The sequence below is a fragment of the Enterobacter cloacae complex sp. HYC042_NIDB genome (genome assembly GCF_056673315.1).
This window is the reverse complement of record NZ_CP109650.1, coordinates 3085821-3200076: the sequence shown is the minus strand read 5'-3', so window position 1 is coordinate 3200076 and position 114256 is coordinate 3085821. Positions and strand designations below refer to the sequence as shown.

109 protein-coding genes, 5 tRNA genes and 3 pseudogenes (1 of these 117 running past the window's edge) are annotated in these 114256 nt (G+C 54.3%); 57 read left to right on the top strand and 60 right to left on the bottom strand.

Features of this window, described 5'->3' with window-relative positions; translation table 11 throughout:
- Both OKF39_RS15400 and OKF39_RS15395 read right to left on the bottom strand, forming a co-directional pair.
- Positions 1–974 carry the start of an efflux RND transporter permease subunit gene (locus OKF39_RS15400; protein WP_479983115.1) on the bottom strand. It extends 2089 nt beyond the left edge of the window, so 974 of the gene's 3063 nt are visible here — the first part of the coding sequence; the start codon lies at positions 972–974; its stop codon lies beyond the left edge, outside the window.
- A complete protein-coding gene (locus OKF39_RS15395; RefSeq protein WP_045260384.1) occupies positions 974–2059 on the bottom strand; it encodes an efflux RND transporter periplasmic adaptor subunit in 1086 nt (361 codons plus the stop codon). The genes OKF39_RS15400 and OKF39_RS15395 overlap by 1 nt, the downstream gene beginning before the upstream one ends.
- Before the next feature lie 396 nt (positions 2060–2455).
- Here OKF39_RS15395 and OKF39_RS15390 point away from each other — a divergent pair, with 396 nt between their 5' ends.
- The 3 genes from OKF39_RS15390 to ldtA all read left to right on the top strand — a co-directional run bounded on the left by OKF39_RS15390 (position 2456) and on the right by ldtA (position 6586).
- A complete protein-coding gene (locus tag OKF39_RS15390) occupies positions 2456–2887 on the top strand; it encodes a universal stress protein (protein WP_028013745.1) in 432 nt (143 codons plus the stop codon).
- Between the two features lie 47 nt (positions 2888–2934).
- On the top strand, positions 2935–5628 hold the full coding sequence (locus tag OKF39_RS15385; RefSeq protein WP_479983114.1) for a cation-transporting P-type ATPase: 2694 nt from the start codon (positions 2935–2937) through the stop codon (positions 5626–5628).
- Positions 5629–5689: 61 nt separating this feature from the next.
- Positions 5690–6586, top strand: a complete 897-nt coding sequence (gene ldtA, locus OKF39_RS15380; protein WP_045260382.1) for a L,D-transpeptidase — start codon at positions 5690–5692, stop codon at positions 6584–6586.
- A gap of 145 nt (positions 6587–6731) precedes the next feature.
- On the opposite strand, the gene OKF39_RS15375 is transcribed toward ldtA, so the two are convergent.
- Positions 6732–6807: transfer RNA gene (locus tag OKF39_RS15375), tRNA-Asn, on the bottom strand.
- A 320-nt stretch (positions 6808–7127) separates the two neighbouring features.
- On the opposite strand from OKF39_RS15375, the gene nac reads away from it, so the two are divergent.
- The 3 genes from nac (at position 7128) to OKF39_RS15360 (ending at position 10542) form a co-directional block, all read left to right on the top strand.
- Positions 7128–8045: a nitrogen assimilation transcriptional regulator NAC gene (gene nac, locus OKF39_RS15370; RefSeq protein WP_028013742.1), complete on the top strand. Its 918-nt coding sequence runs from the start codon at positions 7128–7130 to the stop codon at positions 8043–8045.
- Positions 8046–8141: 96 nt separating this feature from the next.
- On the top strand, positions 8142–9092 hold the full coding sequence (cbl, locus tag OKF39_RS15365) for an HTH-type transcriptional regulator Cbl (protein ID WP_041909200.1): 951 nt from the start codon (positions 8142–8144) through the stop codon (positions 9090–9092).
- Between the two features lie 163 nt (positions 9093–9255).
- Complete coding sequence (locus OKF39_RS15360) at positions 9256–10542, top strand: hypothetical protein (RefSeq protein ID WP_479983113.1); 1287 nt, start codon at positions 9256–9258, stop codon at positions 10540–10542.
- Between the two features lie 4 nt (positions 10543–10546).
- On the opposite strand, the gene OKF39_RS15355 is transcribed toward OKF39_RS15360, so the two are convergent.
- A complete protein-coding gene (locus tag OKF39_RS15355) occupies positions 10547–10705 on the bottom strand; it encodes a hypothetical protein (protein WP_479983112.1) in 159 nt (52 codons plus the stop codon).
- Positions 10702–11622, bottom strand: a complete 921-nt coding sequence (locus tag OKF39_RS15350) for a LysR family transcriptional regulator (RefSeq protein ID WP_479983111.1) — start codon at positions 11620–11622, stop codon at positions 10702–10704. The genes OKF39_RS15355 and OKF39_RS15350 overlap by 4 nt, the downstream gene beginning before the upstream one ends.
- Positions 11623–11763: 141 nt before the next feature.
- Between OKF39_RS15350 and OKF39_RS15345 the strand changes: the two genes are divergently transcribed.
- The 5 genes and pseudogenes from OKF39_RS15345 to OKF39_RS15325 all read left to right on the top strand — a co-directional run bounded on the left by OKF39_RS15345 (position 11764) and on the right by OKF39_RS15325 (position 14029).
- Entirely contained in the window at positions 11764–12153 is a 390-nt protein-coding gene (locus tag OKF39_RS15345) for a RidA family protein (protein ID WP_193031640.1), read from the top strand.
- Between the two features lie 48 nt (positions 12154–12201).
- A pseudogene (locus OKF39_RS15340) lies at positions 12202–12510 on the top strand (alcohol dehydrogenase catalytic domain-containing protein); the annotation flags it as partial.
- 90 nt (positions 12511–12600) lie between these two features.
- Positions 12601–13161, top strand: coding sequence for a quinone oxidoreductase family protein (locus tag OKF39_RS15335; RefSeq protein WP_326433317.1), 561 nt, complete (start codon positions 12601–12603; stop codon positions 13159–13161).
- Positions 13162–13438: 277 nt separating this feature from the next.
- Positions 13439–13696: an AbrB/MazE/SpoVT family DNA-binding domain-containing protein gene (locus tag OKF39_RS15330; RefSeq protein WP_041909206.1), complete on the top strand. Its 258-nt coding sequence runs from the start codon at positions 13439–13441 to the stop codon at positions 13694–13696.
- Positions 13697–14029: a type II toxin-antitoxin system PemK/MazF family toxin gene (locus OKF39_RS15325; RefSeq protein WP_049138518.1), complete on the top strand. Its 333-nt coding sequence runs from the start codon at positions 13697–13699 to the stop codon at positions 14027–14029.
- 54 nt (positions 14030–14083) lie between these two features.
- On the opposite strand, the gene OKF39_RS15320 is transcribed toward OKF39_RS15325, so the two are convergent.
- From OKF39_RS15320 to OKF39_RS15295, 6 genes are all read right to left on the bottom strand, one after another.
- Positions 14084–14159 (bottom strand) — tRNA-Asn (locus OKF39_RS15320).
- 164 nt (positions 14160–14323) lie between these two features.
- Positions 14324–16513 carry a TonB-dependent siderophore receptor gene (locus tag OKF39_RS15315; protein WP_061097727.1) on the bottom strand — a complete coding sequence of 730 codons (2190 nt, stop codon included), beginning with the start codon at positions 16511–16513 and terminating at the stop codon, positions 14324–14326.
- Positions 16514–16539: 26 nt separating this feature from the next.
- Complete coding sequence (locus OKF39_RS15310; RefSeq protein ID WP_479983110.1) at positions 16540–17865, bottom strand: lysine N(6)-hydroxylase/L-ornithine N(5)-oxygenase family protein; 1326 nt, start codon at positions 17863–17865, stop codon at positions 16540–16542.
- A complete protein-coding gene (gene iucC / locus OKF39_RS15305; protein WP_479983109.1) occupies positions 17862–19604 on the bottom strand; it encodes an aerobactin synthase IucC in 1743 nt (580 codons plus the stop codon). Before iucC ends, OKF39_RS15310 begins: the two co-directional genes overlap by 4 nt.
- Positions 19601–20548, bottom strand: coding sequence for a GNAT family N-acetyltransferase (locus OKF39_RS15300; protein ID WP_479983108.1), 948 nt, complete (start codon positions 20546–20548; stop codon positions 19601–19603). Before OKF39_RS15300 ends, iucC begins: the two co-directional genes overlap by 4 nt.
- Complete coding sequence (locus tag OKF39_RS15295; RefSeq protein ID WP_479983107.1) at positions 20548–22290, bottom strand: IucA/IucC family protein; 1743 nt, start codon at positions 22288–22290, stop codon at positions 20548–20550. Before OKF39_RS15295 ends, OKF39_RS15300 begins: the two co-directional genes overlap by 1 nt.
- Positions 22291–22428: 138 nt before the next feature.
- Here OKF39_RS15295 and OKF39_RS15290 point away from each other — a divergent pair, with 138 nt between their 5' ends.
- Positions 22429–23640, top strand: a complete 1212-nt coding sequence (locus OKF39_RS15290; RefSeq protein WP_479983106.1) for an MFS transporter — start codon at positions 22429–22431, stop codon at positions 23638–23640.
- Here OKF39_RS15290 and mtfA read toward each other — a convergent pair.
- Positions 23637–24434 (bottom strand): DgsA anti-repressor MtfA, encoded by a 798-nt coding sequence (gene mtfA, locus OKF39_RS15285; RefSeq protein ID WP_479983105.1) that lies wholly within the window; start codon positions 24432–24434, stop codon positions 23637–23639. The genes OKF39_RS15290 and mtfA overlap by 4 nt on opposite strands.
- A 189-nt stretch (positions 24435–24623) precedes the next feature.
- Here mtfA and OKF39_RS15280 point away from each other — a divergent pair, with 189 nt between their 5' ends.
- The 3 genes from OKF39_RS15280 (at position 24624) to psrA (ending at position 27286) form a co-directional block, all read left to right on the top strand.
- A complete protein-coding gene (locus OKF39_RS15280; RefSeq protein ID WP_072001212.1) occupies positions 24624–24770 on the top strand; it encodes a DUF2256 domain-containing protein in 147 nt (48 codons plus the stop codon).
- Positions 24767–26296: a cryptochrome/photolyase family protein gene (locus OKF39_RS15275; RefSeq protein ID WP_479983104.1), complete on the top strand. Its 1530-nt coding sequence runs from the start codon at positions 24767–24769 to the stop codon at positions 26294–26296. The genes OKF39_RS15280 and OKF39_RS15275 overlap by 4 nt, the downstream gene beginning before the upstream one ends.
- Before the next feature lie 90 nt (positions 26297–26386).
- Positions 26387–27286 (top strand): L-proline-binding transcription factor PsrA, encoded by a 900-nt coding sequence (gene psrA, locus OKF39_RS15270; RefSeq protein ID WP_028013727.1) that lies wholly within the window; start codon positions 26387–26389, stop codon positions 27284–27286.
- On the opposite strand, the gene OKF39_RS15265 is transcribed toward psrA, so the two are convergent.
- From OKF39_RS15265 to OKF39_RS15255, 3 genes are all read right to left on the bottom strand, one after another.
- A complete protein-coding gene (locus OKF39_RS15265; protein WP_479983103.1) occupies positions 27261–28049 on the bottom strand; it encodes a substrate-binding domain-containing protein in 789 nt (262 codons plus the stop codon). The two genes, psrA and OKF39_RS15265, sit on opposite strands and share 26 nt — an antisense overlap.
- Entirely contained in the window at positions 28046–29359 is a 1314-nt protein-coding gene (tcuC, locus tag OKF39_RS15260) for an MFS transporter (RefSeq protein WP_047367859.1), read from the bottom strand. The genes OKF39_RS15265 and tcuC overlap by 4 nt, the downstream gene beginning before the upstream one ends.
- Positions 29360–29568: 209 nt before the next feature.
- On the bottom strand, positions 29569–30231 hold the full coding sequence (locus OKF39_RS15255) for an EAL domain-containing protein (protein ID WP_048960072.1): 663 nt from the start codon (positions 30229–30231) through the stop codon (positions 29569–29571).
- A gap of 994 nt (positions 30232–31225) precedes the next feature.
- Between OKF39_RS15255 and OKF39_RS15250 the strand changes: the two genes are divergently transcribed.
- The 6 genes from OKF39_RS15250 (at position 31226) to OKF39_RS15225 (ending at position 38440) form a co-directional block, all read left to right on the top strand.
- Positions 31226–32044, top strand: coding sequence for a winged helix-turn-helix domain-containing protein (locus OKF39_RS15250; RefSeq protein ID WP_157859378.1), 819 nt, complete (start codon positions 31226–31228; stop codon positions 32042–32044).
- Positions 32045–32458: 414 nt separating this feature from the next.
- Positions 32459–32995, top strand: coding sequence for a fimbrial protein (locus OKF39_RS15245; RefSeq protein ID WP_047367856.1), 537 nt, complete (start codon positions 32459–32461; stop codon positions 32993–32995).
- Positions 32996–33115: 120 nt separating this feature from the next.
- Entirely contained in the window at positions 33116–33877 is a 762-nt protein-coding gene (locus tag OKF39_RS15240) for a fimbria/pilus periplasmic chaperone (RefSeq protein ID WP_049136347.1), read from the top strand.
- Complete coding sequence (locus OKF39_RS15235) at positions 33861–36416, top strand: fimbrial outer membrane usher protein (protein WP_479983814.1); 2556 nt, start codon at positions 33861–33863, stop codon at positions 36414–36416. The genes OKF39_RS15240 and OKF39_RS15235 overlap by 17 nt, the downstream gene beginning before the upstream one ends.
- Position 36417: 1 nt before the next feature.
- The gene (stbD, locus tag OKF39_RS15230; RefSeq protein WP_063154969.1) at positions 36418–37749 is read left to right on the top strand and encodes a fimbrial usher protein StbD; all 1332 of its coding nucleotides are present in this window, start codon (positions 36418–36420) and stop codon (positions 37747–37749) included.
- A gap of 22 nt (positions 37750–37771) precedes the next feature.
- On the top strand, positions 37772–38440 hold the full coding sequence (locus tag OKF39_RS15225) for a fimbria/pilus periplasmic chaperone (protein WP_234424092.1): 669 nt from the start codon (positions 37772–37774) through the stop codon (positions 38438–38440).
- Between the two features lie 153 nt (positions 38441–38593).
- On the opposite strand, the gene fumA is transcribed toward OKF39_RS15225, so the two are convergent.
- Entirely contained in the window at positions 38594–40243 is a 1650-nt protein-coding gene (gene fumA, locus OKF39_RS15220; RefSeq protein WP_479983102.1) for a class I fumarate hydratase FumA, read from the bottom strand.
- 55 nt (positions 40244–40298) lie between these two features.
- Positions 40299–41807 carry an anion permease gene (locus OKF39_RS15215; RefSeq protein ID WP_023325580.1) on the bottom strand — a complete coding sequence of 503 codons (1509 nt, stop codon included), beginning with the start codon at positions 41805–41807 and terminating at the stop codon, positions 40299–40301.
- Between the two features lie 610 nt (positions 41808–42417).
- Between OKF39_RS15215 and OKF39_RS15210 the strand changes: the two genes are divergently transcribed.
- The gene (locus OKF39_RS15210; protein ID WP_479983101.1) at positions 42418–45198 is read left to right on the top strand and encodes a flavocytochrome c; all 2781 of its coding nucleotides are present in this window, start codon (positions 42418–42420) and stop codon (positions 45196–45198) included.
- Positions 45199–45256: 58 nt separating this feature from the next.
- On the top strand, positions 45257–46219 hold the full coding sequence (locus OKF39_RS15205) for an FAD:protein FMN transferase (protein ID WP_028013720.1): 963 nt from the start codon (positions 45257–45259) through the stop codon (positions 46217–46219).
- Here OKF39_RS15205 and dcuR read toward each other — a convergent pair.
- Both dcuR and OKF39_RS15195 read right to left on the bottom strand, forming a co-directional pair.
- Positions 46200–46919, bottom strand: coding sequence for a two-component system response regulator DcuR (dcuR, locus tag OKF39_RS15200; protein ID WP_028013719.1), 720 nt, complete (start codon positions 46917–46919; stop codon positions 46200–46202). The two genes, OKF39_RS15205 and dcuR, sit on opposite strands and share 20 nt — an antisense overlap.
- The gene (locus OKF39_RS15195) at positions 46916–48532 is read right to left on the bottom strand and encodes a sensor histidine kinase (RefSeq protein WP_309264183.1); all 1617 of its coding nucleotides are present in this window, start codon (positions 48530–48532) and stop codon (positions 46916–46918) included. Before OKF39_RS15195 ends, dcuR begins: the two co-directional genes overlap by 4 nt.
- 165 nt (positions 48533–48697) lie before the next feature.
- On the opposite strand from OKF39_RS15195, the gene OKF39_RS15190 reads away from it, so the two are divergent.
- Positions 48698–49561 carry an N-acetylmuramic acid 6-phosphate etherase gene (locus tag OKF39_RS15190; RefSeq protein ID WP_193031666.1) on the top strand — a complete coding sequence of 288 codons (864 nt, stop codon included), beginning with the start codon at positions 48698–48700 and terminating at the stop codon, positions 49559–49561.
- A gap of 57 nt (positions 49562–49618) precedes the next feature.
- Here the strand turns inward: OKF39_RS15190 and ompC are convergent, their stop codons facing one another.
- Entirely contained in the window at positions 49619–50785 is a 1167-nt protein-coding gene (ompC, locus tag OKF39_RS15185; protein WP_047367847.1) for a porin OmpC, read from the bottom strand.
- A 285-nt stretch (positions 50786–51070) separates the two neighbouring features.
- Here ompC and OKF39_RS15180 point away from each other — a divergent pair, with 285 nt between their 5' ends.
- The 3 genes from OKF39_RS15180 to OKF39_RS15170 all read left to right on the top strand — a co-directional run bounded on the left by OKF39_RS15180 (position 51071) and on the right by OKF39_RS15170 (position 53721).
- On the top strand, positions 51071–51772 hold the full coding sequence (locus OKF39_RS15180; protein WP_479983813.1) for a phosphohydrolase: 702 nt from the start codon (positions 51071–51073) through the stop codon (positions 51770–51772).
- 61 nt (positions 51773–51833) lie between these two features.
- Positions 51834–53249: a DNA cytosine methyltransferase gene (locus OKF39_RS15175; RefSeq protein WP_045260358.1), complete on the top strand. Its 1416-nt coding sequence runs from the start codon at positions 51834–51836 to the stop codon at positions 53247–53249.
- Positions 53230–53721: a very short patch repair endonuclease gene (locus tag OKF39_RS15170; protein WP_063942268.1), complete on the top strand. Its 492-nt coding sequence runs from the start codon at positions 53230–53232 to the stop codon at positions 53719–53721. The genes OKF39_RS15175 and OKF39_RS15170 overlap by 20 nt, the downstream gene beginning before the upstream one ends.
- Here the strand turns inward: OKF39_RS15170 and yedA are convergent.
- Positions 53693–54607, bottom strand: a complete 915-nt coding sequence (gene yedA, locus OKF39_RS15165) for a drug/metabolite exporter YedA (RefSeq protein ID WP_479983100.1) — start codon at positions 54605–54607, stop codon at positions 53693–53695. The two genes, OKF39_RS15170 and yedA, sit on opposite strands and share 29 nt — an antisense overlap.
- A 175-nt stretch (positions 54608–54782) precedes the next feature.
- Here yedA and OKF39_RS15160 point away from each other — a divergent pair, with 175 nt between their 5' ends.
- The 3 genes from OKF39_RS15160 to dgcQ all read left to right on the top strand — a co-directional run bounded on the left by OKF39_RS15160 (position 54783) and on the right by dgcQ (position 57732).
- Complete coding sequence (locus tag OKF39_RS15160) at positions 54783–55697, top strand: DUF808 domain-containing protein (protein WP_169804339.1); 915 nt, start codon at positions 54783–54785, stop codon at positions 55695–55697.
- Positions 55698–55775: 78 nt separating this feature from the next.
- Positions 55776–55958, top strand: coding sequence for a YodC family protein (locus OKF39_RS15155; protein WP_028013710.1), 183 nt, complete (start codon positions 55776–55778; stop codon positions 55956–55958).
- Between the two features lie 73 nt (positions 55959–56031).
- On the top strand, positions 56032–57732 hold the full coding sequence (dgcQ, locus tag OKF39_RS15150; protein ID WP_069733049.1) for a cellulose biosynthesis regulator diguanylate cyclase DgcQ: 1701 nt from the start codon (positions 56032–56034) through the stop codon (positions 57730–57732).
- Here the strand turns inward: dgcQ and OKF39_RS15145 are convergent.
- Positions 57717–58517 (bottom strand): mannosyl-3-phosphoglycerate phosphatase-related protein, encoded by an 801-nt coding sequence (locus OKF39_RS15145; RefSeq protein WP_045631638.1) that lies wholly within the window; start codon positions 58515–58517, stop codon positions 57717–57719. The genes dgcQ and OKF39_RS15145 overlap by 16 nt on opposite strands.
- A gap of 301 nt (positions 58518–58818) precedes the next feature.
- Positions 58819–59046 carry a YodD family peroxide/acid resistance protein gene (yodD, locus tag OKF39_RS15140; RefSeq protein WP_028013707.1) on the bottom strand — a complete coding sequence of 76 codons (228 nt, stop codon included), beginning with the start codon at positions 59044–59046 and terminating at the stop codon, positions 58819–58821.
- A gap of 128 nt (positions 59047–59174) precedes the next feature.
- Between yodD and dsrB the strand changes: the two genes are divergently transcribed.
- Positions 59175–59363, top strand: a complete 189-nt coding sequence (gene dsrB, locus OKF39_RS15135; protein WP_013097741.1) for a protein DsrB — start codon at positions 59175–59177, stop codon at positions 59361–59363.
- Positions 59364–59464: 101 nt separating this feature from the next.
- On the opposite strand, the gene rcsA is transcribed toward dsrB, so the two are convergent.
- The 14 genes and pseudogenes from rcsA to fliF form a co-directional block, all read right to left on the bottom strand.
- Positions 59465–60088: a transcriptional regulator RcsA gene (gene rcsA / locus OKF39_RS15130; protein ID WP_013097740.1), complete on the bottom strand. Its 624-nt coding sequence runs from the start codon at positions 60086–60088 to the stop codon at positions 59465–59467.
- A gap of 287 nt (positions 60089–60375) precedes the next feature.
- A pseudogene (gene fliR, locus OKF39_RS15125) lies at positions 60376–61168 on the bottom strand (flagellar biosynthetic protein FliR); the annotation flags it as partial.
- Positions 61169–61175: 7 nt separating this feature from the next.
- Positions 61176–61445 carry a flagellar biosynthesis protein FliQ gene (gene fliQ / locus OKF39_RS15120; RefSeq protein ID WP_008500315.1) on the bottom strand — a complete coding sequence of 90 codons (270 nt, stop codon included), beginning with the start codon at positions 61443–61445 and terminating at the stop codon, positions 61176–61178.
- Positions 61446–61454: 9 nt separating this feature from the next.
- Complete coding sequence (gene fliP / locus OKF39_RS15115) at positions 61455–62192, bottom strand: flagellar type III secretion system pore protein FliP (protein ID WP_028013705.1); 738 nt, start codon at positions 62190–62192, stop codon at positions 61455–61457.
- Positions 62192–62566, bottom strand: a complete 375-nt coding sequence (fliO, locus tag OKF39_RS15110) for a flagellar biosynthetic protein FliO (RefSeq protein WP_045260352.1) — start codon at positions 62564–62566, stop codon at positions 62192–62194. The genes fliP and fliO overlap by 1 nt, the downstream gene beginning before the upstream one ends.
- A gap of 2 nt (positions 62567–62568) precedes the next feature.
- On the bottom strand, positions 62569–62982 hold the full coding sequence (gene fliN / locus OKF39_RS15105) for a flagellar motor switch protein FliN (protein WP_003859592.1): 414 nt from the start codon (positions 62980–62982) through the stop codon (positions 62569–62571).
- A complete protein-coding gene (gene fliM, locus OKF39_RS15100) occupies positions 62979–63983 on the bottom strand; it encodes a flagellar motor switch protein FliM (protein WP_028013703.1) in 1005 nt (334 codons plus the stop codon). The genes fliN and fliM overlap by 4 nt, the downstream gene beginning before the upstream one ends.
- A 4-nt stretch (positions 63984–63987) precedes the next feature.
- A complete protein-coding gene (fliL, locus tag OKF39_RS15095; RefSeq protein ID WP_021241388.1) occupies positions 63988–64458 on the bottom strand; it encodes a flagellar basal body-associated protein FliL in 471 nt (156 codons plus the stop codon).
- 106 nt (positions 64459–64564) lie between these two features.
- Entirely contained in the window at positions 64565–65797 is a 1233-nt protein-coding gene (gene fliK, locus OKF39_RS15090; RefSeq protein WP_479983099.1) for a flagellar hook length control protein FliK, read from the bottom strand.
- Positions 65794–66237, bottom strand: a complete 444-nt coding sequence (fliJ, locus tag OKF39_RS15085) for a flagellar export protein FliJ (RefSeq protein ID WP_006811155.1) — start codon at positions 66235–66237, stop codon at positions 65794–65796. Before fliJ ends, fliK begins: the two co-directional genes overlap by 4 nt.
- 21 nt (positions 66238–66258) lie before the next feature.
- Positions 66259–67629, bottom strand: coding sequence for a flagellar protein export ATPase FliI (fliI, locus tag OKF39_RS15080; protein ID WP_023330814.1), 1371 nt, complete (start codon positions 67627–67629; stop codon positions 66259–66261).
- Positions 67629–68336: a flagellar assembly protein FliH gene (gene fliH, locus OKF39_RS15075; protein WP_045260350.1), complete on the bottom strand. Its 708-nt coding sequence runs from the start codon at positions 68334–68336 to the stop codon at positions 67629–67631. The genes fliI and fliH overlap by 1 nt, the downstream gene beginning before the upstream one ends.
- Positions 68329–69327: a flagellar motor switch protein FliG gene (gene fliG, locus OKF39_RS15070; RefSeq protein ID WP_014832476.1), complete on the bottom strand. Its 999-nt coding sequence runs from the start codon at positions 69325–69327 to the stop codon at positions 68329–68331. The genes fliH and fliG overlap by 8 nt, the downstream gene beginning before the upstream one ends.
- The gene (fliF, locus tag OKF39_RS15065) at positions 69320–70999 is read right to left on the bottom strand and encodes a flagellar basal-body MS-ring/collar protein FliF (protein ID WP_028013700.1); all 1680 of its coding nucleotides are present in this window, start codon (positions 70997–70999) and stop codon (positions 69320–69322) included. Before fliF ends, fliG begins: the two co-directional genes overlap by 8 nt.
- 228 nt (positions 71000–71227) lie before the next feature.
- Between fliF and fliE the strand changes: the two genes are divergently transcribed.
- Positions 71228–71542, top strand: a complete 315-nt coding sequence (gene fliE / locus OKF39_RS15060; RefSeq protein WP_013097729.1) for a flagellar hook-basal body complex protein FliE — start codon at positions 71228–71230, stop codon at positions 71540–71542.
- A gap of 587 nt (positions 71543–72129) precedes the next feature.
- On the opposite strand, the gene OKF39_RS15055 is transcribed toward fliE, so the two are convergent.
- The 4 genes from OKF39_RS15055 to OKF39_RS15040 form a co-directional block, all read right to left on the bottom strand.
- The gene (locus OKF39_RS15055; RefSeq protein WP_047367840.1) at positions 72130–73224 is read right to left on the bottom strand and encodes an acyltransferase family protein; all 1095 of its coding nucleotides are present in this window, start codon (positions 73222–73224) and stop codon (positions 72130–72132) included.
- A gap of 104 nt (positions 73225–73328) precedes the next feature.
- Positions 73329–74963, bottom strand: coding sequence for a DUF6056 family protein (locus OKF39_RS15050; RefSeq protein WP_028013697.1), 1635 nt, complete (start codon positions 74961–74963; stop codon positions 73329–73331).
- A complete protein-coding gene (locus OKF39_RS15045) occupies positions 74960–75883 on the bottom strand; it encodes a glycosyltransferase family 2 protein (protein WP_028013696.1) in 924 nt (307 codons plus the stop codon). Before OKF39_RS15045 ends, OKF39_RS15050 begins: the two co-directional genes overlap by 4 nt.
- Complete coding sequence (locus tag OKF39_RS15040; RefSeq protein WP_028013695.1) at positions 75880–76242, bottom strand: GtrA family protein; 363 nt, start codon at positions 76240–76242, stop codon at positions 75880–75882. Before OKF39_RS15040 ends, OKF39_RS15045 begins: the two co-directional genes overlap by 4 nt.
- Before the next feature lie 385 nt (positions 76243–76627).
- Between OKF39_RS15040 and yedD the strand changes: the two genes are divergently transcribed.
- Complete coding sequence (yedD, locus tag OKF39_RS15035) at positions 76628–77041, top strand: lipoprotein YedD (protein WP_028013694.1); 414 nt, start codon at positions 76628–76630, stop codon at positions 77039–77041.
- Positions 77042–77085: 44 nt separating this feature from the next.
- On the opposite strand, the gene amyA is transcribed toward yedD, so the two are convergent.
- Genes amyA through fliD form a run of 4 tightly spaced genes read right to left on the bottom strand, consistent with a single transcriptional unit; the run spans position 77086 to position 80856 of the window.
- Entirely contained in the window at positions 77086–78573 is a 1488-nt protein-coding gene (gene amyA / locus OKF39_RS15030; RefSeq protein WP_047367839.1) for an alpha-amylase, read from the bottom strand.
- 52 nt (positions 78574–78625) lie between these two features.
- Positions 78626–79000: a flagella biosynthesis regulatory protein FliT gene (gene fliT / locus OKF39_RS15025; protein ID WP_045260347.1), complete on the bottom strand. Its 375-nt coding sequence runs from the start codon at positions 78998–79000 to the stop codon at positions 78626–78628.
- A 5-nt stretch (positions 79001–79005) separates the two neighbouring features.
- Complete coding sequence (gene fliS / locus OKF39_RS15020) at positions 79006–79410, bottom strand: flagellar export chaperone FliS (protein WP_045260346.1); 405 nt, start codon at positions 79408–79410, stop codon at positions 79006–79008.
- A gap of 21 nt (positions 79411–79431) precedes the next feature.
- Positions 79432–80856 carry a flagellar filament capping protein FliD gene (gene fliD / locus OKF39_RS15015; protein WP_049136366.1) on the bottom strand — a complete coding sequence of 475 codons (1425 nt, stop codon included), beginning with the start codon at positions 80854–80856 and terminating at the stop codon, positions 79432–79434.
- A 399-nt stretch (positions 80857–81255) separates the two neighbouring features.
- Between fliD and OKF39_RS15010 the strand changes: the two genes are divergently transcribed.
- The 9 genes from OKF39_RS15010 to sdiA all read left to right on the top strand — a co-directional run bounded on the left by OKF39_RS15010 (position 81256) and on the right by sdiA (position 89172).
- Positions 81256–82086, top strand: a complete 831-nt coding sequence (locus tag OKF39_RS15010; RefSeq protein ID WP_126818452.1) for a flagellin N-terminal helical domain-containing protein — start codon at positions 81256–81258, stop codon at positions 82084–82086.
- A 62-nt stretch (positions 82087–82148) separates the two neighbouring features.
- Positions 82149–83354, top strand: coding sequence for a flagellin lysine-N-methylase (gene fliB, locus OKF39_RS15005; RefSeq protein WP_224065807.1), 1206 nt, complete (start codon positions 82149–82151; stop codon positions 83352–83354).
- A gap of 129 nt (positions 83355–83483) precedes the next feature.
- Positions 83484–84203 (top strand): RNA polymerase sigma factor FliA, encoded by a 720-nt coding sequence (locus OKF39_RS15000; RefSeq protein WP_014170714.1) that lies wholly within the window; start codon positions 83484–83486, stop codon positions 84201–84203.
- 54 nt (positions 84204–84257) lie between these two features.
- Positions 84258–84809, top strand: a complete 552-nt coding sequence (gene fliZ / locus OKF39_RS14995; RefSeq protein WP_045631537.1) for a flagella biosynthesis regulatory protein FliZ — start codon at positions 84258–84260, stop codon at positions 84807–84809.
- Between the two features lie 86 nt (positions 84810–84895).
- Positions 84896–85696 (top strand): cystine ABC transporter substrate-binding protein, encoded by an 801-nt coding sequence (gene tcyJ / locus OKF39_RS14990; protein ID WP_126345771.1) that lies wholly within the window; start codon positions 84896–84898, stop codon positions 85694–85696.
- Positions 85697–85802: 106 nt separating this feature from the next.
- Positions 85803–86789 carry a D-cysteine desulfhydrase gene (gene dcyD, locus OKF39_RS14985; protein ID WP_048956501.1) on the top strand — a complete coding sequence of 329 codons (987 nt, stop codon included), beginning with the start codon at positions 85803–85805 and terminating at the stop codon, positions 86787–86789.
- Between the two features lie 21 nt (positions 86790–86810).
- Complete coding sequence (tcyL, locus tag OKF39_RS14980; RefSeq protein WP_028013677.1) at positions 86811–87479, top strand: cystine ABC transporter permease; 669 nt, start codon at positions 86811–86813, stop codon at positions 87477–87479.
- Positions 87476–88228 (top strand): L-cystine ABC transporter ATP-binding protein TcyN, encoded by a 753-nt coding sequence (gene tcyN / locus OKF39_RS14975; protein WP_248039050.1) that lies wholly within the window; start codon positions 87476–87478, stop codon positions 88226–88228. The genes tcyL and tcyN overlap by 4 nt, the downstream gene beginning before the upstream one ends.
- Before the next feature lie 221 nt (positions 88229–88449).
- The gene (gene sdiA, locus OKF39_RS14970) at positions 88450–89172 is read left to right on the top strand and encodes a quorum-sensing transcriptional regulator SdiA (RefSeq protein WP_063942277.1); all 723 of its coding nucleotides are present in this window, start codon (positions 88450–88452) and stop codon (positions 89170–89172) included.
- A gap of 66 nt (positions 89173–89238) precedes the next feature.
- Here the strand turns inward: sdiA and OKF39_RS14965 are convergent, their stop codons facing one another.
- Complete coding sequence (locus OKF39_RS14965) at positions 89239–89463, bottom strand: DUF2594 family protein (RefSeq protein WP_014832453.1); 225 nt, start codon at positions 89461–89463, stop codon at positions 89239–89241.
- A gap of 25 nt (positions 89464–89488) precedes the next feature.
- Positions 89489–89542 (bottom strand): hypothetical protein, encoded by a 54-nt coding sequence (locus tag OKF39_RS14960; protein WP_418885776.1) that lies wholly within the window; start codon positions 89540–89542, stop codon positions 89489–89491.
- Positions 89543–89927: 385 nt separating this feature from the next.
- Here OKF39_RS14960 and uvrY point away from each other — a divergent pair, with 385 nt between their 5' ends.
- The 6 genes from uvrY to OKF39_RS14930 all read left to right on the top strand — a co-directional run bounded on the left by uvrY (position 89928) and on the right by OKF39_RS14930 (position 93465).
- Positions 89928–90584 (top strand): UvrY/SirA/GacA family response regulator transcription factor, encoded by a 657-nt coding sequence (uvrY, locus tag OKF39_RS14955; RefSeq protein ID WP_013096026.1) that lies wholly within the window; start codon positions 89928–89930, stop codon positions 90582–90584.
- The gene (gene uvrC / locus OKF39_RS14950; protein ID WP_047367835.1) at positions 90581–92413 is read left to right on the top strand and encodes an excinuclease ABC subunit UvrC; all 1833 of its coding nucleotides are present in this window, start codon (positions 90581–90583) and stop codon (positions 92411–92413) included. Before uvrY ends, uvrC begins: the two co-directional genes overlap by 4 nt.
- Before the next feature lie 56 nt (positions 92414–92469).
- The gene (gene pgsA / locus OKF39_RS14945; RefSeq protein WP_041909393.1) at positions 92470–93018 is read left to right on the top strand and encodes a CDP-diacylglycerol--glycerol-3-phosphate 3-phosphatidyltransferase; all 549 of its coding nucleotides are present in this window, start codon (positions 92470–92472) and stop codon (positions 93016–93018) included.
- A 152-nt stretch (positions 93019–93170) separates the two neighbouring features.
- Positions 93171–93246, top strand: a tRNA-Gly gene (locus OKF39_RS14940).
- 46 nt (positions 93247–93292) lie between these two features.
- Positions 93293–93366 (top strand) — tRNA-Cys (locus tag OKF39_RS14935).
- A gap of 12 nt (positions 93367–93378) precedes the next feature.
- Positions 93379–93465: transfer RNA gene (locus tag OKF39_RS14930), tRNA-Leu, on the top strand.
- Between the two features lie 208 nt (positions 93466–93673).
- On the opposite strand, the gene OKF39_RS14925 is transcribed toward OKF39_RS14930, so the two are convergent.
- From OKF39_RS14925 to OKF39_RS14895, 7 genes are all read right to left on the bottom strand, one after another.
- Entirely contained in the window at positions 93674–94126 is a 453-nt protein-coding gene (locus tag OKF39_RS14925) for a DUF3828 domain-containing protein (RefSeq protein ID WP_028013673.1), read from the bottom strand.
- 1 nt (position 94127) lies between these two features.
- Positions 94128–94487 (bottom strand): CHAP domain-containing protein, encoded by a 360-nt coding sequence (locus OKF39_RS14920; protein WP_479983098.1) that lies wholly within the window; start codon positions 94485–94487, stop codon positions 94128–94130.
- 161 nt (positions 94488–94648) lie between these two features.
- The gene (locus OKF39_RS14915) at positions 94649–95365 is read right to left on the bottom strand and encodes an ABC transporter ATP-binding protein (protein ID WP_048956505.1); all 717 of its coding nucleotides are present in this window, start codon (positions 95363–95365) and stop codon (positions 94649–94651) included.
- Positions 95362–96237: an ATP-binding cassette domain-containing protein gene (locus tag OKF39_RS14910; RefSeq protein WP_045260336.1), complete on the bottom strand. Its 876-nt coding sequence runs from the start codon at positions 96235–96237 to the stop codon at positions 95362–95364. Before OKF39_RS14910 ends, OKF39_RS14915 begins: the two co-directional genes overlap by 4 nt.
- Positions 96234–97508 (bottom strand): high-affinity branched-chain amino acid ABC transporter permease LivM, encoded by a 1275-nt coding sequence (livM, locus tag OKF39_RS14905; RefSeq protein WP_045260335.1) that lies wholly within the window; start codon positions 97506–97508, stop codon positions 96234–96236. Before livM ends, OKF39_RS14910 begins: the two co-directional genes overlap by 4 nt.
- A gap of 11 nt (positions 97509–97519) precedes the next feature.
- Positions 97520–98434: an ABC transporter permease subunit gene (locus OKF39_RS14900; protein WP_028013668.1), complete on the bottom strand. Its 915-nt coding sequence runs from the start codon at positions 98432–98434 to the stop codon at positions 97520–97522.
- Positions 98435–98533: 99 nt separating this feature from the next.
- Positions 98534–99655, bottom strand: coding sequence for a branched-chain amino acid ABC transporter substrate-binding protein (locus tag OKF39_RS14895; protein WP_479983097.1), 1122 nt, complete (start codon positions 99653–99655; stop codon positions 98534–98536).
- A 415-nt stretch (positions 99656–100070) separates the two neighbouring features.
- Between OKF39_RS14895 and OKF39_RS14890 the strand changes: the two genes are divergently transcribed.
- Positions 100071–100739, top strand: a complete 669-nt coding sequence (locus OKF39_RS14890) for a YecA/YgfB family protein (protein ID WP_479983096.1) — start codon at positions 100071–100073, stop codon at positions 100737–100739.
- Between the two features lie 34 nt (positions 100740–100773).
- On the opposite strand, the gene tyrP is transcribed toward OKF39_RS14890, so the two are convergent.
- The 3 genes from tyrP to yecR form a co-directional block, all read right to left on the bottom strand.
- Positions 100774–101985 carry a tyrosine transporter TyrP gene (gene tyrP / locus OKF39_RS14885; RefSeq protein ID WP_479983095.1) on the bottom strand — a complete coding sequence of 404 codons (1212 nt, stop codon included), beginning with the start codon at positions 101983–101985 and terminating at the stop codon, positions 100774–100776.
- Positions 101986–102229: 244 nt separating this feature from the next.
- The gene (gene ftnA, locus OKF39_RS14880) at positions 102230–102727 is read right to left on the bottom strand and encodes a non-heme ferritin (RefSeq protein WP_028013664.1); all 498 of its coding nucleotides are present in this window, start codon (positions 102725–102727) and stop codon (positions 102230–102232) included.
- A gap of 204 nt (positions 102728–102931) precedes the next feature.
- Entirely contained in the window at positions 102932–103270 is a 339-nt protein-coding gene (yecR, locus tag OKF39_RS14875; protein ID WP_041909409.1) for a YecR family lipoprotein, read from the bottom strand.
- Positions 103271–103524: 254 nt separating this feature from the next.
- Here yecR and OKF39_RS14870 point away from each other — a divergent pair, with 254 nt between their 5' ends.
- The 3 genes from OKF39_RS14870 (at position 103525) to OKF39_RS14860 (ending at position 104726) form a co-directional block, all read left to right on the top strand.
- The gene (locus OKF39_RS14870; RefSeq protein ID WP_028013662.1) at positions 103525–104163 is read left to right on the top strand and encodes an RpiB/LacA/LacB family sugar-phosphate isomerase; all 639 of its coding nucleotides are present in this window, start codon (positions 103525–103527) and stop codon (positions 104161–104163) included.
- Positions 104164–104281: 118 nt separating this feature from the next.
- Positions 104282–104365 (top strand): stress response protein AzuC, encoded by an 84-nt coding sequence (gene azuC / locus OKF39_RS14865; RefSeq protein WP_014884364.1) that lies wholly within the window; start codon positions 104282–104284, stop codon positions 104363–104365.
- Positions 104366–104474: 109 nt separating this feature from the next.
- Positions 104475–104726, top strand: coding sequence for a DUF2766 family protein (locus OKF39_RS14860; protein ID WP_008500405.1), 252 nt, complete (start codon positions 104475–104477; stop codon positions 104724–104726).
- A gap of 40 nt (positions 104727–104766) precedes the next feature.
- Here the strand turns inward: OKF39_RS14860 and OKF39_RS14855 are convergent, their stop codons facing one another.
- Both OKF39_RS14855 and OKF39_RS14850 read right to left on the bottom strand, forming a co-directional pair.
- Complete coding sequence (locus OKF39_RS14855; RefSeq protein ID WP_028013661.1) at positions 104767–106110, bottom strand: anaerobic C4-dicarboxylate transporter; 1344 nt, start codon at positions 106108–106110, stop codon at positions 104767–104769.
- Between the two features lie 163 nt (positions 106111–106273).
- A complete protein-coding gene (locus tag OKF39_RS14850; protein ID WP_028013660.1) occupies positions 106274–106777 on the bottom strand; it encodes a non-heme ferritin-like protein in 504 nt (167 codons plus the stop codon).
- A gap of 787 nt (positions 106778–107564) precedes the next feature.
- On the opposite strand from OKF39_RS14850, the gene araF reads away from it, so the two are divergent.
- The 5 genes and pseudogenes from araF to otsA all read left to right on the top strand — a co-directional run bounded on the left by araF (position 107565) and on the right by otsA (position 113513).
- Entirely contained in the window at positions 107565–108554 is a 990-nt protein-coding gene (gene araF / locus OKF39_RS14845; RefSeq protein WP_008500409.1) for an arabinose ABC transporter substrate-binding protein AraF, read from the top strand.
- 71 nt (positions 108555–108625) lie between these two features.
- Positions 108626–110140, top strand: a complete 1515-nt coding sequence (araG, locus tag OKF39_RS14840; RefSeq protein WP_479983094.1) for an L-arabinose ABC transporter ATP-binding protein AraG — start codon at positions 108626–108628, stop codon at positions 110138–110140.
- A 14-nt stretch (positions 110141–110154) separates the two neighbouring features.
- Positions 110155–111134 (top strand): annotated as a pseudogene (gene araH, locus OKF39_RS14835) (arabinose ABC transporter permease AraH).
- A gap of 176 nt (positions 111135–111310) precedes the next feature.
- The gene (otsB, locus tag OKF39_RS14830; protein ID WP_028013657.1) at positions 111311–112114 is read left to right on the top strand and encodes a trehalose-phosphatase; all 804 of its coding nucleotides are present in this window, start codon (positions 111311–111313) and stop codon (positions 112112–112114) included.
- Positions 112089–113513, top strand: a complete 1425-nt coding sequence (gene otsA / locus OKF39_RS14825; RefSeq protein WP_028013656.1) for an alpha,alpha-trehalose-phosphate synthase — start codon at positions 112089–112091, stop codon at positions 113511–113513. Before otsB ends, otsA begins: the two co-directional genes overlap by 26 nt.
- A 16-nt stretch (positions 113514–113529) precedes the next feature.
- Here otsA and uspC read toward each other — a convergent pair whose 3' ends face one another.
- On the bottom strand, positions 113530–113958 hold the full coding sequence (uspC, locus tag OKF39_RS14820) for a universal stress protein UspC (protein ID WP_063437716.1): 429 nt from the start codon (positions 113956–113958) through the stop codon (positions 113530–113532).
- Positions 113959–114256 lie beyond the last annotated feature (298 nt).

Sequence of the window (114256 nt, the reverse complement as noted above, 5' to 3'; positions counted from 1 at the left end):
TGATCGTAAAACAGATCTATCTGTATGCCTGCCGGTTTTTCCGCCGACATCTGGTTTAGCTTCGCCTCCAGCGCGTGGCCCACGTCGATCACGTTAACGCCGGGAATAAACGAGACGCCCATGGTGACGGCTTTTTTGCCGTTGGCATGGTAGATACTGGCGGGCGATTCGTTCAGCCCGCGCGACAGCGTGGCGATATCCCGCAGGCGCGTCGCCGCCCCGGTGCCGGAAGGGGTGATGATGAGATCCGCCAGTTCATCGAGATTCTCGAACTCACCGGTCGGGTGCAGACGAATGGATTCGCTGCCGGAAGTGATTTCTCCGGCGCTGGAAACGACGTTGAGCCTGCTGAGCAGGGCGGAAAGCTGGTTCAGCGTAATGCCGCGCGCGGCCATTTTGGTCAGGGAAATATCGATGTTGACCTGTTGGCTAATGGCCCCGCCGATGGCGACCTTCGCGACGCCGGGAACCAGAATCAACGCGCGGCGCAGCTGCTCCGCATATCTCACCAGTTCAGGATTACTGAATTCATCTCCGGAAATGGCGAAGAAGAAGCCGAATACGTCGCCGAAATCGTCATTTACAAAGGGCGTGACGACGCCGGGCGGGAACTGACGCGAGGCATCGCCCACGCGGCGGCGCAGCTCATCCCAAATCTGCGGCAGTTCGTTCGAGTGATAGCGTGAAGCGATGTTAACGGTGATTTGCGACAGCCCGTTTGAAGAGATGGAGCTTACGTTGTCCAGATAAGGCAACTGCTGAAGGGCATTCTCCAGCGGCAGCGTCACCTCTTCTTCAACCTGCTGAGCGGATGCGCCGGGGTAGTGGGTAACCACCACAGCGGTTTTGATGGTAAAGGCGGGATCTTCCAGCCTGCCGATATTCAACAGGGCGAAAATCCCCCCAATGCCCAGCAGCAGAATCGTTAGCCAGACGCGAACCGGGTTATTAATAAATTGACGAGTGATATCCATTACAGTCCCCGCTCACGCGTCCAGATACGCACCGGCTGGTTAGCATGGAGCTCTCCCACGCCTGCGGCCACCACGCGCTCGCCCGCCTTAAGCCCGCTGGTGATCGTCACGCCTTCGGTTATCACTTGCCCCACGCTGACCTTGCGGTCTTCAAGATGGAGCGTGTCGCCTTCTCCCGCCACAACCCAGACGTGCGGCTCATTGCGTGGGCTGTTGTCCGGGTTAAAGACGGCCTCAACCGGTACAACCAGCGCCTGAGCGCCCGCGCCAGCCGGGAGGTTGGTTAAATTGATGGTCACCGTACCGCTTACGCCACCGACGGCGGGAAAATCATCTGGTCGCGGCATGGTCAGTATCACCTGCCAGGTCAGGGTATTACTGTCGCTGCTGCCCGAGTGCTCTTTGTAGACGGCGGTAAATTCCCGATCCGGAATAGCGTTAATTCTTACTACCGGACGATACTGCGCGTTGCGGATATCAAAGGTCTTAAACAGGTTTTCAGGGATGCTGAACACCACGTCAAGCAGATCGGTGCGGGTTAACGTCGCGATGGGCTGACCGGCAGACACCACCTGATGGTTTCGGACATGTACGCTGGCCGCCGTCCCGCTGAAGGGGGCGACGAGCGTCATCTGATTCAACTCTTCTCGGGCAATCTGCAGCGCCGCATTCGCCGAATCGCGGTTCGCACGCTGCACGTCCATTTCGGCTTTCGAAATCGCCTGGCGGCCCGCCAGCGTCTGGAAGCGATCGAACTGCCTCTGGGCCAGCGTCGCCGCCGTCTGCCTGTCGTTAACCCGCTGCTGGGCTTCACGGGCGTTCAATCTTGCAAGCTGTTGGCCCTGCTTGATGGCTGCGCCCTGACGCACATCGAGCGCTTCAATTTGACCAGCGCGCTTGAAGGAAAGGTCTGTGGCATCGCCCGATTCAATGCGGGCGGGAAAAACGCGCTGCTGGGCATGACCGGGAACCGTCACCTCCGCCACTTTAACCATTCTGGGCAGGGGAGAGGCTTGTTCTGGTTTAGGATCGCACGCCGTGAGCGTTAACAAAACGAACGGTAAAAGAGAGAGGTAGCGGTTCACTGTATTCCCCTAATAAATAACTGTTTTATTTATTCCATAACCTGGACAGGGGTGACACTATTCTGCCAGAACAGTGACGACCATATAGGTAAATAAACCAATCGCCGTGCTGGCGATAATGGCAAGCGCAATAAACATACCCAGTCGGATCAGGCTTATGCCATACATACATTCCTCCATGAGCCGGAAGCGGTAACTCACTATGAGCATAGTCGGCGAAAAGATAAATGTTAAATAACCATTAGCAGTGGGGACGCGCTAAACCTGAAATTCCTGTGCTACGTTTAATATTATTCATCTCTTTTACCGTAACTGGCATTAAGGGCAACCCCCTGCATTTAATGCGTTTTTTTTGCTTCATTCACTCTCATGTTGGTTATAAAAAGGATGCTCGATATGTATAAAAACATTCTCGTTCCGGTGGATGTCTACGAGACAAGCCTGGCGGATAAAGCGTTGCAGCATGCACAGTTTCTGGCGCAAAGCGCATTGGGTGACATTCATTTGCTGCACGTCATGCCAAAATTTTCAGCCGAGCTGACGCGCGGTTTTATTTCAGATGCGCGAAAGATGGATGAATATATGATTAATAATTCAAAAGAAAAACTGTCTGACCTGGTCAAAAAATTGAATTTGCCAGAAGAGCGCGTTCACCTCCATGTTCGCAGCGGAAATGTTCGTGATGAGGTTATTAAGCTGGCGGATGAACTTGCTGCTGGCGCGATTATCGTCGGCTCCCGCAATCCAAATATTCAAACCCATTTGTTAGGATCGGAGGCGGCAAGTATTGTTCGTTACGCCCATGTTCCTGTTTTCGTTATTCGTTAATTTCATGAAAGCAAGGTGATTTCTGAATAGAACCTGAGGAAGTAACAATGAAAACAGGAAAACCTGAACGTCCGTATTATCAACAAACCGTTGATGAAACCCTGTCGAATATCCACTCCACTCTGGAAGGACTTAGTGGCACTGAGGCATCAGCCCGACTTCAGCAGCATGGTGAGAATGCGTTACCGCAAAAAAAGGGCAAACCCGCCTGGCTGCGCTTCCTGGCGCATTTTAACGATGTACTGATTTACGTTCTGCTGGTGGCCGCGTTGCTTAAGCTCTTTATGGGCCACTGGGTAGACATGTTTGTGATCCTTGGGGTTGCCATCATTAACGCGCTGATCGGCCATATCCAGGAGAGCAATGCTGAAAAATCGTTGCAGAGTATTCGCAATATGCTCTCCAGCGAAGCCGTGGTGGTACGACAGGGGAATCATGAAACGATCCCCACTACGGCGCTGGTCCCGGGCGATATCGTGGTGATCCGCGCCGGGGATCGTATCCCTGCGGACCTGCGCGTGATTGAGGCGCATAACCTTCGCGTGGAGGAGGCCATCCTGACTGGCGAATCCACCGTTGTTGAGAAATACAGCGATGCGTTAAGCGGGGAACTGCCCTTAGGCGATCGCTATAATCTGCTCTACTCAGGCACCACCGTCAGCTCCGGCGGCGGTAAAGGCGTGGTGGTGGCAACCGGGGGCGAGACCGAGCTTGGCCACATCAATCAGATGATGTCCGACATTGAAAAGCACCGCACGCCGCTGATGGTGCAGATGGACAAGCTCGGTAAGACCATTTTCATCACTATCCTGGTGATGATGGTAGCGCTGTTCGTCTTTAGCCTCCTGTTCCGGGATATGCCGGTTTCTGAACTGGTGCTGTCGCTTATCAGCCTCGCCGTTGCCGCCGTGCCGGAAGGCCTGCCGGCCATCATTTCCATCATCCTTTCGCTTGGCGTACAGGCCATGGCGCGTCGCAAGGCCATTATTCGCAAGTTGCCCACGGTGGAAACCCTGGGCGCAATGACGGTCATCTGCTCGGATAAAACCGGCACCCTGACGATGAATGAAATGACGGTCAAAGCGGTGATTACCGCTGACACGACCTATCGCGTGGAGGGCGACAGCTACGAACCGGTGGGGAATATTCACCCCGTAGATGACCCGACGCCCGTCAGCGTGACGCAGGGTTCCCTGCTGGAACGCTACCTGCGCACCATTGACCTCTGTAACGACAGCCAGCTGATCAAAGACGAGCAGGGGCTGTGGAAAATCACCGGAGGACCAACCGAGGGTGCCCTGAAGGTGCTGGCGGCGAAAATCCCGCTCCCACCGCTTGATACGGAAATGCGCAGTAAAATCCCGTTTGATTCGCAGTATAAATACATGTCCACGCTCTACCGACTGGGTGAAGAAGAGGCGATTTTAATCACCGGCGCGCCGGACGTCCTGTTCCGCCTCTGCCAGTACCAGCAGACGAATGACGGACTGCAGCCGTTCGATCAACCTTACTGGGAAGGCAAGATTGAAGAGTATGCCCGGGAAGGGCTGCGCATGGTGGCGGCGGCCTGGAAACCTGCCCGCGAGGGACAGCGCGAGCTGGATCACCCGGACCTCCATGATGGCGTGATCCTGCTCGGTATTGCAGGAATGATGGATCCGCCGCGTCCGGAGGCCATTACCGCGATTGCCGACTGTCTGCAGGCCGGGATTCGCGTGAAAATGATCACCGGCGACCACCCGCAAACGGCCATGAGCATCGGGCAAATGCTGGGGATTGGTAACGCCGCAAGCGCGATCACCGGACGTGAGCTGGAGGCGATGGATGACCGTCAGCTGAGCGACGCCGCGCAGCAGTACGATATTTTCGCCCGAACCAGCCCGGAGGATAAATTCCGCCTCGTGCAGGCTCTGCAAAGTAAACAGGAAGTGGTGGGCATGACCGGGGATGGCGTAAACGATGCCCCGGCGCTCAAGCGGGCGGATGTGGGTATCGCCATGGGAATTAAGGGGACTGAGGTCACCAAGGAAGCCGCCGACATGGTGTTAACGGATGACAACTTTGCCACCATTGCCAGTGCGGTCCACGAGGGACGGCGGGTTTACGATAACCTGAAAAAAACGATTCTGTTCGTTATCCCGAGCAACATCGCGCAGGCCCTGCTGATCATCATAGCGCTGCTGGCGGGGAACCTGATTCCGCTGACGCCGGTCCTGATCCTGTGGATGAACATGGCGACATCAGCAACCCTGTCGTTTGGCCTGGCGTTTGAAGCGGGTGAGAAGGACATCATGAATCGGCCACCGCGCAAGGCGAATCTGCATGTGATGGACGGCTACGCTATCTGGCGCGTGGTGTTTGTCGGTCTGATGATTGCCATTAGCGCCTTCGTGCTGGAAGCCTGGCTACAGCCGCGCGGCTACTCGGCGGAATTCATTCGCACCGTGCTGCTGCAAACCCTGGTGACCGCGCAGTGGTTCTACATGCTCAACTGTCGCGTTAATGACGGCTTCTCGCTGAGCAAAGGTCTGCTGGCGAATAAAGGGATTTGGATCGTGAGCGGCGTACTGCTTGCGCTACAGCTTCTTATCATTTACGCCCCGTTCATGCAGATGCTGTTTGGCACCGAAGCGCTGCCGTTCCGCTACTGGGTCATTACCTTCCTGATTGGTTTTGTGATGTTCCTTATTGTCGAGGCGGAAAAAGTGCTGACGCGCAGATGGCGTAAAATCGAAGCGTAATAGCGTAAACTGAGAAAGCCTGCCTGAGTCCAGGCTTTCTCTTTTGTGAGCACAGGAAATTATGATGCGACTTACCTGGTTCGTCCTTACGCTGTGTGCCGCTGTTCCCAGTGCGTTTGCCGTAACCTATACCCTACCGCCGGAAGGCAGTCGGCTGGTGGGAACCCCGATTACCATCACCGTTCCCGAGCGCAATACGTTACCGCTTGAGGCCTTTGCTGCACAGCACGGGCTGGGGCTCAGCAATATGCTGGAAGCGAACCCGGGCGTGGATCCTTTTTTGCCCAAATCCGGCACCCGGCTGGTCATTCCTCAGCAGCTGATTTTACCCGACACCGTGCGCGAGGGGATTGTCGTTAACGTGGCGGAAATGCGTCTTTACTATTACCCGCCGGGCAGCAATACCGTCGAAGTACTGCCCATCGGCATCGGTCAGGCCGGTCGCGAAACCCCGCGTAACTGGGTCACGGCGGTTGAGCGCAAGCAGGAGGGCCCCACCTGGTCACCTACGCCGAACACGCGTCGTGCCTATGCGGCAGAGGGGAAAACGCTGCCCGCCTTCGTGCCCGCCGGGCCGGATAACCCGATGGGGCTGTATGCGATATATATCGGCAGGCTATATGCCATACACGGCACAAACTCCAATTTCGGCATTGGGCTGCGGGTGAGCCAGGGCTGTATTCGTCTGCGTAACAACGACATTAAATATCTTTTCGATAATGTCCCCGTGGGCACCCGCGTGCAGCTTATCGATCGGCCCGTTAAGGTGACCACGGAGCCGGACGGCAGCCGGTGGGTGGAGGTTCACGAACCGCTGTCACGTAACCGGGCGGAATTTGAATCGAGCCGGAAAGTGCCTCTGCCCATCTCCGCCGCACAGCAGACACAGTTGATAAACGAGGGGGCGGGCGCTGAACTGGAACGGCGGTCGGGGATGCCGGTTAAAATCGGCATGTGAGGGCATAGTGCGGGCTGGTGCCCTCACCCCAACCCTCTCCCACGGGAGAGGGGGAACACACTAAAAACGGCAACCCAGTTGCCGTTTTGCATTTACCTTACGCAGAAAAGCAAAAAGCCTGCTTTATAAGCAGGCTTTTCAAATTTGGCTCCTCTGACTGGACTCGAACCAGTGACATACGGATTAACAGTCCGCCGTTCTACCGACTGAACTACAGAGGAATCGTGTGAACGGGGCGCATATTATCGACCTGCGTTCGCCTTGTCAAAGGGTGGATCAACGCCTTTTGATCGTTTGCTGACAAAATCGGCAAAATGATGTTTTTGACAGCACAATGCACCGTAATGGTGCGGATATACCTCTAATGGGGCAGATCGTAAACTGCTGTTTCAGTAATAAATCCCCCCTCCATGATTAGGTTTCCTTATTTTCAGGCGGTTAGCGAACAATTCAGACCGCACGGTAAAAGTGGCATTCATATTGCAAAACCTGTTCAACAACGACAGCCGGTTCCGGCAATGCATTTCGAACAGGGGGCAAAATGAACTTAAGACGACTGAAATACTTCGTAAAAATCGTCGATATCGGCAGCCTGACTCAAGCGGCAGAAGTGCTGCACATCGCGCAGCCTGCGCTGAGCCAGCAGGTGGCTACTCTGGAAGGCGAGATGGATCAGCAGTTACTGATCCGCACCAAACGCGGCGTCACGCCAACGGAAGCAGGCAAGATCCTGTATACCCATGCCCGCACTATCCTGCGTCAGTGTGAACAGGCGCAGCTGGCGGTGAACAACGTGGGCCAGACCCTGAGCGGGCACGTTTCTATCGGGCTGGCGCCGGGAACGGCGGCGTCCTCTATCACTATGCCGCTTCTGCAGGCCGTGCGCGCTGAGCTTCCGGAAGTGCTGGTCTATCTGCATGAAAACAGTGGCTCTGTACTGAATGACAAGCTGCTCAACGGCCAGCTGGACATGGCGGTCCTTTACGATCGCTCCCCGGTTGCCGGGATCACCAGCCAGCCGCTGCTCAAGGAAGATCTCTACCTCGTGGGCACCCGCGACTGTCCGGGCCAGAGCGTCGATCTTACCGCCGTGGCAGAGATGAACCTCTATCTGCCGCGCGACTACAGCGCCGTGCGCGTGCGTGTGGACGAAGCGTTCTCCCTGCGCCGCCTGACGGCCAAAATCATCGGCGAAATCGACTCAATCTCCACGCTGACCGCAGCCATTGCCAGCGGAATGGGCGTCACCGTACTGCCGGAATCCGCCGCGCGCTCGCTGTGCGGTGCGGCAAACGGCTGGATGGCGCGGATCACCACGCCTTCGATGAGCCTGCCGCTGTCGCTGAACATGTCCGCTCGCGGCTCGCTGTCGCCTCAGGCGCAGGCGGTAAAAGAGATTTTAATGTCGCTGGTCAGCAAGCCGTCGCTTGAGAACCGTGAGCTCCAGCTCGTGAGCTGATATTCCAGAAAAGCATAAGATGCTGGTTTTTATTATTTGTTCTGCAGCTCGGCTGACTCTAACAATAGAGCTATGTCAGATGCGCCGGAGTGAATCGTGAATTTCCAGCAACTTAAAATTATCCGTGAGGCGGCCAGGCGGGACTACAACCTGACCGAGGTCGCCAATATGCTTTATACCTCTCAGTCCGGCGTCAGCCGCCATATCCGCGAGCTGGAAGAGGAGCTGGGCATAGAGATCTTTATCCGCCGCGGCAAGCGGCTGCTCGGCATGACGGAGCCGGGTAAAGCATTGCTCACCATCGCGGAGCGGATCCTCAACGAGGCCAGCAACGTGCGTCGCCTGGCGGATCTCTTCACAAACGATGCCTCCGGCGTGCTCACCATCGCCACCACCCACACCCAGGCGCGCTACAGCCTGCCGCCGGTGATCAAAGCCTTCCGCGAACTTTTCCCTGACGTCCGTCTGGAGCTTATCCAGGGCACGCCGCAGGAAATTGAAGGGCTGCTGCAAAACGGTGGGGCAGATATCGGCATTGCCAGCGAGCGATTGAGCAACGACCCGCTGCTGGTGGCCTTTCCCTGGTTCCGCTGGTACCACAGCTTATTGCTTCCGGTCGATCATCCGCTGAATCAGGTCTCTCCCCTGACGCTGGAAGACATTGCGAAATGGCCGCTGATTACCTACCGCCAGGGGATCACCGGACGCTCGCGCATTGATGAAGCCTTCAATCGTAAAGGGTTAACGCCGGACATCGTGCTGAGCGCGCAGGATTCTGACGTGATCAAAACCTACGTCGAGCTGGGGCTGGGCATTGGCCTGGTGGCGGAACAGTCCAGCGGCGAACGCGAAGACGGGAACCTGGTGCGTCTTGACACGCGGCATCTGTTTGACGCCAACACCGTCTGGCTGGGCCTGAAGCGCGGGCAACTGCAGCGCAACTATGTGTGGCGCTTTATCGAGCTGTGCAATGCCGGGCTGTCGGTGGATGAGATTAAACGGCAGGTGATGGAGCCGGAAGAAGTGGCGATTGATTATCAGATTTAATAATCCAACTTAGACAAGCAGTCTGTTATCGTTTATGCCCGGTGCGTTAGTATCGCGGCATAAATTTTATGAAGTATGCATGCAGGAATAAATACTGAATATATTGATAGCGAAAGCTTAGGCGTGTTAAAAATGGAGGCTACGTCGATGCCGGGAGGGCACAATGGCAAATGTTATTCATGATTTTATTTATGATATCTGTCACACAGGAAATCTTGAGGCAGCTGTTCAACAATATGCACTCTATTACCACTATCTTGACGATTATACCTTCATTTTTGCAGCGGAGAAAGGTGCGACTCCGGGCTTATCGGTTAACAGGAACTTCAGCAGTGGTTCTGCCGTGCGTAGCTTATTCAAAACGCCGCATGTGTTTATTCTTACACCAGACATATTCAGAGAAATGTTTATCTCTGGTAACCGCGTTACATTTCCCATCGACTATTCTATCTCGCTCGATACGCAGGTATTAAGTTATCTTAAGCCTTTCTTTGAAGGGCAAAGATCGCGACTTCCTGATGATTTTGAAGAAATTTTTGACTTCATCGCCAGAGAGGAAGTCAATGTTGATCCTTTGCTATATGAACTCGAAAATCTTTGTAATTTTAGCGATCTCAATAAACAGGAAAAAATCTTCGAACGCATTCGAGCTTATGAGATGTTACGCAACCTGGATGTTGCGGCTTGGCAGCAGCATAGGCAGTTAAAATTTAATGTGTCTGAACAGGAAATTATAGTTAAAACGCAGCAATATATGGCACGTAAAAATTATGAGTTTATAAATAAGTCGCTAATGGAAGAGCTGGCTCGTGACTATAATCGCTTATATGTATATGTGTTAAAAATGTGCGCGATTCACCTGCGGAACCCAAAAACAAGTGCTAAGCAGGTGCACGAAAAATTACTCGAGCTGCTAGAATTTACTCACAATGAAGCCCATTTCTTTGGCATTAGAGAGATTTTGCTCGCTAAGCGTTTTTTTGAAAATGGTTCTAAGGAAGCCTTTTTTCACAAAGTGAACCGTAATACGGCGGGATTTTGGGAGTACGTTAGAGGTATGGCCTGGGATCTTCGCCATCAGCGCTTTCTCGAATTTGTTATTACCTTAAATATTGATAAAAACGCGGCATTCTTTTTTCCCGCAATCTTAACCTGTGATAAAAAATTCATTGAAGTTCTGGATGCTCATAGCGTCAAAGTCATCGTTTTTAATAACAAAACTAAAGAAATTCTTCCATTTTATGATATTGATTTTATTGAAGAGATAGCGTCATGCGGTGAGCGAGTCAAAGAACGATTAACTTTGCTCTCTACCGAAGAATACCAGTTACAACGTCGCCAGTATCAGGAAGGGCCAGACTACCTTCAATCGTTGGTTAAAACACTCGAAGCCGAACTTGAGGGCATTTGCGGTATTGCCTGTGAAAAGAATCCGCTTGGTAACTATTAGTGAGTCACAGATGCAAAAAGCCGGCTTCAAAAGCAGGCTTTTCAAAAATGGCTTCTCTGATGGGTTCGACTTTGCCAGTAACAAACAAATAAATATTTCCCTTTCTGTCAAAACCGCCTGAATGACCACCAATCGGCGGTGATGAGCGAATAGATGTAGTCACTTAATGGTAGAAGTAGGGACATGCTGCTGCATCAACTCAACAATCCAGTCAATAAAAACGCGCAGTTTAGCGTTGACATGGCGGTTAGGCGGGAATGCCAGGTACAGGGGCATTGGAGCGATACGCCAGCGTTCAAATAGCGGAATCAAGGCACCGCGAGCCTGATGTGCTGCCGCCATATAGACCGGCAGCGCAATCACGCCCAATCCCGCTAGCCCAGCTTCGAGGTAAGCATTGCCATCATCCACAGCAAGCACATAGTTGCCCGTAATTTCAATACGTTCACTCTCACCGTGCAGCACCAGAGGATCAATCTTACCGGTGCGTGAGGACAAGAATCCCACGATGCGATGGTCCTTGTTTTCCAGCTCTCGCGGATGCGCGGGGGCGCCGAGGCGTTCCACATAACTCGGTGCAACGTAAACACCGATTTGCAAATCGCCAACATGGCGCGCGATCAGTGACTGGTCATTGATTTCGCCACCCCGCAGGACGCAATCCACGTTGTCGCCAATCAGATCCACCACCCGGTCACTTACGCCCATGTCAAACTGGATATCAGGGTAGCGTGCGTGAAAAGCCGGTAGCGCGGGCACCAGCACAAGGCGGGCGAGAGGAGTGGGCACATCCACCCTTAGGCGTCCCCTGGGCGTCATCGCCGCACTGGACAGGCTGTTTTCTGCATCTTCCATGTCCGCCAGCAGGCGGATAACGCGCTCGTAGTAGACCGCGCCATCGGGAGTGACGCCGAGCCTGCGGGTGGTGCGATGGAGCAGCTTGACGCGCAGGCGCGCTTCCAGCTGCTGAATAAGCTGCGTCACCGTGGTTTTGCTCATATGGAGCGTTTGGGCAGCCTTTGTGAAGCTGCCTGCCTCCACCACGCGAGCAAAGGCGCGCATCGCATCAAAACGATCCATCCCATGTCCTCTCTTTTCACCGATTGTTTGGATATTACAAACAATGATGGACAAAGTCGCCTGTTTATCCGCCCGATCTGGCGCCTGTAAAGTGTCTGTATGTTCAACGGGCAGAGTTCGCCCCATTACAAAGGTACAAATATGACAATACGCGAAGCCGTTTTTCCCTTCGGGCGCCAGGCGCTCTATGAGCGCAATCGCTATTCACCCGCCATCAAATCTAATGGCTTCTTGTTTGTTTCGGGGCAGGTGGGAAGCCGGGAAGATGGTTCGCCTGAAGAGGATATAAAAGCGCAGATCCGTCTGGCGTTTGATAACCTTAATGCTGTTCTCACGGCTGCGGGCTGCACGTTCGATGACGTGGTTGACGTTACCCTTTTTGTTGTCGATCCCGAGTCAAATCTCGACGCTATCTGGAGTGTCCTGCCGGAATACTGGGGGGAAGCACCTTATCCGACGCTGACCGGGATCGGCGTGACGTGGCTGTACGGATTCCAGTTTGAGATAAAGGTGATTGCCAGGCTACCCTGAGCGTTACGGATCTTTTCGACGGTCAAAAGGCAAGTCAGAGGAAAATTTATGAAGGCAGCGGTTTATGACGTGGAAGGCGCTCCCGGCGTCCTGCAATATGTCGATGTTCCGGATCCGGTCGCAGGGCCTGACGATGTCCTGATTTCTGTCGAGGCTATCTCAATTGAAGGGGGAGATCTGATCAACCGACGTTCAACTCCGCCGCCTTTTCCTTCATGGATTGTTGGCTACGCGGCTGCGGGGACGGTGGTTGCCGTCGGGTCGAAAGTCCGTAGCCGCAAGGTTGGAGACAGAGTGACTGCTTTTAGCATGCAGGGATCGCATGCGGAACGTTGGGCTGTGCCTGAGGAACGAACCTGGCTTATACCAGACGGAGTGGATGCAGCAGAAGCGGCGGTGGTACCGATCTCCTTTGGAACCGCATATCACTGCCTCTTCACACGAGGCATGCTCCGGCACGGAGAAACCGTTCTGATTCAGGCAGCAGCGGGTGGCGTGGGGCTCGCGGCCGTTCAGCTTGCCTCACAAGCTGGCGCGACGGTCATCGCCGTGGCAAGCGGAACGCAGCGAAAAAACCGGTTGCTGGAACTGGGGGCCGATCATGTTGTGGATCGTGTAGAGAATTACGTCGTGGAGAGTGTCCGACAGGTCACTCGTGGCTCCGGTGTTAACCTCGTCATCGATCCGGTAGGGACGACGTTGCCTGCGTCGCTTTCTGCACTCGCGCCGGAAGGGCGTCTTGTTTTCGTCGGTAATGCGGGCGGTGGCAGCCTGACAGCCGACTTATGGCTGGCAATGCAGTCTAACCAGACGCTCATGGGGGTATTCATGGGCCCCCTTTTTGAAAGTCCTGAGGTTCGGGCAAGCGTGGACGAGATGTTGCAGGCTGTAGCGGCAGGGCGCATCAGGGTTGTCATTGACCGCATCTTCCCCCTGGCTGACGCCGCCGCGGCCCATGAATACGCGGAGACAGCGAAACCGCTTGGCCGTATTGTTATGAAGCCATGATGGGGGTTGACCTTAGCCTGGCCCCCACAATGCTCCCGATGCGGAAGCCGCCTCGCATTTCGTTTATCCTATCCGCCATAATTCTTTTAACCGTAAAAACAGTTTTTTATTATCAGCCTTCTTAGTGACGCAATTCGTTCCCACCAGCGCTGCCCTTCGATGGATAACGGCTCTCTGCCCACTTAATTACGAAAAGGAAATCACCATGAATCTGATGAATAACTGCGCATCTCCTGGCATAAATGTTATATTAAAATATAATATTAGGAGGTGCGCTATGTATAAAACTCGCCTGAAAAAGGTCGGCGGATCCATCATGTTGGCGGTTCCTCCCGCCGTGCTGAAAACGCTGGAGCTGTCGACGGACAGCGAAGTCGGCATGACCATTAACAATGGCTGCCTGATCATTGAACCCCAAAAACGGCCTCATTATTCGCTTGAGGAGCTGCTGGCGCAGTGCGATCCGCACGCTGAAATGAGTGAAGAGGATCGGGAATGGATTGATGCGCCTGCGGTAGGAAAGGAGATCCTGTAAATGGACAGAGGGGAAATCTGGCTTGTTTCACTGGATCCGATTGCAGGCCACGAGCAAAGCGGAAAACGTCCGGTTCTCATCGTGTCGAAGGCATCGTTTAACAAGCTGACCCGGCTACCGGTAGTGGTTCCCGTCACCAGCGGCGGTAACTTTGCTCGCACGGCAGGTTTCACCGTATCACTGGAAGGGGCGGGGACAAAAACGATGGGCGTTATTCGCTGCGACCAGCCCAGAACTATTGATATGGCTGCCCGAAACGGCATGCGGCTGGAACGCATACCTGATGCTGTTATAAATGAAGTGCTTGCCAGGCTGGATGCAATTCTGAGTTAGCATCAGAGACGCAGAAAAGCAAAAAGCCTGCTTTAAAAGCAGGCTTTTCAAATTTGGCTCCTCTGACTGGACTCGAACCAGTGACATACGGATTAACAGTCCGCCGTTCTACCGACTGAACTACAGAGGAATCGTGTGAACGAGGCGCATATTATCGACCTCGGTACGCCTTGTCAAAGGGTGAAAACGCGCTTTTTGTTCGTTTGCCGACTATTTCAGCAAATCGCTGATTTTATAGCAAATTCGCGTTGAAATTACACAGCAAAATGCGCCGCCCGCAGGCGGCGCGAAGGATCAGAACAGTACGGAGTAGTTCAGACCAAACGTACGTCCGCGGCCTTTATAGGTGTACAGGCCCGGTGCGCCGTAGGTTGGGCTATACAGCCCCGGCGCGCGCTGGCCCCAGGCGGTGGTGTAGTCTTTGTCCAGCAGGTTTTCCACGCTGAAGCTGACTTTCCCCACCGGCAGGGCGTAGCTGCCCAGGAAATCGACCGTGTTATAGCCATCGATCTTCTTGCCGTCAGCGTCAGACACGTCAAAGGTCTGCGTGCTCTGCACGCGCAGGGTCCAGTCGCCCGGCGCCCAGTTGACCCATGCGCTGGCTTTCGACGGGCTGGCGCTGTCGACCGTCAGCTTCTCCCACTTCCCGTTTTCGCGGGTTTCAGACTTGATGGCGTTAAAGTTCGCGCCGGTGCTCCAGTCGCTGTCGGTGAAGAAATAGTCCACCTGGCCTTCAATCCCGTAGATACGACGCTTGTCGTCTTCCAGGTTGATGGTCATATCCGTCTTGTTGATGGTGATGGTTTTATCCGAGAGCGAGTAATACGCCGCGACTTGCGTGCGCAGGTTGTCACCGGTGTAGCGCCAGCCCAGCTCGTAGGCGTTGACCTTGATGCCGTCCAGCGTTGAGTCGTTGACGTTCACGCTGTTCAGCAGGCGATAGTGGCCGTTGCTGAGTTGGTAGGTGCCGGAGCCGTAGTACTTCGCCAGGTCAGGAATTTCGAAGCCCTGGGAGAAGTTAAACCACAGCTGCTGCTGTTCGGTCAGACGACCTAGGATCCCGGCGTTAAACAGGAAGTTGTTGTAATCGGTTTTCCCGCCCGGCACCGCGTCGGCGGAGGTGGCTTTCCCGGTGGCGATGGCTTGCTGCTGGGTGTAGCCAACAAAATCATCCACCTTGTTTTCGGTGTACTGGTAGCGCACGCCGCCGCTCAGGGTGATGGCGTCAATGTCATAGCTCGCCTGCAGGAACGGAGCGAGATTGGTGATGCTGTAGCCAGGATAACGGCCCACGTTGTAGGCGTTGTCCAGCTCCATGCCGCCGCTCGCCGCCGCTTTGCTCAGGTCAAAGAACTGCTGGTTGGCATCGAACGTTTCGTGGTCGGCATCGACACCCCAGGTCAGCGTTAAATCGTCCACCGGCTTGCTGTTCAGCGTCAGCTTGCCGCCGTAAAAATCGGTTTTCTGCTGCGACGCGCCGATGCTGCTCACCACGCCTTTGGTCAGGGTCGGGAACGGGTAGTAGGTCAGGCTCTCGTCACGGTAGTAAATCTGCGCGACCAGATCCTGGCCCCAGAAATCAGTATTGGAGTACTGCAGGTTAATCAGATGGCGCTCGGTGCCCGGCACGCGGTCAGAGTCGAGATTATCCTTGTTGTACGCGGTGGCATCGCCCGTTACCGCCGAGAAGTTCTTCCCGAGATACAGCCCATGCTTGCCGTCGGATTCGCTCTTGTAGTACTGGGTAGTGAGCTGCAGCTGCTGGTGATCGTCGATGTTGAGGGTGCCTGTTCCCATCACATCAATACGGTCGGAATACTGGAGGCCGGTCTGGGTGTTGTCGATGATCACCTCGTCGCCGTTGCCGTCATACCAGCCGCCGTAGCGCTGATACGACACCGACAGACGACCGGAGGCGTTGTCATTGCCGCCGCTGACCGCAGCCGACACGTTCTCATCGTGGTCATTGTGGCTGTTAAACCCGCTTTTTGCTCCGGTCTGGAACTCAACTTCGGTCTCCGGCTGGCCCTTTTTGGTGACGATGTTCACCAGGCCGCCGGTGCTGCCGCCGCCGTACAGTGACGTGGCGCCGGAGATGACTTCGATGCGGTCAATGTTGAACGGGTCGATGGAGTCGAGCTGGCGGCTGTCGCTGCGGGACGAGTTCAGGCGCACGCCGTCCACCATCACCATCATGGAGCGGCCGCGCAGGTTCATGCCGTAGTTGGTACGCCCTTGGCTGCTGACATCCATACCCGGGATCAGCTGCGCCAGCACTTCTTTAATCTCTTTCCCGCCCTGAACCTGCTGCTCGATCTCAGAGCGTTCAATGACCCAGGTGGTCTGCGCCATCTCGGCCACGCTGCGGTGCGCGCGGCTGGCAGAGACCACGATATTTTCTTCCTTTTGTTCTTCCGCCCACGCAGAGGTAGAAAGCATTGCAAGCAAGCAAGGATTTAAAACCCAAAGATGAGAACGTTTCATTGTTATGTTGATCCTGATTGTGTGTGTCAGTACTCAGTGGTTTTTGCTAACGATTTAAAAACCTGGCTGCTCTCCGGGCTGGTGGTGCTCCGCCAGTGGATAACGCCAGGGGTGGTGGCCAGTTCAAACGGCTCGTCGGCATGTGCGCGATTCAGAATTCGCGCCGCGCGCCAGGCCATCAGGCTGAGCTGGGGTTCGGCAATGCCGAGACGGTGCATCCCGGCGTTCACGGCGAACAGGCGGTTGCTCTGCGGACCGTCCCATTCGAGGGTGAAATCGTTGTTAATGCAGAACGCTTCGTCCGCATCCAGATGCAGGCGGTGAGACAGCGGCGCGAGGAACGCGGGCTGCACGGCGCGGTAGCCGGTGGCGAAAATCACCACGTCGCTCTCCAGCTGCTCGTGGCCGCCGTCGAGGTGATGCTGAATGCTCAGGCGATGTCCGGTTTCCTGACGCGTCAGGGCCGTCACCGAGCGGGACGGCATCAGGTGCGCCCAGGGTTTTTCACGCAGCACTTCGAAGCGGTGATACATGGCGCGGTAAATCGCCAGCAGGGACTCGGTGGTGATGCCGTCGGAGGTCATCTTCTGCTCGTGCAGCATCTGACGACGCGACTCTTCACCGAGCGTGGAGAAGCTGTCCACATACTCCGGCGTGAAATACTCGTTAGCAAAGGCGGCTTCATCCAGCGCGTTGTAGTTGTTGCGGCGCGAGACCCAGTTCAGGCTCAGCGGCTGGCCCCATTCGCCGCGGAAAATATTCAGGAACAGGTCGGCGCCGCTCTGGCCGCCGCCGACGACGGTAACGCGTTTGCCCGTAAGGTCCGGCGTGCGCAGCATCATCTCGCTGGCGTGGAAGCAGGTATCGTCCTGCGCAGTGACGCAGTCAGGCAGGTTGATCTGTTTGCCAATCCCCACACAGACGTGGCGCGCCAGGAAGCGGTCGCGCTGGGTCACCACCTCAAACAGGCCGTTTTTCTCATCAAAGCTCACCTGCTGCACCTGCTGGCTGAAGGCGAGGTTGGTGAGGTTGTCCGCCGCCCAGCACAGGTAGTCCGCAAACTCTTCGCGGGAAACCGTGCGCTGCTCGGTGGTCAGGAAGCGGTAGAACTTTTTGCGCTGCACCAGGTAGTTCAGAAAGCTGTGGCGGTTGGTCGGCTCCACGGCGCTGACCAGATCCTTCAGGAAGCTGGTCTGCATGTGGCAGTCAGGCACCATCATGCCCGGGTGCCATGAGAAGTGCGGTTTACGCTCAAGGAACAGCGAGCTAAAGCCGTCGAGACTTTCTGCGAGGGCGGCGACGCTGAGGTTAAACGGGCCAATACCAATGCCGATGAAATCATAGGTTTTCATTGCGCGGACTCCCGGGAGGCCAGAAAAAGAGGGTTATCAAGATCGGTAACGTAGTTCGGCAGCATGCGGCTGCCGCCGTCGTGTTCGGAGAAGGTCAGTTTGACCGGGTTGAGGATCACGCGAATAATCTGCGGCTTAAACAGATCGAATTTCGCAAAGCGCTCCGCAAGCTCCGGGTGCTCGGCCATATAGCGGTGCAGCACCCCGGCGAGGATCTGATAGAAGCGTTTTTCGCTGACGCCGCTTTGCAGCGTGAGGCGTGAAATAAAGCGCAGCACCGTCACAAAGTTGCCGGTTTGCAGGTCGTGGATGATGTAATCCGCGCTCAGGCGCGCCGTCACCGCTTTTACCTGCTCCGGCAGGCTCTGCGCCTGTGGGAAATCCTCGTCCACCAGGCGCATATCGCCCTGGAAATCCTTCAGCAGGATCCGCTGCGGGACGTAGTCCTTCATCACCAGCGTCACGTTCTGGCCGTGGGCAATCAGCGCCACGCCGTAGCGGCAGAGCAGGTGGTAGAACGGGATCACCGTTGCCTCGAACAGCTTTTCCAGCCACGCGTCGGCGGTTAACCCCGAGCGCGTGATCCACGCGTCGATCAGCGGACGCCCGGCGTTGTCGGTTTCCATTAGCGCCGCCATCAGCACCGCCTGCTCGCCGTCCTGCAGATAGCAGGATGGGTTCTCGCGCCAGATCACGCCCAGCATCTCCTGATAGCGGTAGGGCGCTTTCGGCAGCGCCGCGTAGCCCGGATGCGACAGATACCCGGCGGCGGGTTCGCCCAGCACCTGCGCGCCGGAGCGGATCAGCGTGGCGTCAGCGGCGAACTGCTGCTGCAGCCAGCGCGAGGCCAGAGGACCGGCGGCAATGTACTTGCCCGGAATGCCGCGATAGCAGGAGGTGTTGTAGATGGTCAGCGGCAGCTTGATGTCATACGGCGCGCGACGGCTGGCGTTGGTGAGTGTGCGCAGGGACTGCTGGGCCAGATACTCATCGCCAAACTCGCCCAGCTCAACCATTTCACCGCGCGCCAGCTGCGCAAGGAAATGAATGGCAATTTTTTGCTGCCACTGCCACGGGTGCAGCGGCACGGGCAGCCAGCCGTCGTCGAGACCCAGCGCCTGCCAGCGAGCGTCAAACCGGGCGCGCTCGGCATCGTCCATGGTGCTGGCCAGCAGAGCGTGAATGTCGCAATCGGCGTCGCTGCTCCAGACCAGATGTTCACGCTGGACGGCGACCCAGTGCAGGCGGAAGCGCCCGCGGTATTCCGGCGCGTACTGGCGCAGCGCGTCCAGACCCCAGCCGCGGCGGCCTTTGTTGAAAATAAACTTCGGGTGGCCGCTCATCAGACACTGTAATTCGTCCGGGTCGAGGTGGATCAGCGCGTCCGCGTCCAGCGCTTCACGCCCCTGCAGCAGCTGCATGTCGCCGCGCAGCGTGGCGTAGAGATCTTCCATGTGCTCCGCCGTTTGCGCGTCGCTCATCTCCAGCACCGTCGCCAGCTGCAGCAGCGCGCTTTCCGCTTCCACGGCGGCGCCGCTGGCGGTGGTCAGGCTGTCCGGGTCGATATGCAGCCAGCCCCAGATCCCGCGCGCGGCGCGAAATTGCCAGCACTCGGTGCCCATAGCGATGCGCCAGCCGTCCGGCGAAACCGGCTCTGCGCGCAGGGTGCGTTCGTATTCCAGCTCCGCGAGGATCTTCGCCACCATCTCGCGGTTCACTTTCTGCCAGAGCGCGTTCACAGGCCCACCTCGCTGAAGAAGCGGTGACGCTGGCTCATGATGAGGCGCGAGCGCTTGTGCGGGAAGTCGAACTCTTTCACCGTGTCGAAACCGGCGGAGGCCAGATGGCGGAACAGGCGCTGGTTGTCGAAGCGAGGCTCGGCCACGATGCGCGCGGTGCGCGGTTCATCGAGATACAGATAGTGGCTCAGGCCGCGCAGCCAGGTGCGGATATACTGCGCGCCGCGCCAGTTTTCTTCGCCCACCAGCATGTGCAGCCCGCGGTCAAACGGCTGCCAACGGTAGTGGCGGCCAATGCGGTCTTCTGCCGCCCAGTAGAGTTCAAAATAGCCAAACGGCTGGTCGTCGAAGCAGCCGATAACCGGGTAGCAGTAGGTCGAGTCAAGCTGGCGGCGCAGGTAGTTTTCCTGCTCGGCCTGCGGGCCCGCCATCTCCCAGAAGGCGTTCACGCGCGGGTTATTCATCCATTGAGTGAAACGCTCGCCGTCCAGCGCTACGTCCGCCACGCGGAAGCTCAAAGTGCGCTTGATTTGCGGATCGTAACGGCGATACACCTCGCCCTGCGGGCGACGAGGACGCAGCGGGAAGTAAAGCTGGCGGCTCTCATCAAACTGCATCCCACCGCTTGCCTGCGGACGTTCGCCTTGCAGCCACAGCGGCAGCTGCCAGAAGGTTGCACGCGCCAGATAATCCCCGTGGGCCTGGCTAAACAGCGCCTGCGCCTGGGGTTCATCCTGCCAGTCCGCCCACGGCAGGGTAATGCCGGTCAGGGCGGGCGCGGCAACAAACAGCTGATCGAGGGCTTCCACCAGCCAGCCGGCCGGGATCCCGGTCAGACGCTCCAGCACCGCGCTGCCGTCAAGACCCAGCGTCAGCGGCAGATTTTGTTCCGTTGCGGTGCAGCGAAAGCCGTAGCCGGAATGGACGATATTCGCGATGGCCATCACGCCTTCTCCTTGTAAAACGGGTTGCTAAAGTCGAAATAGATCACCGCCGGATCGACGATGGTGTTCTCATTGCGATCGTGCAGGTAGCAGAAGAAGTTGCCTTTGCAGTTCCAGGTCGGGCTGTCGAGCACGTAGTCGAGGCAGCGGGTCTGCTTCGCCGTCGTGCGCAGCCCGGCCAGCGCGTCACGCACGCGGGACATCAGGTGCTCTTCGCTGTCGAAACCGGCGGCGGCGAGAGCGGCGGTGACCGCAAGGGTGGAGTTCAGCAGCAGGTAATAAGGGAAGTAGCGCAGCAGCTGGCTTTCACCGAAGCGGTTTTCCACGTCGGTTTCGCCCGCCTCTTTCAGCCACGCGTCGGCCCCTTCGGTCCAGGCGCTGCCCTGGCAGTCGCGGTAGATCAGCCCGACGGGGAAATCCTGCTGCATCTCAACGAGGATATTTTGCTGGTGCGCCAGCAGCACCAGACCGTAGTCCGCCTCGGCGCTGAACAGCGGAAGCAACACGCGGTCGCAGTAGGCGTCCAGCCAGCAGCGGGCGGCCTGGGCGAGCGGTAAATCCAGACGCTGGCTAAGACGGCGTACCGCTGCGGCCAGCAGGCTGTCACCGCCGTCAGGCGCGGCCTGGGTCAGGCTGACCAGCACGTTGGTCTGGGTGTCTGGCGTATCGAACAGCAGGTTAACGCGCAGGGCCATCAGGCTCTCTTCCTGAACGACGCCGTTTTCATCACGCAGTCCCGCCCAGCCGTCTTCCTGCATCACGCGCATGGTCGGGTAGCGGGCCTGTAAATCTTGCCAGCGTTCTGTTTTCGCCAGCCGCGCCAGGCGCATACCGCGCTTAACCTCTTTGACCGACAGCGTGCGCACGGAGTTGGTCAGGCGCACGCTGAGGGAGAATTTAATCATGTCGCTGTTGGTTTCGCTGTACAACGAGCGTGAGGAGCTGGTGGGCAGCCACTGTGCGCCCGCTTCACCCAGATCCTGTAATGAACCGTTTGCCGCCAGACGCTGACACCAGTCCTGCTCCAGCAGATAGTCGGCCTGCCACGGATGCATCGGCAGCAGCCAGCGGGTGTCGGTGAAGTGGCCGAGCAGATCGGGCGCGCTCTGGGCGGCGAAGCGCAGCAGACGCTCGCGCAGGGAGACGTTAAGGCTGTCGCCGGCAACGAGCGTGCTCTCAACGGCAAACCAGCGCAGCGGGAAGCGGGAGCCGAAATCCGGCAGATACCGGCGCGCCTCGGTTTCGTTGAACGGCTCGTGGGATTTTGGCGCAGGGTGAAACGCGTGGCCCACCAGCAGCGCCTGTTCCGCTTCGGCAAACGTCAGCGGCTTGTCGCGCAGCGTTGCCCAGCCGTGACGCAAATCAATCGCCTGCCAGGTATGGATATGGCTTTCCAGCGCGCGCTGTTTAAAACGCGTCAGCGTATCGGCATCCAGTGAGCCTTTTACTGAGGGTTTTTCAAGAATTAAATCAATCAGTTGAGTGAAAGTGACGGCGTCACCACTGTCGCTATCGCTCTGAATAAGCGTTGCCGGGAAACGGTACTGATGGTGCTGGGTGGGGGAGAAATAGCGTACCGGAACCCGAAGGGCCTGGGAGGAAGAGAGTGGAATATGAATGTGCGCTAACTCATCCGCTGCGGCTGCAGGGAGATAGCGCCAGTCCTTCGTTTCGCGTAACAGGGCGTTTAAAAAACACTGGGCTGCAACGTCTGTACCGGCAGAGCGGGGCAGAGCACGCATAGATGTACCTCATTCCATGACTGATAATAATTCTCGTTATGATATTCATTCTGTTTACAGTGGCAACTATTTTTGCAATATTTGTTTTCATTAACTTCATAATTTCCACACATTTATTGGCACTATGTTCACATTTTCATGCGCGCTGATTCTGAAACGTTGACCGAAAATATCACCTCCAAAGCCAACTGGCCCCTGGCGCTCTGCGCGGGCCTGCTGGGCATCGGGCAAAACGGGTTGCTGGTCATGCTTCCGCAGCTGGTGACCCTGACCGGACTTTCACTCTCGGTCTGGGCCGGGCTGCTGATGTTCGGCTCCATGCTTTTTTTACCCGCGTCCCCCTGGTGGGGACGCCAGAGCGAGCGCCGCGGCTGTAAGGTCGTTATGGTGGCCTCCCTCAGCGGCTATCTCGCCAGCTTTGGCGTCATGGCGCTGGTGGTCTGGGCGATGGCGGCAGGGAGGCTGGAAAGCACCTGGGGGCTGGCGGGGCTGATCCTCTCGCGTCTGCTGTATGGCCTGACGGTGTCGGGCATGGTGCCTGCCGCGCAGACGTGGGCCATTCAGCGTGCGGGCCTGGATAAACGCATGGCGGCGCTGGCAACCATCAGTTCCGGCCTCAGCTGCGGCCGCCTGCTGGGGCCTCCGCTGGCGGCGCTGATGCTCAGCGTTAACCCGGTCGCGCCGCTCTGGCTGATGGCGATCGCGCCGTTAATCGCTCTGCTGCTGGTGCTGCGCGAAGTGGCGGATCCGCCGCTGCCGCCGGTGGCACACCAGGCGACCCGTCTGCAGATGACCATGCTGCCGTTCCTGCTGCTGGCGATGCTGCTGGCGGCGCTGGTGAGCCTGATGCAGCTCGGCCTGTCACCGCACCTCAGCCCCTTGCTGGACGGCAACGCCCGGGATATCAGCCATCATGTTGCGCTCCTGCTGAGCCTGGCCGCACTGGCTACGCTCGCGGCGCAGTTCCTGGTGGTTCGTCCGCAGCATTTCAGCCCGCTGACCCTGCTTTGCATGGCGGCGGTGCTGATGGTGGCTGGGCTGGCGCTAATGTGTATCGCCGAACTGGCGCTGTTCTATGTGGGGATTGCTATCACTTCGCTCGGCGCGGCAATGGCAACGCCGGGCTATCAGCTGCTGCTGAACGATCGCCTGACCACGGGGAAGGGAGCGGGCGCTATTGCGACCAGCCACACGCTGGGTTATGGCGTCAGCGCGCTGCTGGTGCCCGTTGTGACGCGCTTTTTCGGCGAACAGTATTTAACGACGGCGGCCTTTGGCGTGGCGGCGCTGTTTTTAGCGCTGAGCATCGGGGTACGGTTAAACGAGCGTACCCCTGTCGAAAAAAATTAATGGACGTGGTGGGATGAAGGGCCGCCAGAGCCCTCATTTTGCCGCAGGCGCTGGAGCGGATCCTGCTGATAAAACTGGCTGAAACGCTGCCACAGCGCCGGGAAACGGGGCGCGAAGAGTTCGGGGGCGCTGAAGAAGTACTCCGAGAGCACCGCAAAGCACTCGGCGGGGTCAGTTGCCGCATAGGCATCAATGCTGGCCGCGCTTTCGCCCACCAGATCGATCTCATCCTGGATGTTATCCATTGCCGCATGCAGGTCGTGCTCCCATCCTGCGACTTCACGTAGCGGAATAAAAGGCACGCCGCTGGCGCGATCGCCGTTGCGGGTATCAAGCTTATGCGCCACCTCGTGAATAATCAGATTAAAGCCCGAGGCGTCGAACGAGTCCTGAATGTCGAGCCAGTTGAGGATAATTGGCCCCTGCTGCCAGCTTTGTCCGGACTGCACCACCCGCTGGTTGTGTACCAGCCCGATATCATCCTCCCACTCGTCATCGACGACGAACGGTGCAGGATAAATCAGCACTTCATGAAAACCATCCAGCCACTCAATGCCGAGCTCCAGCACCGGCAGGCAGAAAAGCAGGGCGATGCGGGCGTTTTTCAGCGGATCAAGCTCGAACCCCTGCAGCGGCACCAGACGTTTTTGCTGCAAAAAACGATCCGCCATCTGAACCAGTTTCGATTGTTCATCCGGCTTAAGATTCGCCAGAACAGGGATCGCCAGCGCGTCATCCCACGGCAGCGCCATATCCCGGCCAGCCTCATTCGTTTTCCAGGGCCACTTAATCATCACTTTGCTCGCAAACTCGTCACTTGAACACAAAGGGGAACGTTATCATTGCAACACTTACAGCCCGAATAAACTATCATTTCGTACGTAGCGGTGGGTAGCGCTTTGCAGGCATCACCTTCATTTTGTGACGTCTGTCGTAGCCTTTATCCGCAGGTGGGGTGAATAAATCAGTACGGTATTGAAAAGATGAGCGATTTCAAAGGCAACAAGCAGGACCTCCCCAGTCGGCTGTGTGTGCACTGCCAGCGGCCCATGACGTGGCGCAAAAAATGGGCGAAATGCTGGGATGAGGTTAAATACTGTTCCGAGCGTTGTCGCAGGAGCCATCGTTGACCGAGCTGCGTCTGATCCTGGGCGATCAGCTTAATCCGCATCACAGCTGGTTTGATACCTGCAGTCCGAACGTCATTTACGTGATGCTGGAGCTGCGGGCGGAAACCGCATACGTGCTGCATCATGCCCAGAAAGTTATCGCTATCTTCGCCGCCATGCGCGCGTTTGCCTCAGCGTTGAAAGAGAAGGGGCATCGGGTGAGGTATGTCCGACTCTCTGACGGTTCAAACCGCGGCGCGCTGGAAGAGAATCTCAACGCGCTTGTTACGCATTACAGCGCCGGCAGGGTGTTGTGGCAGGAGCCCGACGAATGGCGTCTTGATGCGCAGCTGCAGGCGTGGGCGAAAACAGCGTCCTTCGAAACAGCCTGCGTCAGCAGCGAGCATTTTTTCACCCCCCGGGACGCGGTAAGCGCGTTTTTTGCGTCGCGTAAAAGCTGGCGAATGGAATACTTTTATCGGGAAATGCGCCGTCGGCACGGGATTCTCTTGACCTCTGAAGGCGAGCCGGAAGGGGGGAAGTGGAATTATGATGCTGAAAACCGCAGGCGCTGGTCCGGCGAGCCGCCCGTGCCGGGTGACTCGCGCCCCCGCCACGATCGTTCAGCCTTGTGGGCAGAGATCCAACGCTGCGGCGTAAAAACCTTCGGCGAACCGCAGGCCGACAATTTTCGCTGGCCGCTCAACCGTTCGGAAGCCAAAGCCAGTCTGGATGCGTTTATTTCTCACGTGCTCCCGCAGTTTGGAAACTGGCAGGATGCGATGCACGCGGAGGAACCTTTTCTTTTTCATTCGTTAATTTCTTTTGCGCTGAATACCAAAATGCTTAATCCCCGGGAAGTTGTGGCCGCCGCCCAGCAGGCATGGCGTTCTGGCCACGCGCCGCTGCCTGCCGTTGAAGGGTTTATCCGACAAATCCTCGGCTGGCGGGAGTACGTGCGCGGGATCTACTGGTCGCAAATGCCGGGCTATCGCGAGCTGAATGCCCTGGAGCAGCACGCCCCGCTGCCGGACTGGTTCTGGACGGGCAAAACGCAGATGCGCTGCCTGGCGCATGCCGTTGGGCAATCGCTCACCGAGGCTTACGCCCACCATATCCAGCGCCTGATGGTGATCGGGAACTTTAGTCTGCTCAGCGGCCTGTCGCCGCAGGCGGTTCATGAGTGGTATCTGGGGGTCTATATTGATGCGTTTGAATGGGTGGAGCTGCCCAATACTCTCGGCATGAGCCAGTTTGGCGATGGCGGGTTACTGGCCAGTAAGCCCTATGTCTCAAGCGCATCCTACATTCATAAGATGAGTAATTACTGTCAGGGATGTCGGTACCAGCACAACCAGCGCACCGGAGAGCTGGCGTGCCCGTTCAATGCCCTCTACTGGGATTTCTTTGCGCGCAACCGGGCGCGCCTCGGTAACAATCCCCGCCTGGGCATTGTCTATAAACAGCTTGCGGATATGAAGGAAGAGGAACGGCAGGCGATTGCTGACCAGGCCGGGCGCATTCGCCTCAATCTCAACAACCTCTGACCTATTTCAACACCGCGCCGGTTACGGAAGGTCAATAAGACGCTATTATTTTTGACTTTGTTGCTTTCCCTGACAGGACATCCAGACGCTATGCCCGTGAACTTCGACCTTAACGATCTCTATGCCTTCAGGGCGTTAGTGGAATACGGTAACTTCCGTGTCGCCGCTGAATCAATCTGCATATCCCAGTCGGCGCTGAGCCGCAGGATCGAAAAGCTGGAAGCCGCGCTGGGAACCAGGCTGTTTGACCGAACCACCCGCCGCGTCGCCCTGACGTTATACGGGCAAAACTTTGCTGAACGCTCAGCACAGCTGCTCGACAACGTAGAATCAATGCTGGCGGATGTCGATAAGGCCAGTGAAGAGCGGACGGGGCTGATTACGGTCGCCGCGGTACCTTCCGCCGCCTGTTACTTTATGCCTGATGTGATCCGTCGCTTTCAGTCCCGCTTTCCGCGCGTTCGCATTAAGCTCATCGACAGCAGCGCGGGGAATGTGATTGACGCCGTGGCCCGAAGCCAGGCGGATTTTGGCATCTGCTTTGCGGGAAACTTGCCGTCTGAAATTGAATTTTTCCCGCTGGTGGAGGATGTCTACGTTGTGGCGTGCAGAAAGGACCACCCGCTGGCGCAGAAGAGCCACCTGACCTGGCAGGCGTTTTACCAGCAGGACTATATCTCCCTTGATAAAACGTCGGGGAACCGCAACCTGCTGGATCGGATGCTGGGGGATATCATTCCCGAGCGCCCCAGCGTCTGCGAAACGCGCCACGTCACCACGATGCTCGGTATGGTAGAGGCGGGGATCGGCATTGCCGCCGTTCCCGCCATGTCGATGCCGACGTCAGAGTACACGCCGCTGACGCATCTGCCGCTGGTGGCGCCGGAAGTTAAACGTACCGTGGGGCTTATCCGGCGCCGGGGGCGCATCCAGTCTTATATCGCGGCTGAACTGGAAAAAGAGATCACCGAGCGGTATCGCCGGACGTAACGGGGATCATCCCCGTCTTCTCGATGACGGCGCGTGAGGGCGGTGAGGCGAGATAGGTCAGCAGCGCTTTCCCCTCGTCAGGATGTTCAGCGTGACGGGTGACCGCACCCGCGAAGCGCGTGATGTACTGCAGATTATCCGGGATTTTACCGATAAAAGTGACGCCCTGAACCGGCAGCAGCTCGCTCACCTGCTGGAAGCCCACGGCGTATTTCCCTTTTGCCACTTCCGAAGCAACCGGAATGCGTTCGACCATCGTTGCTTTAGCCGCCGCCTCCTTTTCAATCCCCAGCTTTTTAAACAACGTCTGGCTGACATACCTGCCGCTGGCGCTGTCTGAGTAGGCGATGGAGCTGGCCTGAAGCAGCGCGTTACGTAGCGTCGCCTCGCTGCTGATATCAGGGACATCCGCCCCTTTTTTCACCACCATTCCGACGGGGGAGTCCGCAAGTTCAGTTCGCGAACCCGGCTGGGTCTGGCTGGTTTTTTCGAGCTTCACCAGCGCATCGCCCACCATAATCACCACGTCGGCTTTCTCGCCGCGCGCGAGCCGGTTTGGGATCGCCTGCGGCGTAGCGCCCATTGACGGACCGGGAATAATCACGATGGTATCGCCGGTCTGGCGTTCATATTCCGGTGCCAGCTTTTCAAGGGCGGCTTTGAAACCGCCTGAAATCATCACTTTCACCTCCTGAGCGCAGGCATTGGCGCTCAGGAACGTCAGCATCAGCGCGGTGGCGGCATAACGAGAAGTGCGAGTCATGCGGCCCCCTGCGACTTAACGGTGTTTTGCACCGATACCGCGCGACGACGGTAGAGGTAGAGGGTTGCCAGCAGGGCACACACCGCGGCGAAGCTCATCCAGTAGCCCGGCGAGGCTTTGTCACCAGTGTATTCAATCAGCGCGGTGGACATCACCGGGGTAAAGCCGCCGAAGATCGCCGTTGCGAGGCTGTAAGCCAGAGAGAACCCTGCCACGCGGACTTCAGCGGGCATAATTTCCGTCAGCGCCGGGATCATCGCCCCGTTATACAGCCCATACAGGAAGGAGAGCCACAGCAGGACGCTCAGCATCATGGAGAAGCTTGGCGCATCAGCCAGCAGCGTCAGGGCCGGGTAGCTGGTGGCCAGCGCCAGCAGGGTCATGGCAATCAGCACCGGTTTACGCCCAAAGCGGTCCGACAGCGCGCCGCCCACCGGCAGCCAGATGAAGTTAGAGATCGCTACCAGCAGCGTGACCAGCAGGCTGTCCGAGGCGCTCAGCATCAGCACTTTTTTGCCGAAGGTTGGCGCGTAGACGGTGATCAGGTAGAACGCGGTGGTGGTCATCGCCACCATCAGCATGCCCGCGACCACCACCTGCCAGTTGCCAAGCAGCGTTTTAAAGACCTGACGCATCTCCAGATGATGGCGGCGTGCGCTGAACTCTTCCGTCTCCTCCAGCTTGCGGCGCAGGAAAAAGATAAACGGCACGATTAAACAGCCGAACAGGAACGGTATGCGCCAGCCCCATTCACGAATGGCGCTCTCTTCCATCAGCGCGTTCAGGGCAAAGCCCATCGCCGCGGCGACCATAATGGCAACCTGCTGGCTGCCGGACTGCCAGCTGGTATAGAACCCTTTGCGGCCCGGCGTGGCGATTTCAGCGAGATAGACCGAGACGCCTCCAAGCTCCGCGCCGGCGGAAAAGCCCTGCAGCAGACGGCCCGTCAGTACCAGCAACGGTGCCCAAAGCCCGATGCTTTGATAGGACGGGATCAGCACGATCAGGAAGGTGCCTGCCGCCATGATGGAAAGCGTCACGATCAGCCCTTTGCGGCGACCCACCTTGTCAATATAAGCCCCCAGCACAATGGCCCCGACTGGACGCATCAAGAAGCCCGCGCCGAAGACGGCAAAGGTCATCATCAGCGACGCAAATTCACTGCTCGCCGGGAAGAACGTGTGGGCGATGTAGGTGGCGTAGAAGCCGAAAAGAAAGAAATCGAATTGTTCAAGAAAGTTGCCGGACGTCACGCGAAGTATCGCGCCCGCCTTAGAGCGTACGGTTGCAGGTGAGGTTGAGGAAAACATGGTTATCTCCAGTTTATTGTTGACGTTTTACGCGTCTGTTTCTGAAAACTGGATCAGTGAGGGAAAATTAATAAGCGCAAATTACACATAAGCTGATGCGTGACATGCATCAATCCTTAATGGTGTAGCTGGATAACCATAATTTACAATAAGTTAACATCTATTTAATTATATGGTTACGATAGGAGGGCGGCATTTTGCTATTACGGTTATGTGACATTGCGCATTTGTCTCTGGAGGGTTTGAACCGACGGGGCCTGCACCGCATGGATTTTTTTCTCCGGCCAGTAAAATCCCTGCGCCAGATCGGCCCCCGCCAGCGATGCCGCTCTGACGTCTCCCTGACTCTCAACCCCTTCCGCAAGGACGAACGTTCCGAAACGTCGTGCTTCAGCGATCAGGTGCGCTAAACCCGCGCTATCGTTGCGATACTGCTGGAACGCAGCGCAGTCGAGTTTCACCCCATCGAATTCCAGCCCGCTATCGGCAAGCGTACTGCCATAGTCGCTGAGATAATCATCGAGCCAGACCTCCATACCGGCATGCCTAAGCCGCCGGAGATTTTTATCCAGTAATGCGAGCCTGGTCGCGTCAAGACGGGCGATTGCCATTGGGTCCTGAAGCTCAACGACCCCCGGTAAAGGGCCTTGCAGAAGCGCCGCGGTCCCCTCTTCGCTGGCGAGAATGGTTGTGGTGAGGTTAACAAAGAGCTTTACGGTGATTTTTTGACTTTCAAGCATCTTGAGCTGCCACGTTCTCAACTGCAGGAGTTGGGCGGATGAGCACTGTTCAAACCACTCTGCAATATTGTCCTCAGTGGGAGGCTCAGACAGCACTTCATATCCACAGAGTTGCCTCGTAGTGAGTGACATTATGGGCTGCAGTCGAATAGTAAAACGTTTCATGACGACGTGAGTGTGCGATTTTATAGGTGATTAATTCTATATCCCTCCCTTTATTTAATGGTGTTAATCTTTGTGAACAGTGTAAAAATAGTTTTTTATACTGGTCTGGATGCCTTTTATCGGCCCGTTTAATGTTTTTCTGCGTCTGTTTATCCCTTGTTCATCATTTGTTGTTTTTGAGTTAAGTTAGTCAGTCTGCTCAGTAGTGTAATTAAAAAAGTCAGAAAGAATTGTAAATATTTAACCGGCCATCAAAGTACAATTGCGCTATTTTTAATCGCCTTAATCACAGGAGCCAAAACGTCAGAACGGAAGGTAATATTTTGGGTATACAGGCGATCTTTTCTTATATCCGGCTGATTTTTCGACAGGTTTGTTGAGGCGAAAGAGCGATGTGAGGTCTGAGCTGTATTTATGATGTGATTTTAAGGATAAATCTCGCCTAAATTTGATTTAGATCAATTTTAAACTGTATTTTCAGTTTTTTCTTACCTTAAAGATGATTCATGCGATATATAAAAATAACCACTGCATTAGTTAACTTATTGAATATTAATGAATTTTACTTTCAAGGTTATAGTGTTGAGTACACATTAAGCGTTCAGACATGCCCCTTTCTTGATTTAATAATTCTGAATATTCCTGATTATTCCTGATTGCTGAAATAGAGTCGGGTAAGGCGATTAAAATTTATTAATATTTTTCAAGATTAAAATATTAAATTTTTGTTGTTTTTGGTAAATGATGCGATAACTTGTCTATGATACAGTACAAAATTCTGACTATGGGGCCTGCACTGTGTAATGTATCCTGGACTTCGCAAAAAAAATAAACTTAACAAGATGAAAATATTAAAAATGATCTGCGTCACGTGCCCAAGCGAGGTAACGCGTCAGGAGCCATTTCGCGCATGCCCGGAGGAAAACTTACTTAATAAGAGTTTATGCATATGAAATTTATAATGAATAAGCAGATAATATTTGACTCAGATATGAGTACACTGGGCCTCGAAGGTTCTCAGGATGAGTTGATTCAAATCTCAAACCCTACGAAGAGACTTTTATTGTTGCTTATTGCCCATAAGGGAGAGGCAATAAAAAGGGAAGTAATATTTAAGAAAGTCTGGGACGACTATGGCATGGTTTCCAGCAACAATAATCTTAACCAGTGCGTAAGCAAGTTACGTAAGATTATGAAGAATCTTGGCATGGATGAGGAGGTGATTGTCACCGTACCCAAAATAGGCTTTATGCTGCATCAGCACGTTGACATCGAAAAATGCTCAGAGCCGGTTGACGTCATCATGGGGGCCCCTTCAGAAACCGAAACCGCTTATATTGCCAACGGACGTTTACTAAAAGGCAAAACTGCCGAAAGCAGCGCGGGCGAAGTATCACGCTGGCGTACGATGAAAACAGGAATAGTAAATCAGCTGGTGCTTTTTTTCGCTGTTGTGGCGCTGGGCGGGGCTGCAGGATTCTGGGTTGCCAGTAAGCCCGTTGAACGTAATGAGATTTACATGGGAAATGCTGGCTCCTGTAAGGTCATGATGTCTGAACAGGCGCTGGACAGTATAACCAATCCTGACGTAAAGAAGGTTGTGATGGATTTAGCGGTAAAGCTTAACCCCGTCTGTAAGAGTAATGAGTATGTCCTGATCATCAAAAGCAGTACGTTCAAAACGTATTCTTCCAATCTCTCGCGTCTCTATTTTATGCGTTGCGGCATGTTGAGTGACGGCAAAGAAGAGATATGCTGGGGGTTATTGCCACCACGTTGAGTGCATTATCCTTTATTTTCCCGGTATTCGCCGGGAATTTAATCTTCCCTCCCGATCACCGGTTTAATTCTCCCAGAGAATCAACATCCTTTTCTCATTCAAAATCTTGAGAAAAGCATAATTTCTTTTTTTTCTCCCTCGCTGGCGCATAAGTAATCACTGCAATTATGACGCGACTGGCATAAAAAACTTAATCGCACATTAAATTGCCTCATCTGTAGAGTTATAATCTTAAGATTTGCGATTTAATGGTTAATTATTTTTGTGATAGGGATTTTCGTATAGATTTGTTCCTGCAGCTTATCGGGCAGGGTTTACGCGTTCGCCTTTATTTGGCGTTCAATTTCATATGACCGGTTTGTCTGTAAAAAAGGTTTCATTATCGGTTCAATTGATAAAACAGGAATAAGCGTTATGAACAAGAAAAATATTATTGCGTTAGTTCTGGGGGCGTCACTGGTCTCTGGTGGGGCTTTTGCTGCGTCTGACAACACCATCACCTTCCAGGGGGAGGTGACGGATGAAACCTGTTCAGTTGCCGTAAACGGTAACAGCGCCTCTCCGGTGGTGTTATTGCCAACGGTCAGCGCCTCCGATCTTGCCGCCAGCGGTGATACTGTGGGATCGGTCACGTTTGATATCGGGGTAAGCGGCTGCACGGGCAACGCCAGTGGGGAAACGAAAATCTCGACGGTGTTTGTCGGTAATCAGGTGACGTCTAACGGCAACCTCGGCAACACCGGCACTGCGAAGAACGTTGAAGTCCAGATCCTGGATACCGCCAATGCCGTTGTGAACCTGAGCAATGGCTTTACCGGTAATGGCGACCTCAAGCTGGCCGCGAACCAGACGGACGCCTCCGCTACCTATACCGCGCAGTATTACGCCAACGCAGCGGCGACGGCGGGTACGGTAGAGGCCACGCTGCAATATGCCGTTTCCTACCAGTAACAGGCCGCACTGGAACTAACGTGTGCACGTTTTGCAGGATGCAAACGTGCACATTCCACTCAGCGCATTGCAGTCAGGGTCTCGCCACACCAGGTTCATTCGACCCGGGAGTTGTTAATAATGATAAGCGCACATCTTCAGCGTATCGCTCAGTACCTGACTTATTTGATATGTGTACTAATGCTGGCAAACACCGCATCCGCAAGCGTCACGATACTGGGCAGCCGGATTATTTATCCTGCCGGGGCCTCGTCCGTTGACGTGCAGCTCAAGAATAATGATGACATTCCTTACGTGATTCAAACCTGGTTTGACGAAGGTAATGTTAACGCGACTCCGGCTGAGGGCGCGAAAATCCCTTTTCTGACGACCCCTCCCGTGTTTCGAATCCAGGCGAAAGCGGGACAAGTTATCCGCGTGACCCATACCGGCGCGCGCGATTTACCGCAGGATCGGGAATCCCTGTACTGGTTCAATGCGCTCCAGGTCCCACCCTCGAATCTCGAGAGTGAAAAAGGGCAGAACAGAATGCTGGTCATGCTACGTACCCGGGTAAAAGTGATTTACCGGCCAGCCGGCATTGGCTCCCCAAAAAATCAGCTGAACGGGCTGCGGGTCAACACCACTTTCGATGCGCAAAAGGGGTATGGGATTTCCATAGAGAACCCGCAGCCGTGGTATGCGTCATTAACCCTCATTGAGGCTGAGGCGGGGGGGAAAAAGCATACCCTCACAGCTGATACGGTAGCGCCTTTCGATCGTCAAACGTTTTGGTTTAACAACTGGAAAACCAAAACCGTGGGAAACGGTACGGTCAGGGTATGGCTTGTTAACGATCAGGGAGCACGGATCAATGGGCACTACCCTGTCTCGTACCCCTGAGTTTCGTCGCAATCTGCTGGCGCTGTGTATCTCGTTGAGCTGCACGGGGCTGGTGGAGGCGAAAGAATATGTTTTTGACTCTTCACTGCTGCAGGGCTCGTCCTGGGGCATGGATCTGGAGCAGTTTAACCGGCATCAGGTCGCACCCGGACGTTATCTGGTGGATGTATACGTCAACAATACGCTGATGAAAAGCGAAGAAAAGATCGTCTTCCGCGCTAAAGCAGATGGTCGCGATCCTGAACCCTGTCTGGGCAAATCGCTCATGCAGGCCGCAAAACTGAAAGCAGCAGACCGCGATGAGGGGACAGCGTGTCGCCTTTTGAGTGAGTGGGCTGAACATGCAACCTGGCTGTTTGACCAGGCCTCACTGCGCCTTCAACTGGCTATTCCGATGACGGAACTCCAGCGTACGCCTCGCGGCTATATTCCGGTAAGTGAATGGGACGCGGGGATGGCGGCGATCTTTTTGCGGCATAACACCCGCTACACGTTCACGGAAAATACAGACACTCGCTACCGCTATCACTATTTGTGGAGCGGCATCAATGCCGGAACCAACCTTGGGCTGTGGCAGGTTCGACATCAGGGAAATCTGCGCTATGCGGACAGCAGCATAAATGGAAGCGATTCGAGTTATAACGCTGTTCGAACCTGGGTACAGCGTCCCATCGAACCGATCGATAGCGTGCTGGTGCTGGGGGATAACTATACCGACAGCAGCCTCTTTGGCAGCCTCTCGTTCAATGGGGTGAAACTGGCAACCGATGAACGCATGTGGCTGCAGGGGAAGAGGGGCTATGCTCCGGAAGTCAGGGGCGTTGCATCCAGCAGCGCACACGTGGTGATTAAGCAGCTAAATAACGTCATTTATGAAACCAACGTTCCGCCTGGACCATTCGTTATCAATGACTTATACAACACCCGCAGTCAGGGGGATCTTGAGGTTGAGGTCATTGAGGCCAGCGGAAAAACATCCCGTTTTACCGTGCCTTATTCCGCTGTGCCTGATTCCGTGCGTCCGGGCAACTGGCAATACGGCCTCTCATTCGGACGCGTTCGTCAGTACTACAGTATTGAAAACACCTTCCTGGAAGGCGTGTTACAGCGAGGGCTGAGCAATGAAGTCACCAGCAACCTCGGCCTGCGCGTGGCAAAGGACTACACGGCTTTTCTGGCAGGGGGCGTGCTGGCGACTGAAATTGGTGCAATTGGTCTGAATGCCACCTGGTCTGATGCCCTGGTTGAAAATGATGACCGGCAGCAGGGATGGCGTGCAGAAATCAGCTACAGCAAGACGTTTACGGCAGGCACTAACCTCGTGCTTGCCGCATATCGCTATTCGACGAGTGGTTATCGCGATCTGGAGGATGTGCTGGGCGTTCGCCGCCAGCAGAAAAGCGGTACGGAGTACTATTCAGACACCCTGCATCAGCGCAATCGACTGACGGCGACGGTCAGCCAGCCGATGGGAAGCTGGGGGGTACTTAATTTGAGTGCCAGCACGGCGGATTACTATAGCAATCAGTCGCGTATGACCCAGCTGCAGCTGGGCTACAGCAATCAGTGGCGACGAATTAGCTATGGGATGAACTTAGCCAGACAACGGACGAGCTGGGACTACGGACGCTTTTATACCAGTACTCGCGAGCCGGTTGATGACAGTTCAATAGAGAAATACACCGAAAATACCGTCTCTTTCAACGTGTCGGTCCCCCTGGACTGGGGCAGCAACCTGGCGTCGGTGGCTTACAACTACAACCAGTCGCGCGCCAGCCGCTCCTCGACAGTATCGCTAACCGGCACGGCAGGGGACGGTCGTGACAGATCGTACTCCGTGTACGGCGGATATGAACGTTATCGGGATGGGAGCAGCGGTAACGCCACGACGTTTGGTGGAAACGTTCAGGAAAATACCCGCGTGGGGTCCGTACAGGCCAGCTATGACCAGGGGGATAACTACCGGCAGGCAGGGCTTGGTGCATCCGGAACACTGGTGCTACATCCGGGAGGATTAACGCTCGGGCCGTATACCAGCGACACGTTCGCACTGGTACACGCCGATGGTGCCCAGGGTGCGCGCGTGCAGAACGGACAGGGGGCGACTATTGACGCGTTTGGCTACGCCATTCTGCCGTCGCTTTCCCCTTACCGTAGCAACAACGTCAGCCTGGACTCGCGCACTATGATGGCGGATGCCGAACTGAAAGGCGGAAGTCAGCGCGTCGTGCCCTATGCGGGGGCAGTGGTCCGGGTGGACTTTGCCACGCTGAAAGGCAAAGCCGTTCTCATTACTCTTAGTACCCGTGACGGAGAACTACCGCCAATGGGGGCGGAGGTGCGGGATACCGAGGGAACATTGATTGGCATGGTGGGGCAGGGTGGCCAAATTTATGCCCGTGTCCCGGAAGCCTCCGGTGTGTTGCGCGTGAAATGGGGCAAAGAGCGCGACCAGCGCTGCCGTGTGCCGTATCAAATTACCGGGCGAAACGCAGAGCCGTTGGTTTACCTGAGCCAGATATGTGAAAAGGAAAATTAAAATGCAGGACAGGTTAAAACATTTTCTGGTGCTGGGGCTGTTTTTGCTGATAAGCCAGCCCGCGTGGGCAAACTGCATCAGGGTGACCAGCACGTCATCACTCTCCAGCATGGCCATCGCGGCAGGGTATACTGCCGCCGACTGGTCGGGTGCATGTGATACCTGCCATGGCAATATTGGGCTGCCGGCGGTAATCAGTATCAACAGCGGCACTAACTTTCAGCCGTCGGGAACGTTGCTTGCCAGCGCGGTGGGCAATTTTTTAACGGCAGCGACTAATAAAACCTATGCCAGTAATCAAATTCTGTTCCGCTGCGCCCTGTCTGACGCCGGAAGTTTATATGAAATGTATGCCACCAACGGCGATAACGCCTATACCGGCATGTATGCCTCCGCTGAAATTGAGGGTGCATATTATGATGTCGCAAAAAACGTCGCGGTAAGAATGACCAATCTCAGCACCGGGGAATATTACAGCCGCTACTGGAAGCAAAGACAAATCACCTCGGCAGACTGGTATCAGGATGGAACCTATATTTACATTCCAGCCAGCGCATTCAGCAATGTGCTGTATGAAATGTATAAGATTTCATCCACCACCTATTATCTTAACGCCAGCAATTACTATAAAGATGCCTATACCCAACCGCGAGGCTATATAGCCTTTAAAGGCCCCGGGCTGGCATCAAATTCAATCGTGGTGGGCCAGGATAGCGCGATTTATTATTATGGCTGGTATACAAACTGGCCCGGCGCATGGAGTACCTACAATGCCGTGACCTACGTCCGTGGTGCACTATGTCAGGTTAAAGACTATCCCGCCGTTGTGCTTTTACCCACCGTCAGCTCCGCCGCGTTGCAGGCCGGAGGTACCAGTCAGGCTCCGTTCTCGGTCAGCCTCGAGTGCGAGTCAGGCGCGGTTTCCGGTACCGCCACGTCCACGGCCAGCAAGGCAAACGTGGCCATGGGCTTTTTAGTCAACCAGCCCGTTGCTGTCAGTGCTGCGCAAGGGCTGGGGCTGGTGACCAGCGGTGGGGGTCTAACCTGGCTACTGGATTCGCATTACGGTAACAGCGGCGTGGCTTCTGGCGTGGGTATAAAAATCCTTAACCGGAGTGGGACGGCAATCAATTTGTTACCCGACAGGAGCATAACCGGCACGGGAAACTCGCGCGGCTGGTATGCGTATCAGGATCTTACCAGCCTGACGTCGACGGGGGCGGTAAACACCTATACCGGTGATTTTACCGCATCATTAGAGGCCCTCAGTGGGCAAACTGTGACGCCAGGTACGGTTAATGCGCAATTACAAGTCGTTGTTAATTTCCAGTAGGCTTGCTCTGGCAGGCTTGCTGATGACGTGCCTCATCGCTGAGGCCTATGCCGTGGTTAACGTCGATCGGACTCGTGTGATTTTCAGCGCTGGCGAAATGGCCCAGTCGCTGAATCTCTCTAACGATGGTGAAACGCCAGCCATAATTCAGGTCTGGACGGACACGGGCGATCCGCTGGTGCCGCCGGACAAAGTCAGCACGCCGATTGTGTCTACTCCTCCGGTTTTCAAAATGTTGCCGAAGGAGATTCGTTCGTTGCGTTTGCTGCTTACGGCACGTCAGGGGCTGCCGAACGATCGGGAAAGCGTCTTTTGGCTGAATATTTTCCAGATCCAGCCTGAGAGCGAGCGGACCCGGCAGAACGCGCAAAAGTTAATTCTGCCGTTACGCTTAAGGATGAAGGTCTTTATTCGTCCTGCCGACATCGGCGATCCTGATGCTCTTCAGTATCAGACGCTTCAGTTCAGCGCTCAGGATACGCGGTTAATCATTACTAACCCGACGCCCTGGAATATCAGCCTCAACGTGGAAATACCCGGGCAAAGGCCGCTGACCAATATTATGGTTTCGCCACGGGCGGAAAAGGTGATTTTGCCTGATAAGCCACTCTTGCCGGGAGAAACGGTAGCCTATCGTGTGATTACCGACGACGGTAATTATCTTAATTATCAGGCCGTTGTTCGACAATAGCATGCGGCGTTAGCATATATTGAAAAACTAAAATGAAGAAAAAGCGTTTGTATGGTGTGTATGGAGAATAAGAAAACTATTCTCCATACAGGGCAGCGACAGCAGGAGTTAATTAACGAGTTGCTGTCGCTGCTGCTGGCGATATGGAAAATCTCAGCGCTGTGAACAGCCTTTGCACTGCTTGTTCTGGATCTGCTGGAAGAAGTCGTTGCCTTTATCATCCACCAGAATAAACGCCGGGAAGTTCTCCACCTCAATTTTCCAGATCGCTTCCATACCCAACTCAGGATAGGCCACACACTCCAGGCTCTTGATGCTGTTTTGCGCCAGCACCGCCGCCGGGCCGCCGATGCTGCCCAGGTAGAAGCCGCCGTGCTTATGGCAGGCGTCGGTCACCTGCTGGCTGCGGTTGCCTTTCGCGAGCATGATCATGCTCGCGCCGTGGGATTGCAGCAGGTCAACATACGAGTCCATGCGTCCCGCCGTGGTCGGGCCGAGTGAGCCAGACGCGTAGCCTTCCGGGGTTTTTGCCGGGCCCGCGTAGTAAATCGGATGATCTTTGACGTACTGCGGCAGCGCTTCGCCGTTATCCAGCAGCTCTTTAAGCTTCGCGTGGGCAATGTCGCGCGCCACGATAATGGTGCCGTTCAGCGACAGGCGGGTAGAGACCGGATGCGCGGAAAGCTGGGCAAGGATCTCGTTCATCGGCTTGTTCAGGTTGATGCTCACCACGTCGCCTTCGCCCTGCTGGCGCAGGGATTCAGGAATATACTGACCCGGGTTGTGCTCAAGCTTCTCAATCCAGATCCCGTCGCGGTTGATTTTCGCCTTGATGTTACGGTCGGCGGAGCAGGAGACCCCCATGCCGATTGGGCAGGAGGCACCGTGGCGTGGCAGGCGGATCACGCGGATATCGTGGGCGAAGTATTTCCCGCCGAACTGCGCGCCGAGGCCGAGGTTCTGTGCTTCCTGGAGCAGTTCCTGTTCGAGCTGAACGTCGCGGAACGCCTGGCCGTGCTCGTTGCCTTCGGTTGGCAGCGCGTCGTAGTAGCGGGTGGAGGCGAGCTTCACGGTTTTCAGCGTGGCTTCCGCTGAGGTGCCGCCGATAACAAACGCGATATGGTACGGCGGGCAGGCTGCGGTCCCCAGGGTACGCATCTTCTCAACCAGGTAGTTTTTCAGCTTCGCCGGGGTAATCAGCGCTTTGGTTTCCTGGTAGAGATAGGTTTTGTTGGCAGAGCCGCCGCCTTTCGCCATGCACAGGAATTTGTATTCGTCCCCGTCGACGCTGTAGAGGTCAATCTGTGCGGGCAGGTTAGTGCCGGTATTCACCTCTTTATACATATCCAGTGCCGCATTCTGCGAGTAGCGCAGGTTGTCTTCAATGTAGGTGTTATACACGCCCTGGCTCAGGGCCGCTTCGTCACCGCCGCCGGTCCAGACGCGCTGGCCTTTTTTACCCATGATGATTGCGGTGCCGGTATCCTGGCAGGTGGGCAGCACGCCCTTGGCCGCGATCTCGGAGTTGCGCAGGAACTGCAGGGCAACGTACTTGTCGTTCTGGCTGGCTTCCGGGTCGTTGAGGATGGCGGCAACCTGCTTCTGGTGGGAAGGACGCAGCATAAATGCGGCGTCGTGGAAGGCCTGCTGCGCCAGCAGGGTCAGCGCTTCCGGCTCCACTTTCAGGATTTCCTGGCCTTCGAACTCGGCAACGGAAACGTGCTCTTTGGTCAGCAGGTAGTATTCGGTGTCGTCATGCGCAAGAGGGAAGGGGTTCTGGTAGATAAACGGTTTGTTTGACATAGCGTATTGCTCCACAAAAATAAAACCGCCGGAGGAGAAGTCCGGCGGTCAGGAATCAGAACATCATGGACATCCACGGATAGCCAATCAGCAGCAGGGCCGCCAGGAAGATGGCACCGAAGATGGTGCCGAGGCGCCAGTAGTCTTTGGTTGGCAGGTAGCCACTACCGTAGTAAATCGGGCTTGGACCGGTACCGTACGGGGTGATAATCCCCATCACGCCCAGCGAGGTCACCATCAGCAGAACGAACACTTCCATATTCATGCCCGGAATGGTGGAGGCGATGGTCAGCATCGCTGGCAGCAGCGCCGTGGTGTGCGCGGTGGTGCTGGCAAACAGGTAGTGCAGCAGGTAGAACGCCAGCAGCAGGACGATGGTCGCCACGCCCGGAGAGATACCGCTCATCAGCAGGCCGCCTTCTTTACCTAACCAGCTGATAAAGCCGGTAGAGGAGAGGCCGTCCGCCAGCGCCACCAGGGTGGCGAACCAGACGAAGGTGTTCCACGCCGCTTTGTTGCCGGTGATATCGTTCCACTCCAGCACGCCGGTCCACAGCATCAGGCCGACGATGAGCAGGGCCGCCATCGCGGGTTCAATCCACGCGGCGGCGAAGATCCACATCAGCAGCGCGCAACATACGAACACCAGCAGCAGAATTTCATTGCGCGACAGTTTGCCCAGTTTTTCCAGCTCGCGGGTCGCCCACAGCGGCACTTCGTTGTTCACCTTCACTTCTGGCGGGTAGAACCAATAGGCCAGCAGCGGCATGGTCAGGATCAGCAGGATGCCCAGCGGCAGGAAGGCCAGGAACCAGGTCCCCCAGGAGATGTCGATCCCAACCGTACTTTTCACCAGCGCCAGGGCCAGCAGGTTCGGCGCAAGGGCGGAGAGGAACATTGAGCTGGTGATACAGGCCGCGGTGATCGCCACCCACATCAGGTAAGAACCAATCTTACGCGCGCTTGGGTCGTTGGGTTTTGAACCGTACAGCGGCGGCAGGTTAGCGATGATCGGGTAGATGGTCCCACCGCTGCGCGCGGTATTGGACGGAGTGAACGGTGCCAGCAGCAGGTCCGCAAACGTAATCGCGTAACCGAGCGTCAGGCTGCGACGGCCGAGGTACTTCACCAGAATCAGCGCCAGACGGCGGCCGAAGCGGGTTTTGTCATAGCCTGCGGCAAACATAAAGGCACCGAAAATCAGCCAGACGGTGGAGTTACCAAACCCGCTCACTGCCCACTTAAAGGAGGCGCCCGCCAGCTTGAATTTCGGGTCAGCCAGCTGTTCAGGGCTGAACAGCACCCACTGGCTGCACAGGGCAATGGCGACCACGCCGGTCAGACCGATCACCGCGCCCGGCAGGGGTTCGAAGATAAGACCGACGATCACGCCGACGAAGATGGCGAAGTAGTGCCACGCGTAAGGAGGCAGTCCTTCCGGTACCGGAACAAACAGCAGCAGTACGGCGACGATGACGGGCAGTGCCATCATCAGCAGACGTTTTGCGTTTCCATTTGATGCCTGGTTCGCCACAGGGGGCGTTACAGCAGTTTTTGTATTCATAGTTTCACGTCTTAAGTTGTCAAAAATTCGGTCGCACTGAAAAGTCAAAATTGCTTTCTTAAGTTTCTTTGCTTTTTTTAGTTATTAAAGGTGCGTTTTTGTATTTTCAGTAATAGCGATTTAACGCTTTTTTGTGTGCGTTAAATTAAAAAATGATGATGTTTTTATATTGCGCTTTTAAATGCCATGACTATTGATCGAGATCAAAAAAACAGAATTGCAGCGTTATTTTTATGCTTTTATTAATAACCACTCTGGCGTATGTGGTTATTATCTTTTTTGCGGGTTTATTTTATCATTTCTGTAACAATTTGAATTTTTAATAATTGCTATTTAGTTGATTTTAAAGGGTATTTTTGGTTTTTGGTGTAATGGTTTTACCATTTTTTATTTAACGTATTTTAAAATATTGTGAATGCCTGAATGACAATCGCTAACACCAATGTATTATTAGTGTTATCACAGGGATTAAATAGTTTTTTAACTAACGTAATAACTTTAGAAACTAAAAAAATCATTATATTAATATCATGACATCGGCAAAAAACGACGAAATAAAAAATCAATCCGATAACGAATTCTCAATTTTTAAAAGTTTGGAGTTTCTATTATGAGCACTAACGAACGCATTCTTAGCCCCTTCACATTACCGAATGGCACTGAACTGAAAAACCGTTTGTTAATGGCCCCTATGACCACCTGTACCGGCTATTATGACGGCACCGTCACCAGCGAGCTGGTGGAGTACTATCGGGCCCGTTCCGGCAGCATTGGCACCATCATCGTGGAGTGCTGCTTCGTCGACGATCTCGGCCTTGCCTTCCCGGGGGCAATTGGTATTGATAACGACGAGAAAATCGCCGGGCTGGCGAAAATCGCCGAGGCCATTAAATCCAAAGGATCTAAGGCCCTGCTGCAGATCTACCACGGTGGCCGCATGGTTGATCCGAAACTGATCGGTGGCCGTACCCCGGTTGGCCCAAGCGCCGTGGCCGCGCCGCGTGACGGTGCCGCAACGCCGGTTGCCCTGACCGCCGAAGAAGTGGAAGGCATGATCGGCAAGTTTGGTGAAGCCGTGCGCCGCGCCATCCAGGCCGGTTTTGACGGCGTGGAAATCCACGGGGCGAACACCTACCTGATTCAGCAGTTCTACTCTCCAAACTCTAACCAGCGCGACGACGAGTGGGGCGGCAGCCGCGACAATCGCGCGAAGTTCCCGCTGGCGGTGCTGGACATCACCCACAAAATGGTGCGCCAGTACGCGGACGACGCGTTTATTATTGGCTACCGTTTCTCCCCTGAAGAGCTGGAAGTGCCGGGCATCCGCTTTGAAGACACCATGTACCTGCTGGAAAAACTGGCGGCGCGCGGCGTGGACTACCTGCACTTCTCCGTCGGCGCGACCCTGCGTCCGTCCATTGTCGACACCCAGGACCCGACGCCGCTGATCGAAAAATACTGCGCGATGCGTTCTGAAACGCTGGCGCAGGTTCCGGTGATGGGCGTGGGCGGCGTGGTGAATGCGTCAGACGTGAATGAAGCGCTGGACCACGGTTACGACCTGATTGCCGTTGGCCGCGCCACCATTGCCTACCCGGACTGGACCGACCGCATCGCGGCCGGGGAAACGCTGGAGCTGTTTATGGACAGCACCAAACGCGAGGAACTGAGCATTCCTGAACCCCTGTGGCGCTTCTCGCTGGTGGAAGCGATGATCCGCGACATGAGCATGGGCGAATCGAAATTCAAACCGGGCATGTTCACCGAGAAGGTGCAGGACGACGCGAACGAGCTGGTGATTAACGTCAGTCTGGAAACCGACCGCATTGCGGACATCGAGCTGGCCTCTGGCCCGAGCGATGACGTTGAGTTCGTCACCAGCTTTGAAGAGATCCGTACCCGCATTCTTGACGCCAATACCCCGCACGTGGATGCCATCACCGGTGCAACCAGCCAGAGTGAAGCGGTGAAGAAAGCGGTCTCTAAAGCGATGCTGAAATCCAGCAAAGCGCTGGCAGCGGAAGAGGGCGTGGACCCGAACGAAACCCGCAGCGTGGACGTGGTGGTGGTCGGCAGCGGCGGCGCCGGTCTGGCGGCGGCGATTCAGGCTCACGACGAAGGCGCGAGCGTGCTGATTGTTGAGAAGATGCCGACCATCGGCGGGAACACCATTAAAGCCTCTGCCGGGATGAACGCCGCCGAAACCCGCTTCCAGCGCATGAAGGGCATTCAGGACAGCAAAGAGCTGTTCTACCAGGAAAGCCTGAAAGGCGGCGGCAACAAGAACAACCCTGAACTGCTGCGCCGCTTTGTCGAGAACGCGCCGCAGGCGATTGAGTGGCTGGCAACGCGCGGCATCATGCTGAACGACATCACCACCACCGGTGGGATGAGCATCGACCGTACTCACCGTCCAAAAGACGGCTCTGCGGTGGGGGGCTACCTGATCAGCGGCCTGGTGCGTAACGTCAACAAACGCAACATCGAGGTGATGCTGGATACCTCCGTCAGCGACATCCTCTTCGAGAACGGTGAAGTGACCGGGGTTCGCCTGACCACTGAAGAGAACGAAACCGTCACCGTGGCAGCGAAAAGCGTGATCGTGGCGACGGGCGGCTTCAGCGCCAACAGCCAGATGGTCGTCAAATACCGTCCGGATCTGGAAGGGTTCGTCACCACCAACCACAAAGGGGCAACCGGCGGCGGCATCGCGCTGCTGGAGCGCATCGGGGCGGGCACCGTGGATATGGGCGAAATCCAAATTCACCCAACCGTTGAGCAGAACACCTCGTACCTGATTTCCGAATCCATCCGTGGGGGCGGGGCGATTCTGGTCAACCAGAAAGGGGAGCGCTTCTACAACGAAATGTCGACCCGCGATAAAGTCTCGGCGTCAATCATCGCGCTGCCGGAGAAATACGCGTACATCGTCTTTGATGAGCACGTACGCGCCAAAAACAAAGCTGCGGATGAGTACATCGCCAAGGGCTTCGTGACCAGCGCCAGCTCGCCAAAAGCGCTGGCGGAAGCGCTCGGTATGGATCACCACGCTTTCCTCGCGACCCTGGAACGTTACAACGGTTTCGTTGAAAAACAGCACGATGACGATTTTGGTCGTACCACCGCGCTGCGTGCGCCCATCAACGAAGGGCCTTTCTACGCTATTCAGATTGGGCCAGGCGTGCACCACACCATGGGCGGCGTGACCATCAACACCGAAACCTGCGTGCTGGACAGCAACCACAACGTACTGCCGGGGGCGTTTGCGGCGGGTGAAGTGGTCGGGGGGATCCACGGCGGCAACCGTATCGGCGGTAACGCGGTGGCGGATATCATTATTTTTGGTACCCTTGCAGGACATCAGGCGGCGATGCGCTCAAAAAGAACGTAAGGCTCCTGTCTCCCCGGCGGCGCGGTGCCTGCCGGGGCTACATCTGAGGACACATGCAATGCCTGATAGCCATCGCGTTTACAGCTACTCCGCCGTTCTGATGGGCTCGCCCATTCTCCTGAAGCTCTTCTCCCATGACGAAGCCCTCGCGTCCCGCGTTTTCCGCCTGATCAAACAGTACGAAGATCTCCTCACCGTTAACCGGGCGCATTCCCAGGTGATGGACATCAACCATGCGGCGGGCCAGCATCCGGTTGCCGTCAGTCGTCCAGTGTTTGAACTGATCCGCTGTGCCAAAGCGGCAAGCATGCTAAAAGACAGCGCGTTTAACCTGGCGATCGGCCCGCTGGTGAAGCGCTGGAAGATTGGCTTTCAGGGAGACAGCGTTCCGCCTGCCGATGACATTGCGTCCCTGTTGGCGATAACCCGGCCCGAGGAGGTCATCCTTGATGAGGCGCAGACCAGCGTGTTTCTGACCAGAGCGGGGATGGAGATTGATCTGGGGGCCATCGCCAAAGGCTATATCGCCGACCGGGTGCGGGACTACCTGCGCAAAGAGGGCGCTGAGCTGGGGCTGATCAACCTCGGCGGAAACATCCAGACGTTAGGCTCGCCGGAAGGGGGCTGGAGCGTGGGGCTAAAAAAACCGTTCGCCGGTGACGCGCTTATCGGTGCGATGACGGTGGAGAACCTATCCGTGGTGACCTCGGGAACGTACGAGCGCTACTTCGAGCAGAACGGCAAGCGCTATCACCATATTCTCGATCCGCGCACCGGGTATCCGCTCGACAACGAGCTGGAGAGCGTCACTATCATTTCAAAAGACTCCATTGACGGCGACATCTGGACCACGCTGATGTACGGCATGGGGGTAGAAAAGGGCTGTGCCGCCCTGCGCGCGCGCCCCGATATTGAAGCTATCTTTGTGACCAAAACAAAAGAAGTGGTGATCTCCTCGATGCACCACTTCCGTTTTACCCTTCTGGACGAGAGCTACCGCGTTATTGGCAGTACTGTTTGAGCAGCCCGATCTGTTCCGGCTGTAAGCGGTAGCGATACACCGGACGCCCGGTGGCGCCGTAGTGAATGCTGGTGAACAGAATGTTGATCTGCGCAAGCCAAATCAGGTACTTACGGCAGGAGACGCGTGAGATATTGACTGCGTTAGCCAGATCGTCGGTGGAAAATTCCGTCTCCGGGTGGCCATCAATCCACTGGCAAATCGTGCGCAGCGTTTGCGGCGTTAACCCCTTCGGCAATTTTTTAGTGTCCGCCAGCTCCGGCGCGCCGCCGTGGATCAGCCTGTCGACGTCCGCCTGCTCGTAATACTGGTGCGAGCCCATCAGGCTGTGCTTTGCCTTCCAGCCGTTCAGCGCCTCTTCAAAGCGCGGGAACTGGAACGGCTTTATCAGATAATCCACCACGCCGTAGTGGATGGAGGTCTGGATCGTGGCGGCATCGGCGGCCGAGGAGATCATAATCACATCAATCGGGCGGCCTGACGCGCGAATATCGGGCAGCAGATCCAGCCCGTTATCCTGCTGCATGTAGACGTCCAGCAGCACCAGATCGACAGGCTGGCTGGGGTTATTGATAAAGGCCCTGGCCTGATTGAGCGTGGAGGCGACGCCGCAGCAGCTGAAGCCTTCAACACGGTTGACGTACAGACGGTTGAGATCGGCTACCATGGCGTCATCATCGACAATTAATACATTTATCACGCGATATTCCTCTCGCTATCCCAGGGGATGTGAACAAAAAATTGGGTAAATACGCCAGGCTCAGACTCGACGGTAATATCGCCGCCCAGGTTCTGGATCTGCTGGCGAGCAAGGAACAGCCCAACGCCGCGGTTTTCACCTTTTGTTGAGAACCCCTTAGTAAAAATAGCCTCCAGCTGAGTGGGATCAATGCCGGGGCCATCGTCGCTGACTTCGCAGCTGAGCCAGCCATTCTGATAATGCAGCAGCAGGCCGATCTCGCCTTCCTGCTGTCCTGCCATCGCGTCGAGCGCGTTTTCGATTAAGTTACCCAGCGCGGTGATCAGCACCGCAACCTGCTCTTCACTGGCGGTATCCGGTATCAGGCTTTCATCCGCCAGCGTCAGGGTGACGCCGGCCTCTTTCGCCCGGTTGATTTTACCCAGCAGGAACCCGGCAACGACCGGGGACTTTACCTTGCTCTGGATCGTGCCAATGTCCGTCTGGTAATTATGCGCCGTCTGGATGATGTACTCCTCCAGCTTGTCGTAACGCTTCATGTGCAGCAGGCCGAGGATCACATGCAGTTTATTCATAAACTCGTGCGTATGGCTGCGCAGGGCGTCGACGTAGTTGACCATGCCATCGATACGCTGCATCAGCTGGCTGATTTCCGTTTTATCGCGGAAGGTGCTGATAGCCCCGATCACCCGATTCTGGCTTTTAACCGGCACCATGTTGCAGAGCAGCAGTCGTCCGTTGCAGCTGATCTCCTGATCCTGACGCGCAACCCCGGTTTTCGATACCTCACGCAGGCTTGCCAGCAGCGGCTCGCTGGTGTTTTCGGTCTGCTTGCCGGAGGGAAGAAGTAATATCTCTCTGGCAGCGTGGTTAATCATCGTCACGCGGCCGTGAATATCGACGGCCAGTACCCCTTCGCGAAGCGACTGCAGCATCGCCTGGCGCTGTTCGAACAGGGCGGAAATTTCGTAAGGTTCAAGCCCGAACAGGATGTGTTTCAGGACCCGTACCAGACCCCAAATCGCCATCGAACTCATAAAGATGCTGAACAGAATCGTCCAGAGCGCGTTGAGTCGCCCGCGGGCTATCTGGTCTTCCACCTTTTTGAGGGAAATCCCGACCACGACGACCCCGATCTGATCGTGCTGGCTGTCATAGACCGGCGTGAAAACGCGAAGCGCCTCGGCGAGGGCACCGCGGTTAACTGAGACATTCTCTTTGCCTTCCAGCGCGGGTTCCAGATCGTTGCCGATAAAATGCAGGCCGATGAGCGCCTCGTTCGGGTGCGAGTAGCGAATCCCCCGCATGTCGGTCACCACGGTAAGCAGCAGATCGTTACGTTGGGTAACGGCTTTGGCGATGGGCTGAATGATGTCGGCCTGCGGCGACTGCATCAGGCCGCGCTGGATCTCAGGGCTGTCGGCCAGCGTGCGGGCGATGCCCAGAGCGGTATCTTTTACATCATCGCGGGTCGCCCGGGTGATCTGCACGGAATAGAGCGCAAAAACTACCAGCAACACCGAGGCGATAATCGCGGACACCATCAACGTGACCAGCGTGTACAGTTTCATGGGGCGCTTGCGCGTCAGAGGGAAAGGCTGCAGATCGCTCATCAACACTCCGCGATGATTAAGAAAGGGAGTGATTATCGCTGATGATGGGCTTTTCTTAAAGCCATGTAAAAGCGTCGATTTACTCTTCTTTTCGTGACCCCACTCGCAGGTCATCTATATAAAACACTTTATAGTGTGTGGGTACTCATAATAAGGAGGCTGTTTATGAGCATTACGCTTACCGGTTCAGTCAAGGAAAGACGGCACGCCAGCACGATGAATATAGATAGATTGTCCACGCTGGACATGCTGAAGGTTATCCACGAGGAAGATGCACGCATTTCTGCTGCTATAACCCCCTGCTTAACGACAATCGCCCGCGCGGTGGATAACGCCGCCTCGGCGCTCAACCACGGCGGCCGTCTGCTGATTGTCGGCGCGGGCCCGTCAGGCTGCATCGCACAACAGGCTGCAGATGAGTATGCGCCGGGGAAAACGCCGGTAATTGCCGTGACGGCAGAAGAGGGGGATGGGAGCTACGAGCGCGGTGTGGCTGATCTGCAGGCCATTAAATTTGATGAGCACGATATGATGCTTGCCGTGACCGTCAGCGGAAAAACGCCGTGGGTCTGGGGGGCAATGCGGCATGCGTGGTCGTTGGGAGCGCCGGTTGCGGTCATCACCGGTGATGCACAAAGTGAAGCAGCACAGCTGGCAAGCATGGTAATTGCCCCAGAGCTTGGGGCTGATGTGGTTGCCGGGTATCGCAATACCAGGGCGGGGATCGCGCAAAAAATGATCCTCTCAATGATTACCACCGCGCTGGCCGTTCGCACCGGGCGCGTTTACAGCAACCTGCGCGTGGATCTTGAGGCAAGCAATACCAAATGGGCTGAACGGCAAATCGCCATTGTGATGGAAGCGGGGGGATGCACCCGGGCGCAGGCAAAAGCCGCGCTGGAGAGCTGTAACCATCACTGTAAAACGGCGGTGTTGATGGTGCTGACCGGTCTGGATGCGTGGAAAGCCCATGAGCTGCTGGCGCAGAATAACGGGTTTATCCGCGTGGCGCTGCAGGAAGCGCCGTAAAATAGTGTCCCTTGAAACAAAAAAGCCCGCAAATGCGGGCTTTAGTATTTTCAGGGATCAGAACTGGTAGATCATGCCGATGCCAACAATGTCATCGGTTGCAATACCATTGTCATTGTAGAAGGCGTCATCTTCGTCCAGCAGGTTGATTTTATAATCAACGTAGGTGGAGAAGTTCTTGTTGAAGTTGTAGGTCATGCCCAGGTCGATGTAGTTAACCAGATCCTGGTCTACATAGTCATAGCCATTGCGTGGGTGATAATCGTTACCGCCCAGATCGATGCCTTTGGAATAGACCCACGCCAGGGATGGACGCAGACCGAAGTCAAACTGGTATTGCGCTACGGCTTCAAAGTTCTGCGTTTTGTTGGCGATGCCGTCGCTGCCGTACGGCGTCATGTTGCGGGTTTCCGCGTACATCATCGCCAGGTAGACGCCTTGAGCATCATATTTTGCGCCAACGGTCCATGCGTCTGCACGGTCACCGCCTGCGTATTTGCTGAAGCGGTTATAGTTGCCCGCGCCATAAGCAACCTGATCGTTGGTACGGTCAGAGGAAGAATACGCCGCACCCAGGGTCAGGCCGAAGTCGAAGTCATAGGTGGTAGACATACCGAAGCCGTCGCCGTTCTGGAAGCGTACGTCGTCGTGACCGTTTTTGGTGCCTTCCTGATCTTCGTTAGCGTTTGCGCCTTCGTTAGCACCCTGATACTGCAGCGCGAAGTTCAGGCCATCAACCAGACCGAAGAAATCATTATTACGGTAGGTCGCAACACCGTTGGTACGGCCAACCATATAGTTGTCAGTCCAGGTGTAGGAATCGCCACCAAATACCGGCAGCATATCGGTCCAGGCTTCAACGTCATACACGACGCCGTAATTACGGCCATAATCAAATGAACCGTATTCGCCATATTTCAGGCCCGCATAGGCCAGACGGTTGAAAGAGGTATCCCCGGCGTCTTCGGTATCATTTGCGTAGGTTTTATATTCCCACTGACCGTAACCGACCAGATCGCGGGTAATCTGTGTTTCGCCTTTGAAACCAATCTGCACGTAGGTTTCGTCGCCGTCGTCGCCCGCGTTGTCGGAGAAGGTATGACGCGCGTCAACCTTGCCGTACAGGTCAACTTTATTGCCGTCTTTGTTATACATTTCAGCCGCGTTTGCCGCGCCAGCCATTAATAAAGCGGGTACAAGAATTGCCAGAACTTTTCTTTTCATTATATATTCCCTTTAAAGATAATTTATATGAATATATGTAATCACCCTCCGTAATTACGTGTTTGATACTATTCTATGGCTCGTGAATTTGGTTCAAAAATAAATGTAATTAAACCAGTGAAAATATTACAAAATATTTCCAAAAATCTCTTTATTTTTCATATGAATTAATCGCTTGAAAGTATTGCGGGTAATTATTATTAAGTATTTCGGGGTTCTATTTTTTAATTTATTTTATTTAGCTATGTTATAATTCAGTGCCCATTTTCGTAACAGGAAAGGATGATGGAACTCATACAGTGGCAGCAGCGCTTTGAATCCTGGCTTGATGAACATCACGCGACCGACGACACCGCGCACGATATTTCACACTTCCGTCGCGTCTGGCTGACGGCGCAGAAAATCATGGTTCATCACCACGTCGACCCGCTGACGATCCTGACCGCCTGCTATTTTCACGACATCGTTAACCTGCCGAAAAATCATCCTGAACGCAGCCAGTCGTCGCGTCTGGCTGCCCGCAGAACGCGGGACATTCTGCACCGCGATTTCCCTGACTTTCCGTCCGATCGCTATGCCGCCGTGGAGCACGCCATCGAGGCGCACAGTTTCAGCGCCGGCCTGACGCCGTACACGATTGAGGCCAAAATTGTCCAGGATGCAGATCGTCTGGAGGCGCTGGGGGCGATTGGCCTGGCGCGCGTGTTTGCCGTGTCAGGCGCGCTGGGCGTACCGCTTTTTGACGCGGACGATCCGTTTGCCGACGCGCGCCCGCTTGATGACCGGGCGTTTGCGCTCGATCATTTTCAGACCAAGCTGCTGCGCTTGCCTGATACAATGCAAACCGACGTCGGGCGCGAGCTCGCGCAGCACAACGCCGATTTTCTGATTCAGTTTATGGCGAAACTCAGTGCCGAATTACAGGGCGACTGCATCGGGCTGGATAGCCAGATTCAACACCGCTTCCGTCGCAGTTTGCGAAAGTGAACTGTGGTAATCTGTTTCCAGTCTTTATTGCCCGGTTAAAAGAATGCAGGAAAATCGATCAGTGACAGAGCCCGCGCCAGAGCAGGCTGAGAAGTCAACGGCAACGGTGCAGGCATTACTGCGCCAGCTGCTGGATATTTATGACGCTAAAACGCTGGCAAACCAGCTGGTGGCGCACGGCGAGAGCCACTGGAGCCCGGCCATCCTTAAGCGACTGCTGACCAGCGATCGGGCAGGGCGCCGCCTGAGCGAAAGCGAGTTTCGTTATCTGCAAGATCTGCTTCCGCGGCCGTCTGCCGCGCACCCGAACTATGCCTTCCGCTTTATCGATCTGTTTGCCGGCATCGGTGGCATCCGGCACGGCTTTGAAGCTATCGGCGGTCAGTGCGTGTTTACCAGCGAGTGGAACAAACATGCGGTACGCACTTATAAAGCGAACTGGTACTGCGATCCGCATGAACATCATTTCAACGCCGATATCCGCGACGTTACCCTGAGCCATAAAAGCGGCGTCACGGATGAACAAGCCGCCGAGCACATTCGCCAGACGATTCCGGCGCATGACGTGCTGCTGGCGGGCTTCCCGTGTCAGCCTTTCTCGCTGGCCGGCGTCTCCAAAAAGAATGCCCTCGGGCGTGCCCACGGTTTTGCCTGCGATACGCAGGGAACGCTGTTTTTCGATGTGGCCCGAATCATTGACGCCCGTCGCCCGGCCATATTCGTGCTGGAAAACGTCAAGAACTTAAAGAGCCACGACGGTGGAAAGACCTTCCGTATTATCATGCAAACGCTGGACGAGCTGGGCTATGACGTGGCGGATTCCGGGGACATGGGCGCGGATGACCCGAAAATTATCGACGGGAAACACTTCCTGCCCCAGCATCGCGAACGCATTGTGCTCGTCGGTTTCCGCCGCGATCTCAATCTGAAGGGGGATTTCACCCTGCGGGATATTCCCTCCTTATACCCCGAGCGTCGTCCAACCATTGCCGACCTGCTGGAGCCGGTGGTCGACGCGAAATTTATCCTTACCCCAATCCTGTGGAAATACCTCTACCGCTATGCCAAAAAGCATCAGGCCAAAGGCAACGGCTTCGGGTTTGGCATGGTGAACCCAAACGATCCGCACAGCGTGACCCGCACGCTGTCCGCTCGCTACTACAAAGACGGCGCTGAAATCCTGATCGACAGAGGCTGGGATAAAGCGCTGGGCGAGAAAGATTTCGACGATCCGCAAAACCAGCGTCACCGTCCGCGGCGCCTCACGCCGCGGGAGTGCGCCCGGCTGATGGGCTTTGAAACGCCACAGGGCTACCGTTTCCGCATTCCGGTTTCGGACACTCAGGCTTACCGTCAGTTTGGTAACTCAGTGGTGGTGCCCGCGTTCGCGGCGGTGGCAAAACTGCTGGCCCCGCGCATCAGACAGGCGGTGGCGCTCCGCCAGGGTGAGGCCGTCAATGACGGACGTTCACGATAAGGCCACGCGGAGCAAAAACATGCGTGCCATCGGCACGCGTGACACCGCGATTGAAAAGCGTCTGGCCGGGCTGCTGACACAGGCGGGCTTCGACTTTCGCGTGCAGGATCCCGCGCTTGCGGGTCGCCCGGATTTCGTCATTGACGCGTATCGGTGCATTATCTTCACCCACGGCTGTTTCTGGCATCATCACGACTGCTACCTGTTTAAAGTCCCGGCGACGCGCACCGATTTCTGGCTGGAAAAGATTGGCAAGAACGTTGAGCGAGATGCGCGGGATCTCGCCACGCTTGTCGCGCAGGACTGGCGAGTGCTGATCGTCTGGGAGTGTGCGCTGAGAGGACGGTTAAAGCTGAACGATGCCGATCTGAGCGAACGGCTGGAAGAGTGGATCTGCGGCGGCGGCCAGGCCGCGCAGATCGACACGCAGGGGATCCACGCGCTTACGGTTTCTCCACCTCGCAAGGCGTAACCACGGGCTTTGCCGGCAGCAAATATTTGCCTAAGGTCACCAGCACGACGGCAAAAACAATCACCCCTAAAGCTAACCACTCAACCGGAGAGAGCGTTTCACCGCCAAGCCCGGTGCCGAGCAGCACGGCCACGACCGGGTTGACGTAGGCATAGCTGGTGGCAACCGCCGGTGAGACGTTACGGATCAGGAACATGTAGGCGTTGATGGCGATGATGGAGCCAAACAGCGCCAGATAGCCTACCGCCAGGAAGCCCGACAACGGCGGCAGGGTAGTCAGCTCCTCTCCCGTCAGGGCTGAGGCCAGCAGCAGCACATTCCCAGCCGCAAGCATCTCTATTGCCCCCGCCATCATGCCGGTCGGAAGTTCGATACGCGAACCGTATACGGAACCAAACGCCCAGCTCATCGAGCCGATAAGGATAATCACTGCGCCCCACGGATTCCCGCTCAGGTTACCGCCGCTGTTAAGCAGAATAATGCCGGCAAGGCCGATGCCAATCCCCAGCCACTCCAGCTTGCGAGTGCGGATGCCGAAAAGACGGCTGAAGCAGAGGGTAAACAGCGGTACGGTGGCAACGACCACGGCGGCGATCCCTGACGGTACGTTCTGGTGCTCGGCAATGGTCACAAAGCCATTCCCCACCGCCAGCAGCAGCAGGCCTATCAGGGCGGCGTTCAGCATTGGGCGGAGCGGTGGAAGCTTATGCCCGCGCAGCAGCAGGAAGGCCAGCAGCAGCACACCCGCCGAGAGGAAGCGAATGCCCGCCATCATCAGCGGCGGCCAGCTTTCCACGCCGATGCGAATGACAAAATAGGTTGAACCCCAGATGATATACAGCGAAAAAAGTGCTCCGATAAGCGGAAGCAGTTGCCGGAAACGCATAATCCCTCACGACGAAATAAAAAGGTCGCTGATAGTAAACGCGAAAACTATCGCGCTGGCGAGCCCTTTAATTGTGTAGTTGATGTGAATTTTTTGTTGACGAAAGCTGCCTGTTTCCGCGATTGCGCTTTTGCTCCATACTATTCACTTAATTACCAAAAAAAGAAGGATCACCATTTTGGCAGGAAGTAGCTTATTAACATTGCTGGATGATATTGCCACCTTACTGGATGATATTTCCGTGATGGGGAAACTGGCGGCGAAGAAAACCGCAGGGGTGCTGGGGGACGATCTCTCGCTTAACGCCCAACAGGTGAGCGGGGTACGGGCTAACCGTGAGCTGCCAGTGGTGTGGGGTGTGGCAAAAGGCTCGTTTCTGAACAAAGTGATCCTGGTGCCGCTGGCGCTGCTGATCAGCGCATTCATCCCCTGGGCCATCACGCCGCTGCTGATGATTGGCGGGGCATTCTTGTGCTTCGAAGGCGTGGAGAAGGTCCTGCACTCTTTGAGCTCGCGCAAGCAGAAGGATACCCCGGAGGCGCGCCAGCAGCGCCTTGAAGCGCTTGCCGCGCAGGATCCGAAAGTTTTCGAGCGCGATAAAATCAAAGGCGCCATTCGCACCGATTTCATTCTGTCGGCTGAAATTGTCGCCATTACGCTGGGCATTGTCTCCGATGCGCCGCTGCTGAATCAGGTGTTGATCCTCTCCGGGATCGCCATTCTGGTCACGGTGGGCGTTTACGGCCTGGTCGGACTGATCGTGAAGCTGGATGATATCGGCTACTGGCTGGAGGAGAAATCCAGCGCGGTGGCTAAAGGCATCGGCAAAGGCTTACTGACGCTGGCGCCGTGGCTGATGAAGAGCTTGTCCGTGGTGGGGACCCTGGCGATGTTCCTCGTGGGCGGCGGCATTGTGGTCCACGGCATTGCGCCGCTGCACCATGCCATCGAACATTTCGCCTCGGCGCAGGGGAGTGTGGTGGCAGCGATTCTGCCCACGCTGCTTAATCTGGTGCTGGGCTTTATCGTTGGCGCTATCGTGGTGGCGGCGGTGAAACTGATCGAAAAAATGCGCGGTACGGCGCACTAATTGTTACCCGTCGCAGGGTGCAAAAAGACCATTCCTCGTCTAAATTGAAACAGTTTCACCCTGATACAGGAGGCAGGTATGGTCTTTTTGGTCAGTGATGAAGTTAAGCCTAAGAAGGGCGGCCCGCGCATGATTGTCACCGGGTATTCCAGCGGAATGGTGGAATGTCGGTGGCATGATGGCTACAGCATTAAGCAGGAAGCCTTTCGTGAAGATGAGCTTCAGCCGGGTGACGGCCAGCGCAAGCACGATCAGGCTTAATCACATAACGCCCGGCTTTGCCGGGCGTTTTTAACTGAAGTACCGGGTGTAAGGCAGTAATCAGGGAGTGTGTGTGCAGCGCGATACCTTTGTTGTAAGACGATCTTTTCTGCAATGGCTGCATAAGCGTAGCAATCCGGGTTTGATTGTTAACCTCTGTTTTATCACTGTTCTGGTATTTTCAACCCTCCTGACCTGGCGTGAAGTGGTGGTCCTCGAAGAGGCGTATATCTCCAGCCAGCGCAACCACCTGGAAACCGTGGCCAGCTCGCTGGACAGGCAGCTGCAGTACAGCGTGGATAAAATGCTGTTATTTCGCCAGAGCATGCGCGATGCGCTACAGACGCCGCTGGCCTTCAATGTTTTGCACGATGCAGTATCGCACTTTAACGCATTACGCATGCGTCCCACCTGGCAGCTCCTCGTTGACAGAAATCGCACACTTCCGATTAACGGCGTCTCGGATGCGTTTGTTGAAAAAACGTCGATACTGAACCGGGACGCTGAACGCATCAGCAATGAAATTTCAGCCGCGCTTGAGGTGGGTTATCTGCTCAGGCTGGCGACGTCGAGCAGGCATAGTGAATCGCGGGTGATCTACGTTTCACGCGCCGGGTTTTATCTTTCGACGGATACGCTAACAGAGGCGAGCGATATTATCCCCCGCTATTATCACCTGGTCACGCAGTCCTGGTTTACCCAGCAGTCGGAACGTAACAATCGCTCCCGCGCGGTGCGCTGGTTTATCTCCACGCCGTCATCCTGGACCGGTGACGAGCGAACGATCACTGCCAGCGTCCCCATTTATTTCAATCACTACTGGTATGGCGTGGTGGCGATGGATTTCTCGCTGAATACGATGCAACGCCTGCTGGCAGAGGCGACGGACGACCGTACGGAGGGGGAGTATCAGCTGTACGACTCCCGGCTCAATATGATTGCCTCCTCTGAAAAGACAGATAAACAGGTGAACCATTTCGATGAACGCGAACTCGCGCAGATAGCGCAGGCGATCGAGCACGATACTGGTGGTGGCATCCGCCTCGGCAGCCGTTTCATCAGCTGGCAGCGGCTCGATCATTTTGATGGCCTGGTTTTGCGTGTCCATACTCTGCAGGAAGGGGTACAGGGCGACTTCGGCAGCATCAGTATCGTACTGGCATTACTGTGGGCACTCTTTACCGCGATGCTGCTGATTTCGTGGCTGGTGATCCGCCGGATGGTTAGCAATATGTATACGCTGCAGCACTCGCTCAAGTGGCAGGCCTGGCACGACCCGCTAACCCGCCTGAATAATCGCGGTGCGCTGTTCGAACGCGCGAAACTGCTGGCGAAGAAGTGTCATCAACAGTCGTTGCCGTTCTCGGTCATTCAGTTAGACCTCGACCATTTTAAAAGCGTCAACGATCGGTTCGGTCACCAGGCCGGTGATAAGGTGCTTTCCCACTCGGCAGGGCTGATTTCCAGCGCATTGCGTAAAAACGACGTGGCAGGACGCGTGGGCGGGGAAGAGTTTTGTATCGTCCTGCCGGGGCTCGGTCTTGAGGAGGCGAGAGGCGTCGCGGAGCGTATTCGCTGCCGAATCAACAGCAAGGAGATTCTGGTGAAGAAGAGTACGACCCTGCGCATCAGCGCGTCACTCGGCGTCAGCAGCGCCCGGGAAAACGAAAATTACGATTTCGAACAGCTGCAGTCCGTGGCGGATGCCCGGTTATATAAAGCTAAACAGGACGGACGTAACCGGGTTGTCTGGCACGATCATGACAAAAAGTGATCCAGCCCCTCCTGCCAGCCGAGCGGTCCCGCCTGCCGGGTGTGATAAACCCGGCGGGGGTTATCGTCCCGTAACGTAATACCCTGGCGGTTTATCCCCTTAATCACCACCGCGAAGTCCACGCTGTCCAGCAGCGGCGCGTCGTTCGGCCCATCGCCGAGCCCCAGGGTCGTGGGTTCAATATTTTCCCGTTCACGGTACTGCGCGATTAGCCAGTTAGCCGCAACGTCCTTACCGCAGCCGGCATCGAGAATATGCCAGAAACGGGCACCCTGCAGGCATTTCAGCCCGCGTTGCGCCAGCGCCGCTTCAAACCGGGCCATGGCTTCGTCGGAATCACGCCAGATGAGCGTGACGGAGGCGTCATGCTTGCGGGCAAGCGCCGCCCGGTAGCGGGTCACCCCCGTCCATTCGCTAATGACGCGTTCGTCCACGTCGTCAAAGGTGGTGAATTTGAAGCCCGCCTGCTGGCGGATTTGCTCAATAAGCGGACGAATCTCCCGGTGCGTCATGCCGTTGATGTGGCGCTGACCCATTTCCCAGCGCACGTCAGGCTGAATCACCGCGCCGTTCTCAGCGATAAACGGTAACCCTTCCAGACCCAGATCCTGCTGAATATCCAGCATCTCTGCCGCGCTCTTGCTGCTGCAAAGAATCACCGGTACCTGGTTATCCTGCAGTTTATCCAGCCACGGCATCGCGGGCTGCCACTCATAGGTATGAATATCCAGCAGCGATCCATCCAGATCGGAAAAAATCAGCAGGGGACCCCGGAGTGAAAGCATAGTAACTCCCGAAAATGAATGAACCTTAATCTAAGAATATTCCTAAAAAAATATCTGAGCTTAAACCGGATTGAAAAGAACTAATCCAGCCAAACCCGCATTCGGCGTATGTTGTTGCTCATAACCAAAACGATTATGTTAAAAATATTATATTCGCCGTAAGAATATATGCTTGTCATGCAAAATCGTTGGGGATAGTGTTGTTTGTACATCAGATTTCCTGGTGTAACGAATTTTCAAGTGCTTCTTGCATAAGCAAGTTTTGATCCCGGCCATCCCCATGACCGGGATTTTTTTCGTGTTAACGATTTGCTTCAGACACGCTAAAGTCATGAATATCCAACTCGAAGGCCTCCGCCAGCTCGCGGTAGGTGTGATAATCCCTCCCGTTAACAATGACGTGGTCCGAACCATCGTTCGTGCGGCGGACTTCTGACTCACTGATCTCATTGATGGCGGCCAGCAGGGCATCGACATCCACCTCGACCTCGCGTTTGATGGTGTCGCTGTACTCTTTATCGGTCTTCATTACGGGGCTCCTCATTAAACCGTGTCCACGGTAAGTATAGACTGTGTATAAAAACGCCATTCACGCCGTGCGGCGATGTGTGTTTTTGCGTTTTGTTCTACACTGGCTCAAAACCAGAGGAGGAATGTATGAAGGTCAACGATCGGGTAACCGTTAAAACGGACGGTGGGCCGCGCCGCCCGGGGGTGGTGCTGGCAATTGAAGAGTTTAGTGAAGGCACAATGTACCTGGTCTCACTGGAAGACTACCCGCTCGGCATCTGGTTTTTTAACGAACTGGGGCATCCGGACGGCATTTTTGTTGAGAAAGCGGAGTAGTACTGCGTCGGGTGGCATTGCGCGTGCCCACCACGTCCGCAAAAGCAAAAATCTCTGGCCAGGCCAGAGATCAAAGGTAGGGTGCAAAGGGGTTTAAGCCACTAACGCATGTTGACGAAAATCCCGTTCGTCACATTATCGGTCAGACGTACCACGTGATAGATCACTTGCTTATTATGCGTTTTAATTTTCCTTTTAATATTTCCTTTGTGTGACGAAACGGTTTTCGCTTTAATATTCATCTGGTCGGAGATCTGAATAGTTCCTTGTCCAGCCATCCACATTCGCAGCATACTTGATTCAGTCCTGCTTAATGAAAGGGTGGGTAAGTTAACCGCTCCTACATTTTTAACTTCTTTATTCAAATAATCACCCAGAATGTCATCCAGCGACTCGGGTTTAATCGACTTAGAACTGATCAATAAATTTTTACGGACCAACAAATACTCATCGAAATGGATATTCGCGATCGCCATAAAAACAATAAACAGGGTTTTTGGATGCTGATTAATGATTTGCTTAATGTGCTGACTGTTGGCTGGATCGTGAATGAAACAGTCCTCATTAATAAACACCACGCCTGGTTTGAGTTCGTCACAAGCGGCTGCGAGTTCTTCAACGGTGTGTGCATCGTTGATGTCTCTCTTTCTTACCCCTCTGCTTGCCAGGTACCCGGTTAACCCTAGCCGGGTGTAGCTGCATAAATCCATAATGATCGTTGACATGGCATACCCTCACTCAATGCGTAACGATAATTCACCATCTGCCTGAGAGCTCAAAACAGCCATACGGGATGGAAAAAAATAATAAACCTGTGAGCATGACAAAGACTTTCAGGCGGACTCACTATCCCGTAAAGTTACGTATAATTTGCCAGGAATCTTCTTAAAGTAAAGTAAATATTAAGTATTGTGAGGTGGTTAGAAACATTTAAACCGCGTCAGATATATCCTGGAAGATGTTTTTCGCGTTTTATTTTAGGAATATCCTCAGAAAGACAATAGCGATCGTGAGGACTATTATTTACGTGGCAATTCGCTGACAATATCCGCTAACAGATTGAATATCTCGCCGAATAAATGTTCACAGAAGGGGGCGATAAGTGGCATCAGTAATGACATTAATAAAATTCCGACCGTCAACGTTAGCGGAAAACCAATCACAAACACCGAGAGCTGCGGTGCCATTCTGTTCAGCAAGCCTAATGCCAGGTTGACGGTGAGCAGCAGGGTGATGATCGGCAGAGCCAGCATCAGACCGTTGAGGAAGATCAGCCCCGCCGCGCGGGTCAGCGCGAGGAAGGCATTGCTGTTGACCGGGTTATCACCGATCGGCAGCGTATGGAAAGTATCCACCAGCATGGAGATGAGCCACAGATGACCGTTGAGCGACAAAAACAGCAGCATGGCGAGCAGATCGATGATGCGCGCCAGCACCGGCATGTTGAGATGGCTGCCGGGATCGACAAACGTGGCGAACGATAGCCCCATCTGCAGGCCAATCAACTCACCGGCCGTGCGCACGGCGGCGAAGGCGAGCTGCATGGTAAAGCCCACGGCGACGCCAATCATCACCTGCTGTAAAGCGACCCATACCGCGTTAGCCGAGAAGATGGGAATATCCACGGGTGGCAGGGAAGGGGCGACGATAATGGTGATGATAATGCCCAGCCCCACCTTAACGCGCTTGGGGATCGATTTCTCGCTGAGAATGGGGGCGGTGGAGATCAGCGCCAGAATGCGCAGCATCGGCCAGAAATAGACGCCGAGCCACTGAACCCACTGGTCGCTGGTGAAGTGCAGCATCGTCAGGTCAGCCGATGATGTACGGCAGATTGGTAAACAGGTTGCGCATATAGTCCAGCAGCAGGTTCAGCATCCACGGTCCGGCCACGATAATCGCCACGAACACGGCGATGATTTTCGGGATAAACGACAGCGTCATTTCGTTAATCTGCGTGGCAGCCTGAAGAATACTGATAATCAGGCCGGTAACCAGCGCGACAAGCAGCAGCGGCGCGGCAACGGCAATCGCGATTTTCATCGCTTCCGTGCCCATCATCATGACCGATTCGGGTGTCATTGCCGTTCCTTAACTGTAAAAACTTTGCGCCAGCGAGCTGACCAGCAGCTGCCAGCCATCGACCAGCACAAAAAGCATGATCTTAAAGGGCAGGGCAATGGTGGCGGGCGGTACCATCATCATCCCGAGCGCCATCAGGACGCTGGCGATCACCAGGTCGATAATCAGGAACGGGATAAAAATGGTAAAGCCAATCTGGAACGCGGTTTTCAGCTCGCTGGTGACATAGGCCGGCAGCAGAATGCGCATCGGTACCGCTTCCGGGCCCTGCAGCTCGCCGGTGTTGGACAGGCGGGCGAAGAGGGCCAGGTCCGCCTCGCGCGTCTGGCGCAGCATAAATTCCCGCAGGGGCTGCGCGCCTTTTTCCAGCGCCTCCTGCATCGAAATTTTGTCTTCGCTGAACGGCTGGTAGGCGTCGGTATAAATCTTATCGATCACCGGCGACATGATGAAAAAGGTCAAAAACAGCGCCAGCCCCAGAAGCACCTGGTTTGGCGGCGCCGAAGGGGTGCCCAGCGCGTTTCGCAGCAGACCAAAAACGATGATGATGCGGGTAAAGCTGGTCATCATCAGCAGAATGGCCGGAATAAAGGTCAGCGAGGTGATGAAGACCAGCGTCTGAACCGGGAGCGACCAGCTCTGGCCGCCGCCCGCAATCGGCGTGGAAACCAGACCGGGCAACTGCGCATAAACCGCAGGAGCAAACAGGCCAACGCCCGCAAGCGTCAGGGATAACAAACGGCGCATCAGGTTCTCCCGGAACGCTTAAGCAAACTCTTCATGACGGACTGAAAATCCGCAGGGGCTTGTGCGCGCTCGTCCACCGTGACCGGGGCGGGCGGCAGTTTATGTAATACGTTGATGTTTGAGCCGGTTACGCCCAGAACCAGACGCGCATCTTCCACATCGACGATGACCACGCGTTCGCGCGGCCCAAGCGTCGTGCTGGCGCTGACCTTCAGGCCGCGGGTGCCGGCCGTTTTACCCGCCAGGCCAAAACGCTTTGCCAGCCAGGCGGCGATAAGAATAAAGGCAATAATACCGAACAGCGCCCCGCTCACCTGGAGCAGCGGGGAGCCGGGAACGGCGGAAGGCTGTGATATTGTTGCCTGGGTTTTCATGCTTAACGGCTCAGACGACGCATGCGTTCAGACGGGGTGATGATGTCGGTGATGCGCACGCCGTATTTATCGGCAACCACCACCACTTCACCCTGGGCAATAAGATAACCGTTGATCAGAATATCCAGCGGCTCGCCGGCCAGGCCGTCAAGGGCCACAACTGAACCCTGCGTGAGGCGCAGCAGCTCTTTAATGGTCATCCGGGTGCGTCCCAGTTCAACGGTCAGCTTAACCGGGATGTCCATAATCAGGTCGATGTCCTGCAGCGTGCCGCTGACGTCGCCGCCGCCTAACTGCTGGAATACCGCGTCCGCCGCGCTTTTTGTCGGAGTCGTTTTTTGCTCGTTTAACGCGTCAGCCCACAGATCGTCCAGTGCTCCGCTGTTTTCATCGGACGGATTGTTCATGTCACTCATTTGGGCTGTTCCTCATTCAGCGAATTCAAAATCGGGTTGATCAAGTGCTCAACGCGTAACGCATACTGACCGTTAATCGTGCCGTACTGGCTTGTAAGTACGGGGACACCATCCACGTGGGCAATAATGCGGTCGGGTTTGTCTATCGGCAAAACGTCGCCGGGTTGTAATTTCAGGATCTGGGATAACCGCATCGAAATGTCGGCAAAGTTCGCCACCAGCTCCAGCTGCGAGTGCTGCACCTGGCGCACCAGGTTTTCACGCCAGTTCTGATCTTCGTTGCGTGAGTTCTCCAGCGGCGGGTTAACCAGCAGCTCGCGCAGCGGTTCAATCATGCTGAACGGCAGGCAGATGTTGAACTCACCGGTCAGGTTACCGATCTCCACGTGGAACGGCGTATTGACGACGATATCGTTCGGGGAGGTGGTGATATTGGTAAATTTCACCTGCATCTCAGAACGGACGTACTCCACTTCCAGCGGGTTAATCGCTTTCCACGCGTCGCTGTATGATTCCAGCGCCAGCTTCAGCATGCGGTTAATGACGCGCTGCTCGGTGTGGGTGAATTCACGACCTTCAACTTTGGTCGGAAAACGCCCGTCGCCGCCGAACAGGTTATCCACCGCGATGAACACCAGGCTTGGGGAAAACACCACCAGACCGGTGCCGCGCAGCGGCTTCAGATGAATCAGGTTAAGGTTGGTTGGCACCGGCAGGTTGCGGGCAAACTCATGATACGGCTGGATGCGGATCGCACCGACCGTGATATCCGGGCTACGACGCAGCAGGTTAAACAGCCCCATACGGAACTGACGTGCAAAACGTTCGTTAATGATCTCCAGTGCCTGCAGACGTTCACGTACCACGCGACGCTGGGTATTGGGATCGTAAGGACGAATATTATCGTCGCCGGTGAGACCCGGTTGCGGGTCGTCACTCTTATCGCTGTCGCCGTTAAGCAGCGCGTCGATTTCTGCCTGAGAAAGAATACTGTCGCCCATGTCGTTACCGCAGAATAAAGGCTGTGTACAGAACGTCAGTGACTTCCTGCTTAGGTTGACCGTTTACCAGCGGGGTGGCCAGCGTCTGCTTGATGGCGTCGACCAGCTTTTGCTTACCCACGTCGGTAGCCAGCGCGGAGGCGTCCTGACGAGAAAACAGCAGGAGAAGGCGGCTACGCACTTCCGGCAGATAATCGTTCAGGCGCGCGCGGGTTGCTTCGTCCTTCAGGCGCAGCGTAATACCGACATACAGCACGCGATCCGCGTCACCGAGGTTAACGGTGAAGGTGTCCAGAGGGAAAAAGACCGGCGCCGGCGGTGGGGCAGGTTCGGCTTTGGCCGCAGCGGTTGAAGGTTCCTGCTGCATACGCCAGTAACTATAGCCCGCGGTAGCGCAGGCGGCGAGCGTGATCAACACCAGCAGCGGGATCCAGATGGAACGCTTGCTTTTTTTGGTGATAGCGGAGTCTGTCATCTGATACGAGCTTCCTGTTTCGGTACAGCTTAATAAGGTGATTATCCCGTGTCCTGCCGTCGTCAAAGCGTGGAAAAGACGGGGATAATCACGCTACCTCTGGCGTTTAGGCGAAGATGTCTACGGCACCGTTACCGCGCGCCGCGGATTGCAGGGCGGCAGGGGTCGGCAGGAGCTCATCGCTCTCTTCATTAAAACCGCCGTGCTGGCCCGGGCGTGAAGCATGGTGCTGCTGGGATGAAGACTGCTGTTGCCCGGCAAAGCTCTCGCTGCTGACGCTGCTTTGAGAAAGCTGAATGCCGTTTTCCGCCAGCGAGGTCCGCAGGACCGGCAGCGCGGCTTCCAGCGCCGCGCGTACGTGGCTGTGCGCAGAGACCATCTGCAGCTGTGCCTGGTTATCGTCCAGCTTCAGCGAGATTTGCACCTGGCCCAGATCTTCCGGGTGCAGGCGCAGCTCCGCCGTCTGCTGGCCCTGCTTAGTGAACAGGGTGATGTGCTGGCTCAGGGACTGCTGCCATTCATGTGTGCCCAGAGGCTGGCTTAGCACCGGGGCGGTGGCAACGGTAGCGGCAGGCTGGCTGGCCGCATGGCTGGAGATAATCGGCGCCAGGGTAGCGGTCGGCGAAGATGACGAGGAGGCGCTGGCGAAGTCCTGCTTCTCAGCGGCTGCGGCCACGACCGGTGTGGCTGGCGCGTTGGCGGCGAGATCCGGACCGTTGTTCTTCGCCTGGCTCTGATAGGACGCAGAAAGCGGCGCTTTATCATGGCTTCCCGCAGGCGCGTTCAGGGACGGCGGCTGTCCCGCACCGTTTTGCGAAAGCGTGGCTGAACTCAGCGCCGAGGTGGCGTGAACGCCGTCGCTGCCTGCCGCACGAGAGGCGGTCGTCTGCTGGTGCGGCAGCATCGCCATCAGCGCGCTTAGCCCCGCCAGCTCTTCTTCGCTCAGCTCGGTTTTAGCGTCATCTTTACCGTTGGCCGCGGTGAGCGTCTTAAGCGCGTCGCCCTTTGACAGCGGTACCAGCCCGGAGACCAACGTTTCAAGCGGCGCGGGCTCCGACGTTTCAACGCCATTCAGCGCAGGCTGACGCGAGAGCAGGTCGGCAATTTTGGCCTGCAGAGCGGTATCGCCTTTGGCCTCCTGCGCGACTATCGACAGCTTGCTGCCGGCGGCTTTCAGGTCCGCCAGGGTGAGCGGCGCATCGTTGCCCTTGCCCGTTGCATCCGTCAGGGCGCCCGCCAGCAGGGAGAGAAAGTCCTGTGCACCCTCAGTGCCTTTCCCTGTTTGCATCCCGCCTGACGGGTCGCTGTCGCTCATCAGCAGTTGTTGCAGTGTGATCATTCCGGTTTCCTCATTGATGCGCGCTGGGCAAACTCATCCATTTTCTTCTGATCCAGGCGGTTTTCCGCCAGGGTCGAGGCTGCTATCTGCCGGTCCTGTAAGGTCTGCCAGGCCTGCAGCCGCTGTTTTTTCTCGCGCCAGAAATTCAGCGCGGTATCGACTTTTTGGGTCCACTGGTTTAGCTGCTGGCGGTGCTGCTCTATCGCCTTCTCGAGCGTCTGGATAAACTGCTGATAGTTAATCCAGCGCTGGCTGCCAATGCCCTGCGTCATATCGGTATTGAGGTTGGTGCGATATTCATGCTGATAGTCGATTAACATCTTCAACTGTTCTTCAGCCTGCTGGCACCCGCGTCGCATTGCGCCAAGCTGCAATGCGGCATCATCAACTTCTTTTTCAGCCAGATCTTTCAGCGTTGATAACGCGCTGTTTTGCGCCATGACCTTCGCCCTCCACCTGTGTTACACCTGCGGGAAAATCAGCTCCAGAGCCTGGATTGAATCTTCCCAGTCGGCACGCTCAAAAATGCCCTGTTGTAAAAACGCCTCCAGCTGCGGCCACAGGCTAATCGCCTTATCGAGCATCGGGTCGCTGCCTTTGGCATACGCCCCCACGCTGACCAGATCGCGGTTGCGCTGGAAGCTGGAAAGCAGTTGTTTGAAGTTACGCACGCGGGCGTAGTGCTTCTCGGTAATCAATGCCGTCATCGCACGGCTGATGGACGCTTCAATATCAATTGCCGGGTAGTGCCCGGCTTCGGCCAGGCGGCGCGACAGCACGATATGGCCGTCAAGGATCGCGCGCGCGGAGTCGGCAATCGGGTCCTGCTGGTCATCGCCCTCGGTCAGCACCGTATAGAACGCGGTGATGGAGCCGCCGCCGCTGATTCCGTTCCCTGCACGCTCTACCAGCGCCGGAAGTTTGGCGAAGACCGAAGGCGGATAGCCTTTGGTGGCCGGCGGCTCGCCGATGGCCAGCGCAATTTCACGCTGCGCCATCGCGTAGCGGGTGAGGGAGTCCATGATCAGCAGCACGTGCTTGCCGCGGTCACGAAAATCTTCGGCGATACGGGTGGCGTAGGCGGCACCCTGCATACGCAGCAGCGGCGACACGTCCGCCGGCGCGGCGATCACCACCGAGCGGGCGCGGCCTTCCGCACCCAGAATGTTTTCAATAAAGTCTTTTACTTCGCGACCACGCTCGCCGATCAGCCCCACGACAATCACGTCGGCCTGGGTATAGCGCGCCATCATGCCGAGCAGGACGGATTTCCCGACGCCGGAACCGGCGAACAGGCCCATGCGCTGTCCGCGCCCTACGGTGAGCAGGGCGTTAATCGGACGCACGCCGGTATCCAGCACGTGCTCAATAGGGGTACGCTGCAGGGGGTTGAACGGCTGGGTAATCAGCGCGCCGGTTTCGGTGGTGTCCGGCGCGGGCAGGCCATCCAGCGGCTTCCCGCTTCCGTCCAGCACGCGGCCGAGCAGGGCAGGGCCAAGCGGCAGCTGTTTCCCGCTTTGCAGCCCGTCGCCGCTGATGTTTTTGGCGTAAACGCGCGCGCCGGGCAGAATGCCTTCCACCTCTTCAAGCGGCATCAGGAACAGGCGCTGGCCGTTAAACCCGACCACTTCGCTTTCCACTTCACGCGTTTCCTGCCCATCCTGACGCTCAATGACGCAGGTCGCACCCAGGGGAAGCTGCAGGCCGGTGGCCTCCAGTACCAGACCGGTGGCGCGCGTCAGTCGCCCATAACGACGAACAGATGGCAGTTGCGCCATCTTCGTCTCAAAGTTGTCGAGCGTGGTGAGCCAGCGGGTAAGGCGTGCGGTCATCAGACGACTCCCGGTGCCGCCAGGCGACACAGTTCCTGCCAGCGGGTGGCGACGCTGGCATCCAGGTCGCCTTCATCGGCAGAGACTTTGCATCCGCCGTGGTGTAAGGATGGGTCGCCGCGCAGACGCCAGCCGTGCAGGCTCAGCGTTGCGCCCAGGCTCTCTTCAACGCGCTGCAGATCGTCCGGGTGGACGCGCAGCTGCGGTTTGCCGCTGAACAGCGGTTCCTGCTGAAGCAGACCCTGAATTTGTTTGATCAGCGCGGTGTTATCCACCACGGGCGTCTGGCCGATAACCTGACGCGCCGCCTCCAGCGCCATCTGCATCAGACGCGAGGCGATCACGCTGTCCAGCGCGTCCAGCGTGTGCTGGAACTCGCTGACCAGCTGCTGCATGCGGGCATGGATCGGCGCCTGCTGCTGGCGCGCCTGATCGATGCCGTGCTCTAACCCTTTCGCCAGGCCTTCCTGGTACCCCAGATCGTGCCCCTTCTGGCGGCCTTCGTTCAGACCGGCGTTATAGCCCTGCTCGTGCGCCTGCATTTGCAGCTGGGCCAGCATCTGCGCTTGCTGCTCCTCTTCGCTTAGCTCGGGCTGTTCAACGTCCGCGTCGGGCTCTGCGGGCGAGACCACCGCGGGCGTGAATTCGGCAAGGGGAGGGGCAAGATCGTCCGGAGTCCAGCGCTTCCACGACAGCTCATTAGACATAGGTGTCGTCTCCGCTGCCAATCACCATCTCGCCGGTTTCCGCCAGACGACGAACAATAAGCAGGATGGCTTTCTGTTCGTTTTCCACCTGAGACAGACGCACCGGGCCACGGTTGGCAAGGTCGTCGCGCAGGATATCGGCCGCACGCTGAGACATGTTGCGCAGGAACTTCTCGCGCAGCGGCTGTTCGGCGCCTTTGAGGGCGATAAGCAGCGACTCGGAATCCACTTCCTGGAGCAGGCGCTGGATGCTGCGGTCGTCCACTTCGACGAGGTTTTCGAACAGGAACATCTCGTCGATGATTTTCTGCGCCAGCTCGCCGTCGAATTCGCGAACCGCCGAAATGACGGCTTCTTCCTGCTGCGTTTTCATCAGGTTGATAATTTCCGCCGCCGTTCTCACGCCGCCCATTTTGCTGCGCTTGAGGTTCTGGCCGTCGAGCAGGTTGTTCAGCACTTCGGTCAGCTCTGCCAGCGCGGCCGGCTGAACGCCGCCGAAGGTGGCGATACGCAGCATCACATCGTGACGCAGGCGCTCTTCGAACAGGGCCAGAATATCCGCCGCCTGGCCACGTTTGAGGTGAACCAGGATGGTGGCGATAATCTGCGGGTGCTCGTCGCGAATCAGGTCGGCGGCACTCTGCGGCTCCATAAAGTTGAGCGTTTCGATACCGCTGGCGGTATCGCGGGTTTCCAGAATGTCTTCCAGCAGGCTGGCGGCACGCTCTTCGCCCAGCGCCTTGACCAGCACGGAGCGCAGGTAGTCGTTGGCGTTGACGTTCAGCGCGGCAAACTGTTCGGCTTCCTGTTCAAACTCTGACAGCACTTCGGTCAGCTGTTTGTTGGAGATTTGACGCACGTTGGCCATCGCCGCACTGAGAATTTGCACTTCTCGCTGGGAGAGGTGTTTAAACACCTCTGCCGCGCGATCTTCGCCAATGGTCATCAGCAGGATGACGCTTTTATCGGTGCCCGTAAGCGTATTACTCATGTTCGTTACCCATCCACTGGCGGATGACCAGCGCCACGACGCGCGGATCGTTATCTGACATTTCGCGAATGCGCTGGCTCATCACCTCAGCGCCCATGCGCTGGTTAGCACGACGCTGCTGCATCTGTTCATCTTTGCTGAGGCGAACTTCAACCGCTTCTTCCGTTTCCTGACGCGTATTCATCTGCTCGCGAGCCGCTTTTTCGGCTTCCGCACGACGCTGTAGCTGAGGACGAACGCCCTTACGCCACAGCAGCCACGCGACAATCAGCACCAGCAGCCAGCGGCCTGCGGACATCAGCTGGTCGATAAACGCCTGCTGTTGCCAGAACGGCAGTTCACCGCCGGTCTCTTCAACCGAGTTAAACGGAGAGTTCACCACGTTGAGGGTATCGCCGCGCTTCTCGGAGTAGCCCATCGCTTCGCGGGTCAGGTTCTCAATCTGCTTCATCTGCTCGGCGGTTAACGGCAACGGTTTGCCGTCCGGCAGGGTTTTGTAGTTCACCACCACCGCAACGGAAAGACGCTGAATATCGCCCACGTTCAGCTTAGTGTGGCGGATCGTCCGGTCCACTTCATAGTTCGTGGTTTCGTTACGGCTGCTGGAGCGCGGACCGGCGTTATTGGTCGTTGAGGTGGTCTGCTGATTATTTTGCTGACCGTTCTGCTGGTTGGCCGGCGGCGTGGAAATCGGCGCCGCGTTTGCCGGCGCTGGCTGGTTAGAGAGCGCGCCCGGCACGCCGCCAGGGTAGGCCCCGCCGATCTGTTCGCTGGAGTTTATCTGGCGTGAACGCATTACCGCCTGAGCCGCATCGCCGTTCGGGCTGTATTGCTCTTCGGTTTGTTCTTTATTAGAGAAGTCAATCTGCGCGGTCACCTGGGCGTGCACGTTGCTGTTGCCCACCACCGGGCCGAGGATCGCTTCGATGCGACGCTGGAGACGGCTTTCAACGTCGGCGGCGTATTTCAGCTGCGCGTCGTTCAGGTCACGCCCGGCGGTATTGGATTGCGTCAGCAGGTGTCCGCTTTGATCCACCAGCGTCACGTTACCCGGCGGCAGGCCGGCGACGGCGCTGGAGACGAGATGCGTTACCGCGCTGATTTGCCCTTCGTCCAGCGCGCGGCCGGGTTCGAGGTTCACGGTAACGGAAGCTGAAGGGGATTTCTGTTCCCGAACAAATAAAGAGGGTTTAGGCATTGCCAGGTGCACGCGGGCACTCTTCACCGGGCCTAACGTTTCAATGGTGCGGGCCAGTTCGCCTTCCAGCGCACGCTGGTAGTTAACCTGCTCGCTGAACTGGCTGATGCCGAATTTTTCCTGGTCCAGCAGCTCAAAGCCGACCGCGCCGCCCTTTGGCAGGCCCTGCTGTGCCAGGCGCAGACGAAGCTCGTGCACTTTATCCGCCGGTACCTCAAGCGCACCGCCATTATCGGCAAAGCGATACGGGATGTTCATCTGGGTAAGCTGGGTGACGATGGCGCCGCCATCCTGATCGGAAAGGTTGCTGTAGAGCGTGCGGTAATCGGGGCTTTTCGCCCATAAAACCATCGCTACAAGGATCGCAATTGCGGCAGCGCCTGCCACGATCAACGGGATTTTAGGATTCGCGCGAAGGCGGTTCATCCACTCGAGTGATTTATTTTGTGGCGCTGTCGATGCTGTTGCACTCATTGCGCACCTCTTAAATCCTGGTGGTTTACGTTATTCGTGTAGAGAAACAAAACTGACTCCCGGGTCGGCAAACACGACAAAAGTTCCATATTGATGGCCCTGCCATTATTTGACGATTCCGGATTTTCTATGCGTCAAATAACCTGGTTTTTTCATGCTATTTACCGCCATTATCTTATTGACAAGCTGTTAGTCTTGACCGCGTAAAAAACCATCCAGGGGAGAGTCATGGCTATACAGGGCATTGAAGGGGTCATCAGTCAGTTGCAGGCAACGGCGATGACGGCCCGTAATCAGAATGTGGCAGAACAGCAGCCGACCATCAGCTTTGCGGGGCAACTGCATGCCGCTCTTGACCGTATCAGCGATACCCAGACCGCTGCGCGTACGCAGGCGGAGAAGTTCACCCTCGGCGAGCCGGGCGTGGCACTCAATGATGTGATGACCGATTTGCAGAAAGCCTCGGTTTCCCTGCAGATGGGGATCCAGGTGCGTAACAAGCTGGTGTCGGCTTATCAGGAAGTGATGGGGATGCAGGTGTAGGTTATCTAACCTGATGCTATTTATAATTATTAATCATCCGATCCTACAGCGTGGGGAATGTATGGGGCAAACGCTCTCGATTTCTGTTTGAGAATGAGGACCTGGTCCTGGTTATTTTTAGCCATCCAGGATCCCTACACCCGGTAAACCATTTGCGCGCCGCATTGCTGCCTCTTGCGACTGGTTGAAAGACCCGACTGCGTAATGATGGCAGGCACGGGTAATCATTGTTCCCGATTGAAGGGCTATACCCAATTACTGGGTACGATTAAAAGCAGCAATTGCACACCTCCCCGATGCGTCATCGTCACGTCTCAAGACTTCAATACCGCTTTCAAAATTACAATCATTCGAATGTGATGGAACTGAAAATAATTTCACTGGCACGTGTGTGCTGAGCCCCAAGTATGGGGCTGATCGGATAATAAATGGACGAAAATTCATTCGGAAACGCATAAGTGAGTTGATATTCTATGGAAATGATGGCGTTCTATGTATCGCGGCGATAATTAGATCCATTAGAGCGGATTATTTTATCTGGTTAACGCTATCATTTTTTAGAATGACGCACATTGGGCACTGTTTAGCTATGAAACAACACGCTCTGGGTTGTTTCTGTCTATCCATGATATGATTTTCTTTGAAAGGTTAATTGATGGAATCTCAATGAGATTGAATGAAATCCATGCGATTGCAATTGAGCAGGTTGTCATAATGGCTAAGGTATAAAAACCATTCATTGAAATGCTTGGGAAATATGTGTTAGTTATTTCTATAAAAATGAAATGCCACATGTAAAGAGAAAATGAAATATTCCCGAGCATAATTAGAGGCTTGTGTTTTGCTGTCGTGAAACTTGCTTCCATTAAAGTCGTTGAGACGACAATGATAAATGCCATAGCCCCCCAGCCTAAAGGGCCGTGATCGTTGTGTTGTGTTGAAAATATTAATGCTGTAGTAACAATTATGGTTGAAATTAGCAAAATGTTTAAAACTGTTCCCCTGTATCTCGATAGCGCAGGTAAAATATTTTTATATATCAAATATGATACCATACCATATACAAAGTCAATGTATATAGGTGATGAAATAAGAGTAATAAAGTCATTTTCGATATAGTTTGTATTTACGCCATTGAGTGTTGGAGTGGCGCTCATTAATTGTGAAAATAAAACCATTGTCAAGATTATGGATGAGCATAATATAGCCCTATATTTGTGGGATATAATCATGGCTGCAAGAAAAATAATATAAAAAGAAATCTCGTAAGTTAATGTCCATGCTATTGCGAGTACATTGTATCCAAAGAAAGGAGCCCCAGCGTGATAATCGATTTGGAGAGGTGCGATTGACCATATAAACCATGCGTCTAAGCCGGTTGAGCCCTTTTTGATTGTCAAAAATATAAAGTAAATTGACACCGCCAAGATCAAAAGTGGGTAGATTCTAAAAAATCTTCTAATAAAAAACTTAAGTGGATATAAATATTCCTTTTTTTGAGTTGCAAAACAGATTATAAACCCACTAATTACAAAGAATAAATCTACACCAAAAGCTCCATTAACAAACAGTAAATCCCCAAGATTTGACTGTACGTAAGTGTTGTTAACATAGCCTCTTAAATGGAACAGCACCACGAATAAAGCCGCAATTCCCCTTAAGTAATGAATACTTTTGACCATATTGATATCCTTTATATAAATAGGGATGTTTTTTACATAATACTTCAAAAGAATGGCGTTTTGGATAACGCCATTTCCGATATACCAGCAAAACTGCAAAGTGATTATTTAAATTCTAAATAATTACTAGATAGTATTTTTACTGGATCAGTAGTGTACATTCCGATATTGATTTTACTTATTTCTGATAAATCTAACTTTCCTGCATCACTATAAGTATACCAATCACTCCCTACTTTAATTGCCTTAATTATAGTATCCATGTTTATGTTATCATTATTTTTTAAAGTAACATGAGAAAAAATGGCGGTGTTATTCATCAAATAAACATTTATGTCACCCGAGATACGATATATAAGCTTATTTTTACCTGATAATTTATCAGTGTAAAAATAAATCGATTTCAATGTTATGCCTTCATTTAATTTTGCATTAACGTCTCTCTTGGGAAGTAAGTCAATGATTGAGTAATCGAAATTAATTGGCTCTTCAATGATTTTATCTACTTTAAAATAATTAAACATATATGAGTTCTTGAAAGTAGGGAAACCATCTGATTTTTTTAAAAGTCGGTTAAGGTAAAAGTCAGGTATTACGATCTCTTTTTTTCCTTCGTTGATTTGCTGTGTTAACATCGCCATGCGTATTGCATCTTGCTTTGACGCTCTTATATTAGAATAGGAAATCAGGCCGTAAGAGGGTACAAAGTAAGTCATAGCGAACACAATGACAATACTAAATATCGAGTTTTTATATATTTTTTCATTTGAAAAATTAGCAGAGTAAATTAAAAAAGAAAGGGTTATTAAAAACATAAATAAGGCACCAATACCAGATCTTTCAGGCATGTATGGTGAAGCAACAAATGCAAGGTCACACAACATCCCACCAATGAAAAATGCTAGTGCACAAATTAATGAACCCCTTGATTCTATTTTGAGTAGTCCAAATGAAAGTGCAATGAAAATGATGATTAGAAATATTGGCCATAAGCTATCCAGCGCTGCAGGAAGTCTTTCAAATAAATGTAGATCAAGTTTTTCTATTAATGTTAATGAGTGCCAATCTTTAAAATAAGACGATCTGATGGCAGAGCCTGGACTGAATAAAAGCACCGCAGAACCCAAGATAATCCCAATCAAATAGGGTGCCGACAGTTTAAAGCGGTTAAAACAAATAGAATATAAAACTGTCAGTATCGTTGCGACAATGCACGTGTTTTCGTTTGAACAACCTGCCAAAAAACCAACTAATATCCCCCCAGAATAACTAAGTAATGTATGTGGTTTTCTTTGTCGAGCGAGAATAACGAAAAATAAAGATATGTAAAATATAGGCCATAGATAGTTCGATGCGCCAACAAACCAGAAGAAAGTTTCACCAAGCGCTGGATTTGATATCCAAAGAGCTAAAAAGATAATTACTATCGAAATAGCGCTAGGTTTTGGCTTGCCATCAAATAACGCAGATGGTATCGCTGCAATAAGATAAACGCTGGCAACTAGCGCAGCAGCTGTCAAAGACTGATAGATATCATGATTGACATATTTGAGCATATATGAGCTAAATATGTTAGTAATTAGCCTTCCACTCCAGACTAAATAATGACCGATTTGCTCTTGAAGGCTGGCATGAAAATAATAATAATAATCATCTGACAATACTGGTGTGTGTAAATATGGCACCAACATAAGTAAAAAAATAATAATTAGAACTAACAGATTATTTTTGGAAATCATTTTTCTTTATTCCGTTTTAAACAATAGCGTGGTCTTTTTTTGGTTTCGATATAGATGCGCCCTATATATTCACCTAAAACACCAATGCCGATTAATTGAACGCCGCCGATAAACAGGATGGATACCAATAGGGATGTGTACCCTTTTATCGGATTGCCTATAATTAATGTTTGCAAAGTCATCCATGCGCCGTATAAGAATGAAATAGATGCAATTATGAAGCCTATATACATCCAAACCCTTAACGGGAAGGTAGAGAAACTTGTTATTCCCTCAAGTGCAAGATTCCACAGTTTCCAGCCGTTAAATTTAGTGCTGCCGGCAACGCGCTCAGCGCGTGCATACTCCACGACATCAGTACGCCCGCCAACCCAACTCAGCACGCCCTTCATGAACAAGTTGCGCTCTGGCATGAGCTGAATATTTTCCACGACCTCGCGGGACATCAGGCGGAAGTCTCCAACATTTTCTTCGATTTGCGGATTGCTGATTTTGTTATGTAGCTTATAAAACCACTCGGCGGTCTTGCGCTTCAGACGGCCATCTGTAGAGCGATCGGAGCGTTTGGCAAGCACCATATCTGCTCCGGCCTGCCACTTCTCTATCAGGTGTGGAATGACTTCAATAGGGTCCTGCAGGTCAACATCAATCGGAATAATAGCTTCTCCGCTAGCGTGATCCAGACCTGCGAACAGCGCAGGTTCTTTACCAAAGTTGCGAGTGAAGGACAGCGGAACTACAAGCGGATCGGCAAGGGCAAGTGCGTTAATAATTGATTCTGTACTATCTTTGCTGCCGTCATTAATGAACACTATCTCGACTTCATGTTGCTTAAGCTCTTCAAACTCCCGCACGGCTTTGTAGAAAATCGGAATTGCATCCTCTTCATTAAAAACTGGAACAACCAGTGAAATTTTCATTTAGCATCCCTGAATACAACGAACTTTGAATATACAAACCCGCACACCAAACTGATGGCGGAGAACACGATTAATGTGATGACAGGAGCTATGCCTGATTTGTCTGCACACCAGCCAAAAGCGGCACTCAATGTGCCCATAAAACCTACGTAAAGCATGTAGCGGATGGTTGTTGTGGAAGATTTAAAAGTGAATTTTGCATTGGCGAAGAAGCTGAACGACACAGCGACAACGAATCCGGCAAAGTTGCCAAGCGCCTGTCCTGTGTGGAATGCGTATATGCATACAGCAAAGACGACCCAATGAATTAGCGTGTTTATTACACCTATTGATGTGTATCTGGCGAATAACTTGAACATTTGAGAAATCAGTAAATTCAGAAAAGTCCGAATTGTAGCATCTGGCATTCACTTGATCGACCCTCATGTTTAACCACGCAGCATATTTATACAGTTGATTTTACAAATGATCATGCCACGCACTGCAGACATACACACCGTCTTCGTTGCGGCAGTACAGCTCACCGCTCATCTGCTTTCGTGGTCGTGAGCTGCGCCCAACCAGTCCAGCTCATTCCAATGGACAGCACGCACTCGACGATCATGAAGGTCGACCAGGCCTTTGTTGATTATGAAAAATGTTCGCTCATAACATTTATATACCGGTCTAAGACCTGTCGAACTTCGCTGGCAGCCTCTGCGCTTTAATGCCACAATATTTTTTTCTTCGAATGCAGGAAAGATGATGAAAAAAATAGCAATTGCTGGCGCGCTGCTGGCACTGACCGGGTGCGTTCAGGTCGATAACTATAATGACGTGATCAAGCATCCCGTCCCCGCGAACCTGGCGGGATACTGGCAGTCGAAAGGGCCTCAGAGCAGTCTGGTCAGCCCTGAAGCAATTGCCACGCTGGTGGTGACGGAAGAGGGTGATACGCTGGACTGCCGCCAGTGGCAGCGCGTGATTGCCGTACCGGGTAAGGTCATGCTGCGCTCAGACAGCTATTACAACGTGACCCGTAAGCTGGATATCTATCCGCTGGATCGCGACGGCGCTACGCTTGAGTATGACGGGATGGAGCTGCAAAAGGTTGCCCGCCCGACGGTGGAGTGTGCTGACTACCTGAGCAAAAACCCGCTGGAGAGTAAACTACCGTAGCCGTTTTTGTGCCGGGTAAGCGTCAGCGCCACCCGGCATTGTTTCTACAACGCATCCTCAATAACCCACACGCTGACGCTTCCCCCTTTACAGGTAAAGGTACCTTCGCCATCCGCCGCGGTGGTGACCGTTTCTTCACGATTGCCGAGGAAATCACGCCACGTTTTGTTGCCGTAGTTTTCCCCCAGGCAAATTACCTTCTCGCCGTCGTCGCCGTTCGACATCACCACCACGCAGCCGGGATCGTCTTCCGTGCCGCTGCGGCTGAAGGCGATGCAGTTTGGATGGTCAAAAAAGAGCGTCTGCACGCCGTGGGCAAAACGCTGGCGCGCGAGGATCAGCTCGTGAAGTTGCTCAATGACCGGCATATCAATATGGTACGTTTCACCGTCCCCTCCCGTATCGTCATAGCTTGCGCCGAACAGATCCGGATAGAAGACGCTCGGCACGCCGTTTTCCCGCAGCAGGATCAGCGCGTACGCCAGCGGTTTAAACCAGGCCTCGACCGGGGCTTCCAGCGCCTGCAGAGGCTGCGTGTCATGGTTCGCGACGAGGGTCACCGCATGGAACGGGTCGGCCTCCACCAGCGTGCCGGTAAAGATCTGGCTCATGTCGTAATCTCGTCCCTGGCGCGACGCTTCGTGGAATTTCATCTGCAGGGGGGCATCAAACAGCATGGTTTTACCGTCGACCTGGTCAATATAGGCCTGAAGTTTATCCACCTCGTGAGACCAGTATTCCGCCACGATAAACAACGGCTGTTCGGCCACTTCCTGAACGTGCTCAATCCACTCTTTGTAAAACCAGGCGGGAATATGCTTGACGGCGTCCAGACGAAAACCGTCGCAGCGCGTCTGTTCCATGACCCAGCGGGCCCAGTATTTGATCTCCTCGGTGACGGCGTGATTGCGAAAGTCGATGTTTTCGCCCATCAGGTAATCGAAGTTACCCATCTCATCATCGACCTGGTCATTCCAGCCTTCGCCGGTGTAGTCGTTGACGATTTTAAAGATCCCGTCTTCATCCGGGTTTTCAATATGGTCGACGCCGCTAAAGCATTTGTAATCCCAGATAAACTGCGAGTATTGCCCGGCGCGGGCGGGGAAGGTGTAGCGAGTCCAGGCCTCACACTCGATGATTTCATCATCAATTTGTGTACGGTCCTGTTCGTTCACGCGCTGCACGCGGACAGGCTCTTTCTCATCAGCCCCCATTTTGTGATTCACCACCACGTCCAGCAGGACGGCAATCTCGTTGCTTTTGAGGGCGTCAATGGCTTCCAGCAGCTGCGCTTTGTCACCGTATTTCGTGGCGATACTGCCTTTCTGGTCAAACTCGCCGAGGTCAAACAGATCGTAAGAGTCATAGCCAACCGAATATCCGCCGGAAGCCCCTTTATACGCGGGCGGCAGCCAGATCATGTTGATGCCGATTTCATTAAGATTGGGGGCTAACGCCGTGACTTCTCGCCACAATTCACCGCCAGCGGGGTAATACCAGTGAAAGCATTGTAACAGGGTGGGGTTTTTCATCGTCCGTGCTCCAGAAGCCATATGGCAGACTTCTGGAGTATGGATGAAGAAATCATAATTGTGTGTCGCGGGTAACACTTTCTGGATAAAGAATATTCCCTGACAGCTTTCCATAGGTAGAGGTGATGGATTGCTGTTTGCCGGTCTGATCGATGAGATTACGCAGTTCGTCCATCCGCACTTTCAGCAGCGCCTTTAACGTATTCTCATTGTCGAGGATCATCTCCAGCAGCGCACGCGCTTGCTCAACCTGAGCCGGGGGGCATGACATGATTGGCGTTTGCGAAATCCTTTCCACCAGTTGAACGTAATGCATTTCCTGCTCAATAAGCGCATCCCATTGACCAGAATGTGCGAGATTTAGCATAGCAATGCTCTGAGCATGTAACGCCTGCCAGTGGCTAAGCGCTGCGCTGGGATTATTCATCAAAATTATCCTGAAATAGAGGACGCATTGGGGCCGATTTGCTTCCACGCATCCGCAATGTTGTTTAATAAACCCTCGACTTCAACAATTGCGTCTACGTCATTACTGACGTTCGCCAGTAATAAACGTCGAACCATATATTCGTACAAGGAGGCAAGATTACTGGACAGCTCGCTCTCAACTTCCATGTTCAGTCCTGCTTTTAAACCGTTGTCGATGATGTTAATGGCTTTGGATAACGCTTCGCCTTTTTCACGAATTTGTCCGGCTTCCATGAACAAACGCGCGCGGACGAGGGCGCTATGCGCCCCGTCGAACAACATGACAATCAGCTGGTGTGGACTGGCATTCATAACTGCGCTTTCTACTCCTATCTGCTGATAGGATTGAACACCAGAGGTCTTATACATATCCACTCCTGAAGGCTACGACTATTTTTGTGAGAACTGTTGGGTCAGATAGTTGGCCGTACTGGTCATTTTGGTGACTAATACGTCCAGGCTGGTGAACTGCGCTTTGTAACGCGCCATGGTGGCATCAATAGTAGCTTCCATAGAATCGTAACGTTCGCCCAGAGTTTTCAGCGTTTTGTTAATACCGTCTTTCGCGTTCTGGATCACGCCCGCGCTGCCGGTGCTGGTGCTGAGCATGGTGGTCAGCGTGTTGTTCATCTGGGTCGCCAGACCGGTTTTCTTTCCGTCACCGATAAAGTACTGCTGTACGGCGGTTGGATTGTCGGTCAGCGCTTTTTTCAGCTTATCGGTATCCACTTTGAGGTTACCGACCGTACCGTCTGCACCTTTCACCGGATCCTGGGTAATCCCCAGCTGAGCCATGATCTGAACGGAGCCGGCCTGAACTTCGGTCAGCAGACCGCGCAGCTGAGACTGGATCCCGCGCACGTTTGCATCACCCACCAGCGCGCCGTTGCTGGTGGACTGGCTGCCAGAACCTGCGTCGACCGGCACATATTTGGTCAGGCTATTAATAGTGGACTGCAGCGAGTTATACGCGGTGACCCAGTCGGTTACGGCTTTCTGGTTCGCATCCGTGGCGCGCGTTACTTCCAGCATTTCATCCGCTTTACTTTCTGCCTTCACGGTGAAGGTCATCCCCGGCAGCGCATCGGAGATGGTGTTCGATTGACGCTCAATCTTGATGTCGTTCACAACGACAATCGCGTTCTGGGCCGCGGTATTTACCGCCAGCGCGCCGGTTTTGGCGGTTGAGTCGTAGCCGATTACGCTTTGCAGCTTGTCGTCCCCGGTGACGCTGATGGTCATCTCGCCATCCGTACCGGTGGTTTTCGAGGAGAGCATCAGGCGGTAATCGCCGTCTTTCGCCTTGATTACGCTGGCGGTGACGTTGCCGTTCGCTTTATTAATCGCGCTCGCGATCCCGGCAAGCGACGTATCGCCATCGGCCAGGTTCACCTCTAAAGGCGTTTTTGTCCCCGGCTGGGTAATCGTAATTTTACGCGTCGTGCCGGTCGTATCGCCCAGCAGCTCCGTGTTGGTGGCATAGGAGCCCGTCGTGAGCGCCTGTGCTTTTGCCACCTGGTTGACGTTAACCACATAAGAGCCGACGGATGCGTCTGCGGTCGTGGTTGCCGTAAAGGCCGTGTTGGTGCTGCTTACGGCGGTTGAGTTCCATGTGGTCGCTTTACCCAGCGCAGCGGTCGCAGTCTGCAGCGAGGTCATGGCACTCTGCAGCTTGCCGTACGCGCTTAACTGTGCGTTATACGTTGATTGCTGGGTAGTAATCGTCGTCAGCTTGGTTCGTTCTGCTGCATCCAACTGATTATATAATTCCCCGAGTCCTGCAGAACCTATCCCGAGGTTACTGATAGTAGCCATGCATATTTTCCTTAAATACGAAAGTAGTTCAGGACTCTTATCGGCCTCGAATAGTAAAAGTTTACGATGGTGAGAAAAAAATAATCCAAAGAATAGGCATGTCCTGGCGCGTTAAATGAAACGATTGCACTTTGGGATGATTTTTAGCGCGTCAATAACACAGATAAGTGTGTGCCTTTTTTGGCATATTCCGCGTATTAAAAAGCCGTAAATAATAACCTTATGATGAACCTTAATTGATTTTTTAAAAATAAAACCATTAATAATCATTGAGTTATAATTTTTTCGAAATTGATTCTAAAGTCTTTTCGGGACCCGTCGATAACCTTGTTGACGGTGAGAGACGCTGTGAGTGTTAGGCACCGGACCTAAAACCCAATTTTTGAAGGAAAGAAAATTATGGCAGTTATCAATACTAACCTGTTGTCCCTGACTACTCAGAACAACCTGAACAAATCTCAGTCTTCTCTGGGCACTGCTATTGAGCGTCTGTCTTCAGGTCTGCGTATCAACAGCGCGAAAGACGATGCCGCTGGCCAGGCGATTGCAAACCGCATGACCTCCCAGATCAAAGGTATGACTCAGGCAGCGCGTAACGCCAACGACGGTATCTCCATGGCGCAGACTGCTGAAGGTTCCCTGAACGAAATCAACAACAACCTGCAGCGCGTTCGTGAACTGGCTGTTCAGGCAAGCAACGGCACCAACAGCACGTCTGACCTGGCCTCTCTGCAGGATGAAGTTACCGCTCGTCTGGCTGAAATCGACCGCGTTGCAGGCAAGACTGACTTCAACGGCATCAAACTGCTGACTGGCACTGCGGGTGCAGCTGGTGATGGTAAAGTTGCGATTCAGGTTGGTGTTAACGATGGCGACACTATTACTCTGGACCTGAGCGGTGCTAAAGCTGACTCCACTACTCTGGGCGTAAATGGTCTTGACCTGAAAGCAATCAAAGCAACCGATCTGGACACCATTGACAAAGCAATCGCTAAAGTTGATACCGCTCGTTCCGGTCTGGGTGCTGTGCAGAACCGCTTCACTTCTGCAATCAACAACCTGAACAACACCTCTAACAACCTGTCTGCTGCTCAGTCCCGTATCCAGGACGCTGACTACGCAACTGAAGTTTCCAACATGTCCCGCGCGCAGATCCTGCAGCAGGCTGGTACTTCTGTTCTGTCCCAGGCAAACCAGGTTCCACAGACCGTTCTGTCTCTGCTGCGTTAATTTTACGCATCAAACCCCGCTTCGGCGGGGTTTTTTTGTCTCTGAATTTTGAGGATCCGCCCGTGAAACAGATCGTTATTACCCAGCCTAAACTGGTCGCAGATTTTTCCTGTGTCGGTGGGGAATGCCGTGAACATTGTTGTCAGGGCTGGACCATCGCGTTCGATAAATCCTCCGTCAACCGCTATCTCAACAGTAAAAACGCGGCAATTCGCCAGACGGCGAAGACGGGAATTAAAATTACCAAAAAACAGTACGGCCACTGGGGTGAGGTGATTTTCCATACGGAGAGTAAAAACTGCCCGTTTATGGATACCGATAAGCTCTGCTCAATTCATGGTGCGATGGGCGCTCAGGCCTTAAGCCCGACCTGTTCGTCGTTTCCCCGGACAAACCGGGTCTATAAAACCGAAATCGAAAAATCCCTTAACCTCTCGTGTCCGGAAGTGACCCGTCTGCTGCTGAACGATCGGGAGTCGATGGCGATGATGGAATCCATCAGCGTTCAGCAGGACGTTAATAATGCGCCAGCGATGGATTTGAAGGCTAAGGTCATCAATCTCTTCTGCCAGAACCTGTTCAGCGTTGAGGCGGTGAGCGTTGAAGAACAAGTTTATGCTGTGGTGAAATTCCTGATGGTGGCTGAAAAGCTACAAAACCTGGAAGAGAATATCAGCACGCTCGAAACGGTTTATTATTCACTGGTGAACGAGCTGGTGAGCGGTAAAATCAAGGCTGAATTGAGTGGCTTCAACCAGAACTATAGCCTTAAATTCGGATTAATTTCGCTTATTCAAAGCTTCTTTACAAAGAAAACGGCCAGCCGCGGTGGGGCAGTTTTAAACCGTTATTTCTCCCAGCTGTACCAGCAGTTCGAGGCTGTCGGTGACAGCGTGCCGGCTGAAAAGGTGATGGAAAACATCGAATCCGTCTGGCGCGATGTGGCGGGCAGTTACCTGGCGGAAAACGATCACCTCTTTAAGAACTTTTTTAAATATAAGCTCTGGCAGCAGGCATTCCCGCAGAGCAATGGCCGCAGCATGTTGAATAATCTTTATTTAATCGTTGCGGAGTTCTATTTTCTCAAATCGCTGCTTGCCGGTCAGGCCATCGCGGCGGGGAAAATTGAACAAGACAATATTATTGACGTTATTTACAGCTTCCACTCCCTGAGCCAGCATAATCAGGAAGCCGGAAAGCTCTTTCATCAACATATAGATAGCGTCAAATTGGGCGACGATCTTTCATTGTTACAACTGTTAATTTAGTCAGAAAAGTTGCCCCTGCTGTGGGCAACCTCAGAATAACCTCACTTTATCCCCCTTTTTCATCCAATTGAACGCCCTGCAGAATCGGATAATCATGCCGATAACTCAACTAACGCAGGGCTGTTTATCGTGAATTCACTCTATACCGCTGAAGGTGTAATGGATAAACACTCGCTGTGGCAGCGTTATGTCCCGCTGGTGCGTCACGAAGCATTGCGCCTCCAGGTGCGTTTGCCGGCGAGTGTGGAACTTGACGATCTGCTACAGGCGGGCGGTATCGGGTTATTGAATGCAGTTGACCGATACGACGCTCTGCAAGGAACGGCATTTACGACTTACGCAGTTCAGCGTATTCGTGGTGCGATGCTGGACGAGCTGCGCAGCCGCGACTGGGTGCCGCGCAGCGTTCGCCGCAACGCGCGCGAAGTGGCGCATGCGATGGGACAGCTGGAACAGGAACTGGGACGCAACGCAACGGAAACCGAAGTGGCGGAACGTCTTGGCATTGCTGTTGAAGAGTATCGTCAGATGTTGCTCGATACCAATAATAGCCAACTCTTCTCCTATGACGAGTGGCGCGAAGAGCATGGCGATAGCATCGAGCTGGTGACGGACGAGCACCAGCAGGAAAACCCGTTACACCATTTAATGGAAGGGAATTTACGCCAGCGCGTAATGGAAGCGATTGAAGCTCTGCCCGAGCGCGAACAGCTGGTGTTGACCCTTTATTACCAGGAAGAGCTTAATCTCAAAGAGATTGGCGCGGTTCTGGAGGTGGGGGAGTCGCGGGTTAGCCAGCTGCACAGCCAGGCCATTAAACGCTTACGAACCAAACTGGGTAAGTTATAGGTGATCCAATCACCCGAAAAATGCCGCACAACGTATTGACAACCAGGAGTTATCATGACGGTGCAGCAATCTAAAAGACGGCCTTTAAGCCGCTACCTAAAAGACTTTAAACACAGCCAGACGCATTGCGCCCACTGTAACAAATTACTCGATCGTATCACGCTGGTTCGCCGCGGCGAGATCGTGAATAAAATCGCTATCTCTCGCCTCGACACGTTAATGGATGAAGCCGCGTGGCTCGAAGAGCAAAAAGAGTGGGTGGCGCTTTGCCGTTTCTGTGGCGATCTCCACTGCAAAGAGCAAAGCGACTTCTTCGATATCATCGGCTTCAAACAATTCCTGTTTGAACAAACGGAGATGAGCCACGGCACCGTGCGCGAATATGTGGTTCGCCTGCGCCGTCTTGGGCAGCATCTGAGCGTTAACAATATCTCTCGCGATCTGCTGAAGACCGGTTACCTGGATGAAAATCTGGAGCCGTGGCTGCCTGCAACCAGCACCAACAACTACCGTATTGCGCTGCGCAAGTATGCGCAATATAAGGTGCAAATGCCGGGTTCCGCGAAGCAGAAAGCGCTCGCCGGAACAACTTCTGATATATATTAAAAAAGAATAAGATGTAGCGCAGTCGCCTTTGACGTTGCAGGCGATTTCTCTACACTACGTAAAAATTCCACTATATCGGGGTATTTATGAAATTTGCACTTCTGGGTCGTCAGGCGCTGATGGGTGTTATGGCCGTCGCGCTGGTTGCGGGCATGAGCGTGAAAACGTTCGCCGCAGAAAACCTGCTGAATAAAGTAAAAGAGCGCGGTACGCTGCTGGTCGGGCTGGAAGGAACCTATCCTCCCTTCAGCTTCCAGGGTGATGACGGCAAGCTGACCGGTTTTGAAGTGGAATTTGCAGAAGAACTGGCGAAGCACCTCGGCGTTAAAGCCTCCCTGAAACCGACCAAATGGGACGGTATGCTGGCCTCGCTGGATTCAAAACGTATTGACGTGGTGATTAACCAGGTGACCATTTCTGACGAGCGTAAGAAGAAGTATGACTTCTCCACGCCGTACACCGTGTCCGGTATTCAGGCGCTGGTGAAGAAAGGTAACGAAGGCTCCATTAAATCCGCTGCCGATCTGAAAGGCAAAAAAGTCGGCGTCGGTCTGGGAACTAACTACGAAGAGTGGCTGCGCCAGAACGTTCAGGGCGTGGACATCCGCACCTATGATGATGACCCGACGAAATATCAGGACCTGCGCGTAGGCCGTATCGACGCCATTCTGGTTGACCGTCTGGCCGCTTTGGATCTGGTGAAGAAAACCAATAATACCCTGGCAGTAGCGGGTGATGCGTTCTCTCGTCAGGAATCCGGCGTGGCCGTCCGTAAAGGCAACGCGGATCTGGTGAAAGCCATTGATTCCGCGATTGCTGACATGCAGAAAGACGGCAGCCTGAAGGCGCTGTCTGAGAAGTGGTTCGGGGCCGACGTCACCAAATAAGTCGGTGACCTGGAAAAAGGCGCTTTTAAAAGCGCCTTTTTTATTTCTTACGCGTCTGCGTGCATAATGAAAAATATCACATTTTGTCTGAGTTACCGGAGAGTCCATGTCACTACAGAATTTAACGCGCTTTCCCCGTCTGGAATTTATCGGTGCGCCGACGCCGCTGGAGTACCTGCCGCGATTTTCTGATTATCTGGGACGCGATATTTTTATTAAGCGCGATGACGTGACGCCGATGGCGATGGGGGGCAATAAGCTGCGCAAGCTGGAGTTTCTGGCGGCCGACGCGCTGCGCGAAGGCGCGGATACGCTTATTACTGCCGGGGCCATTCAGTCCAACCATGTTCGTCAGACGGCCGCGGTGGCGGCAAAACTCGGGCTTCACTGCGTGGCTCTGCTGGAAAACCCGATTGGCACGCGGGCTGAAAACTATCTCACCAACGGTAACCGCCTGCTTTTAGACCTGTTTAACGTGCAGGTGGAGATGGTGGATGCGTTGACCGACCCGACCGCACAGCTCGACGATCTGGCGACGCGTCTGGAAGCGCAGGGTTTCCGCCCCTACGTTATTCCCGTCGGCGGTTCGAACGCGCTGGGCGCGCTGGGCTATGTGGAAAGTGCGCTGGAAATCGCCCAGCAGTGCGAGGGCGCCGTTAGCCTCTCGTCGGTCGTTGTCGCCTCCGGAAGCGCGGGCACGCATGCCGGGCTGGCGGTGGGGCTGGAACAACTTCTGCCGGATGTCGAGCTGATTGGCGTGACGGTTTCCCGCAGCGTCGCGGACCAGAAGCCAAAAGTAGTGGCACTGCAACAGGCGGTGGCAGAGCAGCTGGAGCTGAAGGCCAGGGCCGAGATCTTGCTCTGGGATGACTATTTTGCGCCGGGCTACGGCACGCCTAATGAAGAGGGGATGGAAGCCGTTAAGCTGCTGGCGCGCCTTGAAGGTATACTGCTCGATCCGGTCTATACGGGTAAAGCGATGGCCGGGCTTATCGATGGCATTGCGCAGAAACGCTTTAAGGATGAAGGGCCGATTTTATTTGTGCACACCGGCGGGGCGCCCGCGCTGTTTGCTTATCATCCTCATGTCTAAAAATCAGGTCGAAAAATAATAATGCAAGAAAGTATTCAACTGGTTATTGATTCCCTGCCATTCCTGCTGAAAGGTGCGGTATTCACGCTACAGCTCAGTATCGGCGGGATGTTCTTCGGTCTTGTGTTGGGCTTTGTACTGGCCTTAATGCGCATGTCGCCCATCCTGCCGGTACGCTGGCTGGCGCGCTTTTATATTTCCGTGTTTCGCGGTACGCCGCTTATCGCTCAGCTCTTTATGATCTACTACGGTTTACCGCAGTTCGGCATCGAGCTGGATCCGATCCCGGCGGCGATGATTGGCCTGTCGCTTAACACGGCGGCCTATACCTCCGAAACCCTGCGCGCGGCGATCTCGTCGATTGATAAAGGCCAGTGGGAAGCGGCTGCCAGTATCGGGATGACGCCGTGGCAGACGCTGCGACGCGCCATTCTGCCGCAGGCGGCGCGGGTAGCGCTTCCGCCGCTGAGCAACAGCTTCATCAGCCTGGTGAAAGATACCTCTCTGGCGGCAACCATTCAGGTGCCGGAGCTGTTCCGTCAGGCGCAGCTCATTACCTCGCGCACCCTTGAAGTTTTCACCATGTATCTGGCCGCCTCGCTGATCTACTGGGTGATGGCGACGGTGTTGTCTGCTCTGCAAAACTACTTTGAAAACCAGCTTAACCGTCAGGAGCGTGATCCAAAATGAGTGCAATTGACGTCAAAAACCTGGTGAAAAAATTCCACGGGCAAACGGTGCTCCACGGCATCGACCTGGAAGTTGAGCAGGGAGAAGTCGTGGCGATTATTGGCCCGAGCGGGTCGGGGAAAACCACGCTGCTGCGCAGTATCAACCTGCTTGAGCAGCCGGAAGGGGGCACCATTCGGGTTGGGGAGATAACGATTGATACCGGTAAATCTATCAGCCAGCAAAAAGGGTTAATTCGCCGTCTGCGTCAGCATGTTGGCTTTGTGTTCCAGAGCTTCAATCTATTCCCGCACCGCACGGTGCTGGAAAATATTATTGAAGGACCGGTCATTGTAAAAGGTGAGCCCAAAGAGGAAGCGACGGCACGCGCCCGCGAGTTGCTCGCCAAAGTCGGACTGGCAGGGAAAGAGACCAGCTATCCGCGCCGCCTGTCGGGCGGGCAGCAGCAGCGCGTGGCCATCGCGCGCGCGCTGGCGATGCGCCCTGACGTGATCCTGTTTGATGAACCGACCTCCGCGCTCGATCCCGAACTGGTGGGTGAGGTGCTGAACACCATCCGCCAGCTGGCGCAGGAAAAACGCACGATGGTTATCGTGACCCATGAAATGAGCTTTGCGCGCGACGTGGCGGACAGAGCCATCTTTATGGACCAGGGGCGGATTGTGGAGCAGGGACCGGCGAAAAGCTTATTTGCTAACCCCCAGCAGCCGCGAACCCGTCAGTTCCTGGAAAAATTCCTTATACAGTAGCATTTATGTACTCATTTGCTCCAGAAAGTTCTTCTGGAGCAAATTATTCTCGCTCATCGCCTTAAATGGTGTTCTTTTATTCCACCCGAACAGAATAATCCTTATCCATAGCACAGTTAATTGTGCTATTGCCGATATTTTGTAGTTAGAAATAAGTTTTATGTGTTAGGTTATATTCACCATAATAATGATTATCTTTTCAGAGGCTTCTTTTAGTAAGTATGAAGGATTCAGACTTTTTCACCTGGCGACGGGATTGCTCCCTGCGGTTTCAGGAATTGACCTGTGCTGCCGAGGTATATCATGAACTTCAGCGACAAACTCAGGCGCTGGAATTCGATTATTATGCACTCTGTGTGCGCCATCCGGTGCCGTTTACGCGGCCTAAAATTGCTGTGCATGCCACTTATCCGCAACAGTGGCTGGCGCAATATCAATCAGAGAACTATTTCACCATCGATCCGGTGCTAAAGCCGGAGAATTTCATTCAGGGGCATTTACCCTGGACGGACGAATTATTTGCGGATGCTCAGGAATTATGGCGTAGCGCGCAGGACTTCGGTCTACGTTCGGGAATAACGCAGTGTCTGATGCTGCCTAATCATGCGCTCGGCTTCCTCTCTGTTTCCCGTACTCGCGCGCAGGAAGGACCGTTTGCCGGCGAGGAAATAGAGCTGCGGCTGCAGATGCTGGTGCAAATGGCATTAACCGCGCTGCTGCGTTTTGAAGATGAGATGGTTATGCCGCCTGAGATGAAATTCAGCAAACGCGAACGAGAAATTCTGAAATGGACCGCGGAAGGGAAGACGTCGGCGGAAATAGCCATCATTCTCTCTATTTCAGAGAATACGGTTAACTTCCATCAGAAGAATATGCAGAAAAAATTTAATGCGCCAAACAAGACGCAGATTGCCTGTTATGCGGCGGCTACGGGACTGATCTGATTAGAGAGTACGTTCTGCGTGACAGACGAGTGGACGGCTGAATGCACTGCATCCAGCCGTTTTTTGTTACTGGCGGTACGCTTGTTTGATTTGCTTAACGGTGTTAGCAAATACGGCCGATTCCGCCTGGTCTTCCATCTGCGCGATTTGTTTTTCCATTTTAATGATCACACGACCAGCATCAGCCTGGCCCATCGCCTGCAGCATCAGCGTTAGCAGCGCTTTCAGGCAGTTTACTTCCTGTGCCAGTTCCTGGTTATTCTCCGCAGTGGCAAATTCAGGTGTGCTCATTTATTTTCCTCATTATTAAACGGCGCTAAAGCGCGACGACGAAAGTCAAGGCGGCGGAGTATACCACAAGCTGCAGCAAAAAATGCAGCGGTTGTTTTTCGTACTTTTACGCCAGTGTTTATTTGCGTAAACAGAGCCAGCCGGTAAACTGATGTTCTGTTACGGCTATTAATTGTTTGCGCCTGGTTTACTTGCCGTTAATTATTGTTACAAAAATTGAGAGCAGTTTTTCCGCGGGGAAAGCGTGCAAGCTTTTTGTAACTTTTTGAATACAGATGCTTAAAAATTGCCGCAAAAGCTCTGATGGCAAGGGCTCTCTTTCCATGGACTGTACAGGCTAATTTCCAAAAACGAGAGCAAAATCGAATAGCCGATTTTTTAACGTTTTAATCTTGTGATGAAAACCGTTAATATAAGCCAAATTATCACTCAGTAGCGTTATCCCTATTCTGGAGACATTTCCTTTGATCAACGTCCTTCTTGTTGATGACCACGAACTGGTGCGCGCAGGGATACGACGCATTCTTGAAGATATTAAAGGTATTAAAGTTGCCGGTGAGGCGTGCTGTGGGGAAGATGCCGTAAAATGGTGCCGCACAAACTCGGCCGATGTGGTGCTGATGGATATGAATATGCCCGGTATCGGTGGCCTTGAGGCAACACGCAAAATCGCGCGTACCTTTGTTGATACAAAAGTCATCATGCTGACCGTGCATACTGAAAATCCGCTTCCTGCGAAGGTGATGCAGGCGGGGGCAGCCGGTTACCTGAGCAAAGGCGCCGCACCGCAGGAGGTCGTCAATGCTATCCGTTCTGTGTTTGCCGGGCAGCGTTACATTGCCTCCGACATTGCGCAGCAGATGGCGCTGAGCCAGATCGAACCCGAGAAAACGGAATCACCGTTTGCCAGTTTGTCTGAGCGTGAATTGCAGATTATGCTGATGATCACCAAGGGTCAGAAAGTGAATGAGATCTCAGAGCAGCTGAATCTCAGCCCGAAAACGGTCAACAGCTATCGTTATCGTATGTTCAGTAAACTGAACATTCATGGTGATGTTGAACTGACTCATCTGGCCATCCGGCACGGTTTATGTAACGCGGAGACGTTGTTAAGTCAGTGAGTGATGTATTCGATTCAAAAGCATTTCTGAAAACCGTAACCAGCCAGCCAGGCGTCTATCGGATGTATGACGCTGGCGGTACGGTTATCTATGTGGGGAAGGCCAAAGATCTTAAAAAGCGTCTTTCCAGCTATTTCCGCAGTAACCTTGCCTCCCGTAAGACCGAAGCGCTGGTCTCACTCATTCAGAATATTGATGTCACCGTGACGCATACCGAGACGGAAGCGCTGCTGCTTGAGCACAACTATATTAAGCTCTACCAGCCGCGCTATAACGTGCTGCTGCGGGACGACAAATCCTATCCGTTTATTTTTCTGAGTGGTGACACCCATCCGCGCCTGGCGATGCACCGCGGCGCAAAACACGCGAAAGGGGAATATTTCGGCCCCTTCCCGAATGGCTATGCCGTGCGAGAGACGCTGGCGCTGCTGCAAAAAATCTTCCCGATCCGCCAGTGTGAAAACAGCGTCTACCGCAACCGCTCGCGCCCGTGTTTACAGTACCAGATTGGGCGTTGCCTTGGCCCCTGTGTTGCCGGGCTGGTCAGTGAAGACGAGTATGCGCAGCAGGTAGAGTATGTACGCCTGTTCTTAGCTGGCAAAGACGATCAGGTTTTAACCCAGCTGATCGCCAGAATGGAAAAAGCCAGCGCCGCGCTTGAGTTTGAAGAGGCTGCGCGGATCCGCGACCAGATCCAGGCGGTGCGCAGAGTCACTGAGAAACAGTTTGTCTCAAATACCGGCGACGATCTCGACGTTATTGGCGTGTCCTTCGACGCCGGCATGGCCTGCGTGCATGTGCTGTTTATTCGCCAGGGCAAAGTGCTCGGCAGCCGCAGCTATTTCCCGAAGGTGCCTGGCGGCACCGAGCTGGGTGAAGTGGTGGAAACCTTTGTTGGCCAGTTTTATCTTCAGGGCAGCCAGATGCGTACGCTGCCCTCGGAGATCCTGCTCGATTTTAGCCTTGATGACAAAACCCTGCTGGCCGATTCGCTTTCCGAACTGGCCGGGCGTCGGGTCAATGTTCAAACCAAACCGCGCGGCGACCGTGCACGCTATCTGAAGCTGGCGCGGACCAACGCGGCGACGGCGCTCACCACTAAACTGTCCCAGCAATCGACGGTTAGCCAGCGTCTAACCGCGCTGGCGACGCTCCTGAAGTTGCCGGAAGTGAAGCGAATGGAATGTTTCGATATCAGCCATACGATGGGTGAGCAGACGGTGGCGTCCTGCGTGGTATTTGACGCCAACGGCCCGCTTCGCGCCGAGTATCGCCGCTATAACATCACCGGCATCACGCCGGGTGATGACTATGCTGCCATGAATCAGGTGCTGCGCCGTCGCTACGGTAAAGCGATTGAAGAGAGCAAGATCCCGGACGTGATTCTTATCGACGGTGGGAAAGGGCAGCTAGGTCAGGCGAAAGCGGTATTCGAGTCGCTCGATGTTGAGTGGGACAAAAACCATCCGCTGCTGTTAGGCGTGGCAAAAGGGGCCGATCGTAAGGCCGGTCTGGAAACGCTGTTTTTTGAGCCGGAAGGTGAGGGCTTCAGCCTGCCGCCGGACTCCCCGGCGTTGCACGTCATCCAGCATATTCGCGATGAGTCGCACGACCATGCCATCAGCGGCCACCGCAAAAAACGGGCGAAGGTCAAAAACACGAGCACGCTTGAGACTATTGAGGGCGTTGGGCCAAAACGCCGCCAGATGCTGCTGAAGTATATGGGCGGATTGCAAGGATTACTCAACGCCAGTATGGAGGAAATTGCAAAAGTGCCGGGTATTTCGCAAGGGCTGGCAGAAAAGATCTACTACTCGTTGAAACATTGAGGGCTCTGTAGCAACATAGAGCTAAATTTTACTGACAACAAATAGTTACCGTCACTATGCAATATAATATCCCTACGTTGCTCACTCTCTTTCGTGTTGTACTCATTCCGTTCTTTGTGCTGGCGTTTTACCTGCCGGTCGTCTGGGCACCGTTCGCCTGCGCATTGATCTTCCTTATTGCAGCGGTAACTGACTGGTTTGATGGCTATCTGGCGCGCCGCTGGAACCAGAGCACCCGTTTCGGCGCCTTTCTCGATCCGGTAGCGGATAAAGTGATGGTCGCGATCGCGATGGTGCTGGTGGCTGAGCACTATCATACCTGGTGGGTGACGCTGCCCGCTGCAACTATGATTGGCCGTGAGATCATCATCTCTGCGCTGCGTGAGTGGATGGCGGAACTGGGGAAACGCAGCAGCGTCGCGGTATCCTGGATTGGTAAAGTAAAAACCACCGCGCAGATGGCCTCGCTGGTGTGGATGCTCTGGCGCCCGAACGCCTGGGTTGAGTGGGCGGGGATTGGCCTCCTGTGGGTGGCGGCAGTGCTGACGCTGTGGTCAATGCTGCAATATTTGAACGCTGCGCGCGGGGATTTGCTTGATCAGTGATCGTTTCGCCGTAATTTTCAGCAAACAATCCAGACAAGCAAAAAATAACGTTGACTCATCACGTCATATCAGTAGAATGCAACGCATCGAACGGCGGCACAGCAAGCCGGACGATAATGAAATCAAGTGGTTAGCAGTTAACTTGATAACATGCGGGAATAGCTCAGTTGGTAGAGCACGACCTTGCCAAGGTCGGGGTCGCGAGTTCGAGTCTCGTTTCCCGCTCCAGATTAAAGACATGCGCAATAGCGGGTGTCAGTTAGAAAAGTTTTACGGCGCGTTAGCAAAGCGGTTATGTAGCGGATTGCAAATCCGTCTAGTCCGGTTCGACTCCGGAACGCGCCTCCACTTTCTTCCCGAGCCCGGATGGTGGAATCGGTAGACACAAGGGATTTAAAATCCCTCGGCGTTCGCGCTGTGTGGGTTCAAGTCCCACTCCGGGTACCATGGGAAACAAAGAATAATCAAAGCAATAAGCAGTGTCGTGAAACCACCGAAAGGTGGTTTTTTTGTGCCTGAAATCCACTTTCTTGCATCATTGTTATTATTCAGTTATTCAGTTATTCAGTTATCCAGAGCGAAGGTGTATTTGTCGGCGATACGACAGGGATTCGCGAAGATGCATTGCATCAGTACCCCTGTCATATCGCCGATATCATTCTGCGCTCAGGTTGTCAGAAATATTCACGCTTGCCACGGACTGAACTTTCCATGCGCCATTTTCTTTGACCATGCAGTCAATCACGGTGTGATCCCGCTTTTTGCCGAATGATATATACACCTGCATGCATGCGGCATCGTAATCTAATGCCCGCGCACTGACGATGCCCCAGTCATCATCATATCCCTGGGCCTTTATGAACATATCGACGTCAGGCACGTCATATTCATCCGGATCCAGCTTATCCATGGCTTTGAGTTTGCTGATTGTTTCGCGGGTAACGTATCGGCTCAGCGCTTCATAGTTTTTTATTGGCTCTTTCCCGCTAAGAATCTGCGAGATGTACCACTTATTAAACTGAAGGGCGGCGGATGCCTCAGGGGGTAGCTTCTGTGCAGCTGATACGAGAGTGGGCAGAAGCAGGGCAGCAAGAATTATTTTTTTCATGTTAGTCATGCCTGTATATTGCATACGCTGGCTTTACTTCCCGGTATTCTTTTCCCGGATACATTGTTCGCTGAACAAAATCAGAGTACCAGACGCCGTTCCCGCCATAGATGCATGCATGGCCATAGGGGTGGTGGGCTGTAGGCTGAATCACTGCCACGTCACCCTCAACAGGCTCGCCGTAAATCTGATGGAAGCCAGCCAAAATCAAAGTGCTTTTCATATCCTTAGCATAATGTGTGTTCTGCAGATTAGCACCGCCAGCGCGAATGGCTTTTGAAACAAATTCTGCACATCTTTTCTGGCTATGCTCGCCCGCATGCTGGCGGGCGTAAACTGCGGCTTTATGGGCACTCCACATAATTTAATCCCTTATAGAACTAATGGTTAACAAGGGAAACATTACGCCTGTAAGTTGCAGTTTTTTGTAAATAAGGGTGATCGGAATTAAATCACTATCTGTTTGTATAATGGTGTTTGGTTAATCCATACGGCATCTTTATGCCCGCTATCGCGGGCGTTTTAATATCCACCCAAATACGCCTTCCTCACCTCCTGATTTCCCAGCAGCTCCTCGCCGCTGCCGCTCAACCGGATCTGCCCGTTAACCATCACATATCCGCGGTCGGAAAGCTTCAACGCATGGTGCGCATTCTGCTCCACCAGAAAAATGGTCATGCCGTTGCGGGCCAGCTCGCGCAGCGTCTGGAAGATCTGTTTCACCACTATCGGCGCTAAGCCCAGGCTCGGTTCATCCAGCAACAGCAGCCTGGGACGGCTCATCAGCGCCCGGGCGATCGCCAGCATCTGCTGTTCCCCGCCGGACATGGTCATCGCGCGCTGCTTGCGCCTCTCCTTGAGGCGAGGGAACAGGTCGAACATGGTTTGCATATCTTCAGCCGCAAACCGGTTGCCGATGGGGATGGTTCCCATCAGCAGGTTCTCTTCGACGGTCATATCCGGGAAGACACGCCGGCCTTCAGGCGCCTGCGCAATGCCGCCGGAGGCGACGTAGTGGGTGGATTGATGGCTGATGTCGTCACCACTGAACAGAATCTGCCCGCTCCGGATGCGCGGCTGGCCAAAGATAGACATCAGCAGTGTCGATTTACCCGCGCCGTTCGCGCCAATCAGCGCCACGGTCTCACCTTTATTGACCTCCAGGGAGACCTGCTTCAGCGCCTGAATGGCACCGTAGAACACATCCACCTCGCGAAATGCCAGCAGCGGTTCGGTCATAGGGTCACCTCGCTTTCGTCCGTGCCCAGGTAGGCAGCAATCACTTTTTCATCATGCTGGATCTGTTCGGGCTTCCCTCTGGCAATAACATCGCCGTGGTCGAGCACGATAATGTCGTCCGAAATCTCCATCACCATCCCCATATCATGTTCAATTAGTAAGACCGTGATGTCATGACGATCGCGCAGGAAACGAATAATGCTGCTCAGCTTATGCGTTTCGACCGGGTTAAGCCCGGCGGCGGGCTCATCCAGACAGATCATCTCGGGCCCGGTACACATTGCCCGCGCGATCTCCAGACGCCGCTGCTGCCCGTACGACATCTCTCCCGCCAGGCGATTGGCGCACTCCACCAGGTCCACCACCTCCAGCCAGTAGAAGGCCCTGTCCAGGGCATCGCTTTCCGCCCGCCGATATGCCGGCGTGTTTAAGATCCCGGCGAGCAGATTGCGGTTAACGCGCATATGCTGCGCGACCAGCAGGTTTTCCACGACAGACATCTCGCGAAAAAGGCGGATGTTCTGAAAGGTGCGCGCCAGCCCGGCGCGGTTCACCAGGTGCGTTCCGCCAAACATTTTGTAGAACAGGCGCTGCCCGAACTGCGCGGGGTTAATCCAGTCGCCCGGCTGGAATTTTTGTCCGAGGACCTGAATAACGTTGGTCGTTTTAGTGCGGGTAGAAAATAAAATATTGCCGCCGGAGGCCTTATAGAAACCCGTCAGGCAGTTAAACACGGTTGTTTTTCCCGCTCCGTTTGGCCCGATAAGGGCGGTAATGGAGCCGCGCTGCACGTCCAGATTAACGTCGTTAAGCGCCTTAATCCCACCGAAGTGCATCATCAGATGTTCCACGCGCAATATCGTCCCGTTCATGGCGCCACGCCCTTACGCACGGCAAACCCGCTGCGGTTAATGCGGATCAGGCCGCGTGGACGCCAGATCATCATCACCACCATCAGCATGCCAAACAGCAGGACGCGGTACTCCGCAAAACTGCGCAGCAGCTCCGGCGTTACCGTCAGCACGAAGGCGGCCAGCACCACGCCAAGGGTAGAGCCCATGCCGCCCAGCACCACGATGGCGAGGATCAGCGCGGATTCAAAGAAGGTAAAGGAGGTCGGATTCACAAACCCCTGATAGGTTGCGAAGAACACCCCGGCAATCCCCGCGGTCGACGCGCCCAGCGTAAAGGCGGAGAGCTTCACCAGGACGTGATTCAACCCCATCGAGCGGCAGGCAATTTCGTCTTCTCGCAGGGCTTCCCACGCCCGGCCAATCGGCATCCGCGTCAGGCGATGTTTGACGTAGAGCACCAGCATCACCACCAGAAAAAGTACGGTATAGATAAAGATAAACTTCATGTTCGGGTTGTAGGTCAGGTGGAAAAACTCGTGAAAAGGCACGCCGCCCTCTTTCGCGCGTCGTCCAAATTCCAGGCCGAAAAAGGTGGGGGGAGGGGCTGACACGCCGTTTGGCCCCCCCGTGAAGGTCAGCCAGTTGTTCAGGATCAGGCGAATGATCTCCCCGAACCCGAGGGTGACGATCGCCAGATAGTCGCCGTGCATGCGCAGTACCGGAAAGCCGAGCAGGGCACCGGCGGCGGCGGCCATGATTGCCGCCAGCGGCAGCATGCTCCAGAAGCCTAACCCCAAATACTGATACCCCAGCGCCAGACCGTACGCGCCAATCGCGTAGAAGGCGACGTACCCCAGGTCCAGCAGGCCGGCCAGCCCCACGACGATGTTCAGCCCCAGACCGAGAAGCACGTAGATCAGCCCGAGAATGGCGACGGTCAGCACATACTTGGTGGCGACAAACGGGAAGCAAACCGCAAGCGCAATCACCAGAGGAATAATCCAGCGCATGCGGCTTTTGTAGTCCGGTGGCCTAACATAGACGCCCGCGTTATCGGCTTCGAAGCGCGCCTGGAAACGAGCGCCCGCGGCGGTACCCAAAAAAGCGCTCAAGAGAAAACGCCCCAGCATTACAATACCGACCATCCAGGCCAGCCGTTGTCCGGCAAAGTTAAAGCTGTACCCGTCCAGCACCACGCCAGCAATCGGACCGAAGATAATCAGCGCAATCAGCCCGGAAAAAATCGCGTCCAGAACGCAGCGCTTTAGAGAAAAACCGTGCGATGTCATCATTCTCTTCCTCACACTTTGGCCACAACCGGACGCCCGAGCAGACCCTGGGGCCGGAAAATCAGGATCATGACCAGCAGGCCAAACGAGAAGACATCTTTATAGTCCGAGTTCACCATGCCCGAGAACTGGGCTTCTGCGACGCCAAGGATTAGGCCACCGAGCATGGCGCCGGGCAGGGAACCGATACCGCCGAGCACCGCCGCCGTAAAGGCCTTAATGCCAATCACAAACCCGACGTAGAAATCAAAGGTGCCGTAATTCATGGTGATGAGTACGCCCGCCAGGCCGGCCATCGCCGCGCCGATAACAAAGACCAGGGAGATAATCCGGTCGGTGTTGATCCCCAGAATAGAGGCCATTTTGCGATCCTGCTGTACCGCGCGGCACATCCGCCCCAGCCGGGTATGGTTGATTATCCACGTAAGCACCAGCATGCCGGCAAACGAGGCGAGCAGAATAAACACTTTGGTGTAGGTTATCTGCACGAACCCGTCGCCAAGATGCAGTCGAATCACGCCGTCGAGCATGGTCGGCACCCCTTGCTGGCGCGGGCCCTGGCTTAGCTGGGCGTAGTTTTGCAGGATAAGCGACATCCCGATGGCGGAGATAAGCGGCGCCAGGCGCGTGGAGTTGCGCAGCGGCCTGTAGGCGATACGCTCGATAGTCCAGCCGTACACGCCAGTTACCGCGATGGTGAACACCAGCGTACCCAGAATCAGCAGGGGGAAGGACTCAAGCCCGAAGAAAGAGAGCAGCGCCAGACCAATGGCGCAGAGATAGGCGGAAATCATATACACTTCGCCGTGGGCGAAATTGATCATCCCGATAATGCCGTACACCATGGTGTAGCCGATGGCGATCAGGCCGTAGACGGAGCCCAGCGTTAAGCCATTGACTAACTGCTGCAGGAAGAATGTACTCATCTTAGCGCGCTCGTTTTATAGGCTGCGCGAGGCGCGCAGCCTGATGTTTATTACGCGCCGACGGGCAAGCCCGCCGGCGTTGAGCGTGACTCCGTCCCGTTACTGCACTTCCTTATATTTTCCCTTGTCGTCCCACTGGTAAACCACGTAGTCAGACACTTTCAGGTCGCCTTTGCTGTCCCAGGCTTTTTTGCCCATCACCGTGTCGACGGAATTGGCTTTCAGCCACTCGCTGGCTTTCGCGGAATCCTTGCCGCCGGTGGCCTTGAAGGCTGCGGCAATGGCCTGTACGGAGGCATAGGAGTAGAGGGTATAACCTTCCGGCTCGAATTTACCGGCGCGGAATTTGTCGATAACCGCTTTACCGTCCGGGATCAGGCGCGGATCTTTACCAAAGGTCATGTAAATGCCGTTGGTATATTGCGGGCCGCCCGCTGCCGTCACCATCTCTTCGTTGACAATGCAGTCGCCGGAGAAGAATTTCGCCTGCACCCCCTGTTCACGCATCTGGCGAACCAGCGGGCCAGCTTCCGGGTGACAGCCACCGAAGAACACCACGTCCGGTTTTTGCGCGCCGATCTTCGTCACCAGCGCGTTAAAGTCTTTTTCACCGCGGGATAAACCTTCATACATCACATCCTTGACCCCGCGCTTCGCCAGCGCCGCTTTGGTGGCGTCTGCCAGCCCTTGTCCATAGGTGTCTTTATCGTGAATGATGACCACGCGTTTGGCTTTCAGCTTGTCGATAATGAAGTCGCTGGCGACCTGACCCTGCTGGTCGTCGCGGCCACACATGCGGAACATGTCGCTCATGCCGCGTTCGGTGATCTGCGGGTTAGTTGAGCCGGGAGTAATCGCGATGATGTCCGCGTCGCTATACACCTCGGAGGCGGGCATGGTGGAAGAGGAGCAGAAATGGCCGACCACGGCGTTGACCTTATCCTGGTCGACTAAGCGGTTGGCGACGGCCACCGCCTGCTTAGGCTCGCAGGCGTCATCCCCCTGAACCAGTTTGATCTTCTCACCGTTAATACCGCCTGCGGCGTTAATGTCTTCTGCGGCCTGCGTTGCGCCGTGCCAGTACTGATCGCCGTAGGTGGCATTAGGGCCCGTGAACGGTCCGGCGACACCGATCACGATATCTGCCCGGGCGGAAAATGCCGTTACCAGACAACCGGCCAGCACAAGAGAAACAGGCGTTTTGATAAATTTCAGCGACATTATTATGTTCCTTAGCAAAGAGGTTTTTGCACCACGGCGTAAGCCTGAACGCCCAGGGCGCAGCCAATCCAAAAACACGAGCAAGAACAAAATGCACTAAACGAACGGCATCCTGCGTGATACGGCGAGGTTTCCATGCGCAGCGTCGCGCGAAGAACAGCAAGCAAAAACGTTGCCAGAATGGTTAACCCCTTGACGGGGTTATGACATGTTTGAGTATAGAGCGCCGCGTTATCCCGCCCTGCGCCAGGAGAAGAATTTACAGCGGAGATCACACATCGTTAACAATAAAGCCCATAAGTTGTGCAACGGTCACGATTTGCACACTTTTGCAGCAATAAAGACCTAAACTTCAGCCAGGGCAGGCGTGCGATCTGTGGTAGGATCCTTTCCTTTTTTATCAGGAGTGTCCGCGATGACGGAAGGTCCATTAAATGAAAGCGAAATGGCGTGGCTGGAAGAGACATTAATGTCTTACGGTCATGACGATGCGTCCGTGATTGACGTGTCCGAACTGGACGGCATGCTTACTGCAGTGCTTTCCGGCCCTGTTGTCGTTGAGCCAGATGCCTGGCTGGTGGCGGTGTGGGGCGGGGAGAAGTACATCCCGCGCTGGAAAAACGATCGCGAGATGAACCGTTTTATCGATCTCTGCTTTAAGCATATGAACGACATTGCCGAGCGCCTGAGTGAATACCCGGATCAGTTTGAGCCGCTGTTCGGCTATAACGACGTTGACGGGGAGAGTTACACCGTTGTCGAAGAGTGGTGCTATGGCTACATGCGCGGCGTGGCGCTGACGGACTGGTCAGCCTTGCCGGAAGCCCTGAAGGCCGATCTCGATGTGATTGCCCTGCTCGGAACGGAAGAGAACAGCGAGAAGCTGGATGAACTGTCCGAAGAGGAGTATATCGCCAGCATCGAGAGCATCCAGCCTGCGGCCCTGCGCTTATACAACTACTGGGTGGAGAACCCGCAGCAGCCGGAAGCGAAGAAGCCTGTCGTGAACGGCACGAAAGTGGGGCGTAACGATCCGTGTCCTTGCGGCAGCGGGAAGAAGTTTAAGAGCTGCTGCCTGCACTGATAAAAAAAGGGGCTGATGATAGCCCCTTTTATCTTTAACCCACTTCCGGCAGCATCCCGGCGGCAATCAGCACCTGCACCAGAATAATCATTACCCCGCAGCCAAACACAACGCACAGCAGCGGTTTTCCTCCCGCGACGCGATATCCTTGCTGAGGATGCTGCTGACGGCTTTTCCACGCCAGCAGGGAAGGGAGCAGCAGGGCCAGGACAGAGAGCGCCACCCCCGCGTAGCCCAGCGCCATCACAAACCCGCGAGGGTAAAACAGCGCAAACGCCAGCGGCGGCAGGAAGGTAATGGCTCCGGTCTGTAACCGTCCGGCGGCAGTATTGCGACGCTGGAACAGGTCGGCCAGGTAATCGAACAGGCCGAGCGCTACGCCCAGGAACGAGGTCGCGAGCGCCAGGTCGGCGAACAGGTGAACCGCCAGCTCCACGTGCGGCGAGGTGACCACCTCGCGCAGCGACAACAGAAAACCGTTCAGGCCAGCGTGCTGCGCCATCAGCCCGACGAAGGTTGAAGAGTCAATGCTACCCAGCGTCACCAGCTGCCAGAAAATGTAGGCGATCAGCGGAATGGCGCTGCCGATAATAAACACACGACGCAGCTTGCGGACATCACCGTGCATATAGCTGACGATGCTCGGCACGCTGCCGTGGAAGCCAAACGAGGTGAAAATGACCGGAATGGCGGAAAGCGCCAGCCCTTGCTCCAGCGGCAGCGTCAGCAGGTTCACCTTGTGCACGTGCGGTGCCAGCAGCGCCAGCATGACAACCAGAAACAGAATTTTGGCGCTGAACAGAAAACGGTTAAAGAGATCGACCAGCGATGTGCCCACGCAGACCACGCCGCCGCCAATAAGCGCAAAGAAGATAGCCCCCGTTGCAGGGGTAATGTCAGAGCCAAACCAGTCGTTGACGCTGGAGGCGATTAACTCCCCGGCACCGCTGATATACGCGGCCGTGAGGGCGTACATCAGGAACATCATGCTAAAGCCGGTGATCCACTGGCCGTAGCGTCCCAGATAGCGCGCCGCCAGCGAACCCAGCCCGGTATCGGCGGGCACATGCTGGTAAACCTCAAGCAGCAGCAGTGCGGTATAGCACATTAATGCCCAGAGCGTGCCAAGCAGCAGCAGGGTCATCCCAAATCCCACTCCCGCGGCAGCCAGAGGCATTGCCAGCATTCCTGCGCCAATCGTCGTTCCGGCGACGATAAAAATACTTCCCAGGGTTCTGTTCTTCACGCTTTCCTCTACAACGACGCTTAACCGCAACAAAATCTGCGGCGCAGAGTAAGGCAAAAGCGGTAATTCGTCAAACCACCGTTACAAGGCGTGTAATGAAAGGTTTACGTATTGCGCTACTGCCCATCCTGAGTGAGGCGACGGTCAGGCGTGACGTAAATAGGGCGTACGGGGAATAAAATGCGTGTTTTAATGCAGGGAAAGGTAAATTAACGCGGCGCCGGAAACCGGCACCGCACTGATATTAATTCTGCGTATCGAGAGTCGACAGTTCTTTATCAATAAAGTAAAGTCCTTCGCCGGATTTACCCACCAGGGATAATTTATCCAGCACGGATTTAAACAGCTTCTCTTCTTCGTGTTGTTCCGCAACGTACCACTGCAGGAAATTAAAGGTTGGATAATCCTGGCCGATCATTGCCGCATGAACCAGTTCGTTAATTTTCTGGGTGATCAGCTGTTCGTGCTCGTAGGTGGCGCGGAACAGTTCGTCGAGAGAATTATATTCAGCAAAAGGCGATGCCACGTTCTCAATGCGCGGCAGGCTGCCCGTATCGGTCAGATAATCAAACAGGCGCTGCATGTGGGTCATCTCTTCCTGGGCGTGACGACGCAGAAACGCGGCCGCACCTTCAAAGCTGTGATAGCTGCACCAGGCGCTCATCTGCTGGTAGAGAAGGGATGAATAGAGCTCAAGGTTCATTTGTGCATTGAGCTTGTCGATCATTTCAGTTTTCAGCATGGTGGCGCTCCGGATTATTATTACGGGTTCATAATGAGCGACACTATAATTTGTTATTTAATTATTTGCAAAACGTAAAATTAAATATTTGTTCGTTTAAAATACGAATGGGAATAAAACGCATTGGCGATATTTATTTTTTATTAATGCGAATTGTTTTTGTTCTTAGTTAAATAAAGCGCCAGCAAACGCTGGCAGCTTTGGTTAATACCAGGGATTATTTGCCTTAGGGTTAACGGCATACCCCATGCACTTATACTGGATAGTAACGCTCTCGTTCAGGCACAAAGAGCCGCTTGTCAGGGTACAGGTTTTGACCGGCTGCCCGTAGGCAGAGGCGGTGGCATAGCCCATGTTCTGACAGGCTTTTACCGCGGTACCGTTATTAACATATTCATCGGACCAGGCGTTTTGCAGCACGGCCTGGCCATAGTCGAGGCGGACAATGCCGTTCGGCGCGTCGAGGCTGCTGATTTCCGCCTGGCGTTTAACGCTGCATCCCGCGAGCAGCAGGACTGTAGCGGCTACGATGGCTCTTTTCATGGTTCGCTCTGAGTGGATGGAAATACGTTATCGTACCCGCAGATGCCCGCTGCAATGCCAGGAATAGCCGGACGATCTACCCTCACTCTTTGCAACGGACGACGTAGATCCTCCCCTTCACAAAATTGTGAGCGTGCATTGGATTTTTAAAACTCCATTTCATTTACTTTGAAAGTCTGTTTATTTGATGCCAGAATGAACGGGAACAGGTATCCATGGCGGGGAGCGCCCGCAGCGCATTCTGGAGAGACACGATGAAAATTGCACTGATGATGGAAAACAGCCAGGCGGCTAAAAACCCAGTCATATTAAAAGAGTTGAAAACGGTAGCCGATGAAAAAGGGTTCCCGGTTTACAACGTGGGTATGAGCGACGAAAACGATCATCACCTGACCTACATCCACCTGGGCATTATGGCGAGCATTTTGCTGAATGCGAAAGCGGTGGATTTTGTGGTCACCGGCTGCGGCACCGGGCAGGGGGCGCTGATGTCGTTAAACATCCACCCTGGCGTGATTTGCGGCTACTGCATCGATCCCGCAGACGCGTTTCTCTTCGCGCAAATCAATAACGGCAATGCGCTCTCTCTGCCTTTTGCCAAAGGGTTTGGCTGGGGAGCGGAGCTAAACGTTCGCTTTATCTTTGAAAAGGCGTTTACCGGCCGAAAAGGGGAGGGATATCCTCCAGAGCGTAAAGAGCCGCAGGTGCGTAACGCCGGTATTCTGAACCAGGTAAAAGCGGCCGTGGTAAAAGATAACTATCTTGACTCGCTGCGCGCCATCGATCCTGAGCTGGTGAAGACCGCTGTTTCCGGCCCGCGTTTCCAGCAGTGCTTCTTTGAAAATTGCCAGGATAAGGCGATCGAGGATTTTGTTCGCAGTATCGTGGGTTAATTCGCACTGCGCAGTTTAAATTGTGACATGCGTCACAAAAATATTGATCTTTGTGACGATGGTCATATTATAGGCACATTGACTATAAAGTTGTATAACAAGTTAATGGAGCATCACAATGAAACTGCGCAAAATCCTGAAAAGTATGTGGGCCAATTACTGCCGCACTTTTAAAGACGTGCCGCCTGGCGCCATGTTCTGATAAAAAAAACCTGCTTCGGCGGGTTTTTTTGTGTCCTGCGGCAATGAAGGGCAGATGTCACGGGCCACGTTTTGATACTATGGCGGCCTTTGAATAAGGAGAAAGCCCCATGTCACAAAACCTGAGCGCCGATCAGGAACTGGTCTCTGACGTTGTCGCCTGTCAGTTGGTTATCAAGCAAATTCTTGATGTTCTGGACGTTATTGCACCGGTTGAAGTGCGCGAGAAGATGTCCACGCAGCTGAAAAACATCGATTTTGCCAGCCATCCCGCGGCTGCCGACCCGGTGACGCTTCGCGCGATCCAGAAAGCCATCGCGCTGATTGAACTGCGCTTTACGCCGCAGGGCGAGTCTCATTAAAACGCGAACGGGCGACCGCGCGTGTCGCCCGTTGAAAACGTTAAAAGAAGGTCTGGACCAGCAGGTAGCTCGCCGCGCAGGCGCAGCTCACGCCAATTAGCCCCGGCAGAATAAAGCTGTGGTTAATGATGAATTTGCCGATGCGGGTTGTTCCCGAGCGGTCAAAGCCGATGCAGGCTAAATCACTCGGGTAGGTCGGCAGAACAAAATAGCCGTAGGACGCCGGGAAGAAGGCGATCAGCATTTTTGGATCGATGCCCAACATCAATCCCATCGGCGCCACGGCCGTCAGGGCCGCCGCCTGGCTGTTTACCAGCTTCGACACCAGGAAAAGCACGATGGCATACGTCCACGGATGGCTTTTCACCACCCCTTCCAGCGCCAGCTTTAACTCATCGAGATGCGCCTGGAAAAAGGTATCGCTCATCCACGCCACCCCGAACACCGAGAAGATCGCCACCATACCGGCCTTAAATACCGCACCGTTTGAGATGGCTGAGGCATTGACCTTGCAGGCCATCAGCATCACGGCACCGGCGATGAGCATCATCATCTGAATGACGAGGTTCATCGACAGGGCCGTCATTTTACCTTTCAACTCGAAGGCCGGGCGCAGTTCGGGGAAAGCCCCGAGCAGGACTACCACCGCAATACCGGCAAAGAAAATCCATGTCGACCAGTAGGCCTGCTTCGGAAAACGCTGGTTCATTAACGTCTCCGTGCCGCCATAGATAAACTCGCGCTGTTTGGGATCTTTCAGTTTCTCCTGAAACTCCCCGTCGTCAGCCAAATCTTTCCCCCGACGTAAACTCCACAGGGCCGCGATCGCGACGCCGAAAAGCGAAGCGGGAACCGATACGGCGAGGATTTCCAGGATCCCCCACGCGTGCCCAATCCCATGCTGTGCGGCCAGGATGGAGACCAGCGACACAACGGCGACGGAAACCGGAGACGCGGTGATCGCCATCTGGGATGCCACCGATGCCACCGCCATTGGGCGTTCCGGGCGGATCCCTTTTTTCAGGGCGATATCCGCAATGATGGGGAACATGGTGTAGACCACGTGCCCGGTACCGCACAGAAAGGTCAGCATCCAGGTGGTAAAAGGGGCGAGAAGCGTGATGTGCTGCGGGTGTTTGCGCAGCAGGCGTTCAGCAAACTGCATCATGACGTTGAGGCCACCCGCGGTCTGCAGGGTAGCGGCACAGCCAATCACTGCGAGAATGGTTAACATGACGTCAACCGGAGGCTTGCCGGGCTGGAGCCCAAAGACAAAACACAAAATAAAAAGGCCAATACCGCTGATTAACCCAAGCCCCATGCCGCCGAAACGTGTTCCCGTCAGCAGGCAGAGGAGAATGACAACAAACTCAATGGTGATCATGCTTTTCCCTCGTCAATGATTATGTAATTAAATAAATCATTACATTTTGTAAGGTTAATCATTGAGAGCGAGATCTGATTTGTTAAATTTCAGCAAAAGCAGAGGGTTGGGGAAATAAGAAGGAACCTGCCCCCCTGAACCAGGGCCAAGGCAGGTTAAACGCTTAGTGGTGCTGCACCGTCACAAGATCGAGCAGGTGGCGGTCGGCTTGCTCCGGGCGTAAACCGGCCTGGCGCGCATTGTGGATCTCATCCGCCAGCGTTTTCAGCAGCATACCGTCCTGCTGCTGTTCTTTATCCATATCGCGTAAAAATTTAAGAGTGATGATGTCATGCTGTGCTCTGGCTTCATCGGCCAGCTTGTTGAGCGTCGTACAGCGCTGCTCATGTTCTTCCAGAGTTTTCTGGAACAGTTCTTCCAGAGAAGAGTAATTTTCGTTGATCCCATCAAGGGCTTTAACAACCGGGTTAGCCCCCGCGGCCTTCAGGAAGTTAAAGACGCGCATCATATGGGTGACGTTGCTTTGTGCCTGTGAACGAAAGAACGTGGCAGAGCCCGTGAGACTTTTTTCAGAACACCATGCACTTAAGTGAAGGTGCAGGTTCGAGGCGTAGAACTCAAGGTTCATCTGCGCGTTAAGTTTTTGCATCATCGTTTGGGTAGCCATACTCATATCCTTATAGACTGTGGGACGTGATGTCCGCTGCTTAACCTGACAGACAGGCAAATACGAAGAAAAACAGAATTGCAATTTTTGCAGTGACTAAAATCGATCGAAAATTCACTTCCTGTGTTCGATATAAATAAGCATACCTTTGTCTTATGATTAAGAAAACTCTTAATTAGGCTGTGTTTACCATACATTACAAAGTTTAATATAGTACAAAAATACAAATATATAGCCACCAAATGAAATTTTATTAACCTGTTGATATTAAAGGTTAAGTTTCTTTCGAGGGATACTGATTTACTTTCGTGAACATTTAGCCGGAATAATGCTCTGTAAGAAAAATAAATACAGATTATTCATTTCAAATATATGATGCGTTGCTGAATTTGCGCTAAGTCAATTTTAACGGAATAACGCCTTTTCATGACGCGTTCGTTTTTTTGATGAAAAGCATGGACCCCCGTCAGGGGAGAGCCACAGCGACATCCGCCGTAAGGCATCAGGGATTTCTTAGCTAATCTTATGGATAATTCTGCTTACCCTGCTTTCATTTGTCAGACAATTCCTGCCTTTTTTATGTCATTTTTCGCTGAATTTATGTACGCAATTACTGTAATTCTGCGGTGTGATGGGGCTCTCTTATGGATGATTAATTTCCCGCTAAAACTATCACCAGCAATAACGCTTATGACGAGGTAAGCGCTAATGCCTTGTTTTAAGTCCGATTAAATAAGAAGCACGCAAATCTTCCCTACAGAAAAGAATGCTAAAGCTGGAGTTTACCATGCACAAATTTACTAAAGCGCTGGCGGCCATCGGTCTGGCTGCCGTTATGTCACAATCCGCTATCGCTGAGAATTTAAAACTCGGTTTTTTGGTAAAACAGCCGGAAGAACCCTGGTTCCAGACCGAATGGAAATTCGCTGATAAAGCCGGAAAAGATTTAGGTTTTGAAGTGATTAAAATCGCCGTGCCGGACGGTGAAAAAACCCTGAACGCCATCGACAGCCTGGCGGCCAGCGGCGCGAAAGGCTTTGTTATCTGCACTCCGGATCCAAAACTCGGATCGGCAATTGCGGCGAAAGCCCGCGGTTACGACATGAAGGTTATTGCGGTTGACGATCAGTTCGTTAATGCCAAAGGCAAACCGATGGACAGCGTTCCGCTGGTCATGATGGCGGCGACCAAAATCGGTGAACGTCAGGGGCAGGAGCTTTATAAAGAGATGCAGAAACGCGGCTGGGATGTGAAAGAGACCGCCGTCATGGCCATCACCGCAGACGAGCTGGACACGGCGCGTCGTCGTACGACCGGTTCAATGGACGCGCTGAAAGCGGCTGGCTTCCCTGAAAAACAGATCTATAAAGTGCCAACCAAATCTAACGACATCCCGGGCGCCTTTGACGCGGCGAACTCTATGCTGGTCCAGCACCCGGAAGTGAAGCACTGGCTGGTGGTCGGCATGAACGACAACACCGTGCTGGGCGGCGTGCGCGCGACGGAAGGTCAGGGCTTCAAGGCGCCTGACGTTATCGGGATCGGCATCAACGGCGTGGATGCGGTGAGCGAGCTGTCCAAAGCGCAGGCCACCGGCTTCTACGGCTCTCTGCTGCCAAGCCCGGACGTTCACGGCTACAAATCCAGCGAAATGCTCTACAACTGGGTCACCAAAGGGGCTGAACCGCCGAAATTTACCGAAGTGACCGACGTGGTGCTGATTACCCGCGACAACTTCAAAGAGGAACTGGCGAAAAAGGGACTGGGCGGTAAGTAATACGCTGTGATTGTGCCCCTTACTCGCCGTAAGGGGCCAGACGTACACACTACAGGAATCACGGAGTCGTTATGCAACAGTCTAATCCGTATCTCTCTTTTCGCGGCATCGGGAAAACGTTTCCCGGTGTTAACGCGCTGACCGATATCAGCTTCGACTGCTATGCCGGCCAGGTTCATGCCTTGATGGGGGAAAACGGAGCGGGGAAATCCACGCTGCTAAAAATCCTCAGCGGCAACTACGCGCCAACAACCGGCACGCTGGCCATTCGCGGTGAAGAGGTGGCCTTTGCCGATACCACGGCGGCGCTCAACGCCGGTGTCGCCATTATCTATCAGGAACTGCACCTCATCCCTGAGATGACCGTGGCCGAAAATATCTATTTAGGCCAGCTTCCGCACAAAAGCGGCGTGGTGAATCGTTCACTACTTAATTATGAAGCGGGGCTGCAGCTTAAGCATCTTGGTCTGGACGTCGATCCCCAGACCCCGCTGAAATACCTCTCCATCGGCCAGTGGCAGATGGTTGAAATTGCCAAGGCGCTGGCGCGTAACGCCAGGGTTATTGCCTTTGATGAACCCACCAGTTCGCTCTCCTCGCGTGAAATCGAAAACCTGTTCCGCGTGATCCGCGAGCTGCGGCAGGAAGGCCGCACCATTTTGTACGTCTCGCACCGCATGGAGGAGATATTTGCCCTGAGCGATGCCATCACCGTATTTAAGGATGGGCGCTATGTGCGCACCTTTACCGATATGCAGCAGGTTAACCATGATCAGCTTGTTCAGGCGATGGTCGGGCGCGATCTGGGCGATATCTATCACTGGAAACCGCGCGAGTACGGCCCCGAGCGCCTGCGTCTGGACAACGTCAAAGCGCCGGGCGTGCGGACGCCGGTTTCGTTATCCGTACGCAGCGGTGAGATCGTCGGTCTGTTTGGCCTTGTAGGGGCGGGGCGTAGCGAGCTGATGAAAGGGCTGTTCGGCGGTACACGCATTACCGCAGGGCAGGTCTCCATTGACGGCGAGCAGGTGGATATCCAGAAACCCGCCCACGCAATCAGGGCCGGGATGATGCTCTGCCCGGAAGACCGCAAGGCGGAGGGGATCATTCCGGTGCATTCGGTGCGCGACAACATCAACATTTCCGCCCGGCGTAAATTTATCCGCGCGGGTTGCCTGATTAACGACGGCTGGGAGTCGAGCAACGCCGACCATCATATTCGCTCGCTGAATATCAAAACGCCGGGACCGGAACAGCTGATTATGAATCTGTCAGGAGGAAACCAGCAGAAGGCCATTTTAGGCCGCTGGCTGTCGGAGGATATGAAGGTCATTTTGCTGGACGAGCCGACGCGCGGTATCGATGTGGGCGCAAAACACGAGATTTACAACGTGATATATGAACTGGCAAAACGCGGCGTGGCGGTGCTGTTCGCCTCCAGCGATCTGCCTGAGGTGCTTGGCGTTGCTGACCGCATTGTAGTGATGCGCGAAGGCGAAATCGCCGGTGAGTTACTTCATGAACAGGCGAATGAACAACAGGCGTTGAACCTCGCCATGCCTAAAGTCAGCCAGGCTGTCGCCTGAGTAAGGAGTTAATGATGTCCTCTGTTACTACATCCGGAGCGCCGAAGTCGGCTTTTAGTTTTGGACGCATCTGGGATCAGTACGGCATGCTGGTGGTCTTTGCCGCACTCTTCATCGCCTGTGCAATCTTCGTCCCTAATTTTGCCACCTTCATTAATATGAAAGGGCTGGGACTGGCGATTTCCATGTCCGGCATGGTGGCCTGCGGCATGCTCTTCTGTCTGGCCTCCGGTGATTTCGACCTGTCGGTGGCCTCGGTTATCGCCTGCGCGGGCGTCACCACGGCGGTGGTGATCAACATGACGGAAAGCCTGTGGATTGGCGTTTTTGCCGGTCTGTTGCTTGGCGTGATCAGCGGTCTGGTGAACGGTTTTGTTATCGCACGCCTGAAGATTAATGCCCTGATTACACGCTTGCAACGATGCAGATAGTCCGTGGTCTGGCCTATATCATTTCCGACGGTAAAGCGGTAGGGATTGAAGACGAGCGCTTCTTTACGCTGGGCTACGCCAACTGGCTGGGCCTGCCTGCGCCTATCTGGCTCACCGTGGCCTGCCTGATCCTGTTCGGCTTCCTGCTGAACCGCACCACCTTTGGTCGTAACACGCTGGCGATCGGCGGCAATGAAGAAGCGGCCCGTCTGGCAGGGGTGCCGGTTGTACGCACCAAGATTATTATCTTCGTGCTCTCCGGGCTGGTCTCCGCCGCGGCGGGGATTATTCTGGCGTCGCGTATGACCAGCGGCCAGCCAATGACGTCTATCGGTTATGAGCTGATCGTCATCTCGGCGTGCGTTTTAGGGGGCGTTTCCCTCAAGGGAGGCATCGGAAAAATCTCATATGTGGTGGCCGGTATCCTGATTTTGGGCACGGTGGAAAACGCCATGAACCTGTTGAATATTTCGCCGTTCTCTCAGTACGTCGTGCGCGGCCTGATCCTGCTGGCAGCCGTGATTTTCGACCGTTACAAGCAAAAAGCGAAGCGTACCGTGTAACCCCAGCGCTGACTTTTTATTGCTCAACTAATAACCATAGTTGACCCCTGAACCGCCTCGCCAGTTTTGCTGGCGGGGCGGTTGTCAAATGGCGAGGCCCATCACACTGTCTATACTTACATGGCTATGAAAGAGGTAAAGGCGTTTACCTCTCGTAAACCGTAAGGAGGATTAGGGTGGCTGACTTGTTAACCGCACCGCCTGTACTGCCCGGAAAATATGCTTTCTTTTTTGACCTCGACGGGACGCTCGCCGGGATCCAGCCGCATCCTGACGACGTGGTCGTACCGGATACGGTGCTAGAGAATTTGCAGCAGCTCTCTCGACTGAACGAGGGCGCATTGGCATTGATTTCAGGGCGCTCAATGGCCGAGCTGGACGTGCTCGCCAGTCCTTACCACTTTCCGCTGGCCGGTGTACACGGAGCGGAGCGCCGCGATATCCATGATCAACTGCATGTTGTATCACTCCCCGATACCTTAATTCAGGCGTTACATACTGAACTCTCCTCGGCGCTGGCGTCGCTCCCGGGCACGGAACTGGAAGCGAAAGGCATGGCGTTCGCCTTGCACTATCGGCAGGCTCCGCATCACGAAGCGGCGATCTTTGCGATTGCCCGCAGCGTGGCCGATGCACATCCGCAGCTCGCGCTGCAGCCGGGGAAGTGCGTCGTTGAGATAAAACCTGAGGGCATCAATAAGGGGGCCGCTATTGCGGCGTTTATGGCGGAACCGCCATTTAAGGGACGTACACCGGTATTTTTTGGCGATGACCTGACCGATGAGGCCGGTTTTCGCGTGGTGAAACAGGCCGGAGGGATCGCCGTCAAGGTAGGGCCTGGTGACACTGTCGCTGAATGGCGTCTGGCGAATGTCGAGGCCGTCTGGCAGTGGATTTCTGATATCGCTAACCAGCAACAACAACAAATAGCGCAAAACAAAGGGGGAAACCATTATGGGTCGCTTAGTCGTCGTCTCTAACCGAATTGCACCGCCTGATGATAAAAAAGCCAGTGCAGGTGGCCTGGCGGTAGGGGTATTAGGTGCCTTAAAAGCTGCTGGCGGGCTGTGGTTTGGCTGGAGCGGTGAAATCAATGAACAAGAGAAACCGCTTAAAAAGGTGACGCGCGGGAACATTACGTGGGCATCATTTGCGCTCAAAGAGAAAGACTATGACGAGTATTACTCGCAGTTCTCCAACGCGGTCCTGTGGCCTGCGTTTCACTATCGTCTTGATCTGGTGAAATTCCAGCGTGAATCCTTCGAGGGCTACTCGCGGGTGAATGCGCTGCTGGCGGATAAACTGCTGCCTTTAATTGAGGAAGACGATATTTTATGGATCCACGATTATCATCTGCTCCCCTTCGCCAGAGAGTTGCGTAAAAGAGGAGTCAATAACCGAATTGGCTTCTTCCTGCACATTCCGTTCCCGACGCCGGAAATTTTCACCGCGCTGCCGCCGCATGAAGAACTGCTGGAGGCGCTGTGTGATTATGACCTGCTGGGCTTCCAGACCGAAAATGACCGTCTCGCGTTCCTGGACTCCGTGTCAGGCAAAACGCGCCTGGTAACCAACGGCGGCAAAACCCATACGGCGTGGGGCAAAACCTTCCATACCGAGGTCTATCCGATTGGTATTGAACCCGACGAAATTGCGGAACAGGCCTCGGGCCCGCTGCCGCCGAAGCTGGCCCAGCTTAAGAATGAACTCAAGCACGTGAAGAATATCTTCTCGGTAGAGCGTCTGGATTATTCCAAAGGGTTGCCGGAACGCTTCCTGGCGTATGAAACGCTGCTGGATAAATACCCTCAGCACCACGGTAAAATCCGCTATACCCAGATCGCGCCAACGTCGCGCGGGGAAGTGCAGGCCTATCAGGATATTCGTCATCAGCTGGAGACAGAAGCAGGGCGCATCAACGGGCGCTACGGCCAACTGGGCTGGACGCCGCTCTTTTATCTGAATCAGCATTTTGACCGTAAGATCCTGATGAAGGTCTTCCGCTACGCTGACGTTGGCCTGGTTACGCCGCTGCGTGACGGGATGAACCTGGTGGCAAAAGAGTACGTGGCGGCTCAGGACCCGGCGGATCCGGGCGTGCTGGTGCTTTCCCAGTTTGCAGGGGCAGCGAACGAACTGACCTCAGCGCTGCTCGTTAACCCTTACGATCGGGATGATGTGGCAAATGCCCTCAACCGCGCGCTGACCATGCCGCTGACGGAGCGAATTTCCCGCCATGCCGAAATGATGGAGACGATCCGGAATAACGATATAAATCACTGGCAGGCGCGTTTTATTCAGGATCTACGCGAAATAGCCCCGCAAAGTCACGAAGGCGATCTGCAAAAAAAGATCGCGACCTTCCCTAAACTCGCCTGATATTCCTCTGGGGGGGTTAAGCCCCCCCAAGCGGGACTAACAGCACGTCAACCTGGCTTGAGGCGATAATAGATTTTGCCGCGCAGGTAGCCCTCGATATAAAGCTGTGGTTATGGTTCCCGCAAATCACTAAATCAATATTTTGCTTGCGGCACATATTAAGAATATGGGCATTCAGTTCCCCCGTCGCAATAACGGTTTCATCAATGGGGTACTCTGCTTTTTCGACAAGCTCTCGCAGAAACTGCTGCGTTTCCTCCTGCAAAACCTCACGAATATCTTCCAGCATCGGGGCCGCCAGTTGATTGTACATCTCGGGCTCGGCCGCGAGGGTAATGAGGCTGATGCGCGCATTATGCGGCCGGGCGATGGAAACGGCCCGGGCGACAAGCTGGTGGCTTTCGGGGGAAACGGCAACAGAAACAAGAAGATGGGAGTAACTCATGGCGCACTCCTTAGATGCCTGACAGACAGCGTTTCATCACCATTACCGCGAATTTCCTGGTTTCGCAAGACTTGAATACGACATTAGTGTGAAGCTTATCATAATTATTCATTAATTATTCTTATAAGAAGAATAACTGATAAATGCGCCTAAATGAAAAAAATTAACAACTTAACGTAAGTCACACAAATCTTCGCTTTCGCTATTAAATCATTCTAACAAGTTATAAACGCATTTCGAATGATCACGCAATGAAACAATTTTATTGCCAGAAATGCATAACTCTATGTTTTATCGA

Bases quoted from the DNA above. Each gene is read 5' to 3' on its own strand.
- OKF39_RS15390 (WP_028013745.1), top strand. From the start codon at position 2,456: ATGTATAAAAACATTCTCGTTCCGGTGGATGTCTACGAGACAAGCCTG.
- OKF39_RS15385 (WP_479983114.1), top strand. From the start codon at position 2,935: ATGAAAACAGGAAAACCTGAACGTCCGTATTATCAACAAACCGTTGAT.
- ldtA (WP_045260382.1), top strand. From the start codon at position 5,690: ATGATGCGACTTACCTGGTTCGTCCTTACGCTGTGTGCCGCTGTTCCC.
- nac (WP_028013742.1), top strand. From the start codon at position 7,128: ATGAACTTAAGACGACTGAAATACTTCGTAAAAATCGTCGATATCGGC.
- OKF39_RS15360 (WP_479983113.1), top strand. From the start codon at position 9,256: ATGGCAAATGTTATTCATGATTTTATTTATGATATCTGTCACACAGGA.
- OKF39_RS15350 (WP_479983111.1), bottom strand. From the start codon at position 11,622: ATGGATCGTTTTGATGCGATGCGCGCCTTTGCTCGCGTGGTGGAGGCA.
- OKF39_RS15345 (WP_193031640.1), top strand. From the start codon at position 11,764: ATGACAATACGCGAAGCCGTTTTTCCCTTCGGGCGCCAGGCGCTCTAT.
- OKF39_RS15335 (WP_326433317.1), top strand. From the start codon at position 12,601: ATGCTCCGGCACGGAGAAACCGTTCTGATTCAGGCAGCAGCGGGTGGC.
- OKF39_RS15330 (WP_041909206.1), top strand. From the start codon at position 13,439: ATGTATAAAACTCGCCTGAAAAAGGTCGGCGGATCCATCATGTTGGCG.
- OKF39_RS15325 (WP_049138518.1), top strand. From the start codon at position 13,697: ATGGACAGAGGGGAAATCTGGCTTGTTTCACTGGATCCGATTGCAGGC.
- OKF39_RS15315 (WP_061097727.1), bottom strand. From the start codon at position 16,513: ATGAAACGTTCTCATCTTTGGGTTTTAAATCCTTGCTTGCTTGCAATG.
- OKF39_RS15310 (WP_479983110.1), bottom strand. From the start codon at position 17,865: ATGAAAACCTATGATTTCATCGGCATTGGTATTGGCCCGTTTAACCTC.
- OKF39_RS15300 (WP_479983108.1), bottom strand. From the start codon at position 20,548: ATGGCCATCGCGAATATCGTCCATTCCGGCTACGGCTTTCGCTGCACC.
- OKF39_RS15295 (WP_479983107.1), bottom strand. From the start codon at position 22,290: ATGCGTGCTCTGCCCCGCTCTGCCGGTACAGACGTTGCAGCCCAGTGT.
- OKF39_RS15290 (WP_479983106.1), top strand. From the start codon at position 22,429: ATGCGCGCTGATTCTGAAACGTTGACCGAAAATATCACCTCCAAAGCC.
- mtfA (WP_479983105.1), bottom strand. From the start codon at position 24,434: ATGATTAAGTGGCCCTGGAAAACGAATGAGGCTGGCCGGGATATGGCG.
- OKF39_RS15280 (WP_072001212.1), top strand. From the start codon at position 24,624: ATGAGCGATTTCAAAGGCAACAAGCAGGACCTCCCCAGTCGGCTGTGT.
- psrA (WP_028013727.1), top strand. From the start codon at position 26,387: ATGCCCGTGAACTTCGACCTTAACGATCTCTATGCCTTCAGGGCGTTA.
- OKF39_RS15265 (WP_479983103.1), bottom strand. From the start codon at position 28,049: ATGACTCGCACTTCTCGTTATGCCGCCACCGCGCTGATGCTGACGTTC.
- tcuC (WP_047367859.1), bottom strand. From the start codon at position 29,359: ATGTTTTCCTCAACCTCACCTGCAACCGTACGCTCTAAGGCGGGCGCG.
- OKF39_RS15255 (WP_048960072.1), bottom strand. From the start codon at position 30,231: ATGTCACTCACTACGAGGCAACTCTGTGGATATGAAGTGCTGTCTGAG.
- OKF39_RS15250 (WP_157859378.1), top strand. From the start codon at position 31,226: ATGAATAAGCAGATAATATTTGACTCAGATATGAGTACACTGGGCCTC.
- OKF39_RS15245 (WP_047367856.1), top strand. From the start codon at position 32,459: ATGAACAAGAAAAATATTATTGCGTTAGTTCTGGGGGCGTCACTGGTC.
- OKF39_RS15240 (WP_049136347.1), top strand. From the start codon at position 33,116: ATGATAAGCGCACATCTTCAGCGTATCGCTCAGTACCTGACTTATTTG.
- stbD (WP_063154969.1), top strand. From the start codon at position 36,418: ATGCAGGACAGGTTAAAACATTTTCTGGTGCTGGGGCTGTTTTTGCTG.
- OKF39_RS15225 (WP_234424092.1), top strand. From the start codon at position 37,772: ATGACGTGCCTCATCGCTGAGGCCTATGCCGTGGTTAACGTCGATCGG.
- fumA (WP_479983102.1), bottom strand. From the start codon at position 40,243: ATGTCAAACAAACCGTTTATCTACCAGAACCCCTTCCCTCTTGCGCAT.
- OKF39_RS15215 (WP_023325580.1), bottom strand. From the start codon at position 41,807: ATGAATACAAAAACTGCTGTAACGCCCCCTGTGGCGAACCAGGCATCA.
- OKF39_RS15210 (WP_479983101.1), top strand. From the start codon at position 42,418: ATGAGCACTAACGAACGCATTCTTAGCCCCTTCACATTACCGAATGGC.
- OKF39_RS15205 (WP_028013720.1), top strand. From the start codon at position 45,257: ATGCCTGATAGCCATCGCGTTTACAGCTACTCCGCCGTTCTGATGGGC.
- OKF39_RS15195 (WP_309264183.1), bottom strand. From the start codon at position 48,532: ATGAGCGATCTGCAGCCTTTCCCTCTGACGCGCAAGCGCCCCATGAAA.
- OKF39_RS15190 (WP_193031666.1), top strand. From the start codon at position 48,698: ATGAGCATTACGCTTACCGGTTCAGTCAAGGAAAGACGGCACGCCAGC.
- ompC (WP_047367847.1), bottom strand. From the start codon at position 50,785: ATGAAAAGAAAAGTTCTGGCAATTCTTGTACCCGCTTTATTAATGGCT.
- OKF39_RS15180 (WP_479983813.1), top strand. From the start codon at position 51,071: ATGGAACTCATACAGTGGCAGCAGCGCTTTGAATCCTGGCTTGATGAA.
- OKF39_RS15170 (WP_063942268.1), top strand. From the start codon at position 53,230: ATGACGGACGTTCACGATAAGGCCACGCGGAGCAAAAACATGCGTGCC.
- yedA (WP_479983100.1), bottom strand. From the start codon at position 54,607: ATGCGTTTCCGGCAACTGCTTCCGCTTATCGGAGCACTTTTTTCGCTG.
- OKF39_RS15155 (WP_028013710.1), top strand. From the start codon at position 55,776: ATGGTCTTTTTGGTCAGTGATGAAGTTAAGCCTAAGAAGGGCGGCCCG.
- OKF39_RS15145 (WP_045631638.1), bottom strand. From the start codon at position 58,517: ATGCTTTCACTCCGGGGTCCCCTGCTGATTTTTTCCGATCTGGATGGA.
- yodD (WP_028013707.1), bottom strand. From the start codon at position 59,046: ATGAAGACCGATAAAGAGTACAGCGACACCATCAAACGCGAGGTCGAG.
- dsrB (WP_013097741.1), top strand. From the start codon at position 59,175: ATGAAGGTCAACGATCGGGTAACCGTTAAAACGGACGGTGGGCCGCGC.
- rcsA (WP_013097740.1), bottom strand. From the start codon at position 60,088: ATGTCAACGATCATTATGGATTTATGCAGCTACACCCGGCTAGGGTTA.
- fliQ (WP_008500315.1), bottom strand. From the start codon at position 61,445: ATGACACCCGAATCGGTCATGATGATGGGCACGGAAGCGATGAAAATC.
- fliP (WP_028013705.1), bottom strand. From the start codon at position 62,192: ATGCGCCGTTTGTTATCCCTGACGCTTGCGGGCGTTGGCCTGTTTGCT.
- fliO (WP_045260352.1), bottom strand. From the start codon at position 62,566: ATGAAAACCCAGGCAACAATATCACAGCCTTCCGCCGTTCCCGGCTCC.
- fliN (WP_003859592.1), bottom strand. From the start codon at position 62,982: ATGAGTGACATGAACAATCCGTCCGATGAAAACAGCGGAGCACTGGAC.
- fliM (WP_028013703.1), bottom strand. From the start codon at position 63,983: ATGGGCGACAGTATTCTTTCTCAGGCAGAAATCGACGCGCTGCTTAAC.
- fliL (WP_021241388.1), bottom strand. From the start codon at position 64,458: ATGACAGACTCCGCTATCACCAAAAAAAGCAAGCGTTCCATCTGGATC.
- fliK (WP_479983099.1), bottom strand. From the start codon at position 65,797: ATGATCACACTGCAACAACTGCTGATGAGCGACAGCGACCCGTCAGGC.
- fliJ (WP_006811155.1), bottom strand. From the start codon at position 66,237: ATGGCGCAAAACAGCGCGTTATCAACGCTGAAAGATCTGGCTGAAAAA.
- fliI (WP_023330814.1), bottom strand. From the start codon at position 67,629: ATGACCGCACGCCTTACCCGCTGGCTCACCACGCTCGACAACTTTGAG.
- fliH (WP_045260350.1), bottom strand. From the start codon at position 68,336: ATGTCTAATGAGCTGTCGTGGAAGCGCTGGACTCCGGACGATCTTGCC.
- fliG (WP_014832476.1), bottom strand. From the start codon at position 69,327: ATGAGTAATACGCTTACGGGCACCGATAAAAGCGTCATCCTGCTGATG.
- fliF (WP_028013700.1), bottom strand. From the start codon at position 70,999: ATGAGTGCAACAGCATCGACAGCGCCACAAAATAAATCACTCGAGTGG.
- fliE (WP_013097729.1), top strand. From the start codon at position 71,228: ATGGCTATACAGGGCATTGAAGGGGTCATCAGTCAGTTGCAGGCAACG.
- OKF39_RS15055 (WP_047367840.1), bottom strand. From the start codon at position 73,224: ATGGTCAAAAGTATTCATTACTTAAGGGGAATTGCGGCTTTATTCGTG.
- OKF39_RS15050 (WP_028013697.1), bottom strand. From the start codon at position 74,963: ATGATTTCCAAAAATAATCTGTTAGTTCTAATTATTATTTTTTTACTT.
- OKF39_RS15045 (WP_028013696.1), bottom strand. From the start codon at position 75,883: ATGAAAATTTCACTGGTTGTTCCAGTTTTTAATGAAGAGGATGCAATT.
- OKF39_RS15040 (WP_028013695.1), bottom strand. From the start codon at position 76,242: ATGTTCAAGTTATTCGCCAGATACACATCAATAGGTGTAATAAACACG.
- yedD (WP_028013694.1), top strand. From the start codon at position 76,628: ATGAAAAAAATAGCAATTGCTGGCGCGCTGCTGGCACTGACCGGGTGC.
- amyA (WP_047367839.1), bottom strand. From the start codon at position 78,573: ATGAAAAACCCCACCCTGTTACAATGCTTTCACTGGTATTACCCCGCT.
- fliT (WP_045260347.1), bottom strand. From the start codon at position 79,000: ATGAATAATCCCAGCGCAGCGCTTAGCCACTGGCAGGCGTTACATGCT.
- fliS (WP_045260346.1), bottom strand. From the start codon at position 79,410: ATGTATAAGACCTCTGGTGTTCAATCCTATCAGCAGATAGGAGTAGAA.
- fliD (WP_049136366.1), bottom strand. From the start codon at position 80,856: ATGGCTACTATCAGTAACCTCGGGATAGGTTCTGCAGGACTCGGGGAA.
- OKF39_RS15010 (WP_126818452.1), top strand. From the start codon at position 81,256: ATGGCAGTTATCAATACTAACCTGTTGTCCCTGACTACTCAGAACAAC.
- fliZ (WP_045631537.1), top strand. From the start codon at position 84,258: ATGACGGTGCAGCAATCTAAAAGACGGCCTTTAAGCCGCTACCTAAAA.
- tcyJ (WP_126345771.1), top strand. From the start codon at position 84,896: ATGAAATTTGCACTTCTGGGTCGTCAGGCGCTGATGGGTGTTATGGCC.
- dcyD (WP_048956501.1), top strand. From the start codon at position 85,803: ATGTCACTACAGAATTTAACGCGCTTTCCCCGTCTGGAATTTATCGGT.
- tcyL (WP_028013677.1), top strand. From the start codon at position 86,811: ATGCAAGAAAGTATTCAACTGGTTATTGATTCCCTGCCATTCCTGCTG.
- tcyN (WP_248039050.1), top strand. From the start codon at position 87,476: ATGAGTGCAATTGACGTCAAAAACCTGGTGAAAAAATTCCACGGGCAA.
- sdiA (WP_063942277.1), top strand. From the start codon at position 88,450: ATGAAGGATTCAGACTTTTTCACCTGGCGACGGGATTGCTCCCTGCGG.
- OKF39_RS14965 (WP_014832453.1), bottom strand. From the start codon at position 89,463: ATGAGCACACCTGAATTTGCCACTGCGGAGAATAACCAGGAACTGGCA.
- pgsA (WP_041909393.1), top strand. From the start codon at position 92,470: ATGCAATATAATATCCCTACGTTGCTCACTCTCTTTCGTGTTGTACTC.
- OKF39_RS14925 (WP_028013673.1), bottom strand. From the start codon at position 94,126: ATGAAAAAAATAATTCTTGCTGCCCTGCTTCTGCCCACTCTCGTATCA.
- OKF39_RS14920 (WP_479983098.1), bottom strand. From the start codon at position 94,487: ATGTGGAGTGCCCATAAAGCCGCAGTTTACGCCCGCCAGCATGCGGGC.
- OKF39_RS14915 (WP_048956505.1), bottom strand. From the start codon at position 95,365: ATGACCGAACCGCTGCTGGCATTTCGCGAGGTGGATGTGTTCTACGGT.
- OKF39_RS14910 (WP_045260336.1), bottom strand. From the start codon at position 96,237: ATGAACGGGACGATATTGCGCGTGGAACATCTGATGATGCACTTCGGT.
- livM (WP_045260335.1), bottom strand. From the start codon at position 97,508: ATGACATCGCACGGTTTTTCTCTAAAGCGCTGCGTTCTGGACGCGATT.
- OKF39_RS14900 (WP_028013668.1), bottom strand. From the start codon at position 98,434: ATGAGTACATTCTTCCTGCAGCAGTTAGTCAATGGCTTAACGCTGGGC.
- OKF39_RS14895 (WP_479983097.1), bottom strand. From the start codon at position 99,655: ATGTCGCTGAAATTTATCAAAACGCCTGTTTCTCTTGTGCTGGCCGGT.
- OKF39_RS14890 (WP_479983096.1), top strand. From the start codon at position 100,071: ATGACGGAAGGTCCATTAAATGAAAGCGAAATGGCGTGGCTGGAAGAG.
- ftnA (WP_028013664.1), bottom strand. From the start codon at position 102,727: ATGCTGAAAACTGAAATGATCGACAAGCTCAATGCACAAATGAACCTT.
- yecR (WP_041909409.1), bottom strand. From the start codon at position 103,270: ATGAAAAGAGCCATCGTAGCCGCTACAGTCCTGCTGCTCGCGGGATGC.
- OKF39_RS14870 (WP_028013662.1), top strand. From the start codon at position 103,525: ATGAAAATTGCACTGATGATGGAAAACAGCCAGGCGGCTAAAAACCCA.
- azuC (WP_014884364.1), top strand. From the start codon at position 104,282: ATGAAACTGCGCAAAATCCTGAAAAGTATGTGGGCCAATTACTGCCGC.
- OKF39_RS14860 (WP_008500405.1), top strand. From the start codon at position 104,475: ATGTCACAAAACCTGAGCGCCGATCAGGAACTGGTCTCTGACGTTGTC.
- OKF39_RS14855 (WP_028013661.1), bottom strand. From the start codon at position 106,110: ATGATCACCATTGAGTTTGTTGTCATTCTCCTCTGCCTGCTGACGGGA.
- OKF39_RS14850 (WP_028013660.1), bottom strand. From the start codon at position 106,777: ATGGCTACCCAAACGATGATGCAAAAACTTAACGCGCAGATGAACCTT.
- araF (WP_008500409.1), top strand. From the start codon at position 107,565: ATGCACAAATTTACTAAAGCGCTGGCGGCCATCGGTCTGGCTGCCGTT.
- araG (WP_479983094.1), top strand. From the start codon at position 108,626: ATGCAACAGTCTAATCCGTATCTCTCTTTTCGCGGCATCGGGAAAACG.
- otsA (WP_028013656.1), top strand. From the start codon at position 112,089: ATGGGTCGCTTAGTCGTCGTCTCTAACCGAATTGCACCGCCTGATGAT.
- uspC (WP_063437716.1), bottom strand. From the start codon at position 113,958: ATGAGTTACTCCCATCTTCTTGTTTCTGTTGCCGTTTCCCCCGAAAGC.